We start from the raw sequence: 115,343 nt of genomic DNA, 5'->3' as shown, positions 1-115,343 counted from the left end.
TTCGCATTCAAGCCTCCACTTGGCTGTTGGTGTCGGAGGGCGCGACCCTCGGTCGGCCGTCCTGGCGGAGCCAGAACGTGATGCCGAGGCCGATCAGCAGCACTGCGCCCAGCAGGAAGAAGAAGACGGACTGCTTCAGCCAGGAAATCGCCGGGACGGCAACGCCCATCGCCAGGCCGAGGAACGAGATTTGCAGCGACAACAGGCTGACGCCGGCAAGGAACGTCCCGAGTGCGAGCAACGTCAGCAGGACCAGGCCGGTTGCCGGTGTCGGAAGCAACTGCTGGACGCCCGAGACCAGTATGATGTTCATCGTGACCAGGACGGCAATCCAATGCAGCGCCTGGGTCCAGATCAATCGGAGCTGGGCCTCTTTGCCTTGGGTTTCCGGCCATTTGGTAACGACGCAGACGACGCAGATGGCAAGCGCCAGGAATTCCCAGTAGCCGACGAGAGGCTGGTCGGAGACGTTGGTATAGGCGACGCCTCCGATAGCGAGCACCAGCGCCACGATATAAGGAAGCTGCTGCCACAGGAAATGAGCCATTCCGGAACGAGGCGAAGGAGGCTCCGTACCCACGTTCCGTTGTACATCGATCTTGCTCATGGGCTATCCACTCACGATCTACCGCCGTTGAACGTTTGCTTGAGGTCGTCGCCGAGGTAGTCCTCGACGTAGAAGCGGATGATCGCGACACGGCCGATCGCGACCAGTGGCATGGCCAGCGCGATGCCCAAGACGCCGAACAGCGCGCCCAGCATGACAATCGCGACCAGCGTCCAGGCAGGCGGGATCTCGACCGCCTGACGCTGGATCAGCGGGCCGATCACATAGCCTTCGACTGACTGGATGATCGTGTAGATCAGGACGGCCCAGATCAGCAGAGAACTGCCGAGCGGCATTGCGACGAGCGCGATCGGAATTGCGGCCACGATAGGTCCGAGATAGGGAATGAAATTGGACAGTCCCGCCTGCAATCCGAGCACGAAAGGACCGGGCAGCCCGATGAGGTAGAGTGCGACCCAGACCCACAGCGTCATGAGGATGATGCGGATGAACTGTCCAACCAACCACAGCCGCATGACGGTGCCTATCTCGTCCATGACTGCTCTTGTCCGCGCGCGATAGGACTGCTTCACCAGCATGACCAGGCTTTCGCGATGGCTGTTCGGATCGAAGGCAAAGAGGATCCCGAGGAACAGGATCACCAGCGCGCCGGTCAGAAGAGTTGAGGCTCCGCCGAGCAGAAATTGAGCATGGCTGAGAAAACGGCCCTGATCCGAGAACAGCCATTGCGCAAAGTCGCGGCCCCATTCCGGGCCGAGGAGGTCAACGCCGTATGACAGGAGGTGCTCCTGCAGGATATCGATCTGGCTGTCCATGACCTTCAGCAGGAGGCGCGTCTGCTCAGGCAGCTTGCCCGCACCCCAGACCGCTCCAAACCCCGACAGAGCCGAGAACAGCAACAGGACCAGCGTCAATCGCCAGGCGCGATTGAGCGGAAGGACCGGCGCCAGAGCCCTCGCGCATGCATCCAGAAATGCGGCGAACAACACGCCTGCGAAGATGAGCAGGAGACTGGACACCGTTTGCCACACCAGAAACAGGCAAACGCACGCAGCGAGCAGCGTGAAGCCGGTCGCGAGAATGCTGCGCGGTGCGTCGTTCTCCGGCTGGCCGGTGGCATCGTTGCGTAGAACGACCTCGTGGAGCTTCTCCTGTCCTGTCCTGGACTCGCTCATGGATCGGTCCAATCGCTGGAGTCGACTGTCGTCTTTTGGCGCCTAGGTCCGGACGCGCCGGCTGCCATAGTGCGGATGCTTTCCGCCGCGATGACGCCAGTAGCGGTGCTTCGTCGGGTTCGTATTGGTGTTGGGCGCCGCGCTCTTCGGTGCCGACGCGCCGGCATCTTTTTGGGCAGGCACGCCGGTCTCGGTCGGCTGGGCCGGCGACAGCGTTGGACATGCGGAGACCGCCACCAATCCGCCGAGGATCAAGGCGCCACAGATAGCCCGTGTGCTCATATCCGCCTCCATGTAACCAGGGACAAGGACTCAAATCGAGATGGCTCCGGTAGCCAGCGCGTAGACGCCGGCGCATGCGGCGATCGTGATCGCTGCAAAAAGGATAGTTTCGAACGGCCTGAAGGTCGCTTCCTTGCGCTCGCGTTTTGCGAGAAGGAACAGCACCGTGCCGGGTGCATAGAGGATCGACGACAGCAAGAGAAACTTGGGCCCGCCTGCGTAGATCATGCCGGCCGCGTAAAGTGTCGCGATGGCCGATCTGATCCAGTCGACAACGCGGGCGTGCTCGCCGGCGTGATAGGTCTCGCGGGTCCAGGCGAGCTTCAAGCCGTACGCTGCAACAAAGAAATATGGGATGAGCGTCATCGCGCTCGTCATCTTCAAGGCAAGCGTGAATGCGTATTCGGCAAACCAGGTGACGAGCAGAAAAATCTGGATGACGCAGTTGGTGAGCCAGAGCGCGCCGGCAGGGACCTTGTACACGTTTACCGTGGCGAGAAAGGAGGGCATGGTGCGGTTGATCGCGGCGGAATGCAGGACCTCGGCCGCCAACAGTGACCAGGACAGGTAGTTGCCGAGGACCGAGATCAGGAGTGCCACGCTGATGAAAACGCTGCCCCAACGGCCGACGACCGCTTCCATCACGCCGGCCATGGATGGTGTCGGGAGATCCGCCAACTCCGCTCGCTGCAGCACGCCGTACGACAGAAGCGTCACGAGGACGAGGAGGCACAGAACCGCCAGAAAGCCGGCAAGGGTTGCGAATCCGACATCGGTGCGGCTCCGGGCGTAGCGGGAGTAGACACTCGCGCCCTCAATTCCGACGAACACGAACACCGTCAGCAGCATCGTGTTGCGAACCTGTGCGACCACGTTCGAAAGGTCCGGCTGCTCCGTCCCCCAGAAATTAACGGAGAACAGCGTGCCGTCGAAGGCGATGACGGCGACGACAATGAACATTAGTATCGGGATGATCTTGGCGTAGGTCGCGATCGTATTGAGCGCGGCGGCTCCCGTGATGCCGCGCAGCAGCAGAATGTGCACGCCCCAGAGCAGGACGGATGCCGAAGCGATCGCCACCGGCGTTGTGCCATCGCCGAAGATCGGGAAAAATTGTCCGAGCGTCGCCTTGATCAAGACGAGACAGGCGACATCGGCAAGGCAGCAGCCGATCCAGTATCCGACTGCCGAAGCAAAGCCGATATAGTCGCCAAATCCGGCCCTGGCATAGGCATAGATGCCGGCATCGAGGTCCGGCTTGCGCTGTGACAAGGTCTGGAACACGAAGGCGAGCATCAGCATGCCCGTGCCCGCGATGGCCCAGGCGATGATTGCTCCGAGCGCGCCCGTGCTCCGTCCGAACGCTGCAGGCAATGCAAAGATACCGGACCCGACCATCGACCCGATCACGAGCGCGATGAGCGCATTCCGGGAGAGCCTTTGATCGGCCTGGCTCGATGGAGGCGCCATGGTGCAAGCTGGCCTTCCAATCGGAGATCGGGCAGGCGCGACAGATCCTTGCGACGGTGGAGCGCCGGCCACCCCTTGGCCAAGACCTTAGGAGCAGCCCCTCTGCTCGAACATCGGTGATTCTATGTAGAGAGCACTGGCAGGAAACCAGTAGGCCGGACCTGGTCCGGCCAGCTTCGTCTTTCCTCAGTTGCGACCGGACGAAAGTCCGGGAGCGGTATCGGCCACAAACACGAAGCTCGACCGGACGAATTCCCCGGCCTTGGCCAGCTCTTCTACGATGCGCCGGGCATGCAGCATCGCCGCGTGCTGGTCAACGTGCTCGCATCCGCTCTCGTCCGGCGAGAGGCCGTACCTGTCGACGATGTGAAAGAAGTAGCGCATGTCGGCCGATTAGGCCGGAAAGCGTGCCGCTTCCAGTGACAAATGCGTAAGGGTCGTAATCAGAAAGACGAACTCAAGCGGCGGCTCCATCTTACGATTCTGTAAGGCGGAAAACCGCCGCAAGCCGAAGGGCAGGTGTGCCGACTTTGCAGGCGGAGTAGGGTGATCTTGCCCCGGGATATCGGGTGATTGTCCGATATCCCGTGCGAGGGCAGCGGAATAGGGTTGCTGCATCCTAAGGGCTCCGCGAGGAGGGAAGCGATGTCGAACTACGATCAGAACCTGGCGACCTCTGACGCAATCGCGGTGGACGCCGGATTGCGCGGCTACATGCTGCGCATCTACAACTACATGGCCGCTGGCGTCGGCCTGACCGCCGTTGTGGCATGGCTGACCTATCAGCTCACCGGTCCCGCATTGCTGCAGAGTCCGTTGATGTGGGTCTTCATACTGGCGCCGCTCGCGCTGGTCTTTTTCCTCAGCGCGCGCATCAATACGCTGTCGGCGGCGACGGCGCGGCTCCTGTTCTTCATCTATGCCGCGCTGGTCGGTGTCTCGCTCTCGATACTGCTGCACATCTACACCAGTGCCTCGATCACGCGCGTGTTTTTCATCGCGGCCGCGATGTTCGGAGCGCTCAGCGTATTCGGCTACACCACAAGGCGTGACCTGTCTGGTCTCGGCACTTTCCTGTTCATGGGCCTGATCGGGGTCATCATTGCCAGCCTGGTGAACCTCTTCCTGCAATCAAGCGGGCTCGACTGGTTGATCTCGATCGTGGGCGTCGGCGTCTTTGCGGGGCTCACGGCCTACGACACCCAGCGGATCAAGGCGATGTACGACAGCGGGGACGATGAAACGTCGGCTGGCCGCAAGTCGGTGATTTCAGCGCTGTCGCTCTATCTCAACTTCATCAACCTGTTCATGATGCTGCTGCGTCTGGCCGGCAGCCGGCGCTAAGCGGCCAAAGGAATGGCGCCGTCAGCCGTCAGGCCGCGGGTCGCTCCGCGGCGCTTGCCAGCGCGTCGCGCAGGGCCTGCTCCCTGGTGTCATCCAGGGACGTCTTCAGCACGGTCCCTCCGGCGTCCTTGATCTCCTTCAGGACCTTGTCTGCCGTCATATTCTTGATCAGGACGAACAGGGCGGCATTGCCGGTGTGGAGTGACCCTGACAATTCCTTCATGAACGAGTCGTCGATGCCGAAATCGGACAACGCGCCGCCGAGCGCGCCGGAGGCCGCGCCGACGGCGACACCGAGGATCGGATTGAGGAAGATCATGCCGATCAGGAGTCCCCAGAAACCGCCGGTTACCGCTCCCATCGACGTCGTGTTGACGAGTTGATTGAGCTTGATGCCGCCGGAATCGGTCTTCACGGCGATCACGGCATCGCTGATCGTGATCAGATATTCCTTCTGCAGCTTGAGCAGCCGTTGACGCACTTCCTCGGCCTTCGCTTCGGATGGATATACGATTGCGACTAAATCGGACATGAAGACCTCCTGCTGGATCGCACTCCGCCGGCCAAGCCTGGTACGCCAGCGCCGTTGGCGGGACGCGCTGTCAGAGATTAGCCGTCGGTTCACTGGCGCGGCATCGGAGAAAACCCTCGGGCGTCGGGATGAATGTTCCTGATCATGGCAACGGGGAACACTTGGGTCTGACCTGTTCCTGACCGATGCATGAGCGCGCGCCCTCACGCGGCCACAAGCATCAACCCGCTGAACAGCAGCGCCAGCATGACAAGGCAGGTGCTTGCCGCCGGCCACTTGCAGAGAACATCGTTGCCCCTTTCAACATAGCTACCGAACGCGGAGCAGCTGCGTCGGCATCGATCGAGCACGCCGATCGCGACCTTCCAGCGCACCGAAGACGCAAACGGGTGCGGCCAGGGGCTGAGCAGGATTGCCAGCACCACGCCTCCCAGGACAGGCAACAATGATTTGGAGAGCGTCCCGAGACCGGAGAGACCGGACGGCGAAATGTGCCGGACAGGCAGATACGGTTCCCAAGGCACGAGGCCAAGCAATAACGAGCAGAGCGCCAGGACGAGCGGCGCCACGTCCCGATGGCGCGGTGCGGGGCCAGTCAATACAACAGACTTGTCCGGAGGGGCCAGCGCATGAGCCAGAACCAAAAAGACATAGGCGGCAGTGAATACCCCGCCGGCCTGGAGCACGACCGCCCACCACCATTGCTCGCTCTCGGTCGCGGCCTGAAGCAACAGGTCTTTCGCCAGGGAGGCGCCACTCGGCTGCACGCCCATCAGTGCGATGCCGGCGAAGGCGAACGCCAGCACGCTCAAGGGCAGGACCCGCGCGATACCGCCGAGCCCCGTGATGCGATCGTGGCCGAGCCGGGCGTAGATCGACCCGGCGGCCATGAACATCGCCGCCTTCGCGGTGGCATGAGAGGCAGCCTGTAGCAGGCCGCCCGCAAGGGCCCCGCCACTCTCCTGGTGACCCGAGGCATTGAACGCGAGCGGAAACATCAGGAAGAGATACCCGATCTGGGCCAGCGTTGAATATGCGATCAGGAGCTTCAGTCGCTCCTGGCGCAAGGCGAGAATGCTTCCAAACACGATCGCCGCCGTTCCCAGCGCGGCGAGCAGTTGCGCGGCGGCGAAACCAGGCAGCCCCGGCATCACCTGGAACCAGAGCCGCACGATGACGAAGAAAGATCCCTTCACGACGAGGCCGGACAGGATCGCACTGGCGGCAGCTGGCGCGCCCGCGTGGGCAGGCGGTAGCCAGAGATGCAACGGAAAGAGTGCGGTCTTGGCCAGAAGACCGGATGTCATCAATGCCGCCGCGACGAGCGAGGCAGGCTCTATTCCAATCCGATGCGACAACAGCACGATATCCAGGGTGGCATGGAGGCCATAGAGGAGTGCCGTGCCCAGCAAATAGAGCACGGAGCCGAGCAACGCGAAGAGCAGATACCGTATCGCCGCTCGCAGGGTCTCCGGGCGGCCATCCAGCGAGACCAGGGGCACCGCGGCGAATGTCAGCAATTCCAGGGCAACATAAAGCGTGAAGAGGTCTCCACCGACAAAGATTGTGTTCAGCGCGGCCCAGACCGCCAGCAGCAGGATCCAGAACGCGAATGGCGCGCGGGCCTTGGTCGTCGTGACGGAGAATTCAGCACCGGCATAGACGGCGACTGCGGAGATCACGACTGCGGTTGCCGCAAGCATCACGGCCGACAATCCGTCGGCGCGCAGCGCCACCCCCAGCGGCGGCGGCCAGGCGCCGAGCAGGTAAACGAGAGGGCCCGTGCTCTGCGGCACTGCTGCCAGAATCGTCACGGCGATCGCCAGCCCCAGCGGGACCATCGCGAATGCGACCAGCCTGACGTATCGCTCGCCCAGAACGAAGGCCAGCAGAACCCCCGCGATGGGTAGGGCAATCGACAGCACCAGCAGGAAGCCGCTCGGGGTTGTTGTCGCGTCCAGCGCAGGGGCAGGGGGCAGCATCAGCCACCGGCCTGATCTGGGTCATCGCCCGGCGAGACGCGACTGCTCCGCGCCACGGAGGCGCTCGTCTGGAACAGCCGCAGCAGCAGTGCAATTGCCAAAGCCGTTGCGGAAAACGCGACGACGATGCCGGTGATCACCAAGGCTTGCGGCACCGGATCATTGCCGATCCCTGCCGCCGCACCGCGCCGTCCAACGACGCCGAACAGGAGGAATACGCCGCTGCCGAGCAGATTGAAGGCGATGATCTTGCGGAGGGGCTGGGGCTTCGTGATCAGGCCGTAGAGCCCAAGTCCGACTGCGGCAGCAGCGCACAATCCGAACACCGTCACGCCGCTCCGGGCTCCGTGCTCCGTTCCGGGGCACCGGCGAGCAGCAGTCCGAGCGTCGCTGCGATCGTCAGGGTCATTGCGACCTCGATGCCAAGTATCAGCGGCTTGGCCAGCGCCGGCGGATAGGACAGGAATGCGGCGCCAAGCAGAAGGCCGGCAAGGCCGACGAGCAGGAACAGACCGGGCCCGGCAACGAGGATGAACCGTACCGATCGATGGCTCACGAGCGGCGTGTCCGCCAATCCGGCCATGATGGCCAGCAGCCACATCGACGCGAGAATCGCGCCGCCCTGAAAAGCTCCGCCGGGATGGTCGGAACCGGTCCAGAGGATATAGATCCCGATGACGATGCCAACCGGTGGCAGCAGCCGCGCAAGAAAGGCGAGAACGCCACGTGGATCGGCCTGGTGGCGCGGCCCGGGACGGCCGCCCCACGCGCTGTCAGGCGCAAGCGACCAAACGCCGATGATGGCCAGCAACAGCACGACTTTCTCGAGCATGGTATCCATGGCGCGGAACGCCATGAGCACGTTGGTGACGGGGTTTGACAGGCCCGTCGCCCAGGCATTTGCAACAGCGGCCGGAGCAAGCGTCGGAGCAGGATCGGGTAGCAACAGGACGACGCCGGCCAGCGCCACAGCCGTCAGTACGGATAGCGCTGCGGCGCCCGCTCGCAGCAGTTTTCCTGGCGTTGCGTCTGCCATCATGTCGGCATCCCGCAATCGCGCCGCCGCGCCCAGCAGCAAGACGCCACCGAGCCCGCCGCCGATTGCGGCCTCGGTCAGCGCGACGTCGGCAGCATCGAGGCGTACCCAGATGAGTGCCACCAGCAGTCCATAGGCGACGAACCCGACCGTGGCCGAAAACGTCTCGGGCACGACGATCGTCCAGACGCCGAGGGTCAGCACGACCGCGGCAAGAACGATTTCGAAGGCCGTCTCAATGCTCATCGGTTCAATGGGCCATGGCGCGCCGCGCGCGCAATTAGTTGCGAGACGGTGGCGCCCGCGAGCAGGCCGAGCAGCCAGATACCAACCAGCTTCAACCCGTCGCGAAGACCTGCTGCTTGCGGGAGCAGTCCAAGCACGACCAGACCGAGGCCGAGATTGTCCGCCTTGGTCAGCGCGTGCAGGCGCGTCAGGGTATCGGGAAAGCGAAGCAGGCCGACCGTGCCGGCCAGAAAAAAGAACGCGCCGGCCGACACTGCTGCAATCGTCATCACGTCGCGTGCGAGGCTCATTCGTCCTCCGTTGATGCGGTTCCATCGGCGGTGAAGCGGGAAAGCCCCTTCTTGACGAACGCGATGGAGGTGAAGGTGGCGAGCAGCGCCAGGGTCAAGGCCACGTCGATCGCTGCGGGGATGCTCGCGACGGTGCCGAGCAGCAGCAGCGTCGCAATGCCTCCGGTCCCAATCAGTTGCGTCGCCATGACTCGGTCAGCGTCGCCAGGGCCACGCAGGATCGACAACAGTCCAAGCGCCAGCATTGCCAGAATGAAGCCGACCGCGACCGTCAGGAACTCAGTCATTGTAAAGCGCTCGAGCCAAGGCCGACTCCTCCTGATCAAGTTCGGCGATCACGGGCTGATCGACGTCGAGGCAGTGATAGAGGAGTTGCGTCTCCTTCTCTCCGGCCGGCACGGTGCCGGGCAACAGGCTTGTGAGTGTCGCGAACACATTGCGACGCAGGCCACGCGGAAGGCGGGTTGGATACGCGACGAATCCAGGGCGCAGCGGCAGGCCGGGATCGAGTGCGCGCCTTGCGACGTCCACTCCGGCTACAATGGACTGGTACAGGAACAGAAGGGCCAGTCGGAGGATCGCGCGAGGTGAGCGCCGCGACGTGCCAGGCTCCAGCAAACGCAAGCTGGTCCAGGTTGCTGTCGCGACGGCGATTGTTGCGGCAGGAATGTCATCGAGAGAGGTGCCGGCAAGCACGAGCCAAAGGCAGAGGAACCATGCCGCTCGAGACGCCGCGCTTCGCCAGGACGCCCCGACTCCGACGCCCGTACGCGCGTCTCGTTTTCCTGAAGGCCCTCTCACTTCGGAGTCCTCGATTGGCGGCGGGTCAGGTCGCGCCGTCCTGCGGCGTTTCGAAAACCAAGTTCAAAGGGATGGTGAACTGCAGGTACTCCACCCAGATCCCTCTGATTCGCCGACCCGCCGCGCGCGATCGCTTCATCTGAGCGTGGAACAGTGCGCTCTTGATGAGACCGGCGATATTGGGTGATTGCCTGATCAGGCATCGGGAATTCCCCAGAGCGCTGTCGGCCGGTTGTCACGCCTCGTCAGGTTTTTGCCTGCGTTTGCGCCGTGTCGTAACCGCGATTGCATCCGGCCGCACCGAGTAGATTTGCCGATGTGTGCGGCCGATCCCCTGGGCAAGAATACCGAGGGGCGATGCCGCGAAATCGCAACCTCGGGAGCGGCTGACCTGCCCGGCAACGTTTCAGGAATTTGAGGAGCTTGGCTATGCGCGGTCGCCGAACGACACCTCGGCAAGCCATTGCATTGACGCTGATGGCAGTCGCATCCGCGTCGATCCTGGCTGCGTGTGACCGTCAAGTGGAAGCAAAGAAGTCGTCTCCGCGTCCGGTCCGGACCACGACGATCGAGAAGCGTGAGAGCCTGGTGCCGCTGACCTTCACGGGGCGCATCGAGGCGGAGGACGAAGTAAACGTCGCTTTCCGGATCTCCGGACGTCTGCTTGCGAATGAGACAAGGCTCGGTGACAGGGTCGAGGCCGGGCAGTTGCTGGCGCAACTGGAGCCTCAGAATGAGCTGAGCACGTTGCGGCAGGCGAAGGCTGCTCTTTCCGCTGCACAGGGCCAGTTGACGCAGGCACGCAACCATTATGAGCGCCAGGAGACTCTGTTGGCACAAGGGTGGACCACGCGTGCCAATTTCGAGGCGGCGACGCAAGCACGACAGACCGCCCAGTCGCAGGTCGAGGCGGCGGAGGCGCAATTGAGTTCTGCGCACGATCTCGTCAGTTTCACCGAATTGCGAGCCGACGCGCCGGGCAAGATCACCGCGACGGGGCCGTCGGCCGGCGAGGTCGTTCAGGCCGGTCAAATGATCGCGCGGATCGCCAGACAGGACGGCCGCGACGCCATCTTCGATGTTCCTGCCCAGATGGTCAGATCGGCCCCAGCCGACGTGCAGGTCACCGTCAGCCTGACGGATGATCCGAAGATTACGGCGCGAGGCCGCATTCGTCAGATCGCGGCACAAGCCGATCCAGTCACCCGCACCTTCGAGGTCAAGGTCGGCTTGACGGATCCGCCGGCAGCGATGCGGCTCGGCGCGACCGTCAACGGTCGCGTCGAAACCAGTTCCGGACCGGTGATCGACATACCGGCAACCGCGTTGACGCGGATCAATCAACAGCCGGCCGTGTGGATTGTCGATCCGTCGACGAACGTCGTTTCGGCGCGCAACGTTGATATCCTGCGCTTCGACCAGGCACAGGTCATCGTCTCGCAGGGGTTGGACGCCGGAGAGATCGTCGTTACCGCGGGCGTGCAGGCGCTTCATCCGGGCCAGAAGGTGCGGGTGCTCGGGTCAGAGCCATGACCGGGCTCAATCTCTCCGACTGGGCCCTCAGGCATCGCTCGCTCGTCGTCTATGTCATGATGGTTGCCGTGATCGCCGGGGGGCTGGCGTATTTCCGGCTTGGCCGAAACGAGGATCCCTCCTTCATCATCAAGACGATGGTCGTTCAGGCGGCCTGGCCGGGGGCAACGGCCGAAGAGACGATGAAGCAGGTGACGGAGCGGCTCGAGCGCCAATTGCAGGAGACGCCCCACCTGGACTTCCTGCGCAGCTTCACCCGGGCGGGTCTCGTCACCATTTTCGTCAACCTGAAAGGAAGTGCGAATGCGAGGCAGGTTTCCGACACCTGGTATGAGGTGAGAAAGAGCATCGGCGACATGCGGCACACCTTGCCCGCCGGCGTTGTCGGTCCGGGCTTCAATGACGACTTCGGTGACACGTTCGGCATCGTCTACGGCTTCACCCGCGACGGCTTCACGCAGCGGGAGTTGCGAGATTACGTCGAGAACATCCGTTCTCGATTGCTTCAGGTCCCGGACGTGTCGAAGATCGAGCTCCTGGGTACGCAGGACGAGGTGATCTTCGTCGAATTCTCCAAGCAGGAACTTGCGACCTTGGGCGTCGATCGGGCGGCTCTGCTCGCGGCGCTGCAATCGCAAAATATCGTCCGCCCGGCGGGCGTAATCCAGACCGGCAAGGAAAGCATCTCCGTGCGGGTGTCGGGCGGTTTTCAGTCGGAGCAGGACATCGCCAGCGTCAATTTCGTCGCGGGGGGACGCACGATTCGCCTGAGCGACATCGCGCAAGTGCGGCGCGGCTACGTGGATCCGCCGCAACCGACGTTCCGGGTCAACGGCCAGCCCGCAATCGGGCTTGCCATCGCAATGCGCGACGGCGGCGACATTCTTGCGCTCGGCAGAAACGTCAAGAAGGTGATGGCTGAGATCACCGCCGATCTCCCGATCGGAATCGAGCCGGTCCTCGTTGCCGACCAGGCAGTCGTGGTCGGAGGCGCGATCGGCGAATTCATGACCTCGCTCCTTCAGGCCATCGCCATCATCCTGGTGGTGAGTTTCATCAGCCTCGGAATCCGTCCCGGCCTCATCATCGCGCTTGCCATCCCGTTGACGCTGGCCATCGTGTTTCCGATCATGGAGATCGCGCGCGTCGATATGCAGCGGATCTCGCTGGGAGCGCTGATCATCGCGCTCGCACTGCTGGTCGACGATGCGATGACGACCACCGACGCAACGCTCAATCGGCTGGCGCAAGGCGGCAGCAGGGTCGACGCGGCGACGTTTGCCTACCGCAGCCATGCCTTTGCCATGCTTGCGGGAACGCTGGTGACGATCGCGGGCTTCATCCCGGTCGGGTTTGCCGCGAGCTCGGCCGGCGAATATACGTTCTCGTTGTTTGCGGTGGTTGCGATCGCGCTCCTGGTGTCGTGGCTCGTTGCCGTGGTCTTCACGCCCTTGCTGGGTGTCGTCATCCTTGTCCCACCGGTGCAGAAGGGCGCTGCCGAACCCGGCGCGATGTTCCGTTTTTATCGGAATTTTCTGACGCTGGCGATGCGCGCCAAGTGGCTGACGATCGCGATCTCGCTGGCGCTCTTTGTTGCGTCCGTTCTCGCGCTTCCGTTGATCCCGCAACAGTTCTTTCCGTCGTCAGATCGGCCCGAATTGCTCGTGGACCTCAGCCTGCCGCAGAATGCATCAATCCATGCGAGCGAGATGGCAGCCAAGCGCCTGGATGCAGCATTGGCCGCCGATCCGGACGTTCATCATTGGAGCACCAATGTGGGGCGCGGTGCGATCCGCTTTTATCTCCCACTGAGCGTGGAGCTTCCCAACGATTCCTTCACGCAGGCGGTTGTCGTGGCAAAGGACGTCGCAGCGCGCGAGCGCCTGCGGGTGGGGTTGGAGCGTCTTCTCGCGGAGGAGTTTCCGGCGGCCGTCTCGTCGGTTTCGCCTCTCGGCCTGGGCCCGCCTGTCGGATGGCCGCTGCAATATCGCGTCAGCGGACCTGAAGTCGAGCGGGTCCGTGAGATTGCACTCAAGGTTGGACAGATCCTGGCCTCGGATCCCAGGGCCAAGGGCATCAACTTTGACTGGATGGAGCCGGAGCGCCAGCTGCGGATCTACGTCGATCAGGATGAAGCGCGCCGTCTCGGCCTGAGCTCGCAGGCGATATCGAGCGTGTTGAACACCGTGATATCTGGCGCAGTCGTCACCCAGGTCCGCGACGACATCTATCTGGTCAACGTGGTGGCCCGGGCAATCGACGAACAGCGCATTTCGCTGTCCAACCTGCGCACGCTCCTGGTGCCGCTACCGGGTGGAAAGACGGTGTCGCTCAGCCAGTTTGCGACGTTCGGATATCACCAGGAGCATCCCCTGATCTGGCGACGCGACCGCATCCCGACCCTGACGGTGCGTGCCGACATCGTTGGTGGAACGCTGCCCGATACGATGGTGGATGCTCTATCGCCCGCGATCGAACAGCTGAGGAAGACGCTTCCCGCGTCCTACGATGTGGCCGTCGGCGGGACCGTGGAAGAGAGCCGGAAATCGCAGGCGTCCGTGCTCGCCGTGGTTCCGATGATGCTGTTCGTCATGTTCACGGTTCTGATGGTCCAGCTGCAGAGCTTTTCGCGACTGGCCATGGTCGTAAGCGTGGCTCCGCTCGGGATGATCGGTGTTGTGGCCGCGCTGTTGCTGTCCGGCAGGCCGATGGGCTTTGTCACCATTCTCGGCGTTCTCGCTTTGCTCGGCATGATCTGCAAGAACGCGGTGATTCTGATCAGCCAGATCGATGCGGAGCGCGCGCAGGGCAAGAGCCCATGGGACGCGGCGGTGGATGCCAGCAGCTCGCGTTTCCGTCCCATCATGCTGACGGCGGTGTCGACCGTTCTCGGCATGATCCCGATTGCGCCGACCGTATTCTGGGGGCCGATGGCAGTTGCAATCATGGGCGGCCTGCTGGTCGCGACCGTGCTGACGCTTGTGTTGCTGCCGACATTGTACGTGACCTGGTTCGGGGAGAAGGGACCAGCCGAGGCTTCCGCTCCATCGTCGGCTTGAGTGGCTGTTTCCAGCGAGGGAAATCCCGACGCTCGACTAGGTAATCACCCGATATTCCAGATGTCGCCCAAGGCGCATCGTGCGACCGCCGGCAAGCCGCTCGGCCAGGATGTTGCGCACCCGCCTGTCGCGAGGTCTTCACATGACTGGGACGCCGTCAATCCAGAAGCTCTCCCTGTTCGCATTGACCGCGATGGTGGTTGGCTCGATGGTCGGCTCGGGGATATTCTCGCTGCCGAGAACTTTCGGGATCGCCACCGGTCCGTTCGGCGCGATCTTCGCCTGGTGCATTGCCGGCGGCGGCATGTACACCCTCGCGCGGGTGTTCCAGGCGCTGGCCGAGCGAAAGCCCGAGCTCGACGCCGGCGTCTATGCCTATGCGAAGGAAGGATTTGGCGACTATCCCGGCTTCTTGTCGGCATTCGGATACTGGATCGGCAGCTGCATCGGCAACGTATCCTATTGGGTTCTCATCAAGTCGACCTTGGGCGCCTTCTTTCCGGTCTTTGGGGATGGGAACACGGTCACCGCAATCATCGTCGCTTCGATCGGAATTTGGCTGTTCCACTTCATGATCCTGCGTGGCGTGCAGCAGGCGGCCGCGATCAACACCATCGTCACTGTCGCCAAGATCGTGCCGATCCTGATCTTCATCGTCATCCTGATATTCTCGTTCAACGCCGACATGTTCCGCGGCAATTTCTGGGGCGGCGTAGGCATGCCGGACAAGGGTCTGTTCGAGCAGATCCGCGCCACCATGCTGGTCACGGTGTTTGTCTTTCTCGGCATCGAGGGCGCCAGCGTCTACTCACGCTACGCCAAGGAGCGCGCGCATGTCGGTGCTGCGACCCTGCTCGGGTTCGCGATCGTCACGAGCCTGATGGTGCTCGTCACCATGCTGCCATACGCCGTGCTTCTCCGCGCCGAGATCGCCGGCATGCGGCAACCTTCCATGGCGACGGTCCTGGAGGCCGTGGTCGGGCATTGGGGTGCGATCTTCGTCAGCGTTGGACTTCTGGTTTCGGTGTTGGGGGCCTATCTCGCCTGGTCGCTGATCTGTGCCGAGGTGCTCTCCGCCGCTGGCCGGACCAAGGATATGCCGGCATTGTTCGGCAAGGAAAATGCGAACAAGGTGCCCGCCGCGGCGCTCTGGCTCACCAATGTGATCGTCCAGCTCTTCGTCATCAGCACCTATTGGTCGCAGGATGCGTTCGCGTTGATGCTCAATCTGACGAGCGTGATGTCACTCATTCCGTTCTTCCTCGTCGCAGCCTACGGGCTCCTGCTCGTCAGGCGGGGCGAGACCTATGAGAAGAGCGGCAGTGAGCGAACGCGCGATACGATTTTTGCCGGCATCGCCGTCATCTACACGCTGTTCCTGATCTATTCGGCCGGAATGAAGTTCCTGCTGCTGTCCTTGATCCTCTACGCGCCCGGCACGACACTCTATTTCTGGGCGCGCGTGGAACAGAAGGCGAGGGTCTTCACGGCCGTCGAGTGGGGCATCTTCATCGCAGCCGCCGTCGGCGCTGCTGTCGGGATCCACGGATTGGCCACCGGCTATATCACGATCTAGGCAAGGCAACCCTCAAGGGCAGTCCCATGGCAAAGCAGGCATCGGAATCCAACAGTGCCTTTGGCGTTCATTCGGAGGTCGGCCAGCTCCGCAAGGTCATGGTCTGCTCACCCGGCCGCGCCCATCAGCGCCTCACGCCCTCCAATTGCGACACCCTGCTATTTGACGACGTCCTGTGGGTCGAAAACGCCAAGCGCGATCACTTCGATTTCGTGCAGAAGATGCGTGATCGCGGCATCGAAGTCGTCGAGATGCACAACCTGCTGACCGAGACGGTCGCGATCCCTGAGGCCAGAAAGTGGATCCTCGACAATCAGGTTGTTCCCGATCAGGTCGGTCTCGGTCTCGTCGACGAACTGCGGGGCTATCTGGAGAGCCTCAAGCCGCGCGATCTGGCCGAGACGCTGATCGGCGGCGTTTCGACCCATGACTTCCCGGACGCCCATGGCGGCGAGATGCTCAAGCTCTTCCGCGAGGCCGCCGGCATGACCGAGTATCTGCTGCCGCCGCTCCCCAACACCTTATATACGCGGGACACGACATGCTGGATCTACGGTGGGGTCACGCTGAATTCGCTCTATTGGCCCGCGCGGCACGAGGAGCCGATCCTCGCCACAGCCATCTACAAGTTCCATCCGGATTTCGCCGGCAAGGTCAATGTCTGGTGGGGCGATCCGACGCGGGACCACGGTCTCGCGACGCTGGAAGGCGGCGACGTGATGCCGATCGGCAAGGGCAACGTCCTGATCGGGTTGAGCGAGCGCACCTCGCGGCAGGCGATCAGCCAGGTCGCCGCGGCCTTGTTCAGGAAAAATGCGGCCGAGCGCGTGATCGTGGCTGCGATGCCGAAGCTCCGCGCCGCAATGCATCTGGATACCGTCTTCACGTTCGCAGACCGGGATTGCGTCCTGCTCTATCCCGACATCGTCAACAACATCGCGGCCTTCTCCTACCGGCCGGCCGACAATTCCGCCGGCCTCGAACTGCGCAGGGACGAAAAGCCGTTCGTGGATGTGGTGGCTGAAGCCCTCAGCCTGAAGAAGCTGCGCGTGGTCGAGACCGGCGGCAACGCCTATATGCGCGAGCGGACGCAGTGGGACAGCGGCGCCAATCTGGTTTGCGCGTCCCCGGGCGTGGTGTTTGCCTATGACCGCAATACCTACACCAACACGTTGCTGCGCAAGGAAGGGATCGAGGTGATCACCATCGTCGGTGCAGAGCTGGGGCGGGGCCGGGGAGGCGGTCATTGCATGACCTGTCCGATCACCAGGGATGCGGTGGACTACTAGGCGGATCGAGTGGGCCTGGCTGTGAGGCCGGCGCGCCGCGGCCGAGCGCCGCTCCGCTTTTCCTGGGGCAACGCAACCGATCTGGTCAGGTGGAGTGAGTTCTCCGGCGTCTGTTCGGCAGCGTCGGGAGCTTCCGGCATTTTACGAAATGGCAATCTGCCGATTCAATCCCTGATTTAAAATCCTATCACTAACACGCCACAATCGTTGCCCAATCTGAGGCGATTCCTGGTGTACGCAGAAGCCATCGAGGAACACCATGCGCAGGTCCAGAGTTCTCTTGCCGGTCCTTGGATTGCTTGGAGCAGGTACCGCCTGGGCGGCGGACGTTGATCTCACCGAGCTGAAGGCGAGCAGTCCTGTACCGTACTACTCAGCTCCGTCATGGAGCGTCGTCGGCTCCGTTGCACCGACCTTCACCGACAATGCCTTGTTCGGCCGGGACAACCGCAAATCGGATATCTACTACGAGCCTGACGTGAGCGTCAGGTTGGACGGGAATCTGACAAATGACCTGTCATACCGGCTCTACGCCCGCGCCCAATACGAGGCGTTTTCGAGGGAGAAGGATGGCAACGCGGCAGTCGCACGCGTGGGAGCGCGCCTGACGGAGAATTGGGACGGCTGGCGCTTCTCCGCCATCTACGAGAACCGATACGATTTCGACGGCGTCTACCGGGACCTTGCCTTCACTTCGCATGACGTGATGGGCTCGGTGGCGCGCGACTTCCGCATGAACAATGTGACACTATCGCCGCTGTTGCTTGTGACCTATCGGTTTTCCGATCTTGCGGAAGCTCGCCGCTGGCGCTTCGATGCGTTGCTTGGCATCGAATTCAAGCTCGATCCGAATTGGTCGATCGTGAGCACACCATTGTTTGAAGCCTTCTGGTTCACCGACGGGCTGAACCGGGGGCGGCAAGACCAAATCTACTCAGCGGACATAGGTGTGAAGTACAATTTTGCCAGCAACGTGTCGCTTACGACCAGCGTGTTGTACGAGGCGCGTACATCGAACGTTGCGGTGCGGCGCTACAGGGACCTCAGGATCGGTCCTCGACTTGACTTCGCTTTTTGAGGGGCCTGCAAGATGATGAAATGCGCGTGGGTGCTGATGGGAGTCGCCGTTGGTCTAGCGGCGCCGTCTGCCGCTGCCGCAGACCCGCGCGATTCCGTCGACCGAAGCCAGCGCCTGGATACCGATGCACTCAGGGACGACGTCGGCACTAACCGCCTCCAAGTGCCGTCTCATCCGCTGGTGATCGCGCCGCCTCAACAGCCCCCTCCGAACGCGAAGGCGGGAAAGAAAAAGAAGTCCAGCGCAAGCGGAGCCGGAACCCGCTAGCGCATGGTGGTACATGTCGTCCGATCTCGACCCGAGAACGATATGCATGATTCTCGGAGGGCGTTGGTTGCGTATCAGGAAAGCTGTTATCGTGGCAATTCGCTCGTAAAGGTTGTAGACGGCACTTTAGCATTTGTTGCATCTCTTTTGAGTCCAGTGCCGAATGGTCTGGCACAAGCCGCCTGTTTGATCCCTTCAGGTCTCCTCTCACGACTTCGAAATTCCAACCTGGGGCTGTTACTACTTATGGCGCTATCAACCTAACGGTGTATAATCTGCTGACCCCACGGGCGTCCGTACTCTGATCCAGGATGATGCCTCGCCTGCGGGGCAGGTCGGCGACTCTCGATATCGCACTTCAATGTCGGGCGTTGCCGCAGCAGAGTGAGTGCGTACCGTGAAGCCTCATAGCTTTCCCGCTTCCGAGTCAATTCGAACCAGCGGCACGGGGAGGTTTCCGCTTGGTTTCGAGGAAACCGGCGACCGGCTGTACTGGCTGTACTCATCCGACTTTCTCTTCGTCGTGCGCCCTTCGCTTGGCGGACGCTTCGTCTATGAGGGGATCAATCCGGCCTTCGAGTCGCATCTCGGCATCTCATCCGATGACATCCGGGAGATGGACGTCTCCAGCTGCATGAGCAGGGATGACGCCAGATCCATCTATGAAGCCCTCCGTGCTTGTCTTGCGGAAGGGACGGAAGTGAGGATTCGCCATCGTCTCGCATTTGGCGAGCGGCGGCAAAATATGGAGACGACCATCACTCCTGTTGTGGATCCCGTAACACGTGGTGCGATCCGGCTGATCGGCAGCCATCGTACCATGCGTAATGGTGCGTTCGAAGCCGCGACCGAAGGAGCCGATGATATACACGTCGGGGCCAATTTGGCGTCCATTCAGGAGGACATCCAGCAGCGGATTGCTTCCGATCTCCATGATTCGACATGTCAGCATTTGATTGCCGCCAGCCTCGGTCTCATGCGGCTCCGTCGTAACATGAGCGACCCGGTCGGCGCCGAACGCCTTTGCGGTGAGATCGACGCGTCTATCGACGAGGCACTCAGGGAAATCCGTGCCTTTTCCTATCTGCTACACCCCCAGAATCTGACGGTCGACAGGCTCAAAGCCGCGATCGAGCACTACGCCGATGGATTTGCGGCTCGTACCTCGTTGCGGGTCACGACCAGGATCGTGCCCGACGTCGATAGGCTGCCTTACGAGAAGCAACGCGCCCTGCTGCGGATCGTCCAGGAAGCCCTCACGAACATATTCCGCCACGCGCAGGCGACGGAAGTGAGCATCGTTATTGAGGCGACCGGCCGGCATTTTCGACTGACGGTCACCGACAACGGGCGGGGGATTCGCGCCGACTACGCGAAGCAAGGTGGGAAAACCATATCCATCGGCGTCGGAATTCCCGCGATGAGGGCACGGCTCGAGCAGATCGGAGGGTCATTGGATATCCATTCGGATCCAGCAATACAGCTCTCCGGCACCATCTTGCGCGCGGTGTTTCCGCATGGGCTGGTGACGAACAAACGTGGCCGGCGAAAGGCCACGGGCTTCGTGAGGGCCCAAGCAGGCACCCACTGAGGGAGGAAGAAGGTTATCGGTGGCGAAATGGCTGCCGTATAACGACATTGGAGTGCTCTGCCATGAAACGCTTTCTTATCGCGGATGACCACGAAGCGGTGCGATTGGGCTTGCGAGCGGTGCTCGAACAGCGGGCGGATTGGGAAGTGGTTGCCGAGGCGAACGACGGCAGCAAGGCGCTGACTGCGGCTATCGAAAGCCGGCCGCATGTGGCTATCGTCGACTTCTCCATGCCGCGAATGACGGGAGTGGAGGTTGCGCGGCGGATCAGGGACTATCCCTTGCAGACGGAGGTCTTGATCTTCACGGTGCACAAGTCCGGTCTGCTCGCGCAGCAGGCGTTCGAGGCCGGTGCACGCGCGTTTCTGGCGAAATCGGATGCGAACAGATTGTTATTGGCGGCCGTCGACGCACTCTTGGTGCATAAGCGGTTCTGCAGCGAAAGCTGTCGGAACGAACTGGATCACGGCGCGGGCGGCGATGCAGACCGGCGTCGCGGGCTTACGCCACGCGAGCAGCTTGTCGTGAAGCTGGTAGCTGAAGGCTACAGCAACAAGGGCATCAGCGCGATCCTGAACCTCAGCGTCAAGACAACCGAGGCACATCGGGCGGCTGCGATGCGCAAGCTGGAGGTGAACTCAACCGCAGGTCTGGTCCGGTACGCCGTTCGCGCGCAGTTGGTTGAGGCATGACAGCGCGTCGGTCCGTGGGATCTCCTTGAAGGCGGCCACGTCGGTACATTCGCCGACGCTGCTCAGGGTTTTGCAGGATAGCCCTTCGAACCATGATCGGCATGATCGTTCGACCTTGCTGCTGCCGGCCGTCTCTATTGATTGCGGCCGGAAAACGAGAACGACGCCATGAAACGCATTTTGATTGCGGATGATCATGCAGTCGTACGTTCAGGGCTTCGCGCGATTGTCGAAACGCAGTCCAACTGGATCGTCGCCGGTGAGGCTACCAATGGTGAGCAAGCCGTCGATTTGGCCGTGGAGACGAGCTCGGACATCGTAATCGTCGACTATTCGATGCCACTCATGAACGGGTTGGAGGTCAGCCGCCGGCTCAGGGCACTTGATCTGCCCACGGAAGTGCTGATCCTGACGATGCATGAAGACGAGGAGCTGCTGACTGAAGCCGTTCTGGCCGGAGTTCGCGGCTTCTTGTTCAAGTCGGATGCCAAGAAGCACCTGATTTCCGCAATCGAGGCGTTGCTCGACGGCAGGCCCTACTTCACCAGCGCCCTGGTGGAGAAGCTGCTCCATGACTACCAGCTCAACAAGCATGGCAAGTCGGACATGCTGCTAACGTCGCGCGAGCAGAGCGTGGTCCAATTGATTGCGGAAGGGCATACCAACAGATCCATGAGCGCCATTTTGAAGCTGAGCGTGAAGACCGTCGAGACCCATCGTGCGTCGGCTATGCGCAAGCTCGGAATGTCGTCGACGGCCGAACTGGTCCGCTATGCCATTCGCAAGAAGCTGGTCGCGCCTTGAGAGACGCCGCCGTTGTCTTGGAATGGACGCCGTGCAGATCCATATAGGACGCTCTGGAGGCGCCGAGCGTCCGACAAGAGAGGCTGTACACCTCAAGCTGTCCTCGATCCCTTCCTGCCAGTGCCGGCCGGTGGTTTCCGGCGCGGTGCAGGCGGCCTTTTTGCAGGCGTTCTGGCGGGCGCGGCGCTCTTCTCTCGCCTGCGGCCGACACGGGAGGCCCGCGCACCGGGCGTCCTCTCCCGATGCAGGAGCTTGCGAAGCATGGAGGGGTCGGCATACCCAACCCTCTCCGCGATCTCGTCGAGGCTGAGCCGAGTGGTCTCCAGAAGCTCCATCGCCTTGTCGATGCGCAATTTCTGGACAAATCTCACCGGCGAAAGCCCGGTGGCGCGCTCACATCGGCGCGCAAACGTGCGCGCCCCCAGTCCCACGGCCTTCGCGAGCTCGGAAATTGAAAAGGTCCGATGCAGTCGCGCTCCTGCCCAGCGCTCGGCGCGAGAAACCCGTTCGTCCGCGGCGGCAAGAAAGGATAGCGCCATGTAGCGGGACTGCGACTGCCTCTGGTCCAGCAAAAGAAACCGTGCGCAGCTGTCCGCGAGGTCGGGTCCGGCATGGCGCGCTATGATCGAGAGCATGAGGTCCAGTTGAGCCATCGCCGCGCCGGCGGTCGTTACGCTCCCGTCGGTCAGCACCATCGCGTCCGTGTCGAGCATCACTTTCGGAAACAGAGTCCGAAACAGCGGCGCTAGCCACCAGGTCGTGGTTGCACGGCGGGCATCCAGCAGCCCGGCGCTCGCGACCAGAAATACGGCCGAACAGGAGCTTGCAATTTCGGCTCCGGATCGAGAGGCCGCCTGCAGAGCCTTCCTGGCCGTTTCGGCGTCCCGCCGCTGCAATCCTTCGCGAATGCGTTGCTCATCCATCCAGGCCAGGCCGGGGACGATCACCACGTCCGCGGGTCTGCTGGCGACTACCTTCGAGGAAAGCCTTGCGAGCCTCGTGGCCCATCTCGCCCCGGAACCGGAAATTCTGACGTCGAAGCAGGACGGTCGTCCGGCCCTTGCACGAATGCCGTTGGCTACTGCGATCAATTCGAAGGTGATGGCGACGCTTGCCGCGGAGGCGCCTTCCAGGACGAGAACGTCAATGAGCAGCATGGCAAAATAGACCCGATTAATGTCAGTTTTGACACTTGTCGAAATAAATGCCCGGGAAATACCGTCTGTGCAACCTTTTCCGGAGGACAACATGAGCGATGCGCTGCTGAAGCCTGACGATCTATCGGATTTCGACCAGCGGGTCCTCACGTTGGAGGGGACGACAAAACCGGTCTACGTTGCGGGCGAGGGACCGGCCGTCATCGTCATGACCGAGATGCCGGGTATCAGCCCTCACGTCGCGCGTTTCGCTCGCTGGGTTCGCGATGCCGCCTTTCGGGTCTACATGCCTTCGCTGTTTGGAAAGGATGGCGATGTTCCCGACGCCGAGACCGCTGTCGGCGTCTTTCGGCGGGCGTGCGTCAGCGCGGAATTCCGCGCACTTGGCGGCGGATCATCGAGCCCCGTGTCCAACTGGTTGCGGGCGCTCGCCAGGCTGGCCCATGACGAGAGCGGCGGGCCGGGCGTCGGCGCTATCGGCATGTGCTTTACCGGCAACTTCGCGCTGAACATGATGCTGGAGCCGGTGCTGCTGGCCCCTGTCGTCTCCCAGCCGTCGCTCCCGTTGGACAATCCCGCAGGTATCGAGAGCTCCGCCGAGGAGCTGGCGCAAGTCCGTTCGCGGCTGGAACGAGAAGATCTGACTGTCCTTGCCTACCGGTTTGCGGGCGATTCATTCTGCCGCGCCGAACGGTTTGCGGCCTACCAGGCCGCGCTCGGCGACCGCTTCATTGGTCGCGTCTTGCCCGACACGGCCGCGAATACCGGACCCAAGCCGCCGTTCTTCGAGCAGTTCGTGAAGACGCCCCACAGTGTCGTAACAGTTCATCTTGTCGATGAGGTGGGGCAGCCAACGCTCGCTGCCCGGGACGAGATTCTCGCATTCTTCCGGAAGCGCCTGAAACCCGCATCGTGATTGAGAGCAGGGAGGAATTGGTCGGAGGACTGGTGAGTCCTACGGCTTCGCCGAGGCGTGGCACGCTGCCATGCCGTAAGTTCAGTCAGGCGTGAAGGCTGCACTGTAGTCACGCTTGAGTGCGGGATCCTGCTGTTCTTTTCTCAGTATGCAGTTGCCGACCACCAGCATGTCGAGCTCGTTACCCATGAAACAGCGGAAGGCATCCTCCGGTGTGCAGACGATCGGTTCGCCGCGAACGTTGAAGCTGGTGTTGACCAGCACCGGGCATCCGGTGAGCGCCTTGAACCGAGACAGCAAGCGATGGAAGCGCAAATTGGTGTCGGCGCTCACCGTTTGAATTCGAGCGGAATAGTCGACATGCGTCACGGCGGGGATCGTCGAGCGCACCACGTTGAGCTTGTCGATGCCGAACAATGCTTGCTCGTCCGCGCTCATCATGTGACGCCGGTCGCTCCTGACGCCGGCAACCAGAAGCATGTACGGACTGTCGCCATCGAGCTCGAACCAATCCGCAACGTCCTCGCGCGTGACGGCCGGCGCAAACGGCCGGAAGCTCTCGCGAAACTTCACCTTGAGATTGAGGTTCTTCTGCATTGAGGGCGACCGCGGATCGCCCAGGATCGAGCGTGCGCCGAGCGAGCGCGGGCCGAATTCCATCCTGCCCTGAAACCAGCCGACCGCGAGCTGGTCGGCCAGGGCCGCCGCTGTCGTCTCGATCATTGCATCTTCGCTGAGTACGTCGAAGCGGCCGCCGGCGGCGCGCAGCCGCTGCTCGATCACCTCTTGCGAGAATTCAGGTCCCAGAAAAGCGCCGGACATGCCGTCGCCGGCCACGGCTTGGCGCGGTTGTTGTCTGAACTGATGGTAGGCGGCGAGTGCGGCCCCAACTGCACCGCCGGCGTCACCGGCGGCCGGCTGAATCCAGATCGAATCGAATCTGCCGTCATGCAACACCTTGCCATTGGCGACGCAATTGAGCGCAACGCCGCCCGCAAGACACAGATTGCGTGCGCCGGTTTGAGCCGCAAGGCTGCGGGTCAAGCGAAGTACCGCCTCCTCCAGGACTGCCTGGATGGAGGCTGCGATATCCATTTGGAACGACGTGAGCAGTTCGTTCGGCGAACGCACCGGCTGCCCAAACAGTTTGGCGAACCGGTCATTGGTCATCGTCAGCCCGGTGCAATAATCGAAATACGACATGTCGAGGCGAAACGAGCCGTCCGCCTTCAGATCGATCAGTGAATCGAGGATGAGCTGCGCGTATTTCGGCTCGCCATAGGGCGCAAGCCCCATCAGCTTGTATTCGCCGGAATTGACCTTGAAGCCGGTGTAGTACGTGAAGGCGGAGTACAGCAGACCGAGCGAGTGAGGAAAGTGAATCTCCTGGAATATCTCGAGACGGTTGCCATCTCCCATCGCCGCCGAGGTGGTCGCCCATTCACCGACGCCGTCCATCGTGAGCACGGCCGCCTTCTCGAATGGGGATGGGAAAAACGCACTTGCCGCGTGGCTCAGATGGTGCTCGGTGAACAGGAGCCTGTCGATGGGAAAGTCAGCATCGAATTTGGCGAGATGTTTCTGCAGCAGGCTCTTCTGGAACAGTTTCTCCTTCAGCCAGAGCGGCAGGGCCATCTGGAAGGAGCGGAAACCGTGCGGCGCGAGGGCGACATAGGTCTCGAGCAGCCGCTCGAACTTGAGGAACGGCTTGTCGTAGAAGGCGACCTGATCGATGTCGGAAAGCCTCGCGCCTGCCATCTCCAGACAGTACGCGATGGCATGGTGCGGAAACTCTGCGTCGTGCTTTTTTCGGGTGAAGCGTTCCTCTTGCGCCGCAGCAATGACGCGGCCGTCTTCAATCAGAGCCGCCGCGCTGTCGTGATAGAAGGCCGAGATGCCGAGAACGCGCATGTCTCAAGGCAGCGTGTTGATAGGTGGCGCAGCCGCGCGAAGGAAGCGCCGGATTTCGGGGAGCATATCGATCATCAGAACTGATCTCGCATGGTTTCGGGCGCAGGGCCGGGCGTGCGGCGAATCCAATAGCTCTCGGTGCTAGCGTCACGCTTCAGCCGCAGCGGATCCTTGCCGCTCCAGCGCATGACGAGGCCGGTTGGCAGGATCGTACCGTAGAAGATCAGCCCCATCACGATGGGGTTGGCAATCTTGTGCAGAAGCAGACCAAGCTTCGTCCAGGCACGATTCAGTGGGTGCAGTGCGGCGGGACGGATTGCGGCAATGACCGCAAACACCGCGGCAAGGGCTAACGTCCATGGCCACAGACGGCCAGAATGCCAGCCGTTGATGAGGGTGACGAGCGCGAGCGCGGCGGCCATCACCCATCCAAAAGTCCGGTCGGAGCCAACAACCACTTGCTCCTCTCGGGAGAAAAGCTCGTGAGTGTTCTGCTCCACCCTTAGTCCGAGCCCGCATCAGAAGCCAAAAAATCGCGGTGCGTAGTGGCAGTCATATCGTTTGGCTCGGCTTCGCTTCAAACGTTTCTGATTGTGCATGACGTGCATGCCACTGGACCGCGAGCCGAGTCAATCCGGCTGCAGCGGCCTTCGCGCCAATTGGGTTGAGCGCGTGAGGTGCTATGATACCATATTCAGTAGGCACGGCGCCCCGAGAGCTTGGTGCATTGGAACTGCCGACGGTGCGCCACAGTCGCCTTTTTTGGTTCCGCTAAGCCATTGATTTAACTGGGGCCGTCTACTGTGCATGGGGTTGTTTTTCAAGAAAAGGCCCCGCCCGGGCCCCATCCCCCGCGGTTGGCGACTGTCTCGATCACTCCGACGACGGCGCGGCAGGCACGCCCAGGAGTTTTGTGAAGCGGTCGGCAACCGCAGCCTGGTCGAACTGCCGTGACTGGAAGTGTCGATAGGCCGCCTGCTTGTGCTTCTTCAGCAGGTCGGGACGTTCGAGATATCCGACGATGGCATCAGATAGCTCCCGCCTCATTTCGGCGTCCGACGTCGCCGACAGGATTTGCCCGGTAACGCCATCTTCGACCGCCTCACGGCATCCGGGGTGGCTGGAGGCGATCGACGCCAGGCCGGTTGCTGCGGCCTCGATCAGGATGCGGGGGATTCCCTCGCCATACGTTGTCGGCAGGCAAACGATGTCGCATTGCCGGAGCAGGTTCGGCATATCCGTGACGTGGCCGAGGAAACGGATTTCCGTCATTCGTTCGAGATCGCGGTGCGGTATCGCGTCGGGATCGTGATCGTCCGGAACGCCGGCGACGACGAACTCCACGTCGCTACGATGTGCCAGGTCATGCGCCACCTTCAGAAAAGTGCTCAAGCCTTTCGACTTCAAGAGCCGGGAAGCAAACAGGACCTTTGTTGTGCGACTGCATCGTGGGGTTTCCAGCGGATAAAACAGATCGGGGTCCACGCCAGCGCCGTCGATGAGTGATGAGTTCCTGTCGTTGGCAATGCCCCTGTCCGCCCAGAATTCGCAATCGTGCCTTGTCTCGAAAGTGAAGTGTACGTAGTTCCGTCGCGACAACATTCGAAATGCCAGAAGCGTAAGCGTGCTTGCGACCGGGTAGCGCCGTTGGCCGGGGGCCTTCGGCGACATCATCCGGCCCAAACCTGGAAGCGTGATCAGAACTTGTTTCGGGTACCCATGGAGAAGACGCGAGACGATCGACACAAATCCGGAAAAAATGGCGGGCTTGAGCGTTACGAGATGCACGGCATGCGGCTTGAACGCATGGATCGTCCGCGCCGTCCGAATCATCAGCGCCGCATCGCCAAATGGATCGAATCGGAAGCGCTCGATCGGCACATGGATATATTTCCAGCCCCGAATGCTCTCTGCAGGAATTAGATCGCCGCCAGCGATAACCGTTACGTCGACACCGATGGACGCGAGATGGGTGACGACCAACAGCCGATGGCGAAGAAAGTAGGCGCCATCGTTGCAAATCACGAGGACCCGATATCCGGTTCCGCAATATTGGGGGCCCTCGAATTCTGGGATCAAGTTTCCCTGACGCTCGGAATTCCGCCCGTCCATTTGCCTGCTCTGGATCATGTTGCCTTTCGAGGCCTTCCCCTTGAAGGGTGGACGGTTCCTAAACAAACCGCTACCCAAATATCGCATTCACTGAAAAAATGACGTACCCAGCCTGATCGAAGGTCCCCAGGAAACGGATTTTTGGTCGCATCCAGCATACGGTTGTTATGAGGGAGAAATTCAATCGGTCGCCGAAAGCGCTGCCGGCCAGCCCTATGGAACCGGTGCCGCCTCGGACCTTGGAAGCCTGCCCAGCGGTCGAACATGACTGAGGCCATGCGTCGCACGTCAATGGTTTCCAACTGGGCCGCCCTTGCTGCTTCCAAGTTCAGCCCGGCCGCAGTGCCTCTTGAGGCCAATCTGCTCGTGGTTCTCGCGGCGGTGGCCTTGCCCTGGTCCACGAGCGCCGTCGCGATATTGTTTGGATTCTGGCTGCTCTCGCTGGTCCCGCTGCTTCCGACCTTCGATCGCCGCGCGTTCCTGCGCCTGCTCGCAAATCCGATATGCTTGTGGCCGCTCGCCTTGGTCGCACTCGCGCTGGTTGGAACGCTGTGGGCGGATGTTCCGTGGCAACAGCGGCTTCAAGGTATCAGTCCTGTCGCCAAGCTGCTGGCCCTTCCGCTCCTGCTCTACCATTTCGCGCGCTGGCAGCGCAGTGCCTGGGTTTTCGTCGGGTTTCTGGTCTCCTGCGCGATTCTGATGGGGCTATCCTGGGTCGTGTGGTTCGCACCGGAACTGGCGTTGGCGCCAGGCAAGAGCCCCGGCGTACCCGTGAAGAACTATATCGACCAGAGTCAGGAATTCGCGCTGTGCATGGTGGCGCTGACGCCGTTCATTTTCACTTTCTATAAGCAGGGCAGATACGCGGCGGCGCTGGCCTGCGCGGCCTTGGTGCTGGGCTTCTTGGCCAATATGGCGTTCGTGGTCTCGGCACGCGCGGCGCTGATTTATGTCCCGGCGCTGCTGGTCGTGCTGGCCTTCAAGCACCTTGATCGTCGGGCGACGGCGCTGCTGTTCGCGGGTCTTGTCGTGCTGGCCGCCACGGTGTGGTTCACGTCGCCCTATTTGCAGGGCCGGATCGCAGCGTTTGCGCTTGAATATCGCGACTATCAGCAAAACATTGCCGCATCGACCGGCAGGAGGCTCGAATACTGGCAAAAGTCGCTCGGCTTCTTTGCGGATGCGCCGCTCATCGGTCATGGAACCGGCTCGATCCGGCATTTGTTCGAGCAGGCTGCGGTCGGGCAATCCGGGCTTGCCGCCGAGATCACCAAGAACCCGCACAATCAGACACTCAACGTGGCGGTCCAATGGGGCATTGTCGGAATAGCGGCGCTGTATGCGATGTGGGTCGCGCATCTGCTGCTATTCCGCGGCCAGGGCCTGGCGAACTGGATCGGACTTCTGGTCGTCGTCCAAAATCTGGTGAGCTCGCTTTTCAATGCTCACCTGTTCGATTTTGTCGAAGGGTGGATGTACGTGCTGGGCGTGGGAATTGCGGGGGGCATGAGCCTTCGAGCGCAGCGATGCGGCGGAGAATTTCAGGGCTTGCCGGCTGACAACGCGCGTACGGTTTGTGCCGATGCGTCCGGCCATTCACGGCTTTGAAACCGATCGCGGTTCGTTTAATGAGGGCAGGAGCCCTGGTTCGGCAACCTAAAAGGGCAGGTTCTGGTCGCGGAAGCTAAATGAGAGTGTCAATTATTACGTTGACCATTGATTCGTCGGACTATGTCGATGAAGCTATTGGCAGCGTCGAGCATCAGGGGCCTTACGAACTCGAGCATATTGTCGTCCACGACGGCACCGAGAGCTTCACCCGGCGCCTGGCGCAGAAATATCCGCACATCAGATTCGTCGGCGGACGCGGGGCCGGCGCCACGGCGGCCGCGGCTCTCGGTGTCCAAGCGTCGACCGGCGATTTCATTCTGCTTGTTCATAGCGACGACCGAATTCGTCCGGGCGTGCTTTCCCGATTGGCAAGCGAGGCAGCCGCTCGTCCTGACGTGAAAATCTGGACCGGTGGCGCGCAGATGTTCTGCACGCTCCCCGACGGCGAGGAAGTCGTCGTGCGCCGGATGGTTGGCGAGGAAATGACCCGGTTGTCGCTCGAGAACATCTGCGATGATATGCCTCTGTTGTCGGCGCGGTTCTGTCATCGCTCGGTATTTTCCCAGATCGGCAATTTCGATCCGATGTTTTCGGAAAGCAGTGACCGCGAATTCCTGTTGCGGGCGACCATTGCGGGAGTGCGGGAAGGTTCGCTCAATGTTGTCGTGTCCGAAATGAGAATGCACGATGACTCGCGCACCATGCATTTTCGCAAGGGCTTTACGCCGCCCTATCTGGAGGAGCATGTGCGTATCGCCGACCAATGGCTGGACCGTACGGACATCTCCGACGAGGTCCGGCGCTTCCTGCACAACTGGCGGGCGCGCGAGATGGTAAGGCTCATGGTCTATCAGTGCCGCGCCCGGCATTGGAAGGAGGCGACACAGGCATTTTTTCGCGAAGAATTGGCCGACCCCTTGTGGATTTTTCGCGCCTTGAGCATCGTGGAGGCGCGACGGCTCCGGCACAGGCTCTACAACGCGAAGGCGATCGACCGCCTCCGCCTGACCGAAACGAAGTGAGGCATGAACTCCCGAAAGATCGCCCCCGAATTTTCGTTCCGATTCACCGCTGAAGACATCCGCCATGCGTATGGTTCGGCGGACACCGCATTCGCGCGTGGCGATTTCCTGAACGTTGCGCAGATGGCGCCCGCGGATTCAGAGCTGCGGGGGTGTGCGCTGATTCTGGGCGGCCTGCTTGAGCAGGGCTTGGCGCTGCTCGATGGCCTGACCGCCGTCGGCGATCGCGCGCGGCTGTGCAGGGCGCTCGCGTTCTGGTCGCTGAAGCGGGATGCGGAAGCGGACGCGGAATTGGCGAAGGTCGGCGGCGCGGAGTTCATGCCGGCAGCGACCGCCTTCCGGACCTTGATCAAGCGCGACGATGTGACCATCTTCGTGCCCGGCGCGATCCTGTCTGTATTTCCGGAGCATTATTCGGAGACCTTCGTTGCTCCGGTCTACAAATATGGTTCGATCACGGTCAAGTACGTCGGAAGTCAGCTTGCCAGCAATGCCTACGATTATTCACCGACGGACTCGTTCAGCGAATTCATCGACGACCTGCCTGAGGGCGAGCGGCCGGACCTAATCTTTTCATTGAGCCCGCAATGGCTGGTGGCAAAGGACTTCCACAAGGTCACCGTTCCGAAGGTGATCTGGTGTCACGACTCCGATGCCTTCCAATATCGCAACGCCGACAATTATGCGCTTTACGATGTCGCGATCTGCAACTGCTCACAGGAACATTTTGAACTGAGCCAGGGGACGCCGGGTCTCTACTGTGCGGCCAATATGCTGCTGCACCCGATAGCGACGCCGTTTCCCGAGGCATCGCCACATCGCGAAAAGCTCGTCGATATCATCTTCACCGGCTCCGCGCTGGCGCCATTCCATTCCGAAAAGCCCCGGTTCCTGTTCAACCTTTCCAGCCTGGCTCCGCGTTACAAGGTCAAGGTGATCGAAGGGCATATGCCGGAGAAGGAATATTTCGAGGTCGTCTCGCACGCGAAATTCCTCCCCATCGTCAATCGTTACGCCGGCTCGCCGTCGCCGCGATGGCGGGATGCGCTTTCCAACGGTGCGTTTCTGCTGTTTCCGGAAGGATCGTTCTACGACGAGATCGCGCCCGGCTGCTATTCGTTTCGCGCGGAGACCATGACGGCTGATATTGCGGGTCATCTGGATCGCTGCGCGGCCGGCCATCCGGATTACGAATTTGCGACCGTCGTACCGGTAGTGAACGAGCGCTTCGCAATCCATCGCGAGCCGCGTGAGGAAAGCTATCAGCGGCTGCTGAAGTATGCGCTGTTCATGGGATTGGTTTGGCCCTACGCGACGCCGGTCCCCAAACGGCAGCGCCAGCGGAGGCTGGTATGGCTGACGCCGGCGGTCGATTGCGGATGTTTCGGTACCGATCACATCCGCGAGCAGATTGCAGATTTCGGCGGGAAGGTGGGGCCGGACGATCTGTCCGACGAGATCGATTACAATAACGCCGCCCATTTGCATGCCCAGGCGGTCTTCACGTTCCACGAAAACAGGAGCGCCGGGAAATGGGCAGCGCGCGCCGATCAATATTTCAGGGAAGGGTTGGCGCGCTTTCCGAACTCGTTGTTACTGCGGTTCAACGAGGCGCATTGGAGCTTCTTCAGGCCCGGCGCGGATTTTCGAGCGACCGAAAAGAAGTTCCTTGATATCATCGATCGGGGCGAGGAGCTCATCTTCGATCCGCGCGGCGCGGACGTCGCGTTTGCCTATACGTTGCATGGCAATGACGAGGTGTTTCCCTGCTATGAATATGCCGACGTTGCGACCAGCGAGCTGGTGCTGGAAAATACACCGGAGCTTCGTGATCGAAAGCAGCTGCCTTACAGCACGCGCGACATGATCATCGCCGCCTGTTATGGCTACGTCGGCTGGGCGAGGCTCAAGCGCAACGACAATGAGGGCGGCGTCGCGTGGTTGCGGCGTGGCACGGAGCTCTATCCGCATGGGCTGCCGATGTTGCGTCTCCACTTCGACACGCTGCTTCGGCTTGCCGCGAAGGTTCCGAAGCTTCCGGCAAGCCTGGCGTCCGATCTCGCCGAGTCGTTCATTGCGGTCGCGAACGTCAATCCGTCGATCCTGCTGACGCATGTCTATACCATCGTTCCGATCCTTGCGGAGAACGGCGAGCGACAGGCGGCGAGAGAGGTGCTTGCGGGGTGGCACCAGCTTTCCAACATCGTCCACAAACTGCGCGTCGACGACGAGGCGCATCAACTCGCGCTGTACGGGTTGCTCTGGAACCACCGCTCCCTGCTTCCCAAGACGCTGCTGGATCGGATCGATGAGGCGCTCTGGGACATGGAATCCGTGCAAGATCTGACGCAGCTTGAACGGCGCATGATCGAAGTCGCGCGGATCAGCAATTCCCCCGAGAGAAAGCGAAAGTGGTGGTCCCTCAGGTCTGCAAAGGCCCAGGCGGACGATCAGATCGCCCGCTTGCTGGCCGAGAGTGGTTACGGGCAGGAGCGCGTGGTGTTTTCCAGCATCCTGCGTGCGATAGAGATCTGGCTACGCGCACCGAGTGATGTGCGCTGGATCTACCTCAAAAAGGCGGTGCGCCTCGGATTGCGCGGCGACTTCAAGCAAGCACTGGTGCGTACCCAAAAATGGTCGGCGGTCAGCAAATGGTCCAAGGGCGAAGGCTTGAACGCACGTCCGCGGCCACGAAGATGGGGAATCTCCTCGTTGCGGATGTGGCTGACGCGGCTGGGCAGGGGGCCTGTCCGGCGTGAATGATCGGTGTGCATCGATTTTCAGGTGGTTTCGGAGGCGCGGGGATTGCTCTGCGGGCGGTGGTCGCTCAGGATCAAGCCTGTGACGTTGTGAGGAGCGGCTAGATGGGGCGTGGCGTTCGACTCCTGATGAAGGTTCCGGCCGTACGGCGCGTGATGCTGCGACTGTTGAATGTGGAAGATGCGATTGCGAAGCAGCAGGCTGCGCTCAATGCGCTCGAGGCCGGGCTCAATGCGCTCGAAGCTCATCGGGGGCAACTGAGTGCGGAGCACGCACAGATCGAATCGCTTATTCAGACCGAGCACGAAAAGATCGATGAACTGATCGCACAGCAAGCTCAGCCGGCCACGCCTGACGCGACTCAATCCATACAAGCCAAGATCGATGCACTGATCGCGCAGGTCAACCGGTTGATCGCCGATGGCGAAAAATACCGCGCGGGATTGGCCGAGGTCTCGCAGCATCTGCCTCCAGCGCACCGCCTGAACCTGGAGGCCGCTCTCCACGGACAGCAGCTTCAGCTCGGGGCGTTGAATTCGACGATCACCGCGCAGCAGATGCAGCTTGCGGCGCTCAACGACATCGTCCGCCAGATGACGGCGGCGCCGGCGAGCACGCCGGCTGCCGTTGTCAATGCCGTGGAGGGAAGTCGGAGCGACCAGCCCTCGCGCCCCGCCGTCAGGCCCTATAACTTTGAGCAGTTGTTGAATCGGGAGGTGGAGAGCCTCGGATTGGACTTGGTATTCAACGTTCACATTCCGAAGGCTGCAGGCAACACCGTCAATGCCCTGTTCCGGCAGTTGGGCTTTATTCCGGTGCCGCTTGATATGAATACCAACGAGTTTTTTGCCACCGTGCGAGAGGATCGCTGGTTCGAAGGATATGCCGCGCCGCCGCCGCGTGATGCTTACTTGATGACGGGGCATATGCGCCTCGATCAGCCAATGTTCCGCCGGCTTTGGATGCCGCACATGATCGTATCGGTGTTGCGCGATCCCGTTGAACGTATGCTGTCCAACTACAATTTCACGCTGCGCAGGCCTGCCAATCCTTGGCATGACGAGGTGGTCAACAAGGGCATGTCCTTCGTGGAATATTCGTCCAGAATGCTCGACGCGATCGGCCCGCAATACAGCTTCTTCGATGAGACCGGCAAAGGAGTATTCGCTCGTACCGGCAATGCGCCGGTGCAGGAATGTCTCGCCAATCTGCTGACAAAGGTCAGCTTCTACGGATTGAGCGAACGCTTCGATGAGTTTGCGGCACTGACCGGATACCTGCTCGGCCGCGCAAAGATATTGGCGATCGCTCCGGCCAATGTCACGAGTGAAATCCAGGATTTGACCGGGCTTCCGCTGAAGACGGCGCTGACGGCGGAGGAGCGGGACGGTTTGGGAAGCTTGATGAAGGACGATATCTGGTTCTATCAGGAGGCGGTCAAGGAGTACGACAGGCGTATGGCCGACCAGCGATTGCAGGCTGTGTTCTCCGACGTGCTGCCACTGATCAGATCGAGCCGCGAGGCAATGAGTAAGATTTTGGCGCTGCGGGATCCGGCAAATCCCAGCCGTCGCGCATTTCAGCGGGCAAAATGATAACTCGAAGCTCGATGGCGTTCAATGTGGATGCGCGCGTGTGGCCAAGCCAAGACTGACCATCGTTATTCCGATCAGGAATCGGCAAGAGCTTGGAGAGCGGGCGTTGAGGAGCGCCGCGGCCCAGGCCGTTTTGCAAGCCGAGATCATTATTGTCGATGATGCCTCGGACCCGCCATTCCAAATTCCGGCGGACCTTCGCCCGAATGAATCAATAAAGCTTGTCCGCCATCCCGAAAATCTAGGTGCGAGCTCGGCGAGAAATACCGGTATTGCCTCGGCCGGCGCGGATTGGATCGCATTCCTCGACTCCGACGATTATTGGCTTCCGGGGACATTGGCGCCCCGGCTGGAAGTCGCGGAGGCTGGTTTCGCCATCGATCGGAATCCGCTGGCGGTCCACGCCGCAGGCTTCATCCTGGAAAGCTCGATCACGAAGCGGCTGGAAACGCGCATACCCCGCGAAAGTTCGGATCCCTTGGACTTCGCAAGCGGTTGCTGGTTCGCACCTGGCTCGACGCTCCTGGTGCGCAAGGAGGCGTTCGATTCGATCGGTCCCTACGATATTGAATTGCGTCGTCTCGAGGATTTGGACTGGTTCTTGCGGTTGGCGCTTCGAGGAGGGGCCCTGAAAGTTTGGAAGAAGCCGGCCGCGTTGATCGGCTTCGAGTCTCATTTTGCCGAGGTTCATTTGACGCGGGCGGTCGCGCGCTTGAGCCTGAAGTATCTTACCAAGCAGAGCCCGGATCGTCTCTCTGGAAAGCTGGCACGTCGGTTCAGGGCGTATATGAATATTGAACGTGCGGCGTGTTGCTCGAACCAAAAGCGATGGTTCGGCGTGTTGTTTTATCTCGGGCGGTCATTTCTTCAGGTCCCTCGGACGACGCTGCATCTTGCGAAGTTTTGGCGATTTGAGGCGCCACCGACCGAAATTGAGCCGGCCGGCGATATCGCCGAGCGCGTCAAGCTCGGATTCCCTACCAGCAGTTAGCGTGGAATTCTGGTTGTGTGCGCGCGACCTGCCGGGTTTCGCTTTGGTGCGCTGGATTTGCATATCATGGGTAGCGACGGCACTAGCCAACCAGGGCCGAACTGCGCGGTTTCTCGGCTAAGTGTAGAATTTGGTCCACTCGTGCTGGGCTATGAACGAGGGGAAGTGCGGCTTCCTTCGATCGTAAAGTGCGACGGCTTCCTCATAGAACGCGATGTCGTCAGCCAGGATGACTTTCAGTTCGGAGACCTCTTCACGGCTCACTTTGGCCGCGTCGAACGGCGTTCTATTCAAGGATTTGTAGACCCACGTTTGAAACCCGAGCAGCGATGAAAGCGCCGCGGTAAATTCGTCGCACTTCGATGAAAGGCCGAAGTGCGACACCTCATGCTCCAGCCGCCGCACGGCATCGTTGACGGACCCATTTGGCGCGAATACGCCGAACTGAGTACCAATCGCACCTGCGAACTTGTGATGATAGTCGAGGACGGACATGCCCTCTTTGTTGATGGTGTTCCGGAACACGTCCGGTTGCGTCGAGTTGAAGCGATAGTGGGAAATCACGCGCTCAACCGGATCGCGCAGGACCGCAACGGTTACGAAGCGGCCGGGCATCAGGCCGAATATTTCGTTGTCCAGATCGATATGGCCAGTGAAAAAGCTTGGGCGGACCCGATCATCTTCTGATCGCGGCGGCCCGGCAAGAGTGATGATTTCAGCTTTGGTGAACCGAGGAATAAAATCGACGCCGCGCGAAGAAACCCGCATCTTGTAATTCTTCATCAGAAGCCCGTTCAGTGTGGAGCCGGCAGCCTTCTGGACATGGACGTGGATTAGCGGCGGAGCCAACGGCTCGCGCCGATGGAGCAAATCGTCGAAGCTGTAGACGTTCATCGAGGCAACTTGGGACCAGTCATTCGCGGGGTGGCTACCAGCATGTTGCGTTGGCCTGCTGGTTGAATTTACTCGGTTTGCCTGCTTCACGTGCTATGTTGGAAGCCAGCTCGGATTGCGCGGCCCATTTTGCGAGACTGTTCGCTCCCTCGGCCAAATGTGCATCGATGTTCGCCGATGTCAGGCGAACGCCAAAATCGGCGGGAACCGCACGACTCGGACCACTATAATCGAACACCCGGTCAAGAATGAAGTCGCCTGTTTGCTTTCGATAGTGCGACCGCTCCCAAAACCAGCGCATCGGCGAACGGTCACCGAGATTCGGTACTGGTTCGGTGGTAATGGAGCTGGGCGCACTGAAGTCCCAAAGAGGGAAGGGTTGGTGTCCGGCTTTCGATGCCTCTTCTTCGTTGATCCGTACCAATTCCTTGAGCCAGAACGCGTAGCGCTCTCCGAGCCCCAGAGCTTCGATCGTGGCGCGTACCACGGCATGAAGTGGTGTAAGAAACAGCCGCAGATCGGTGCCCTCGGCGTACGCCTTCCGGATCATGAAACGATACGGATCGAACGTCGTCATTCCCGTTTCGGGATTGGTGAAGCAGTATTGCATTTTTGGCGCAACCAGCATGGGATTCCATGCCTTCTGGAGCCTGTGAATGACCGCGGTCGCGCCGCCGACGCGATCCAGGACTGCTTCCTGACCGTGCCAGACCCGCATGCCCTGCGAATCAAAATCGGCCGGCTCCGATTGCCGGCGGAGCGTCGCGATGGCGTCGCGCAGAGTTGTGGTCGAGAACAGCAGACTGAACCGTTCGCTGGCGACATAGACCGCGTGGCTTAACGTGGGGTACTGCAGCAACAGGCGGTCGAGCACGTTTGTGGGAGGGGTGGCTCCACGGAGGCCCTGCTTGCGGCCTATCGCAGCGTAGTGCAGGTAGCCGTCGCGATATTCGCCGCGCGCTATTCGAATCCTCACGAAGGGATTGGCGACGAGATATCGCGCTTCATCCCAATCCACGGGCCTGAACCCGCCCAGTCGTCCTTCTGTCTGTCCGGCTGCCAGCCAATGGTGGTAGCCGTTTACGAAAGTGCCCTCCTTGATGGCGGCTGCCACGTCGGGATTGACCTGGAGATAGCCTACCTCATCCCAATCCGCGGGCACCGTGGCCCCCTTGCGGCCTTCGGCCCGGCCAGCGAGCTCGAAATGCTCCCGGCCGGATTTGAATTCCTTGCGAAGGAGGGCCGCTTTCACATCCGCATTGACGGCAAGATAGAGCGCTTCATTCCAGTCGCCCGTAGTGGCCGGCGTCGCCGCGGATTTGGGGCGGCCAGGAAGCGCGCCGTCGAGATATTGGACAAATTCCCGAACGGCGCCTTCGTCAAAGCGCTGTTCCTGCACCGTGGAAGCGAGTGGAAAGTTGATATTGTAGGCAAAGAAATCGAGGCCGACGACGGCCTGCTTCAGCGGGGCGCCATACTTCTGCGCATGCAGGAATGCGAGCATCACGGCGTAGGAATTGGAGGAGGGAAGGGCGAAGTTGAAGACAGTGCCTGGCGTCCAGCCCTTGTGCCTGGGATCGAGACCGACCTCGACGCGCGAACTTCCCAATGATACGGCACTCGGGTGCAGGCGGGCGACCTGGTACGGCTTGGCTATGATCACCTTCGGCTCGTAGGCGGGGCGCACCACATTGATGCCGGGCCAACTCGGCGATCCCCAAACGAAATAAGGATCGACCGCGATCGTAAAGCCGGCGAAGGCCGCCGGTGGAATCAACAGGAATGCCAGTACGGCAAATGCGAATCGGCGATAACCGGTCTGCGGTCTCGTGGCCTCGGTCCCGAATGGCACATCGCCGGATTGCCAAATGAGCGTCAAGCTGATGTCCCGATCAGTTGCATGTTCCGACTATAACCACTCCGCACTGGAACGAACAGTCTGCGTAATTCGGCCTCTGCTGCCAAGCCCAAGCCCATGGCGAGGTAGCCGGAAATCCACTAGTAAAGCATGCTGGTTTGTTTCGTGATCGTGTGGCAAGTTTTGATATGCTCCCGGTATGCATTGCACGAGGTGAATGTCCTGGATGCGCCGATCCCGGCAAGGGGGGATGTCGGTGATGGAACATCTACCCGCCGATCTGCGCCGCCTGGAAGCGGAAGCGATCTTCATCTTCCGTGAAGTCGTCGCCGAGTGCCGCAAGCCGGTCATGCTCTATTCGATCGGCAAGGACTCCTCGGTCATGCTGCATCTGGCACGCAAGGCGTTCTATCCGGCGAAACTGCCATTCCCGCTGCTGCATGTCGACACCACCTGGAAATTCCGCGACATGATCCAGTTTCGCGATGAAACCGCGGAGCGTCTCGGGCTCGAGCTGATCGTCCACGTCAATCGCGCAGGGGTCGAGCAGGGCATCAACCCAATTCAGCACGGCTCCGCTGCCTATACTGGCGTGATGAAGACCGACGCGTTGAAACAGGCGCTGGCTGCGCATGGATTCGATGCTGCGCTCGGTGGGGCGCGCCGTGACGAGGAATTGAGCCGGTCCAAGGAGCGCGTGTTCTCGTTTCGCTCGAAAAACCATGTCTGGGATCCGAGAAACCAGCGTCCGGAATTGTGGAATATCTTCAACTGCCGAATTGCACCAGGTGAATCCATTCGCGTCTTTCCGCTCTCCAATTGGACCGAACTCGATGTCTGGCGCTACATCGAATATGAGAATATTCCGGTCGTCCCGCTGTACTTTGCGGCGCGACGGCCGGTGGTAAGGCGTGGCGGAAATCTCATCATGGTCGATGATGCGCGGCTTCCGATCGGGGCCGGTGAGGTGGTACAGGATCTCGACATCCGTTTCCGCACGCTGGGCTGCTATCCGCTGACCGGCGCGATCGAGTCCAGTGCAGTGACGGTCAGCGATATCGTGCGCGAGCTGGAGACGGTTTTGATGTCCGAGCGGCAGGGCCGGCTAATTGATTTCGATCAGTCTGGATCGATGGAAAGAAAGAAGCGTGAAGGCTATTTCTGATCCGAAGGCCAAGCCGCCGTCAGGTCGGGGGGCGGGCCCGGTCCAGCGCGACTTGCTGCGTCTCATCACCTGTGGATCGGTCGATGACGGCAAATCGACATTGATCGGGCGACTGTTGCTCGATTGCGGCGCAGTGTTCACGGACCGCCGGCAGGCGCTGGAGCGGGATTCGAAGGTCGCAGGGACGACCGGTGACGCGCCTGACGCCGCGCTGTTGCTCGACGGGTTGCAGGCCGAGCGCGAGCAGGGCATCACGATCGATGTCGGCTATCATCACTTTGCGACGCCGCGCCGGCGTTTCATCGTCGCCGATACGCCCGGTCATCTGCATTACACCCGCAACATGGTGACGGGGGCGTCGAACGCGGATTTGGCCGTTCTGCTCGTGGATGCCGGCAAGGAAATGCTGGAGCAGACCCAGCGGCACAGCTTTATCTGCGCACTGCTTGGAATCCGGGACATTGTCCTCGCCGTCAACAAGATGGATCTCGTCAATTTCGAGGAGAGCGTTTTCAACGGCATCCGCGATGCCTTTGCCGGGTTCTCCGCTTCTCTTCATTTTCGGAGCGTCGTAGCGATACCGACATCCGCCGTGCTGGGCGATAATATCACACGGCGCAGCGACCGCATGGCCTGGTATCACGGGCCCACGCTGCTGGAGCAGCTCGAAGTCGTAGAGATCAACCCAGATGCGCCGCAGCGGCCGCTCCGGATGCCCGTGCAATGGGTCAATCGGCCGGATGCGACGTTTCGCGGTTATGCCGGGACGGTGGCATCCGGCGAATTGCGTCCCGGCGACGAGGTCCTGATTGCGCGGACCAACGTTCGGACGCGAATTGAGCGGATCGTGTCGATGGACGGCGACCTGGCGCGGGCCGGTGCGGGCGATGCCGTCACGGTGTTGCTGGCCGACGATATCGACGTCTCGCGCGGAGACCTGCTCGCCAGCCCGGACAAACCGCCGCAAATCGCCGACGCGTTCGCCTGTGACCTCGTCTGGATGTCGGAGGCTCCCTTGCTGCCGGGACGCAGCTATTTGTTGAAGTGCGGCAGCCGGATCGTCGGGGCCACGATTACAACTCTGAAGTACCGCGTCGACGTTACGAATTATGCGCATTTGGCGGCCAGGCAGCTTGCGCTCAATGAGATCGCCTGTGTCAACATTGCGACCGTCGAGCCGATCGCGGTCGACCCTTATCAGGAGAACCGGACGACCGGCGGCTTTATCCTGATCGATCGGTTTACCAACGAGACCGTCGGGGCCGGCATGATCCGCTTCGGCCTCAACCGCGCCGCCAACATTCACCATGCCGATTTCGACGTCACCAAGGCTGCACGTGCGCAGTTGAACCGCCAGCGTCCTGTCATCGTCTGGTTCACGGGGTTGTCGGGTGCGGGAAAGTCAACGATCGCGAATTTGCTCGAACGGAAGCTGCACGCGTTGGGCAAGCGAACATACCTGCTCGACGGCGACAATGTTCGTCAGGGATTGAATCGCGACCTCGGCTTCACGGAAGCTGACCGGGTGGAAAACGTCCGCCGCGTCGCCGAGACGGCCAAGCTTTTTGTCGACGCCGGCCTGATCACGCTGGTTGCGTTGATCTCGCCGTTCCGCGCTGAACGACGGATGGCGCGTGCAATCGTCGAGCAAGGTGAATTCATCGAGATATTCGTCGATGCACCGCTCGAAATCTGCGAGCATCGCGATCCGAAGGGGCTCTACCGCAAGGCAAGGCGCGGTGAATTCCGCAACTTCACCGGCATCGACTCGCCCTATGAGCGCCCCGAGGATCCGGAATTGATCCTCAACACGGCGGTTGAGGGCGCCGAACATCTCGCCGACCGGATCATGCAATTTCTGCGGCAGCGTGGCGTGTTGGATTGACCTGGCGTCCAACCCGCAAGGAAACTGGTCGGCGCTAGAACTCGAAGTAGATGAATTGGTTCGAGCTCTGCGAGCCAATCGAATATGCCAGAACACACGCGACCGCCATGACGGTGTAGACCACGAGCGGAGGGGCTTTCCGGGCAGCAATGCGCACGCGGCGTGCATCGTCCCACGGGTGAAGCAGAAAGAAGCCGACAATCAGCGTGAGCTCGAACGCGTGCGCCGTCAGAAACGTCGATGCGTTGGCGAACGACCACGAGAAGAGGCAGCCCGAGAGTATGGTGAGTGCCGAACCGAAATCCTGGGCCCGGAAGAAAACCCAGAGCAGGGCGACGACATGAAAGGTCAGAAAGACGAGGACCCATCGAGGTGGCTTCAGCCCGCCGAATGGCAGCCGCGCCTGGAGTCGGCTCGCCGCCACGCCCACCCCGTGCAGAATGCCCCACACCAGAAACGTCCAGTTGGCGCCATGCCACAGGCCGCCCAACGCCATGGTCAGCAGAATGTTGCGCAAGGTCCTGGCGTCGCCATCCCTGCTTCCGCCGAGGGGAATGTAGACGTAATTACGCAGCCAATGAGATAGCGTGATATGCCAGCGGCGCCAGAAATCGCCGATCGAGGTCGCCAAATAGGGGCGCCGGAAATTGCCCGGCAAGCGTACGCCGATCAGTCGTGCGAGACCGATGGCCATATCGGTGTAGCCGCTGAAATCGCAATAGATCTGCACCGAGTACCCATAGAGTGCGAATAGATATTCGGCCGTGCCGAGCCCGGCCGGCCGGGCATAGATCTCGGAGACGACCGATCCGATCGGGTCGGCAAATACCAGCTTCTTGATGAGGCCGACCGTGAAGAGCGCCAGGCCGGGCAAGATATTCCGGCGCAGGATCGGCATTTGCCGATGCAGTTGCGGGATCAGTTCGTGGGGACGCAGAATCGGGCCGGCAATCAGATGAGGAAAGAACAGCACATATCCGAGCAGCCAGCGAAGCGATGATCGATGCGGATACTTGCCTGTTGAAACATCGACCAGGTAGGCGATCAGCGTGAAGGTGACGAACGAAATGCCGAGCGGCAGCCCGAGGCTCAACAGTCTTTCATCGTTTGCAACGCCGGCCAGACGGCTCACGGCGCCGATCACGCCATTCCAGATGAAGTTGGTATATTTGAAGAACAACAACGGCGTGAGCAGCATCAGCACGCTGATGCCGAGCCGCCATCGGCGGCGCTCCGGGGCGGCTGATGTCGTCCAGGCTGTTGCGATAAATGTCACGAGGGTGAGAACGACCGGCAAGCCCGCGTAGGCCCAGTTCCAATAACCATAGAACACGGCACTGCCTGCGATCATCGTGTAGATGCGCAGATGCTTCGGAGTGAGCCAATGCAGGGGCAGATAGCAGCCGAGGAAGAGGATGAAGGCCGGCGAGCTGAACAGCACCTGTCATTCTTCCTTGGAACGCGTGGCTGGCGAAGCCAGGACCGGATAAATGGCCTCTGCCATCAGCGCGTGTCCCCGCGCGTTCGGGTGAGGGTCGCCGGGCATCGCCCAGATATCGCTGGAAGCTATTCCATTCAGCGCGGGAAGCAGGTCCACATAGGCGAAGCCATTGTCGCGGGCCGTCTTGCTGAAGATGTCGTGAACAAACTGTAGAGGATAGTGATCCAGATTATGGATGTCCGGCACCATCGCGAGCGTGACGCGGATACGATGCTCCCGTGCATAGGCGGCGAGTTTGGCGAATTCCACATTCATTCTGGTCACTGCGGATGAACCCGGCGCATAAATCCGCTGATAATGCGCAACGAGACTTTTCTCGCCGCTCTCGCCGAACACGCGATTGACCACGGTCCAGGCGGTCAGGGCGAGCTGACTGTTGCGCAGCAGAAAATTTCCACCGCCTTGCTCGAGCGGTTCACCATCCCTGACGAAGGCAAGAACCAGCAGGTCGGTCGGCTTTAGCGGCGTCAGCCGGTGGAGAAACCGTTCGACGTAGCGTTCGGTATTGTAGTTGCCGATGCCGGCATTGAGGATCTCGACGTCTTGTCCAGCGGCCTCGAATTTTGCCTGCAGCCGACTGGATACGACGCTTTCCTCCGGCACACCCCACCCCAGGGCAATCGAGCTGCCGAGCATCAAGACGCGCCGGCGGCCCGGGGCAGGGGTCTCGCTCACGTTGCCGCCGCGAAGTCCCCAGGCATTGGTGCGTATTTCGACCGATTGCAGCGTCGCCTTTGCATTCGGCTGGTGCTCGTGGCCGAGGACGGCAAGCTCGCTGGCAAACTTGAGCTCGCGGCTATAACGCCACATCTCGATATCGTAGTTCCGCATCGAGGCGTTCTTCAGCCGGAGCATGCCCTCGGCGGCGGCGGCGCATATCAAGAGGGTCAGGATGACGGTCAACGCGCCGGACACGAAGATCCTGACGCGGCCCTGGTCCAGTGTCGACCCGCTCTTCATATCTACTATCCCGAATATCGCTGCAATGATGCAACCTGTATCGTTTCGCAGGGGCGACGTCCACTGCCTGCCGGCGACCAGGGATTGACATGCGCAACAGCGGCCAGCTTTATTCTGAATCTATCAGTCTTTCTTGCGGAAGGTGGTTTTGGCGGTGCGGTATTTGACCACGCTGGGAAGCTTTTTGCGAACGACGTCGCTGATCGTCGGGAACACCCTTCTGCTAACGGTCGTCTGTCTGCTGATCGGTGAATGGTGGGCGCGTTCGATCGCGCCCCCGCCCCCCGAGGCGAGGAAGATCACGGTCCAAAATCAATACGGCGCCTTCCATCCGTGGGCCGGATTTCGCAACACGCCCGGATTCCGGTACGAGCTAGGCAATTGGGTGCCGATCGTTATCAACAGTTGGGGGTGGCGCGGTCCGGAGCCCAAAATCGAGCGCAGCAAATCGGTCAGACGCGCGATCTTGCTGGGCGACAGTGTCGGGTTTTCTTGCTGGGGCTGTCGCGAGGAGGCTTCTCTCGGGGGCGAGCTCAAGCGGGCGCTCGAGCTCCGGACGGACGAGGAGTGGGAGGTCATCAACACGTCGGTCGGCGCCGGCTTCTCGAGCGTGTCTCTGGGCACTCTGGCGCACGATGCCATGCAATTCCGGCCCGATGTCGTGACCTCGCTGAACGGGATCAACGATATGCTTGTGCTGGACGATCGAACGATCTTGCGGTTCGGAGAAGGTCTTTTCAAGCACTCGCTATATTACAAGACGCAGGTCGATATGGCCAAGGCGTTCGATCCGCGAACTGGAAAGATACAGCAGCAAGGTGTCCTGCAACAGCTTGCAGCCGGCTCTGCGCTGGTTCGGCTGGCCTCGCCATTGCTCGGGGCGCCTCAGGCTATGCATCCGTTCCAGGGTGTGACCGGCAGGCCCACGAGCGAGGGCTATTCCACCGCGAACCTCGAACGGCTCGATACTTACGTCAGCAATCAGCTGGCGATGTCGTATCTCGCGGAAGGAGCGGGCGCCAAGTTCGTGGGATTCCTCCAGCCCTATTTCTCACTCCAGCACAAGATCGTGGGTGAGGTGGACAAGGAGGTTATCAAGAGGACGGAACCCTCGTTGCTGAAATGGATGGACGAAGTCTATCCGGTCGTGCGTTCGAAGCTGCAGGCTGCGGCGGACCGCAACCCGTCGTACCATTATGTCGATTTGAGCTTGATGTTTACCCGCGAACAGGTTTTCGAGGATCTCGCGCACATGAAGTACGAAACTCTCGAGCTGAGCACCGGCGGCGAGATGATGGCCGGCCGGATGGCGGACGAGATCGTACGTGCTCTCTATGCCGGGAAGGTGTTGCCGGACTGGCGCCGGAGCCATATTCCTGGAACGCCGCACGATTGGAAAGAAGCCGCCTATTTGTCGGCCAATCCGGACGTGGGTGACCTGATCTCAGAGGGCAAGTTCAAGAACGGTTTCGAGCATTACCGGGCTGTGGGCTTCCTTCAGTTCCGCCACAGCGGGTTTCCCAGCTGGAATGAGAAAGCGTATCTCGAAGACAATCCGGACGTCGCCGCCTTGATCCGCTCGGGCGCCTTCGCCAGCGGATATGAGCACTACGTCAGGCAGGGACGGGCGGAAGGGCGCCGCAAGGGGATGCCCATGCGGTGGATTGAGGAAACCTATCTGGCAGCAAACCCGGACGTTGCCGCGGCGGTGAAGGCTGGCAAGTATGGCAGCGGCGAGGAGCACTATATGAAGGTCGGTGCGCTCGAGAACCGGCGAGGCGGGTTCTCCGGGTGGGATGAAGAAGGTTACATCATCCCCTACGGGGACGTACGAAACGCGATCACCAGCAAGATGTTCCGGTCCGGAATTGAGCACTATCTGGCGGCCGGAGCCGTCGAGAAGCGGAATATTTCGCTGGGGCTTCCGTCCTTCCACTAGCACCTTGGGTCTGCGAACCCCTGGACTATCGGAGGTGGCAAACCACGGCCACTAAAATCTGTTCCGGATCGACCTGAGACATGCGATAGTTTCGCAGAAACCTGTTATCACCGCGAAAGCTGTCGGCGTCCTGCCCGGACTCGATGCATCATCGCTTCTGGGGTTGGACATGCTCTCGTTTCTGAGCGAATTCTGGATGTTCCTGCGAGTGCGGAAGAAGTTCTGGCTATTGCCGATCTTCATCATGATGCTGCTATTCGGCTCGCTGCTGGTATTGTCGAAAGGCTCTGCGGTCGCGCCCTTCATTTACGCAATTTTCTAGATGGACAGCATCAGGTCATGACGAGCCATTCGCTTGAGACGAAAGACTTCGCGCGCCTTCTGGGACATCCCGAGGATCAGCTGCCGCCAGGCTGCCTCGCCGAGATCGCGCGATGCGACTGGCGATATGACTGGATCGAAGGCGAGCAGCTCGACGATGTCGTGACCGGCTTGCTCGAGCGCATCCGCCGCAAGGAGTTTTCGATCGTTGTGCCCGGCGACAAGTCGCGCTGGGTCAAGGGATGGGGCGAGAACCTCACTGATTTCGTGACCAGCAAGGGCGATGTCGACGCGCTGGCGCCGAAATATGTTCGGCCGAACATGCCGGTCCGGCTGTACCGGCGGTATGCCCAGCCGGTCGAACCGAACTTCGAGCAGAACTGGCGCAAGGTGTATCAGGAATGGCTGTTCCGCACCTATATGGCGGACAGCGAGCAGATCTTCGAATTCGGATGCGGCTCCGGTGGCCACGTCGGCGTGCTCGCGCAGATGTTTCCGGACAAGAAAATCACGGGCCTCGACTGGGCCGAACCGTCCTGCGAGATCATCAACAACATGAAGAAATTGCGCGGCTGGAACACCGAAGGGCGACTGTTCGATTTCTACAAGCCCGACTACGATATTGAAATTCCGCGCAACAGTGTCGTCTACACGTTTGCCGCCCTCGAACAGGTGTCGGATTCGTTCGGCGCCTTCGTCGAGTTTCTGCTCGCGAAGCGTCCCAGGCTGTGTGTTTTCGTCGAGCCGATCTACGAGTGGTATGACCCCGCCAATTTCATAGATCATCTGGCCATGCGCGGGCACGCGATCCGTAACTTCCTGCATGGAATGCCGCGCGCGCTCCACGCCTTGCAAGAGGAAGGGCGCATCGAAATCCTCAAGGAACATCGCGTGGAATTCGGCAGTCTCTTGCACGAAGGCTATTCGCAGACGATCTGGCGACCGGTCTGAGCGGTCATCACGTGGCTCTAGCTTGCCGCCCGCGCGGCGTACCAGTGAACGAGGTCGCTCAATCCGGCCTCGATTGGGATATGCGGCTCAAAGCCGAGCACCCGCCTGGCCTTTGACGTGTCGACCGTCCGGATCGGGATCGTCGTCGGCTTTGAAGAATCGAAGCGGGGCGAAACGTCATGGCCCGCCGCTTTGAGGATGGTCTCGACCACCTCACGAATCGAAACGGCCGACCCATATCCGATATTGATGGGATCGCAGACCGCATGCTTTTCGATCGCGAGCAGGCAGCCGCGCGCGAAATCCTCGACGTGGAGAAAATCGCGCATTTCGTTGCCGCTTCCCCACACCTCGAACGGGTTGGCCTTTTCGACGGCCTTGCGCACCAGCGCGGGAATAACGTGGCTGCGGCTCGGGTCGAAATCATCATACGGGCCGTAGACCGCCGTTGGCCGCACCAGCGCGACCTTGACTGTCGATCGGCTGGCGACGAATTCGGCGAGATGCTCGAAATAGCGACGCATCCGGCCATAGCCGAGATAGGAGGGAGGCGGCGGTTGTTCGCACAACTCGTCTTCCCGGATCGGGTGATCGGTTGCGGGATAGACCGTGCTGCTGCTGAAGATCAGGATGCGTTCGACTTTGGCCGCCCAGGCGGCGTGCAGCACCTGCGCGGTCAAATTCAGGTTCTTGACGATCCCGGCCATGGCGTCTTCCGGTGACACCCCGACGCCCGACACTGCGCCTGCCGCGTGGAAGACGAATTGCACGCCCTGCATTGCTCTCAGGCAATCCTGCGGGTCGGCAAGATCGCCATGGACGGTCTCCACGCTGGAATCGGAAATGATCGGTGCGCGCTGGTGAACGGCAAGGCGCACGCGGCCGCCTGCATTCAGGAGCGCCTGGGCGAGGTGGGTGCCGATAAACCCGGTTCCCCCGGTCACCAGAGAAAGGCGGTGTTGAAAAAACATCAGCGGCTCAAAACCCGTCTGCGCGACCGGGCGCGGTGTGATCTCCGTCGTGTTCAGCGAGGCCGCGTTGCCTGCGAGCGGTCCTCGAGCAACGTCTGGACAGCACCTCGGATCGATGCTGGATCCAGGCCGATGCGCTTGCGGATGTCGTGCACCGTCCCGTACCAGCCGCAGAATGCATCCGGCAGGCCGTGATAGCGCATGCGCAGGGCCGGGACTTCGGAAATCGCTTCGTAAAGTCCGTAGGCGTCATGAACGACCAGGATCTCGGTATCGCGGAACTGCTCGATCAGCGCCTTGTCGATCGGCTTGAGCGTATGGAAGTAGACGAGGTTGACCGGCAGGTCGCGGCACGCCTCCATCACGTTGGTGAGGATCGGGCCTGCGGTCATCACGGTCAGCGGTGCGCCTTCGTTTTTCAGCACCGTGCCTTTGCCGAACTCGGTATTGGTCTCGATCGTATGCGGATGATCCGACAGCCGGTAGTAGGTCGGCCGCGGGCTCTTGTATTGCGACCGGATCAGCGCATCCACCTCCCGCTTGGAGCCGAGATGGAGGACTTCCATGTTCGGCAGCATGCGCAACGAGGCGAGATCGGTATAGGCATGGTGGGTGGCGCCGTCCCAGGCGTAATCGAAGGTCGCGCCGCAGGTCACGATGTTGCCGGCGAAATTGTTGTAGCACATGTCGAGCTTGATCTGCTCGAGGCTGCGATCGGTCAGGAAGGGACAGATCGTATGCACGAACGGGCTGAAACCCTGCGAGCTCAGGCCCGCGGTGACGCTGACCAGCGTGTTTTCGCAGATGCCCATGTTGTAGAACCGGTTCGGGTGCTTCTCCCAAAAGTCCTTGAACATGTACACGCTGATGTCGCCGAGCACGATGACGATGCTGTCGTCCTGCGCGGCCAGCTCCGAGACGGTGTTCTTAAATTGCGCCCGCATGGAGCTCCTCTTGAAGCTTGTTCAGTTCGTCCGGTTTCGGTGCGCGGCGGTGCCATTCGTAGACATTCTCGGAGAGGGTTTGGCAGCCATAGCCCTTCACGGTATTGCAGACGACGACACGAACCCGGTCGGCCGGCTTGGTGAGCGCCTGCTTGATTGCCGGCAGATCATGGCCGTGCATCTCCGCCACGTCGCAGCCAAACGCGCGAAAGCGCTCGGCCGGATTCATGATTGGCAGGCAGCGTCCCTGTGACTGGTTGTTGTCGTACAGGACCGTCAGATTGTCGAGCTTGGTGTTGACCGCGACCATGATCGCTTCCCAGACGCTGCCCTCATTGGATTCCCCGTCGCCAATCAGGGTGTAGACCTTGCGCGTCGTGCCGGCGATCTTCGCGGCCAACGCCATGCCGACTGCGATTCCGATGCCGTGGCCAAGCGAACCGGTCGAGGCTTCGACGCCGGGAACCTTGGTGCGATCAGGGTGGCAGCCGAACCGGGAGTCGAATGCGCCGAACGCATAGACATCCTCGAAGCTGAAGTAGCCGTGTGCGGCAAGGGTGCAATAGAAGCCGAGCGATGCGTGCCCCTTGCTCAGGACGAACAGATCGCGCTCCGGCATGTCGGGCCGCTTGGGATCGTGCCGCATGGTCTGGTAGACGGCAGTCAGCATCTCCACGATCGAGAATGACGTCGGAATATGGCCATGCCCGCTCTTGTGCGAGATGTTGAGGATTTCCGACCGGATCTTTCTGCAGATATCGTTCATCAAAGCACCACGTAGGATACGCGCGCCGTCATCGGCATGCGCTCTACCCTGAGGTTGGTGACGTCGAACACCTCGCGCAACGCAATCGTCTCGCCGGGGAAGATATCATCCGCGAGTTCGTCGAACACGAGTACGCTGCCTCTGAACAGATGTGGCTTGATCGCCTCGAGCGCTGCCTTGGTCGGCTGGTAAATGTCGAAATCGAAGATCGCGAGCGACACCAGGGTTTCCGGCTGGCGCTTCAGGTAGGCCGGGATCGTTTCCGTCGCGTCGCCCTGCACCAGCTCGAATTTCTTCAGATGCGAGATCGGGTTGAGCGCTTCCTGCAGTTCAAGGATCTCGCCGAGATATTGTTGATAATTGTCGCTGACCGAGAATGACCCGTCGGTGGTCTTGCAGAGCTTGCCATCCTTGTCGCTCATGCCCTTGAAGCCGGCGAACGTATCGAAGCCGACGATCTTGCGATGCCGGTTGAAAGGCTCGAAAATTCCGCGCAGCGCCGACAGCAGCGAAAGCGTCTGCCCCCAGCGAACGCCGAACTCCATCACCACACCATGGGTGTTGATGATCTTACGGTAGATCTCATAGAAGAACAGAATCCGCGAAAGCGATTTCGAGGAGAGAAACAGGCCGAGATTGGCGAGGAGCTCGTCCTCCGGCAACGGAGCCTGCTTGAGCATCTCAACGAATTTGAGCTGCAGGTCCTTCTCGCTTTGGCTCGAAAGCACGATCGCATCGTGCTTCTGTGTCTTGATGTCCGCCATTATGATCGCCTGGGGTGTCGCGGATGAAGGGGTGGCCGGATTTCGCAGCTGATTTTATCTACACTGCGGATCAGGGGCGCGTCTAGTGAGTGCCGCAGATCGCCGACGCCTACGGGAAGTTGCTCTGAAATGTGTGCGGGATCTCGCATTACGACACATCTTCGGGCATCAAGGTCCCCGCAGTCGACCGGTGCCGACATAGGCGGGTCCAAGCCAATCGATATACCTGTTCAGCGTCTGCCAGGAGGGCCGGGCAAAGGCGGGATGGAGCGCGCCAGCTTTGCGGCTGTCCACCGGCCCGATATCGTACGGATACTCGCCATAGCGCACGGAGAGGCCAAGTTGATCGACGATGCTGGATAACTGGACCAGGCCCTCTGATCCCAAATTGAACGCGCCGGTGTGGCCGGAATCCATGGCTTGAATCATGAAGTCGATGATTTCGTCGTGCATCACGAAATTGTAGCGCGCGGTTGGCGCCAGGAAGAGCTGGCAATCTCTCTGGGTCAGTGCCCGGTGGACCGTGCTGGCGCGAATGGAAGGACCGAGCAGGGTCGTCGTGCGCAGGATCAGGGGCGCGGTTGCGTGCTCCTGCACGTAGAGATCGGAAAACAGTTTTGTGAAAGCATAGGGGCCTGTGAGCGGAAGCAGGTCGATGTCTTCGTCCTCGCGGATGGCGCGGCCGGTCGGCGGATAGACTGCCAGCGTCGACACGAAAATGAACTTGCGATGCGGAATGTTGACCAGCTGCTGCGTCAGCAGGAGATTGTCGGCCATGTAGCCATAGGCCGTCTTCATCGAGACGTCCTTTGCGGCATTGACGGCGCAATGGATGATGGCGTCGAACGGCGCCGCGGCGCGAATCAAGGGATCGTCGATCGACATCCCGCGCACAAAGGCGATCCCGCCGAGCGCGCGATGTACGGAGTGTCCGAGGCCGCTGCGCGCGCCGGTTACCAGCACATTGCGCGTGGGTTGCGTGGCCCGTGAGGAGAGATTTGCCGCGACGATGTCGTTCATTCTGTCAGGCCATCGATAAAGAACTGGGCCGTCCGGTGACTTTCGGGAGTTGCGATATCGACGCAACGAGTCCCGACTTGCCGGGCGAAGAACTCCTGGCACGCCGCCATCCCGGGAAATGTTGCTTCCTTGCGAGAAGCGGCGCGGGTAGGCCGGTACGACATCGAGCTCGCTGCTGCGCAGCACGTTGTGGACCTGGCGTTGATGCACGGCCCGCTGGAAGCCGAAGCAAACAGTCGGTTGAGCCTGAATGGGATGAATGGTTGGCCGGCGATATCAGCCAAATGTTTTGGTCGGTCACTGACATCGCGCGGAACCGGCAACCCGAACCGCTGGCCAGGATGAGCGCTTCACAAATTATGATTTCACCTTTCGGTTGCAAAGCAACTTCGAGTTTGCGCAGTGCGGAAACGTAGCTATAATCATCACTACAATCAACAATAGTGTTTGAGTCACAATCGTAGGGGGTGTTTGATATGACGGCTGATTTGCCGCCCAGGACTCGAAAAACACCACTGGACGGCGTGCTCGTCGTGGAACCGCTCACTGTATTCGAGGACTTTCGCGGTGAATATGTCGAGCTCTACAACGACCCGGCGTACAAGGCCGCCGGCATCGCCTATGAATTCATTCAAGATGATATTTCGGTTTCGCGGCAGCATGTCTTGAGGGGCATCCACGGCGACCGAAAGACGGCCAAGCTGGTTTCGTGCCTCCACGGAGCGTTTTATCTGGTGGTGGTCAATAATATTCCGGAATCGCCACAATATCGGCAATGGACCGCGTTCACGCTGTCGGATCGGAATCGCGAGCAGGTTCTGGTTCCGCCGGGATTTGGCAATGGCCACGTCGTGTTGACTGAATCGGCGATGTTCCACTACAAGCAGACCACAACCTATGATCGATCATCGCAATTCACGTTGCTGTGGAACGATCCTGAACTGAGAATCTGGTGGCCCATCCACAATCCCATCATTTCGCAAAGGGACGGCGGAACGTCCGCATGAGATCATGAAAGTCCTGATTACCGGCATTACGGGGATGGTCGGCAGCCATCTGGCAGAATACTTCCTATCGACGTTTCCCGAGATCGAAGTCCACGGGCTGGTGCGGTGGCGGAGTCCGCTGCGAAACATCAAGGGCATCTTGTCGCAGGTCAAGCTTCATCAGGGCGATTTGCGCGATCTGAACTCCCTGGTGGTGCTGTTGCGCAATGTGAAGCCCGATCGCATCCATCATCTGGCGGCGCAGTCCTACGTCGATATGAGCTTTGTCGCGCCTGCGGACACCTTGAACAGCAACATCATCGGCACGTGCAATCTGCTGGATGCGATCCGGATCGTTGGAATCAATCCGAGGGTACATATCTGCTCGTCGTCCGAGGTCTATGGGCAGGTCAGGCCCGAAGAAATTCCGATCACGGAACAAGCGCCGCTTCGCCCTGCAAGCCCATATGCGGTCTCCAAAGTCGGCGAGGACATGATCGCCTGTCAGTACGGGCTGTCGTATCAGCTCGACCTGGTGCGAACACGCATGTTCACCCACACCGGCCCGCGTCGCGGCGACGTCTTTGCGGAAAGCTCGTTTGCGCGGCAGATCGCAGAGATCGAGGCGAACAAGAGGTGCGGTCCGGTGCTCGTCGGGAATCTCGACAGCGTGCGCACGTTGGCTGATGTGCGCGACGCGGTACGGGCCTACAAGCTGCTGCTGGACCACTGTCCAAGCGGCGAGGTCTACAACATCGGCGGTAACGAGACGATGACGGTGGGCGACATCCTGGAGACCCTGAAATCGTTGGCGCGCGTACCGATCGAGCACAAGGTCGATCCGAGGCGGTTGCGTCCGTCGGACGTCACGTTGCAGATTCCCGATTCAGGAAAATTCCACAAGGCGACGAACTGGACGCCGCAGATTCCGGCGCGGAAAACCCTGAGCGATCTCCTCGATTATCAGCGCGAGGCGATTCGCGCGGAGGGTGTTTGCTGACATGTCGATGGTCGTATGCCGGGCTCCGTTCCGGGTCTCCTTCTTCGGAGGCGGCAGCGATTATCCAGAGTGGTATCGTGACGAGCCCGGTGCGGTGCTGTCGACCACGATCGACAAATACATCTATATCACCTGCCGCTATCTGCCGCCGTTTCTCGGCACGAAGCACCGCGTCGTTTGGCGCTACGTCGAGCAGGTCGATTCGATCGGGGAAATTCTGCATCCCGCCGTTCGCGAAGGTCTGCGTTATCTCAATTTCGACGACAGTCTTGGCATCGAACTGCACTATCAGGGCGATCTTCCCTCGCGTGTCGGTATGGGCTCGAGCTCAACTTTCGTGGTGGCGTTGTTGAAGGCGCTGACGGGCCTGCGTGGGTTGAAGGCCGATCAGCAGAAGATCGCCGAAATGGCCATCGAGCTCGAACAGGTCCGTATGAAGGAGACCGTCGGATCGCAAGATCAGGTGGCGGCGGCGTTCGGCGGGTTGAACGTCATCAATTTCCACCAGAACGGTCGCTTCGACGTCAATCCGCTCGGCCTCTCCGCCGAACGCGAGCGTGAACTCTCTTCCAATCTCATGCTGTTTTTTCCCGGGAGGAGCCGCTTTTCATCCGACCAGGCGCTCAGCGTGACGCAGAACCTGCCGAACCGCGTCGCCGAGATTCGCCGCATGGTGGCGATGGTCCGCGAGGGCGAGGCGATCCTGCGCCACGGCGACCTCATGGACTTCGGACGGATGCTGCACGAAACATGGCAGCTGAAGCGCTGTTTGAGCGACAGGGTATCGTCACCGGAGATCGACAACCTCTACGATCGGGCGCGGCGAGCAGGGGCGGTCGGGGGTAAACTTCTCGGCGCGGGTGGAACGGGCTTTGTCTTGCTCTATGTGCCTAGGGAATGCCAGGCCGCTGTGATCGATGCCCTGACGCCCCAGTGCGTCAACGTGCCATTTGCACTGGAGCGCGAAGGCGTGCGCACAGTCCATCAATCGAATAACGTGATTTTGCCAAATGACGGCTGAGTTCAAGACGGTCTTTCAAACCCCCTGGTTTGAGATCAGAACCGTTGATCCCGGTCAGGAGCCGAGTGGAACCACGGAGCCCTATTACTGTCTGGTTCGTCCCAATGGCGTCATTGCCTTCGTGCTTGATCGCGCGGGAGCGGTCGTTCTGGTCGAGCAATATCGCCCACCGCTTGGCCGGGTGACGCTGGAGATGCCGGCGGGGTCGGTGGACACGGGAGAGACTCTCGAGGCCGCCGTCGTTCGAGAGGTTCTGGAAGAGACGGGGCTGGTCTGCGAGCGTTGGCACTCGATCACCCCGTGCCGCCTCGCGCTTCAGCGGGAAGATGTGGTCGACCATTTCTTCGTGGGTCTGGGGGCCCACGAGGCGAAGGGATACCAGCGGACGGAGCATGGAACCGTGCGTTTCCTGCCACGATCCGAGCTGCTTGATCTGGTGAAATCGCATCGTTTTGACCAAACCGCGGCGCTGGGCGGGCTCTATGTGGCCGAGAAGTTATTTGGTATTGACTTGTTGACAGCCGATCTGGCGTGTATCCAATCGGTGCTGGCTACTTCGGCGGGTGGGGACCTGGGAACTGACAATGGTTCGGATCGGGCTCGTCCAGATCAACAATAGCTTTTCCGGTCAGAACTACCTGCCGTATTCGATTGCGTGCCTGCAATCCTACGCCGAACAACGGCTGCCGCCTGGCAAGTTCGATTTCCTCCCGATGATCTACAAGCGGATTCCGGTGTTCGAGATTGTGGCCCGGCTGGAACGCGCCGACGTCATCGGCTTCAGCGCCTATGTGTGGAACGCCAGAATATCGCTGGAGGCGGCGCGTCGCGTCAAGCAGCTCCACCCGGATCGGCTGGTGATCTTTGGCGGACCGCATGTGCCTGACCATGCCGAAAGCTTCCTGCGCAGCAACCCGTTTATCGATCTCGTCGTCCATAACGAGGGGGAGAAGACTTTCGTCGAGTTGCTGAACCGGCTTCCGGAGCGCGACTGGAGCGGAATTCGCGGCATCAGTTACATCGACGCCGCCGGCAACTTCGTGCGCGCCGCGCCCGTCGAGCGGATGCGCGACCTGGAAGAGCTGCCGTCGCCGTTCCTGAACGGCATCTTCGATGGCCTGATCGCCAGTAACCCGGAAGAGCAGTGGATCGGTCTCTGGGAGACCAATCGCGGCTGCCCGTTCCAGTGCACGTTCTGCGATTGGGGCTCGGCGACTGCCGGCAAGGTGACCAAGTTCGAATTCGATCGTCTGCGTCGCGAGCTTGATTGGTTTGCCGGGCACGAGGTCAAATATATCTTCGTCTGCGACGCCAATTTCGGCATTCAGAAGCGCGACGTTGAAATCGCGGAGGCGGTGGCGGAGATCCGTGAGCGGACCGGATTTCCCCATGGGTTCTCGGTGCAGAACACCAAGAATGCCACTGAGCGCGCCTACCAGACCCAGAAGATCCTGGCGGACGCAAAGCTGAACAAGGGGGTCGCGCTATCGATGCAGAGTCTTGATGCGACCACGCTCAAGAACATCAAGCGCGACAACATCTCGCTGGAGACCTATTTCGAACTGGCGCGGCGATTCACGGCCGACAAGGTCGAGACCTATAGCGATATCATCCTCGGACTGCCCGGCGAGACCTATGACACGTTCCGGAGCGGCGTAGACAAGCTGATCCGGCTTGGTCAACACAACCGCGTGCAGTTCAACAATCTGACCATTCTGCCTAACGCGGAAATGGGCAACCCCGACTATCTCAAGAAGTTCGAGATGGTGACGGTGCAGTCCGAGATCATCAACATCCACGGCACGCGCGAACAGATGCCCGACGATGTTCCCGAGGTTCAGGACCTCGTGATTGCAACCTATTCGTTACCGCCGGAGGATTGGCGCAAGACGCGGGTGTTCGGCTGGATGGCGGCCTTCCTGCATTTCGACAAGCTGCTGCAGCTGCCGATGATGGTGGCATGCGAGCTCGGCGGGCTGGCCTATCGCGACATCATCGATGCGTTCCTGACGGCCTCCAAAGAAGAGTATCCCGTCATTCGCAGCGTACGCGAGTTCTTCGACAGCGAGGCGCTGTCGATGCAGAATGGCGGACCCGAATACGTCTATTCGAAGGAATGGCTCGGGATCTATTGGCCGGCCGACGAATACATGTTCATCAAGCTGACCTCGGAAGGGCGGTTGCAGACATTCTACGCGGAGGCGGAGCGGCTGCTGCCCGATCTGCTCGCAAAGTCCATGGTCGATCAATCCTGGCCGCTGCTCGAAGGCGCGGTGAAGGAGGCGATCAAGCTGAACGCGGCCTTGATTTCGCAACCGTTCGTGCTGGACGATGTTCGGATGTCCACGCGCTACAACGTCCTTGAGTTCTGCGACAATGTGCGCAAAGGCGCGCCGGCGGCGTTGCGCGAGGCGCCGTCCGAGGTATTGATCGAGCGCAGCAAGTCCCGCTATTCCGATATTCTTGACTGGTGCCGAGAAGTCGTGTGGTGGGGCAACAAGAAGGGCGCCTATCTCTATATCAACCGCAGTATCCCGGCCGAGCCGCAGCTCGCCGGACATTACTGACCTCGTAGCGAGCCAAGCCCTTGCGCTATCGGCCGCTCGGCTCCACCGGAATTATGGTTTCGGCCATCGGCTTCGGCGCCTGGGGCATCGGGGGCTGCACGCCAGGCGCCACCTCCTACGGCGAGACCGATGACCAGGAATCGCTTCGTGCCCTGAATGCGGCGTTCGACCGCGGAATCACCTTCTATGATACGTCGAACGTCTACGGAGACGGTCACAGCGAGGAACTGATCGGCGAGTGCTTCGAGGGCCGCCGAAGCGATGTCGTCATCGCCACCAAGGTCGGCATCACGGCATCCTATCGTGGATACGACTTCGGCCCGGCGGCGTTGCGGACATCGCTCGAAGGCAGTCTGCGCCGGCTGCGGACGGATTACGTCGACGTGCTCCAGCTCCACAACGGCAGTCCGGACATCGTTATGGGCGGCCTCGAAGTCGTCGAGCTGATGCAACGGTTTGTTGCCGAGGGCAAGGTCAGATGCTGGGGTATCTCGACGCTCTCGCCGGAGGACGCGCTCGCGCTGATCGATGTGGCCGGCGTCGGGTGCTTTCAGGTCAACTGCAACATACTGGACTGGCGTGCGATCGATGCCGGATTGCCCGGTCAGGCGGCATCGCGGGGCATAGGCATTATCGCCCGTACGCCGCTCGCCTCGGGATTTCTGGCCGGAGGTGTTGGCAAGGACACCGCATTTCCTGCCAACGACCACCGCAGCAGATGGCCACGAGATCGAATCGTCACCTGGATCGAGGCCGCCGAAGCGGTCGTCGGCGGCGTCGATTGGGCCGATACGCCCGGGAATCGCGTTGCGTTGGCATTGCGATTTTGCCTTTCGGTCGAAGGAGTTGCCACCGTGATTCCAGGCATGCTAACGCGTAGCGAAGTTCTGGCCAGCGTCGCGGCTTGCGAGCAGGGGCCGCTTGGGCCAGATGTCATGCTGGGCATCGAAGGCGTCTACCGCCGTTACGAAGCCCGGTTGCGGGCCTGACGTTTGGGGTAATCTTGCGGGGCATCGCAAGTTCTTTCGCGCGGACTTCTCGTCCGGTCCGCCCGTCGGGTGCAATACCCAGGTTCGGGCGCCTGACGCGGAGTGTCGCACGAAGTCGGGAGTGGTCTTGGTCTCAACCGTTGTAAAGCCGATCTCAGAACCGCATCCCGTGATGTCAGCGATCCACGGGGTCTTGAACACGTTGTCGAATGCCCTGAGCTGGGCGTGGCTCGATACGGTTTGCCAGTATCGGCGGTCGAGAATCGGCCCCCTGTGGGAGACCCTCAACGTTCTCGTGATGCTGCTGGGCCTGAGCGTCGTCTCTTCGGCAATCTTCGGCAGCAGTATCTCCGATATCATCGCCTATGTCGGCGTCGGCATCATCGTCTGGTCGGCCATGTCGGCGCTGGTCATCGAGGGAGGCGGTGCCTTCGTCAGGAATGCCGGATATCTCAGCAATTCGACACTCGGTCTTGGTCTCTATGTCGGACGAACCGTCTTCAAGATCATGATCACGTTCGGTCATCACGCGATCATCTATGTGATGGGCATCGTGTTCGCGCTCGTGCCACTCAGTTGGACCAGCCTGCTCGCGATCCCGGGGATCGTGCTGCTGTTCGTCAACGGCTTCTGGATCGTGATGGTACTCGGCTTCATTTGTGCGCGGTACCGGGACGTCGAACTGATCGTGCGCAATTTGATGCAACTCGCTTTCTTCGTGACACCGATATTCTGGAATTATCGGCAAATCGCCAGCAACCGGCAATTCCTCGTCGAATACAACGTGCTGTTCTATTTCATCGAGATCATCCGCAATCCACTGCTCGGCGAGGTCCCGCCGCTCGCGCACTATTTGACGGTTCTCGGGTTCACCGTGGCCGGTTATGGCCTGGCCTTTTTCGTTTATCGCCGGATGCGCGGTCAACTCGCATTCTGCGTCTAGAGAATGTCGGAAAAGGGGGGCACCGGTTTTCCGATAAGATTATGCTCAAACAAGCAATGACCCTGAGAAGCGGCTGACCCATGACTCACGTGCGTCTGAAGAACGTCAACGTCAGCATACCGATCTACGACAGCCATGCGCTCCGCCTGATCCGCCTGCCGTCGTTCAGCAACGTCCGGGTCGGCTCGGACTCGGCAAGCCGCACCAACGGCGTCATCGTCATTCATGCCTTGAAGAATCTCTCGCTCGAACTGGAAGAGGGCGACCGCGTCTGCCTCATCGGCCACAATGGCGCGGGCAAAACCACCCTGTTGCGCCTGGTTGCCGGAATCTATCCGACGTCGACCGGTTCGGTGGACGTGAAGGGGAGTGCGTTCACGCTGCTCAGCGGCAGCATCGCGTTGAACGCCGATGCTACCGGCTACGAGAACATCAGGCTGATCGCAAACCTCTACAATTGGCCCAGCGACAAGTATCAGGACCTGGTGCGCGACATCGAGGAATTCACCGAACTCGGCGTTTATCTGTCGTTGCCCACGCGCATCTACTCTGCAGGCATGCAGGCGCGGCTCGCGTTCGCGCTTGCGACCGCCCAGAATCCCGACATCCTCTTGATCGACGAAGGCATCGGCGCCGGCGACGCACATTTCCAGGAGAAGGCGCGCGAGCGGGTGAACCAGTTCGTCAGCCGCGCGCGGATATTGCTGCTGGCGTCACATTCAAAAGACCTGTGCCGGTTGATGTGCACCAAGGCGCTTGTGCTGTCCAAGGGCGAGAGCGTCTTCTTTGGCGGTGTCGACGAAGGCTTCGCCTTTTATGAGGGGCTGGGCTGAGCCGCCGTCATGAGCCGTTCGAGGTCATGCTGCTTCAGAAAGTGAAGTAGATGAATTCGCTCACGCGGTTGACGGCCACCAAATTGTAGGTGAAGGCGACGCCGAACAGCAGGCCGAGCGCCGCCGCCCAGCCGAGCGTCGGACGCCAGGCCAGCCGGGCGTCTTTCGGGCGGCCCTCGCCGAGAAGAAATTGCTGGGTGTTCGGCAGCCCCCACACGATCGCGAATGACGCGACGAACCAACTGAGCAGCAAGCCGCCGGCGAGCCGGTCGTCTTCAACACTGACGCCGATCGCCTTCAGCGTCTCCGAGAATCCCGGAGCAGGATCGAGGAGAGGGCCATGGAGCCAGCCGTGCATGCCCCTCATGCCATCGAGAATGCGATGCGCCGCATCGAAGCTCTCGGCCCGAAAGAAAACCCAGGCGAGCACGACCAGGAGGAAGGTGGCAATCTGCGCGATCCACTGCCCGACGGCATTGACCTCGCGCTCGCCGCGAAGATTCCGCCAGGCGTGATTGACGAGCAGGAACAGGCCGTGCAACCCGCCCCAGGCGACGAACGTCCAATTTGCGCCATGCCAGAGGCCGCCGATCAGCATGGTGAGCATGACGTTGACATAGCGCCGGGCCGGACCGGACCGGTTGCCACCCAGCGGAATATAGACGTAGTCGCGCAGGAACAGCGACAGTGTGATGTGCCAGCGCCGCCAGAAGTCGATGATGCTCGTCGCCTTGTAGGGCGAGTTGAAGTTGAAGGGGAGGACGACGCCGAACATCAGGCCAAGGCCGATCGCCATGTCCGAATAGCCGGAGAAGTCGAAATAGATCTGGAAGGTGTAGGCCAGGGCGGCTCCCCAGGCGTTGACGAAGCCGGGCGTCCCGCCGCTCGCCGCAGAGGCGAATACAGGCGAGGCGTAGGCGGCCATGCTGTCCGCGATGATGGTCTTCTTGAACAGACCGAACAGCAGGAAGCTGATGCCGAATGCAAAATTCTGCCAGGAGAAATGCGCGAAAGTCGGGGCGGAAAACTGCGGCAACAGCTGATGCGGGCGGATGATGGGGCCGGCGATCAGATGGGGGAAGAAGCTGACGAACAACGAATAGCGCGCCAGCGACGGTTCGGCCCGCTTCTGTTGCCGGGTCTCGATCAGATAGCTGATCTGTTCGAAAGTGTAGAAGGAAATCCCGACCGGCAGCGCGATGGTTGGAATGAAGAACGAGGCCGAAAATAATCCGTTGACGGTGGAGATGATAAGGCCGGTGTATTTGAAGTAGCCGATCAGCGCGAGATTGAGCGCAATTCCGCCGATCAGCCATGCTCGCGAGCTCAGGCCGGAATGCGCGATCGCGTAGCCAAAGAGGAAATTAACGACCACCGAAACAAGGAAGAGAACGAAGTTGAACAGGCTCGAATAGGCATAGAAGATCAGGCATGCAGCAAGCAGAAACAGCAGCGCCGCATTCCGCCCGCGCAGCCAACCAAGCAGGTAAAAGCCGCCGAGCGTGATCGGCAGGAAGACGAACAGGAAGACGGGCGAGTTGAACAGCAAGGATTACCAACACGTCGCTTGGCTTTGACGATTCTGAACCTTCGAGCCTTGGGTCGCGGCGGAGATCTGCGCTGCAAATTCGGGATTGGTGGCCGCCCAATCGGCAATTCCCGCCCGGCTATGCGCGAGGTGCGCATTGATGTTCTCACCCGTCAGGCGGAGGCCAAAATCGGCGGGCAGCGCGGATTCCGGACGACCATGTCCGAAGATGCGATCGAGGACGAGATTGCCGGCCGCATGGCGGTAATGCGAAAACTCCCAGAACCAGCGCATCGGCGTTAGATCGGTACGTTCCGGAACGGTTTCACGCGCCACCGAGTTGGCGTCGCTGAAGTCCCACAGGGGAAACGGTTTGCGTCCGGCACGCGCAGCCTCCTCTTCATTGATTCGGACCAATTCCCTCTGCCAGAATTCGTAACGGCCGGAGAGGCCGAGCGCGACGAACAATTGCCGAACCGAAGTATGTAGTGGCGTCATGAAGAGTCGCAGATCGGTTTCCCGTTCATGGGCCCGCCGAACCAGGAAGCGGAATGCTTCGAAACTGCTCATTCCGGTGTCGGTGTTGTTGAAGCAATACATATACCGCGGCGGCATGAGCCAAACGTACCACCGCCAGGTTAGAATGTTGTTGCGGAAAACCTGGCCGTTTCCGCCGTCCTTGCGAATGTTGTCGTCCTGCCAATCCCAAATACGCATGCCACGGCTGTCGAACGACACGGGCTCCGATTGCCCGCGAAGTGTTGCGAGTGCGTCGCGCACTGCCGTTGTCGAAAAAATCAGGCGGAATAGCTCTCCGATCTGAAACGATGCTCTTCCGAGCGTCTGCCAACGCGACAGTAGCGCGTCCGAAAGATCGGCGCGCGGAAATCCGCCCGTCAATCCTTGCTTTTGACCGACTGCGGCGTAGTGCGAATAGCCGTCGCCGTATTCGCCGAGCGCCAATCGGATGCGTGCATCGGGGTTCTTGGACAGATAGTTGGCTTCGTTCCAGCCGTCGGGGAGGAATCCGCCCATTCGCTTTTCGGCACGTCCGGCCGCGAGATAGTGGTGATAACCGTTCAGAAAAAGACCTTGCGAGATCTGATATTCGACGTCGCGGTTGACTTGCAGATATCTCGTCTCGCTCCAACTCTTCGGCGTGAAGCCGCCCTCGCGACCTTCCACCTTGCCGGCGGCGAGATAGTGGTGATAGCCGCTGATGAAGGTGCCGCGGGCGACCTCGTTTCTCACGTCGTGATTGACGCGCAGATAGAGCTCTTCGCTCCAGCCGGGCGGCGGCGTGCCGTCCTGTCGGCCTTCGGCGCGCCCGGCGGCAAGATAGTGGTGATAGCCGCTGACGAAAGTGCCTCGCCGAACTTCGGCAGCGACATCGGGATGGATTCGAAGATATTGCGCCTCGTTCCAGCCAGGTGGCGCCGCTCCGCTCTGCCGGCCTTCGGTGCGCCCGGCGGCAAGATAGTGGTGATAGCCGCTGACGAAGGTGCCTCGCCGAACTTCGGCGGCGACATCCGGATAGAGTCGAAGGTAGAGCGCTTCGTCCCAGTCGGTGGGGGGACTGCCCTCCGCTATCTCGGCCTGCGTGCATTTCTCACGGTCCGCGTCTTTGCAAGCGGGGTCCGTGGCGGCTTCCGTCGGCAGCGCGGGCTGAGCCTCCCTGCGGGTCACTTCTCCGGGCACAGGCGTCGCAACGGAGGCAGAAGGTTTGCCCGCGCCTTCAGGCCGGCGCTTTGCAAGCTCTCCCGTCAGAAAATCGGCGAAGGCCTGAACCCCGTCGCCGGAGAATCGACCCTCCAGATATGCTTGGTCGCGCGGAAAGAAGATGTTGAAGCCGAAGAAATCCAGGCCGATCACGGCTTGCTTGAGCGGTGCAACTGATTGCGCGTGGAGAAACGCCAGCATGACCTCGTAGCTGGTGGCCGAAGGCAGGCCGAAGTTGAAGACATTCTTGTCGGCCCAACCGGGATGCTGCGGATCGAGCGCGACCTCGGCGCGGGAACTACCCAATATGACGGCGTCGGGTTTGATTCGCCGCACCTGATAAGGCTTCACGGCGGGAACGTGACTTTCGTAGCGCGGCCGCACGACATTGATCCCCGGAATGTCAGGGGTTCCGAACACGTAGTAGGGATCAACCAATACGATGAGCGCGGAGAGGGCGAACGGAGGTATCGCTACAAATCCAATGAATCCGACGGTAAAGCGTCGAAAGCTGGAGCCGATTGACGATGCGGGATCGACAGCCTTGCTGGTCGCAGAGACGAATGCGCTCACCTTGGTCGTGGCTCGCTTGAGTTGACTTCGTAGGTTGAGCGCAACCTATCCAAGGACTCCACGAGGGTCAAATGGGCAGGAACGCGAACAGGAGCAAGCTATCAGCGCTTGCTTGAGCTTGACGGTTCTGAACTTTTCGGCCGTGCGCTGCAGCAGAGATCTGCATTGCAAACTCGGGGTTGATGGTCGCCCAATCCCGTGATTTCCGTCCGGCTGCGCGCAAGATGGATACTCATGTTCTCGCCCGAGAGACAGACGCTGAAATCGGCCGGCCGGATGGGCCGGACGATCATATGCCGGCACGCGATCGGAAATGAGATTGCTCGCCGTCCTGCGGCGATGTCCGCCGCCGCACCAGTGGCTCCTCCACTCCGCGCGCGGCAGCGGCCAAGCAGCCGATGACAGTGCGCGACCTGTCGCGACCCGAGATCGCAATATCGGCCGGGTCAGCCGATCAAAGCCACTTGGCGAAGGTGTTCTCGGTCCTGGTCGCCGCGAGCCCGGCGTATGGCCGCTGGGGGCCTGGTGTCGGGGACAACGGGGAATGATCGTTCGGCGGGCGGCGCGCGCGACGTGTTGTTTCGTCGCGATGTGGTGCTGCAGCCTGGTTTGATCGGGAACCTGATCCATCGTGCTCGCGCCTGCCACTTTGTGCGGGCAGTATTTTGACCCGCCGCCATGCCGGTCGTCCTTGGCAGGCCCCTTCCGCGATCATGAACCACCTTGCACAGTTTTGCTACACGTCGGCACGAATTGCGGCAATTTCCGCTGCAACAACGCGCTTGACATCGCAATCGATCTCAACGACCGTAACGCACGAGCGTCGGGCAACGCAGCCCGTCAACGCGATAAGTTCAAACCATTTCCAACGCCACGCGCAAAGCGCGTGTTTGGTTGGCGGCGAGGGCGCCCTCGGCTTCACAGCCGGCGGGCGCTTTTTTTGTTTTGGATCGAGTGATGACGCGAAGGCATTATCGGATCGGCGTGATGTTCTCGACGACGGGCTCGTACAGCGTCGTCGCGCGCTCGATCCTCAATGGCGCTCTGCTCGCCTTCCAGGAGGTCAATGCCAGCAGCCACGACATCGAGCTGGAGCCGGTCGTGGTCAATCCGTCCGGCGACCTCGCGCGCTATCGTTCGCTCAGCCTCGAGCTGCTCGGGTCCGGCATCCGCCAGGTGGTCGGCTGCTACACCTCGTCGAGCCGCAAGGAGGTGATCCCGTGTTTCGAGAAGTTCGACGGGCTGTTGTGGTACCCCTCGCATTACGAGGGGTTCGAGAGCTCCGACAACGTCATCTACACCGGCGCCGCGCCCAACCAGCACGTGCTGCCGCTGGTCGACTATCTGGCGTCCCGGGTCGGCTCGCGCGCCTTCTGCATCGGCTCCAACTACATCTGGGCCTGGGAGAACAACCGCATCTTCCGCGAGGCGCTGATTGCGTGCGGCGGCACCGTGCTCGCCGAGCGCTACCTCTCGGTCGGCGATACCGAGGTCGACCAGGTCATTGCCGCGATCATCGACCAGCGCCCTGACTTCGTCTTCAACAATCTGATCGGCACCGGCGCCTATGCCTTCTTCCGCGCGTTCCGGGCCGCCTGCCGGGCACGCGGTATCGATCAGGCCGCGGAAATTCCCGTGGCCAGCTGCACGCTGTCGGAACCGGAACTGCCGGAGATCGGACCCGACGCTATCGACGGGCATCTGTCGTCGAGCGTCTATTTCTCGTCGCTGAATTCGCCGGAGAATGCCGCCTTCATCCATGCCTACGCGCAATCTTTTCCGGATGGACCGGTCTCGTCGGCAGACGCCGAGTCGTCCTACATCGCCGTCAAGCTGCTCGCAGCGGCATTGTCGCAAGCCGGCACCGACGACGCGCGCACGGTGCGCGCCGCCGTGGCGGATCAGCGGCTGCGCGCTCCGCAAGGAGAGGTCCGTATCGACCGGGAGACCTTTCACGCCTGGCTCACGCCACGGATCGGCCGTTCGGCTGCGAACGGGCAGTTCGAGGTGCTGCTGGAATCCCGCGAGCCGATCGCACCCGATCCCTATCTCGTCCAGTCGTCGCCGCGCTTTGCCAGCGCAATGCGCTCTCCGCTGTTGAAAGTGGTGCAATCATGAGCTCTCGACTGCTACAAAATTTCAAGGGCGGCCGTGCCATCGTCGTAACCCGGCGAGGCGGATGGGAGAGCACGCTCGAAACGACGCTCGCCAAGCTGGGCGTCTCCACCGAATATCCTGAAATCATCGACGGCCGCGCGCAGATCGACGTTGCGAGCCTCCAGGCCGACCGCGACATCCTTTTCGTCGACGGCGACCTCGAAGGCGCCATCGCGATCGAGGTCAATCCCGCCTCGCGACTGCCGCCGGTGCCGGTTATCGGCCTCGTCGGCGTCGAGGCGCCGAGCCGGTTGAAGGCGCTCGTCAATCTCGGCGCGACCTCGTTCCTGCGCAAGCCGGTGCATGGTGGCGCGGTCTACACGTCTCTGTTCATGGGCATCAACCAGTTCCTGCTGCGCGCCGAAATGAGCGAGCGCCTGCAAGGCCTCGAGGAACGCCGCCGCGGGCGCCGCGCGGTGATCCGGGCGGTGATCCTGCTGATGCAGCAGGGCGGCCTCGACGAGGAGGGTGCCTATTCCCAGCTCCGTCGCGAAAGCATGCGCGCACGGCAGAACATGGAACTCTACTGCGAGGAGTTTCTGAGCAAGCGGGCGAAGCCGCCCGACACGACTGGCCGCACGACCGGCATCATGCTGCAAGGCGGCAACAAGCAAGCCATCTAGGAGAAGCAAAATGAGCAAGTCTGTATTGCGGGGGCTGCGTGCCGCAGCCCTCACGGGGACGCTTGTCCTCGGATCAACCTTGGCACTCGCGGCGGAAAACCCGATCAAACTCGGCGTGCTGGAGGATCAGTCCGGCGACTTCGCCGCCGCCACGATCGGAAAGGTCCACGCCATCCAGCTCGCCGCCGACGAGATCAACAAGGCGGGCGGCATCATGGGCCGACCGCTCGAGCTCGTTCCTTACGACACGCAGTCCGACAACACCCGCTACCAGGAGTTCATGCGCCGAGTGCTCCAGCGCGACAAGGTCGATGTCGTGTTCGCCGGATTCTCCTCGGCCTCGCGCGAGGCGTATCGGCCGATCGTCGACCAGTTCAACGGCTTTGCCTTCTACAACAACCAGTACGAAGGCGGGGTCTGCGACGGCCACATGATCGTCACCGGCGCCGTGCCGGAGCAGCAGTTCTCCACGCTCATTCCCTACATGATGGAGAAGTACGGCAAGAACGTCTACACGCTCGCCGCCGACTACAATTTCGGTCAGATCTCGGCGGAATGGGTGCGCAAGATCGTCAAGGAGAACGGCGGCAAGATGGCCGGCGAGGAGTTCATCCCGCTCGGCGTGTCGCAGTTCTCGCAGAGCATCCAGAACATCCAGAAGGCCAAGCCGGACTTCGTGGTCACGCTGCTGGTCGGCACTGCACAGGCCTCCTATTACGAGCAGGCAGCTTCCGCCAACGTCAACCTGCCGATGGCGTCCTCGGTCAATGTCGGACAGGGCTACGAGCACAAGCGCTTCAAGCCGCCGAGCCTGAAGGACATGTACGTCACCACCAACTACATCGAGGAGATCGACTCGCCGAAGAGCAAGGAGTTCTACGCCAAGTTCAAGGCGAAATTCCCAAGCGAACCCTATGTGAACCAGGAGGCGGAAAACTCCTATCTCGCCGTCTACCTCTACAAGCAGATGGTGGAGCGGGCGAAGTCGACCAAGCGCGAGGACATCCGCAAGGTGATCGCGATGGGCGATGTCTGCATGGACGCGCCGGAAGGCAAGGTCTGCATCGACCCGAAGAGCCAGCACATGTCGCACACGATCTATCTCGCCAAGGTCGGAGCCGACCACGCGATCTCCTTCCCGAAGACTTGGGAGGACATCAAGCCGTACTGGCTGGGTGAGGCCGGCTGCGATCTCACCAAGAAAGATCCGATGGCGCAGTACACGCCATCGAATCCCCCGCCGAAACCCTGACCGGCGGCTGGTCGCCCCGGCCTTCGCGGCAGGCCGGGGCGATCACGGACACCTTGCGACGGTAATTTCGCGTCTTCCCTCACATCGGTTGGTTCATGGACATCGCGACCCACGTCTTTTCGGCGCTTTACCAATTCGGCGACGCCTTCGCGTTCCTGGTGCTTTCGGCCTGCGGGCTTGCGGTGATCTTCGGCATGATGGGCGTGATCAATCTCGCCCATGGCGAGTTCATCATGTGCGGTGCCTATGTCACGGCGGCGAGCGTGCATGCCGGCCTGCCGTTGCCGCTTGGCATCTTGGCGGGCACCCTCGTGTCGGCGCTGGTCGGCGTCGTGGTGGAGCTCGCTGTCATTCGCCATCTCTACGACCGCCCGCTCGACACCATCGTCGCCACCTGGGGGCTCAGCCTGATCGCCACGCAGGGCACGCTGATCATGGTCGGCTCGACCATGGCGGGTGTCGGCACGCCGTTCGGCAGTTTCCAGGTCGGCGACTACTCCTATTCGATCTATCGCATCGTGCTGTTTTGCTCCGCGCTGGGTGTGCTCGCCACGCTCTATGCGCTGTTCAACTGGACGCGCTTCGGCGTGCTGGCGCGGGCGACCATCCAGGTGCCGCACATGGCGGCAGCCCTCGGTGTCGATACGCGCCTGATCTACAGCCTCACCTTTGCCTGCGGCGCGGGGCTTGCTGGCCTTGCCGGGGGGCTGTATGCGCCGACCATGACGCTGGTGCCGACCATGGGGGCGACCTTCATCATGGAGGCATTCGTCACCGTCGTGATCGGCGGCGCCGACGTTTTCCTTGGCACGGCGCCGGCAGGCGGCGTGCTTGCGGTGGTGAAGTCGGTGATGACGTCGTGGCAGGGACAGTTGTTCGGCCAGATCGGCCTGCTGGTTGCCGTCATCATCGTGGTCCGGGTTCTGCCGAAAGGCATCTCCGGCTTCGTGTTGCGTGAGCGCACCTGACGGAGTGATGACGTCGTGACCGGTTTTCTCTCGTTGTTTCGCCGTCTCGAAGGCCCGCAGACCGTCGGTCGTGGCCGGACCTTCTGGCTGCTCTTTGCCATAGTGTTGCTGATCGCGATCGCCTATCCGCTGTTCAGCGACGGCTACACGGTTGGCAACACCGTCTATTTCTTCGTCTGGGTCTTCATTGCGCTTAGTCTCTGCGTGATCTGGGGCTATGGCGGCTCGCTCTCCTTCGGGCAGACCGCGTTCTTCGGGATCGCTGGTTATGGCTACGGCGTCCTCACCATCAATTTCGGCTCGGCTTACGGCTTCACGCTGGTGGCGCTGGTGATTGCGGTGGCGATCGCCGCGTTGTTCGCGGTCCTGCTCGGCTATTTCATGTTCTTCGGCCGCATCGCCGGCGTCTTTCTCGGCATTGTGACGCTCGCCGTGACCCTGATGCTGGAACGCTTCATGGCACAGACCGCGGGACCGGAATGGCACATCGGCAGCGCGCGGCTCAACGGCTTCAACGGTATGAGCGCGATGCCACCTTTGACCATCCCGTGGCCGGGTGAGCCCATCGCGCTGTTCGCTGACGTGGGACTCTATTATTTCGTGCTCGGCCTTCTGGTGCTTGTCTATCTGGGCCTGCGCATCCTGATGAATTCGTCGTTTGGCAACGTCATCGTCGCCATCCGCGAGAACCCCGAGCGGGCGGAGATGCTGGGTTACGACATCCGCAAGTACCAGCTCATCACCTTTGTCATCGGCGCCGCGCTCGCCGGGCTGTCCGGCGTACTTTACACGGTGTGGGGGCAGTACATCACCCCGTCGAGCATGGGCATGACGGCAGCGGCGCTGCCGCTGATCTGGGTCGCGGTCGGCGGCCGCAGCGATTTGACCTCGACCGTGATCGGCACGCTGGTGGTGCTCGCCGCGTTCCAGGCGCTGACGATCTACGGCAGCCAGTACGCGCTCGTCTTCATGGGCGTGCTGCTGGTACTCACGGTCCTGATCGCTCCGAACGGGCTCGTGCTCGGGGCGATGAACTGGCTCGGCCGCCTCGCGGCGCGCTTTACGCAGAGGGCCGGCTGATGTCGCTGCTCGAGCTGCGCGAGCTGAACAAGCATTTTGGCGGGCTGCACGTCACCAACGGCGTGAACCTCACGCTCGAGCCCGGCGAGATCCATTGCCTGATCGGCCCGAATGGCGCCGGCAAGAGCACGCTGTTCCGCCTGATCCTGGGCGAGCATCACCCTGGAAGCGGCGAGATCCTCTTCGCCGGAGAGAACATCACGGCACTGAAATCCTTTGCACGGATTCACCGTGGCCTGTCGGTCAAATTCCAGGTGCCGGGCGTCTTCAAGGGCCTGTCCGTTCGCCAGAACCTCGAGATCGCCTTGCAGAGCCGGCACCGCGGCGCCGAGCTCGAGGCCGAGATCGGCCGGCTGCTCGGCTTCCTTGGCCTCGAAGCCGAGCAGGCGCAGACCGCGGGAAATCTCAGTCACGGTCAGAAGCAATGGCTGGAGATCGGTATGGCGATCAGCCTGAGGCCACGCCTTCTGCTGCTAGACGAGCCGACCGCCGGCATGTCTCCGGAGGAAACCCACATGACCGGCGAAATGGTTCAGCGGCTCAATGCCGGTGGCATGACCGTGCTGGCGATCGAGCATGACATGGCATTCGTGCGCCAGGTCGCGCAACGCGTCACCGTCCTGCATCTCGGTCAGGTCTTCGCGCAAGGCTCGATCGACGAGATCGTGGCGGACGAGCGCGTGGCGGCGATCTATCTGGGACAGACCCATGCTTGATATGCCGCGCAGGGAAGTCATCCTCTCGACACTGGCACTGCGCGCCGGCTATGGCGGCAAGCCGGTGCTCCAGGGCCTCGAGATCGAGGTGCGGGAAGGCGAGATCGTCGCCGTCATCGGACGCAACGGCGTCGGCAAGTCCACGCTGATGAAGAGCCTGATCGGGCTCGTGCCGGCTATGAGCGGCTCGATCGTCTATCGCGGCGAAGCCGTGGAATCCGTGCCGGCGCACAAGCGGGCGCGCCTCGGCATGGGCTATGTGCCGCAGGGGCGCGACGTGTTTCCGCGCCTGACCGTCGGCGAGAACGTCGCGGTGGGCGCTGCGATCAAGGGCGGCGGCATTCCCGAGGCGGGCAGGCGCATGATCGTCGAAGCATTCCCGATTCTCGAAGAGCGCTGGCATCAGCGAGCCGGCACCATGTCCGGAGGCCAGCAGCAGCAGCTCGCGATCGGACGGGTGCTGATTGCGGATCCAAACTTGATCCTGCTTGACGAGCCCTCGGAGGGCATCCAGCCCAACATCGTCCAGGACATCGCACGCAACATGGTCGCGCTCAACCGCAGGACCGGTGTGACCATCATCCTGGTCGAGCAGAACCTCGACATGATCCGCGCCATGGCGCAGCGGTGCTACGTCATGGACAAGGGACGCATCGTCGCAAGTCTGGACCGCTCCGCGCTCGACGACGAGGCGGAGATGCGCCGCCATCTCGCGGTTTAGAAGCGACGCCTACAACAAAGGAGAACAGCAATGGCCTGGCAAGATAATTCAATCATGGCACGCAAGGGCGTCGCCAAGGGCGAGCGCGGCAAGGAATACACGATCACCGAAGGCGAGCAGGGCAAGTATCACTATGTGTACGGGCCTTACGTGAAACCGGTGCTGACCGTCGATCCCGGCGCGGTCGTCTCTGCCGAGACGCATGATGCGTTCGAAGGTGCGATCAAGAAGGAGACCGACAGCCCGTCAAAAATCCTCAACTTCCCATTCCTCAATCCGCAGAACGGGCCGATCCACGTCAACGGCGCCGAGAAGGGCGACGTGCTCGCGGTCTATATCGAGAGCATCGTGCCGCGCGGACCGCAGCCCCGGGGCACGACCGTGATCATGCCGGAATTCGGCGGCCTTGTGGGCACGGGAAACACGGCGTTGCTCAATCCGGCGCTGCCGGAGCGCGTCAAGAAACTCGAGATCGACGCCAAGACGGGCACGAAGTGGAACGACAAGATCACGCTGCCCTATGAGCCCTTCATCGGCACCATCGGCACCTCGCCGGAGATCGAGGCGATCTCCTCGCTTGTTCCCGATTATTATGGCGGCAACATGGACCTGCCGGATGTCGGCGTCGGCGCCGTCATCTACCTGCCGGTCAACACCAAGGGCGCGCTGCTCTATCTCGGCGACTGTCATGCGGCACAAGGCGACGGCGAGCTCTGCGGCGTCGCCATCGAGCATCCGACGGTGACGACGGTGCAGATCGATCTCATCAAGAACTGGACCATCGCCTGGCCACGGCTCGAGACCAAGGAGTTCATCATGACCATCGGCTCGGCGCGGCCGATGGAGGATGCGGCCCGCATCGCCTATCGCGAGCTCTGCCGCTGGATGGCGGCCGACTATGGCTTCGAGGAGATCGACGCGTACATGCTGCTGACCCAGGCCGGCCGCGTCCGCCTCGGCAACATGGTCGATCCCAAATATACGCTCGGTGCCTCCATCAAGAAGTCCTATCTCGTTTGAGGCTGGCCGGATCATGCCCACCATACACAAGGTCGCCGCCGTCCAGTTCGAGCCGACCATGTTCGAGAAGGAGCGTAATATCGCGCGCCTGCTCGAATTTTGCGAGCAGGCGGCGGAGGCCGGTGCCAAGCTGATCGTGACGCCGGAGATGGGAACGACCGGCTATTGCTGGTTCGACCGCGCCGAGGTCGCGCCGTTCGTCGAGACGATCCCGGGACCGACCACGAACCGCTTTGCGGCGCTGGCGCGCAGGCATGACTGCTACATCGTCGTCGGGATGCCTGAGGTCGATGAGGACGGCATCTACTTCAACACGGCCGTTCTGGTCGGGCCTGATGGCATTGTCGGCCGCCACCGCAAGACGCATCCCTATATCTCCGAGCCGAAATGGGCGGCGGCGGGCGACCTGCACAATCAGGTGTTCGAGACGCCAATCGGACGGATCGCGCTTCTGATCTGCATGGATATCCACTTCGTGGAAACCGCGCGGCTGATGGCGCTCGGCGGCGCGGACGTCATCTGCCACATCTCAAATTGGCTGGCCGAGCGCACGCCGGCGCCATACTGGATCAGCCGCGCCTTCGAGAACGGCTGCTATGTCATCGAGAGCAATCGATGGGGGCTCGAACGTACCGTGCAGTTCAGCGGCGGAAGTTGCGTGATCGCGCCGGACGGGCAGGTGGTGGCCGTGTTCGACAAGGGCGACGGTGTTTTGCTGTCCGAGATCGATCTCGACGCTGCACGCGCGCGCCGCGTGCTCGGCGAAGCCGTGTTCGCGCAGCGGCGGCCGGAGCTCTATCCAGAACTGCTCACCGATACCTTCAGCTGGAATCCGCGCGACTTCTTCGGCCTCTACGGCCACGAGCCCTGGCCAGCTGGAAAGACGTCGCAGGTCAGCGTCGCGCAATTTGCACCTGGCGATGACCTCGGCCAAAATCTCGCGGAAATCACAGCACTCGCGCGCAAGGCCCGCGCCGACGGTGCTGAGCTCGTTGTCTTTCCCGAACTTGCCCTGACGGGACTTGGCGATCCCGCGACATCGGCGCAACCGATACCGGGGCCGGTGACCGACGGCCTTGCTGAGCTTGCAAGGGAACTTGACCTCTACCTGGCCTGCGGCCTGGCCGAACGCGACGGGGATACGCTTTACAACAGCGCCTGCCTGGTTACGCCGGATCGGGATATCTCAGTCTATCGCAAGACGCATCTCACCTCCGACGAGCGAAGCTGGGCCACCGCCGGCGACGGCTGGACCGTCGTCGACACGCCGATCGGCCGCATCGGGCTGCTGATCGGTCACGACGCATCTTTCCCGGAAGCGGGCCGGGTGCTGGCGCTGCGCGGCTGCGATCTCATCGCATGTCCCGCCGCGATCAAGGGGCGCTTCAGTTCGCCGCATAACGGCACGGAGGTCGGGCAGCCAAAGCCGATCCCGACCGGCCCCGATCCGCATCACTGGCATCATTTCCGCGTTCGCGCGGGCGAAAACAACCTTTTCTTCGCCTTCGCCAATGTCGCCGATCCCGGGCGCGGCTATACCGGGTTGAGCGGCGTGTTCGGCCCTGACACATTTGCGTTTCCGCGGCGGGAGGCGATCGTGGCTGGCGGCACGGGCCTTGCAACCGCGCTGGTCGACACCTCAAATCTCGACAGCGTCTATCCGACCAATGTCGTGCGGCGAAAGGATCTGGTTTCGATGCGAATGCCGCACAGCTATCGTGGATTGGTCAAGGCGGCCCCGAACAACTACTGAACCAAGAAAAGGAATCCGACCATGGATCTGGGACTCAAGGGCGCCAAGGTTCTCGTCACGGGAAGCACCAAGGGAATCGGCCGCGCGATCGCCGAGACATTTGCCGCCGAAGGCGCCGACGTCGGCGTGTGCTCCCGCAATCAGGCCGAGGTTGAGAGCACGGTCGCAGCACTCAAGGCCAAGGGCGTCGCGGCCTATGGCGGTGCGGTTGACGTCGCCGACGCGGCCGTGCTGAAGGCCTGGGTCGGCGATATGGCGGCAAAGCTCGGCGGCATCGACGTCGTCGTCGCCAATGTCAGCGCGCTTGCGATCGGGCAGGACGAGGAAAGCTGGGAGAAGGAATTTTCGACCGACATGATGGGCACGGTCCGGCTGGTGAATGCGGCTATGCCCTATCTGGAGAAGAGCGCGGCCGGTGCGATCGTCACGATATCGAGCGTGTCCGGGCGCGAAGTCGATTTCGCCGCCGGTCCCTACGGCACTTTCAAGGCGGCAATCATCCACTACACCCAAGGACTCGCCAATCAGCTCGCGGGGAAGAATATCCGCGCCAACTCGGTTTCCCCCGGCAATACTTATTTCGACGGCGGGGTCTGGAACATGATCAAGGACAACAATCCCGAGCTCTACAAGACGGCGCTGGCGCTCAATCCGACGGGGCGGATGGGAACGCCGCAGGAAATGGCTAACGCCGTTGTGTTTCTCGCCAGCCGCGCGGCCAGCTTCATCACGGGCACAAATCTCGTCGTCGACGGAGCACTCACGCGTGGGGTGCAGTTGTAGGAACTTTGCCTCGCGTTGGACCAATTTGAACCGGCGGCTCACACGCTATTGAGCCGTCGCACCATCTACGCAGAATCTTGACCAGGTGTCGTTCTCGCCGGACCAGGCTTGACCGGCGTTGCCAATGGCCCCGTGACCGGCTTCGTCAGCAGGGAGCCGATCGGCCGCAAATACTTCAAGGGTCCGCATTGCCCCCGGCTTGCCGATCTGTCGGATTGTGAGCTCGTGATCTACGGGCCATAACTCCGTCGTCCCAGGAGGCTCGTCCTGGTTTCCCGGCACCGACTCCGTCAGCCATTCGCGGACATGGACATTCTTGCACGGCCAATGGCACGAGGGCGATGTGCCGATCATGGGGCCGCGCACCCATGGGCTCTGGCTCGGTTCGACCATCGCACGCGAGGCGAAGCTTGCGGCGTGAGAGAGGCCATGTCGACCCCGAACCAGCACGGAAGTTCTGCTGCCGGCTGGCCTTTTGATGGCGCGATCGGACTTGCGAGCCTCTCTGGGACCAGTCAGGATAAGCGCGCTACGGTAAGCAATTCCAAACCGGAAGACGCTGATGCGAACACTCTTTCCATTCTGTGTCGCCCTGGCTTGTTTCTCGGCAGCGATGACCCTGAGCTGGTCCAGCGCGAATGCAGTGTTCTGGCGTGGCCTGACCGCACCAACCGACATTGATTACCACGGCTACACCATCATCAAGGAGCCTCCGCCGAGCCCCTGCCAGTGGATACGGGTCAACGGCTATTACGTCCGCCAATGTGTACGCTAGCTGTTGTCCGTGCTTCATGTGTAGTGCCGGCGAGTGGTCATCTTGGCGCTGTCCGCTATCCAAGGTCGGGAATGGCCGGATTCGGCCGATCGATAGAATAGAGCGCATCGAGATTGGCGGCTGAATAGAGCCCTCGGTCCTCGATTGCGTTCAAGTCCTCGGCGCGTTTCTCTGGGGTCGACAACGCTGTGCATCGTCGGACCATGATGGCTGAGCGCTTGCGAAGCGCCAGCGCGTTGTCGCGCGTCGACCGAACGCAAGCCATTCAGCGAAATGGTTAATCGAGGGAGGAGTACCCCTTTTGCTCCGCATCACCACTCTATGGAGCACGCGAAACCTTCGGAGCAGACCTTATAAATGAGTCCAGTTGGCGCCAGGGGTTTTTCGCCAACGAACGTTCCGATGTCTGTCATCTCCAAGGAAGGGATCCTCCTATGTTGACGTACTATATTGAGGCTCGAGAAGCTTTGAAGCGTTTGCGCACGGACCAGGACGGCGTGGTGTCGTTCGAGTACATCATCGTCGCGGTTTGTATCGTTGGCGCAGTGGGTGCTGTGTTCGGTGGTGGAGCTGGTGGTCAGATCGGGGCGGCACTGACTACTGGTATCACCGCTATCACCACCGCTTTCGCTACGGCAATCGCTGGTTGATACAGCCATTTCGACGCCAGAGGGGGGCAATCCAGGCTGCCCCCCTCTTGAGTGCCCCCCACAAGTTTACCTTCCGCTTTTTTGAGGCGTGCATTTCATGAATTGGATTGCTCCCGCAGCCTCGCTTCTGCAAATCCTGTTGTTGTTCTATGTCGCAACGATCGATGTCGCGACGCGCTTGATCCGAAACGAAATTTGTCTGGCGCTGGCGCTCCTCGGGATCGCCACTCAATTGCCCAACTCGATGCAGATTGCCGAGTCGCTGATAGCAGCCGCGATCCTCTTTCTGCTGCTGTTTGTCCTGTACACGCGCGGTGGAATTGGCGGCGGCGACGTCAAGTTGCTGACTGCGTTGGCGATCGGCTTTCCGCTGACGGGCGTGATTCAGCTGCTGACCGTTACCGTGTTGGCTGGCGGCATTCTCGCCCTGGTGCATCTGCTGATGCGCCTCCTGCCGTATCCCAGGCTAGCGCCCGCCGGCTCGTCACTCATGCGCCGCGTCTACGCGATCGAGCGGTGGCGACATTTGCGACATGCACCGCTGCCTTACGGGGTGGCCATAGCATGCGGTGGCATTTGGACCATTTTCAGTCGAGGACTTTGACATGTCATCCGCGTTACGTCTCTCGATCATCACAGTTCTGTTGCTTGCAACCGCCGCGTTCGGGCTCATTGCCTACAACATGAACCTGCCGAAACAGGTTCCGGTAGCGGTCGCGGAGCAGGGGCCGGCGCCTCCTTCGACGGTCGGGTACTTTGTTGCGGCACGCCCGCTATCGAAAGGTACATTGGCCCGCGATGAAGATTTCGCAGTACGCTCGGCGCCGCCTGAACGTCTTCCAGCGGGGGCGGTTCTCGAAACGCCCGACTCGAAGGCCGGACTTACCGGCTCTCTGGTTCGCAAGTTCGTCGAGGCTGGCAGTCCAATTACCTTGCAGGACGTGTTGCGGCCGCGTGATCGCGGCTTCCTGGCCAGCGTCTTGGCACCGGATAGCCGTGCAATCAGCATCAAGGTTGACGAGGAGTCTGGCGTCTCGGGGCTGATCAGGCCCGGTGATCATGTCGATGTCCTGTTGACCCAAGTGTTCGAGAAGGCAGACCCCGCGCGTCGGGCCCTGAGCGAAGTCGTTCTGGGCAACGTTCGAGTCATTGCGATTGACCAGGAGATTGTGCAAGGCGGGCGAACCGTTAGCTCTTTGGCCGGCAAGCAAGCGCAAACTGTGTCGTTGGAGCTTGCGCCAGACCAGGTCAAGAAGATCACAGTCGCAAAGCAGATCGGAACGATCTCGCTGGCCGTACGGGCAGCAGTCGAGCAGTGGGATACGGCGGACACTGGCGCCATGTCCAGCTGCGATGTGTCGCCGGAAATTGCTCGCCAGAATGCAGTTGCTGGCCGGACTGCAGCGGTAGTCGTTCATGCTGGCGGTCAGGTCAAGCAATACTCAGTCAGGAAAGACTCAGGCGACGGGGACGCTACGGTTAACTGCGATGGGTCGGAAGTCTCCCGCCGGGGTGCGACGATGGTGGTTCAGGCAGGCAAGTTGCTGGAGAAACGTTGATGAGCGTTAACATTGCAGTCGTCAGTTCACCTGAAGAAGCTACATCTGTTGTAGCCCGCAACCGGATCGTCTGTTTTGTAAATGACGAGCTTAGTGCTGCGGCTCTGCGCAAGGGCCTCGAAGGTAGCAACATATCGATCAAGCGTGGCACGATCCGTAATGCCATACGGATGCTCGAAACCGACACCGATATATCCGCGTTGGTGACGGACATCAGCGGCATCGAAGACCCATTTGCTGAGCTGGGACGGTTGGCCGGCGTCTGCCCGCCCGATGTCCGGGTTGCTCTGGTCGGCGAGAGCAGGGAGATTACGTTCTACCGCGAGCTTATGGATCTTGGCCTGACCGAGTATCTGCCAAAGCCGATCACGCGGGACATGGTGCTGGACCAGCTGCGCCCGAAGCTGCTTGGCGATGTGGCCCACAGTCAGCCTGATCGCGGCGGGCATGTGATCTCGATCTGCGGAGCGCAGGGCGGCGCCGGAGCGACGAGTATCGCCATCAACCTCGCCCTGCAGCTGGCCGAGACCACCAAGGCCAAGGTCGCGCTGCTCGACCTTCACCTGCAAGCCGGCGAAACAGCCGTGATGTTGGGTGTTCGGCCTGGGCCAGGGCTCCGTATCGCCTTGGAGAACCCAATGCGGGCGGACACGTTGTTCCTCGAGCGCGCGGCAATTGAGGTCAACGAGCGGGTTTGCCTGATTTCCGCCGATGAGGAGTTGGATGCGCAGCTCGACATCACTGAAGCGGGCGTGAGACACGTGCTCGGTCTGCTCCGCCAACGCTTCAATTACATCGTTGTCGATGTACCGGTCCCATTTCCGCCATCCATCTATCCGGTGATCACTCTTTCTCGTCACGTGCTGGTGCTGCTGGAAGCCGAGGTGACTGGACTTCGCAATGCTCATGCGCTGCGGACCGCTGTCACCAACATCGCCGGCAAGGATCGGGTCTTTACTCTCCTGAACCGCGCCGATCGCCCCGGCGGCCTCCCCAGGGCCGCGATTGTCAAGGCCTTGGGGGCAGAACCAGACATGGTGGTACCCGATCTCGGGAAGGGGATGACCCAGGCGGTCAATCTCGGAATTCCAGCGCTCAAGCACGTATCGGGACTGCGGCGTCACCTCGCCCCGATTGTACGGGAAATCACAGGGCTTGGCGCCGAGCAGAAGGGACGGCTGAGGAGGCTGCTGGGACTATGAAGACCTTTGGTAGGCGCGACGACGATACGCCAGCTCCTTTGCCTGCAGTGACGCCATTGCCTGCGTCGACGCCGAGCTTGCCTGCATCTGCGCCAAGGCACGCGCCTTCGACTCAACGGCCCCTGATGCCGGCCTCGCTCCGCGAGCGGGTCATCGAGCAGATTGATCCGTCGGTTGCCGCAACGGTTTCGCGGGATGTCCTTCGGCGGCAGATCGAGGAAATCATCCATGGAATCGCCAACGAGGAACGACTTGAACTGTCGGGTCGCGAGCAGATTCAGCTAGCGGACGAGATTGCGGACGACATGACCGGCTACGGGCCGTTGCGTCCGCTTCTGCTCGATCAATCGATCAACGATATCATGGTGAACGGTCCGAGTAACGTCTACGTGGAGCGAAGCGGCAGGCTGGAACGAATTGCGGTGCGATTCCGCGACAATGATCACATCGCCTCCGTCGCTCAGAAGATTGCCGCGCAGGTTGGTCGGCGCGTCGACGAGTCCAGCCCTATGGTGGATTGTCGCCTGCTGGATGGCAGCCGCGTCAACATCATCCTCCCGCCGCTGGCGATTCATAGTCCGTGCATCTCCATCCGAAAATTTCCAAGCCTTCGTTTGGATATGGCCGGATTGATCGAAAACGGCTCAATGACCGCGGCCATCGGACAATTGCTGGAGGTCGCCGCCCGGTCTCGGCTCAACGTTCTGGTCTCCGGCGGCACCGGATCCGGTAAGACGACGCTCTTGAATGCGATGAGCCAGTTCATCGATCACAGCGAACGCATTGTCACGATCGAGGATGCGGCAGAATTGCAGCTTCAGCAGCCGCACGTGGTCAGCCTGGAGACCCGGCCTCCCAGTCTCGAAGGCACAGGGCAGGTGACACAGCGCGATCTCTTGTGGAATGCGCTGCGCATGCGTCCTGACCGGATTGTCGTGGGCGAGGTGCGCGGCGCTGAAGCATTTGACATGCTGCAGGCGATGAACACCGGCCATGATGGTTCGATCTCCACGGTGCATGCCAACAGCAGCCGTGATGCCCTGACCCGCATCGAAAACATGGTGCAGATGGGGCAGGTTAATCTACCGTCGCGCGCCATTCGAACTCAGATCGTCGCTGCGCTGGATCTCATTGTGCAGGTCGAACGCATGCGGGACGGACAGCGCCGTATCGTTCAGATCAGCGAGGTAATCGGCCTGGAGGGGGACGTGATCACCACCAATGACATCGCAGCCTTCGAGTACCAGGACGAGGATGTGCATGGGCGGTTATCGGGCACCTACAGGTGCAACCTTGCAACCCCGAAATTCAAAAGCCGTCTTGTCTATTACGGGCTGGATGGAGCTTGGGCCGAGGCGATGAGGCAAATATGATGCCGGAGTCCGTGATCGTCACTGTTCTGGCGCTCGCGATGTGCGCAGCAGCCATTGCGTTGTGGCTCGACGCTCGGGAAAGACGCATCGATCGCCGGCTGGCGGTTGCGCTGCCAGCCTCACATCCAGCCAACCTGCTGTCCATTCGCCGCACGGAGACTGGATCCCAGACTCTGTTCCTCCATCGCCTGGTCAATTACAATCCCGAGATACCGAACATTTGGCATCCGGCCTATGTGCTGCTTGCCGGTGCGTTCGTAGCGGCAGCAATCCTCTATGCGAATTACCAGCTCGGATATTCCATTCTCTACGGGTGCATTGCCGCTGCAATCGCAGCCATCATCGTGACGCGAGGGCTGTTTGGATGGCAGCAACGTCGCGTCGCCCTCCAGCTTTTTCGGCAGCTGCCGGATGCGATCCAGCTGGTGACGAGTACGGTTCGATCGGGTTTGCCCGTGCACGAAGCATTCCGCGCCCTCGCGCGCGAAATGCCGCAACCAACAGCTGGGCAGTTTGCCATCGTATGCAACGAAGTGAATCTGGGGAGGCCTCCGGCGGAAGCTGTCGAAGGTGTCTATCGCCGAACGCAAGTGGCCGAGTATGCGATGTTCGCGGTGACGCTTGCAGTCCAGCTGAAGTCAGGTGGCAGCCTGGCCGAAACCTTGCAGAACCTGGGAGACACTGTGAGGCAACGTGTTGCGCTTGCTGCTCGCGCCAAGGCGCTGGCAGGAGAGGTGATCTTTTCCTCACGAGCGCTAACAATCTCGCCCTTGATTGGAGGCGGGGTACTATACGCGGCCAATCCGCAAACTGTTGATCTCTTGTTCACCGATCCGGTTGGAAACAAGCTGCTCGCTTACGCGGTAGCCTCAGTGCTTGTCGGAGCCTTGGTGATAAGTTGGATGGTCAGAAGGGAAACAACACTATGACTTTTGGCCTCAGTCTGGTGGCCCTCGCAGTGGCAGCTGGGACTGCGACCAGCCTGTTGATTATCCGCGAGATACACATCCGTACTGTGGACGCACGGGTGGCAAACGCCGTGATGGGCGGTGCTGGCGGGGCAGCACCCTTCCAAGACGTGACCGGTTGGTTTTCATGGCTCGGCACGCGGTATCGCCGCTTTTACGCTGAGGAAAATCTGGATCAACTGCGAACGATCCTTCAATCATCAGGTTTTAATCATCGTCGAGCGTTGCCGACCTGGATCGGTGTCAAAGCCGTCGCCATGTTCCTATGCCCAATCATCGCCGGGGGTGTCGCTCAGCTTTCGGGGAAGGCACTGACGGATGTGCTGGTCTTCACGCTCATTGGCGTGATGATCGGAATCTTGGGGCCGCGATTGATACTGGCGGTGCTGAAGCGGCGGTTTGATGCTGCCATTCGGGTAGGCACGCCGGATATGATCGATTTGCTGGTCGTGTGCAGCGAAGCGGGAATGGGCCTGGAGAGCGGGCTCGCTCGCGTCGCGCAAGAAATGAGCGAGACCAATCCCCCTATGGCCCGGGTCCTACACTGCCTTCTTGATGATCTCCGGATACTGCCAAATCGCAGCGACGCATTCGATAAATTAGGGTCTACATCGGATGGGCTTCGCCGATTCGGCACCATGGTCGCTCAAAGCCTGCAATACGGAACGCCGGTGGGCCAGGCTCTGCGGAATATCGCTGTCGACCTCCGGCGAGAACGCATAACCAAGCTTGAAGAAAGAGCACACAAATTGGGCGCCAAGCTGACCATTCCGATGGTGCTGTTCCTGCTTCCAGCCATGTTCGTCGTTTTGGGAGGAAGTCCCATTCTGCACCTCGTGCGTTCGTTCGCCAGCTTCGGTAAATAGCCATGAGCACGGTTGCCCTGTCGAAAGCCTCCTCTTACGACCGGACGATGCAACTGTTCGGCGGCATGTGGTTCATGCTGCTGGCACTTGGCGTCGCCTTCAATATTGGATCATCGGCCGATAAACCTTGGCCGTCGCTTCTGTCGAGTGTTTGCCTTGGTGCCTTCTACGTGCTCCTGGCGCTATTGACGATGACGCGGTCGCCGGCAAAGGCGCAAGCGGATGGCGTCCTCCCAAGAATAGCGGCGTTCGTCGGCACCTATATGCCATGGACGATCGCCTTCTTCGGCAAGACCGACCAGGCGTTACCAAACCTGGCATCCACCGCTTGCGTGTTGGTCGGCATGATCATGATGCTGATCACCATCCGACACCTTGGCAGGTCGTTCAGTCTGGTGCCACAGGCGCGCAATGTGGTGCAAACGGGTCCGTACCGGTGGATCAAGCACCCGCTCTACCTTGCGGAAGAAATCGCGGTGTTGGGAGTCGTGCTGAGAAACCCGACGCCGCTGACGGCGGTCTTGCTTGTCCTGCATATCGGCGTCCAGGTATGCCGAATTCTTTACGAAGAAGACCTGCTTCGGCGCAATTGCCCTGAGTATTCCAGCTACGAGGCATCGCGTTGGAGAGTAGTCCCTTATGTTTGGTGAAAGACTATGCGTGGCCGAATTGTCATGGACAAGGTTCAAATCCCTACTGCGCGGACTCGGCGATCGGAAGTGGTAAGTATCGGTCGAGCCAGGCGCGCGCGTGCCAAGGGGTCTTTCGTCGCGGATCAGCGCGGCGCCGTCGCGTTGGAGAGCATGATCGTCTACGTTTTCTTGGTGTCGTTCCTGCTTGTGCCGCTCGCCGACGTAGCCGCCGCAGGCTTCCAGTTCATCTCCGCGTGGTCGGCGTTGCGCTCCTTCGGGCAGTATGTGCAGTACTATAATCCGCTCGGCCCCGACGGCACGGTGACCTGGAGGCCAGGGCTACAGACAACAGTCGCTGGTCATACGATCGGCAACCTCCAGGTTAAATGCGGAGATGCAGGTGCTGCCTGCTCGCCGAGCAATCTTGATTCTCCCAAGTACATTACATTTTCGACAACCATCACCTTGGCTCCGATTGGGGCGCGCGCGCCTTTTTGGAGGTCGGTGCTGTGTCCGACCACTTGTACGTACACGCTGCCTTACTCAGAACGCTTCCAGTAGGTTGTTTCCATGCGTAATCTGCTCCGTTCCGAACGAGGCGCTGCCGCATTCGCAACGGCCATCGCGCTCGTGCCGCTCATCGGAGTGGTCGCGCTCGGGGCCGAGGCCGGATCGTGGTACGTTACCCGCCAGCATGCGCAGAACGCCGCCGACTCGGCGGCTTACTCGGGTGCATTGCGGCTTTCGTGCACGATCGCTGGCGCGACCTGCGACACGCAATCGGTGGACTATCGCGGCAAGGAATTCGCCGCACAGAATGGGTTCTGCAACTCAAGTCCGCAGGACAACACGCCCTATCCCGGGACCACGTGTGTGTCGAGTCTTCCGACCAGAGTCTCGCGGGCCGTGCAGATCGATATCGGCACCTACAATGCGGGCACGTTCACAACGCCACCTGCAGGCACCGGCAACGCCGTTCGCGCCAGGGTCAGCCAGCAACAACCGGCCTACTTGTCGGCAGTGCTGGGTTTGATGACGGTCAACATCCCGGCCCAAGCCATTGCGCTGGTCCAGCAGCCGACCAAGGCGTGCGCCTTGGCGCTTGGACCTGACTCAGGCGCGCTTAAGCTTGGTGGTAACCTCAGCAACAACGGAACTGGCTGCGCGCTGATGTCGGATACCAGTGTTCAACTTGCCAGCACTCCATCTTTCACCGGTTCGGGATGGGCGGTTTATGGTGTAAGTGGCTGCACCCCCTCAGGCTCCTGCAGCAATGTTAGCGTGCCGCACAACTATTTCATGACGTACGCTAACAATCCGCTCAGCAAACTGGACACCAAATCGTTCAACAGCAGGACTGGCAATACAAGCCCGTCATGCCCCGTTCTGGCGGATGGGTGGAAGCATTGCGCGCCGAATAGCGCGGGGAGTGGAGCTTACGGTAATTTCACGGTGCAGAACAACGACAAGTACATTTTGGACCCGGGAACATATTTCTTTTACAATGCAACCATAAAGGTCACCGGCGGACAACTGAAAGGAACAGGCGTAACCCTGGTATTGCTCGGTGACTCGCAGCTTACCATCAACGGGGGTACGGTTGATCTCTCCGCACCTGCCACGAACAGTTTCTCGTCTGATCTGAATGGCGTCCTGATTGATGATCAGGCTCCGAGCAAGACCAGCAACAAGGTCACCATCAACGGCGGTGGTCTCGTTAGCCTGGGCGGGGCCATGTACTTCCCCAAGGTCGACGTTAGCTGGAGCGGAAACACCGCCAGTACCAATACGACCTGTTCACAAGTGATCGCGAAAACGCTCGACATGAGCGGTGGCGGCTACCTGAGCACGCAAGGGTGTGACCCGGCCACCATCGTTTACACCCAAGTTGTCGCTTTGGTGCAATGATGCGAAAGCTCGACAATCGCGGTGTTGCAGCCTTCGAATTCATCCTCGTGTTCGTGCCGCTCTTCACTTTGATGTTCATCATCATCGATCTCGGACGCTATGCCATCACGATGCAATCCCTACGGACGCTGGCGAGCGCCGGCGCACGGGCGGTCATGATTAGCTGCTACACGCCTGACGTGGTCCAAAGCCCGCCGCAGTCGCCGGCGGGCTGCACCGGGGATCCCCTGTCCTCGACGGCTAAGCAGAACGCGGCGCCATTCCTGTATTTCGGCCATCTCACGCCGACGCTGACCGTGGGGGCCAGCGACAACAGTTTGACTGTTACAGCTTCTCAAGCACGCTTCACTATGCTGATGCCGATATGGGGCACGTCACTCAATGCGCCGAGCGCGTCCACAAGTATTCCGTTCTAGCGCACTCCCGAGCATCACCGATGAACACCCGTCCAGCCCCTGGCGATGGCGATTCCAATGATGCCGGATGCGAAGCCAAGACAAATGCCATCATGAGAAGTGCGATCGTGACGGCATCATTGGCGCAGGCCGTCGTGAATATGGCAGCATACCTTACGTGTATTGGTCGGCATCGCGGCGTGGCCGCGCCGGTCGAGTTGGCTACGTGCGTGGGCATGGAACTGTGCCAGAGCTATGGAACTCCGCCAGAGCTATCTGCGCCTGGCCAAGCGAATCTCCAAGCGCGACTCGACGTCGTTCGACTGCGGGGGCGACGACGGGAACTCATACCCGAGCGGTTGTGCTGCGGGATTGTTCCGAACGGGCAGAACGGGCAGAGAGAATGATGCTCGCTGGCAACATTGGGAAGTTTTCTTTGCCGCCTGCGGCAATGCGGTAAGCGTCTCTTCTTGCAAGCAGGCTGTATGAGGGACGATGATCTCGGAAACACGAAGTAACGAATTGTAGTGGGACGGAATGTAAGCTCTGCGACGTGGTGCGCGGAGGAGAATTGTTGGGGACATCGAGCACGTAGATTTGCGGGGATAGCCGTGAGTCGCAGCGGGGGGACTCGAATGGGTGGCGCTGGCGTTTCGGGTAAAAGGGTAGGGAGGCTTCTCGCCACGGGTGTGATGGCTCTTGGCGCGGCGGTGGCCTTGTTTGGGTCCGCCGACCGCGCGGAGGCTGCAGACCGGCGGGGTTCCTCCAGCGGCGTCTTTGTCAGCGAAATGAACGACGTCCAGCGGGTCAGGGTGGTCGTCAACAAGTCGCGCACCTTCAAGGTCGATACCGCTTTTGCGACCATCATCGCGGGCTCGCCTGACATCGTCGATGTGAAGTCGCTGAGCGACCACATGATCTATGTCCAGGGCAAGCAGACCGGCACCACCAACGTCATTCTGTTCGACAGCTCGATGAAGCAGATCGGGGTCCTCGACGTCGAGGTCGTGATCGATACCGGCAATTTGCAGCAGAACATCCGGACCGGCACCGGCATGCAGGGTGTTCGCGTCTCCGCCTCCGAGGGCCAGGTGGTGCTCAGCGGGACCGCCGTTGACGCGGTTGCGGCCGAGCGGGCCATGGCAATTGCCACCAGCACCGTTGCCAAAGGAGGCACTGTCGTCAACGCGATGAGCGTCGCGGCGCCGCAGCAGGTGATGCTGGAGGTGCGCTTCCTTGAGGTCAGCCGGGAGGCCGGTCGAAACCTCGGCGTCAACCTTTATGCGGCGAATGCCAATGGGACCAATGTCGGGAATACGGGACTTGGTGGTGCAACTAGCGCGACGGGTCGACGGCCGATCGGTGGTCTTAACACGGTCGAAAACCCAGTTGGTAATACTGGCGGTACGCCTGTCGGTGCTTCCCCGACCGGCAGTCTTCCGATACTCGGAACGCTGGGGACGCTCCTTGGGACCGCGGGCGGTGTAGCACCGGCCCCGTTCGGAAGTTTGTTGACCAGTCTCATTCGAACCAGCAACGGCGGCTCGGTGGACCTGCTGATCTCTGCATTGGAAACCAAGGGATTGGCGCGCCGGCTGGCGGAGCCAAACTTGACCACGCTGTCTGGCGATGCCGCCCGCTTCCTCGCCGGCGGTGAATTTCCAGTGCCGATCCCGACCACGACGACGAACGGCTTTCCCACTGTCACCATCGACTACAAGAAGTTCGGTGTCGAGCTGGCCTTCGTGCCCACGGTGCTCTCTCGCGGCGTGATCAATCTTCGGGTCGAGCCGTCGGTCAGCGAGCTGGATTTCGCCAATGCGGTGACGATTCAGGGGACGACGGTTCCAGCGTTGACCCGCCGCGACGCGCGCACCACCGTCGAATTGCGCGACGGCCAGAGTTTTGCCATCGCCGGCCTGCTTCAGACCCGCAACCGGCAGGACGTTTCGCAATTGCCCTGGATCGGCTCGGTGCCCGTGCTTGGAACCTTGTTCAGCAGCAAGTCCTACCAGCAGGAGGAAACGGATCTCGTCATCATCGTCACGCCGCGCCTGGTTGCGCCGGCCGTGCCCGGTCAGCAACTGGCGTCTCCGCTCGACTCCCGCCTTCCGGCCAACGACGTCGATTTCTTCCTCAATGGCCAGATGGAAGTCCGCAAGCGCTACGATGACTACGTCAATTCCGGTGGTGACGTGAAGGGCCCGTACGGCCACATCATCGCTCCTGAGCTCAGGACGCCCGTTCCGCCCCCGGCGGCCGCTGCCAACCAGCCGGTCGTAAAGACCCTCAACTAGGAGCGAGAGATGACCAAGAGGTATCTGGTTCTGTTCGCGCCTTTGCTGCTCGGGGGATGTTACGGCCTCGCCGGTCATGACGAGGTGGACCGCTACTTCCAGCGTTCCAACACCATCACGATGACCGCCGGCGATGCCAAGGAGGTCAACGCGGTCACACATACGATCCATCCATGGCCACGAAACGTCGGTGACCGAAGGATCGCGTACGACGCTCGGCGCGTTGGCGCCGCCGTGACGCGTTATGGCAATACTCAGCGGCCGGTCGATCAGCTTCCCGATATCGGGCCGGCGACGGAAGCGATGGGCCAGCGGCCCCCCGTTACCCAGAATGTCAACGTAACCGGAATGGGCGCTGGGTCGACGAGTGGAATATCGGTGCCGGTCGGCGGCGCGGCGAGCAAGTGAAGGAGCCGAGGGGGCCATAGCTTTGAGTGATCTGACGAAGATATTTCAATGAGTGCGCTGGGCCAAACGGGGACAAGAGTTGTGCGGCGCATCATCTTAATGCTGACTTGTTGCTGTTTGGGGGCAGGCCTTGCGGGGTGTGACTACACGCTGAGGGAGGCTGCGATCGTGGCTCCCGTCGATCCGCCGGGCGGGGACCCCGTGCAGGAACCGACCGACGTCAAATATTATCCGTCCGACGAGCCGGTGCGGCTGGGACTGGAGCATTTCAACCGCGGCAGCTACGGGCTATCCCAGCGCTACTTCAAGGACGCTGTCGAGAAATCACCGAAGGACCTGACGGCCTGGATTGGGCTTGCGGCAAGCTACGACCGCCTGCGTCGTTTTGACTTGGCTGATCAGGCCTATGCCCAGGCGATTCGGCTGGGGGGCGAGACCGTCCAAATCCTGAATGATCAGGGGTATTCGTACATGCTGCGCGGCAATCTCAGTGCGGCGCGACGGAAGTTCGAGAAGGCTTATTCGCTCGATCCAGGTAACCCGGTTATCGCCAATAACCTTGAGCTTCTCAATGGTAGCCGTCGATTCATCGAAAGGCCGCCGAATAATCAGCCATAGGTGGAATAACTACGAGCAAAGATCTGATGCTTGTCGGATATGCACGCTGACGTGCGTTGGAAGGCATGCCATGCGCCGGGTATGAGCCAGTTGCACGTGGCACGAGCCGCCTCTCATTAATTGGGCCCGATCACAACATCGGCGTAACGGCTGCCGATGCGGGTAATGACGATGACGCCGTTGCGGATGGTAAATCTCGCGCCGAGTAGTTTGCGGACCTTCTCCGTGATCGGAGAAGGGAACGGGATTGTTTCTCCCGTGACGGGATCGCCGACCTTGATCGACTCAGTCGCGGAGCCCGCAACTGGGGCGGGCTTGATATAGTCGCGGATCAGCTGAATCTCTTCGCGCGATAGGACGAGAACAGCCTGGTCGGGGCGATTCTCGGCCGGCGGCTTGGGGGCTTCGGTGCCTGGCTTGTCACGTGCCTCATTGGCGCTTGCGATCTGATCGAGCCTGGCTACGCGTAGCTTGAGCGCGATGATTTCGCGTTGCAGTGTGGCGATCTCTGCTTTGAGCGCCGTGGCCTGCATCAAGACAATGGTCGCGCAAACGCAACTCACGATGACGAGAACGCTCAGCAACGCGAGCAGCCAGCGCTCGATGTTTCCCATCGACCCTCCGGTTGCCTCGGGGAGTTGATCGCGCTGGAGGTGCCCGCGCCAGATGCGGCGTCCACGCTGTGTCCAATTCGCAATTTCTGTCCCACGTCCGGACTCCTCCTGCCCGGAACCGAAGTGCGCGGACGACAGGGCAGGGGGCCCCTGGGGCGGGTGAATTATGGGCGCACTGTTACCATGATCGGTGCGTGGCTGCGGCTCTCGGTCCTCGGCGACGTGATCGTCCGCCAGGGGATGAGCGGCGGCGCGCGGATGAGTGCGGGACGGATCATCCTCCATCTGGTGATTAGGCCGGCCCGTATCCGTTCTCGATGGAGCCATCTATCAACTTCAGCGGTTGTTCCGCCCGGAGCATCAAATGAGGCGGTTGTTTTGCACACTGCGCGTTTACCGGCCGACGCCGCCAGATCTGCAAATCATTCCAGCATGGGACGTGGGCGTAAACCGTGCCGATAAGCGAGCCCTATGTCAATTGAGGAAAAGGGCAGCAGCATCGAATCGGGATATCCGCAGATGGTCTCAGTCGCGCCAGCGCCTGGGCGCGGGGCCGCGCACGACGGTTCATCCTACAGACGCCAGACGTCGCCTTATAGAAGGCAGCGGCAAATGCGACGCCCAGCGAGTCGATCGAGGCCTCGTAATAACTGTGTCTGTCAAACCAACCCGGACGAGGCCTCATCTTGAGGTTTGATCCGAGATTGGGAGAATCGGTCTCTGGTTCCCGTTTCGCGTTCGCGAACCCGTGAGGAGACTTCATTCGCCCCGCCAAGACGAAACAAATGACGTCGGATTGAAACCACTTTCCAGCAACCTCGAAGTCAGGGAAACACATTGCCGGTCTAGTGTTTACGATCGTTCTAACTGGGAGAGCCAGCAATGCGGTCTCACCAAAATCTAGTCGCGCCAGTCATCATTCTGTGCTGCTCGGCTTTGAGCATCGCCACTCTTGTGATGGTCGGAGCGTGGTGACTCCTTGGCCACACATACATGCGTGAAGAATTCACATCTCTTGCTTTTTTGGCGGTTACGCTCGCGGGCGTCGCTCTGCTCGGCTCCGGTCTGCTCGCACTGGTAATCGTGGGGTAGAGCGCGGCCCTCGACCAGCGCCGCGGCGCTGTCGTGATAGAACGCCGAAATGCCGAGGATGCGCGTCGGTTCAGAACAGCGTGTAGATGAACGGTGCGACCACGGAGCCCTTCGTCAGTACGGTAAGGCCGCCGAATACCACCATCATGATCAGGATCGGCATCAGCCAGAAGTTCTTCCGCGCCCCCGCATGAAGCGCCAGAGTTCGACCAGAAGATCCATCATCAGAACTGGTCTCTCATCGTTTCCGGTGCCGGCCCCGGCGTGCGCGCAATCCAATTGCTCTCGGCGTCGGGCTCACGCTTCAACCGCAAGAGGTCTCTGTTGCGCAGCCGCATGACGAGGCCGGTCGGCAAAATTGTACCGTAAAAGAGAAGGCCCATGACGATTGGGTTGACGATCCTGTGCAGCAGCAAGCCGAGTTTCGTCCAGAGACGGTTTAGCGGATGCAACAAGGACGGCCTGCTCCAGGCGACGGCGAGAAGCAGCCCTGCGGCGGACAGAGTCCATGGCCACAGCCGCCCGTGATGCCGGCCGTTCAGGAGGCTTAAGAAAGCTGCGCACCAGCCATCACCAAGCCGAAACTCCGATTCGAACCCGGACTCGGTACCTCGTCGCGGACGAAACTTTCGTGGATTGCTTGCGGCATCGTGGCTGGCCAAGCATCAATGGATAATCCAAGCTGCCCTATCAGGTGTCTGGACGGGGGTGCTGCCCGTTTGCTCGCTTCCTTTGAACGTCAGGAATCTATTGATCGAGAGCAATCACAGTTCCGAAGTTGATGCATCTATTGAGTCACTTGGAGTTCATTTAGGAGATTTTCAATGAAGCCATGGTTTCGCCTCCTCGGACAGGGGGCGTTGCTCTTCATTACCTGGGGCGCGATTTTCGAGATCGGGCTGCGGCTGCAACAGTATTTTGGGCCTCTGTTCGATTTGGAGATGGCGAGTGTCAATCTGAACTGGGAATCCAACGTCCTGAACCATAAGCCGGCTCCGGAAAGCCAGAACCTCTGCATTTACGGCGACCTGACTGGCTTCAGCTACCAGAGGCGCTATGACGAGAACGGTGTCAGGGTAATCGACGACAAGGCTCTACTCGAGGGGTGTAGGAAGCCGCTTTCGGTCTTGTTTCTCGGCGATTCCTTCATGGAAGGCTATGACGACGCGAACACGCTCCCGTATCACGTTGCAAAATATATCAAGAAGGAACGCGGGGTCTGTCTGAAGACGCACAATGCTGGATACACGTCCTATTCTCCGGCAATCTTCGTCCCCCAGGCGAAGAAGCTGCTGCCTATTGTGCATCCCGATTACATCGTTGTGGACGTGGACGAGACTGATCTCTACGACGACTTCGCACGATATCGTAAGTTGATTGTCCGCAACGAGCGCGGACAGAATGTTGGCGTCAAGGCTTCACCCATCGGACACGAATGCAGCGTCGGTCTGATGGAGGCTCGCGAGCATCCACTGTATCTGATGCGGTTCGCGGCGAAAGGTTGGCTCTCCTTCGTACATATGCCGGCGGTGATCAAGAAGAACCGACCGGATGATCTCGTTCTCTTCGGCTATTCGCAGGACCACGGCGCCGATCTCGAGCGGAGATATGCAGAACCGCTCTCGACTTTCCAGCAGAACCTGCATGAGCTGGCTGACATCCTGAAGGATTACACCGGGGACGGGAGCCGGGTGCTCTTCATCTTTCATCCTCATCTTGAGCACTTGAAGCCCGACGCTGAAGGGCACGTCTGGAACGATCTCGTCAGCTCTACTGTCGAGAAGATGTGCATCGACAATGGCTTTCTTTTCTTCAATGCCACCGAGCCGTTGAAGCGGCGGTTCGGATCGCGGCCCGAGGAGTTCTATTGGCCGGGCGATATGCATTTTAGCTTTGAGGGATTGGAGGAATATTCCAATGCAGTCGCAGCTTTCATGGCCTCGGACATGTTCAAGCGAAGGACGAGTGCGCTTGATAATGGCGACCAATCTCAGACCGGCACAGGGCTCGACGCACGCTCTGCGGACCAACTGGAATGAAAAGTCCCGGCTCGAAATTCTCAGAGCGATCCGTAGCGAGCGCATGGGATCTCAGGCCTGCAAGCGCGAGCCGGCCTTCACGTGATGTTGAAGCGCTGGACCATTCGCGCTGACGACGGATGTAGCATCGCGTTGTTTCATCACGCTTGATCGGCATGGCCCTTTCTTGCCTGCCACCAATTTCATTTCAATTGAACATGAGGCGCGTTCAGGCGAATGATATTCGCGCACCGCTGGATGATCAGCGGGAGGTGCATCTTCGCAGGTTATCCGAAATGGATGAGGTTAACATATTGAAATATAAAGACTATCTCTTTTCCGTGGCGCCCATGATGGATTGGAACGAGAGTTCAAGATTCTCAGTTAGTTAGAAGGCGACGTGTGCACCGGGAGATCAAGAGAAATCTTGTGAGCACCAATCTAAGCAAGTGTCTGAAGCGGGATTTGTTGGCGCGAAGTCGGGCGACGCAAATATTCTTGAGAGCTGAGCAGAGACGCCAGCGCAGAACGAGCCGACCTCAGTTGTTGGATGCGGAGAAGGTGAGCCTATGCCGGCAAATCGCTCTTCGCCGGTCCCTCTCATGCTACGACTTTCTCCCTGGAACGAACGCAGGCAGTGGGAGTGACCCGACGTGATTGAACAGGAATACGACACGATCATCGTCGGCGGAGGTTCCGCTGGAGCGACGCTGGCCGCGCGCCTTAGTGAGGACCCGGCGCATCGCGTGCTGCTGCTCGAGGCCGGGCAAGATCTGCGCACCGCGACCACGCCGGAACACATCCGCATTCCGAACCCGATGCGCGCCATCGACGATGACGACTTCCGCTGGTCGAGGCTCCTGGCGCGACGCACCGAGCGGCAGCCGCCGCTGTTGCTCTGGCGCGGCCGTGCCATGGGTGGCAGCTCCACAATCAACGGCCAGATCGCGATCCGCGCCGTGCCCGACGATCTCGACCGCTGGGCGGCCGCGGGCTGCACGGGGTGGTCGTGGGACGAGATGCTGCCCCATTTCTGCAAGCTCGAGACCGACAAGAATTTCGCCGACGCGCCCTATCACGGCGATCGTGGTCCGATCCCGGTGTATCGAGCTCCGATCCCGGATTGGGGCAATGTCGACCGGGCGTTGCGTTCGTCCGCGCTCGCCCTCGGCTATGGCTGGTGTGAGGACCACAACGCGCCGACCGGAACTGGCGTCTCGCCCTATGCCATCAATAGCGACGCCGGGCTGCGGACCTCCACAAATGACGGCTATCTGGAGCCGGCGCGCGGCCGCGCCAACCTCGACATCGTCGGTCATGCTCTGGTCGACACCATCGCCTTCGAAGGCAACCGGCTGCACGCCAGCGGCGTCCGGGTCCGCGTGAATGGCCAATCCTTTACGCCCCGCGCGGCGCGTGAGGTGATCCTCTGCGCCGGCGCCATCCATTCGCCGGCCATCCTGCAACGCTCCGGCATCGGGCCCGTCGCCCTGTTGGAGACGCTCGGCGTCCCGATTCGCGCGGACTTACCAGTGGGCGAGAACCTGCTCGACCATCCGATTGTGAACGCACTGCTGCATTTGCGCGAAGGCAGCCAGGTGAGCACGCTGATGCACCGGCACACCAATTGCTGCCTGCGCTACTCGTCCGGCCTCGCAGGCGCCGGCGACAACGACATGATCATGATCGCCGGCAATCTCGCCCGCTCCCAGCAATCGATGGCTGATGTGGCGCTGGGACGCATCGCCGTCTCCGTCTATCAGGCCTTCAGTCAGGGCTATGTCCGCATCACCACGACCGACCCCGACGTCGATCCGACGGTCGAGGAGCGCATGCTGTCTGACTCCCGCGATCTGGTGCGCCTGCGCGACGGCGTTCGCCGCCTGCGCGATATCTGCCTGCAACCTGGAGTGACCGATATCGCTCACCGCGTTGATTATGGCGCCAGCGGTCGCCCTATGGACGAGCCGCTCAGCGACGCGGAACTGGATGACTGGCTGTTTGCTGAGTGCAGCGACGCGCAGCATGCGAGCGGCACGTGCCGCATGGGCGCACCGGACGACGCTCGCTCGGTCGTCGATCACGAATGCAGGGTGATCGGTTGCACGGGGTTGCGCGTGATCGACGCCTCGATCATGCCGGAGGTGCCGCGCGCTAACACCCATTTGACCACGGTCGCCATTGCTGAGCGCATGGCGGATTGGTTGAAGGGGACGAGGTAAGAGGCAATGCCACCCGACCGCCGATAGACCGCTGCCCCCCGCAGAACGCGCGCCGGATCTAGACGGAACTCAGCAGGATGCTGGTCTCGCTGTTGAGGACGCCATCGATGGTGCGGACCTCGCGCAGCACGCGGTCGAAATCGGCAAGGCTCTCGGCGCGGATCTCGGCGATCAGGTCCCAGGTGCCGTTGGTGGTGTGCAGGGAGTGCAACTCGGGCAAGCCCCCCAATTGCCGGATCACCGCGGCAGTGGATTTGCCGGTAACCTCGATCATCATGATCGCTCGGATAGCCCTGACGTCATGGTCTTGCCGGAAGCGCACGGTGAAGCCGAGCACGGCCCCGGTCGCGATGAGCCGGTCGAGCCGGCTCTGAACCGTCGCGCGCGAGATGCCGAGAATTGCCGCAAGTTTCGAGATCGGCGCGCGGCCATCCTCGCGCAGCACGGAAACCAGCCTGTGATCGAGTTCGTCGAGAACGTGCATGAGCAATCTGCTAGTTTATGCTATTCAATTTGTTCAGTTTAGCACCTCAAAGCGAACTTGTTAGCAGTTTATAGCGCAAATTGCTCTGATCTAAGTTTCCTGAACGACAGGATTCGTGCAGGAGGCTCTACAGATGGTTCGGTATGTCGGCGTCGGGAACATGGTCCGGCTGATCGCCGCGGTTGGATTTGAGCCGTACCTGATCGGTCTCGCCGGCTATGTCGAGGAGGATTTCCGGCGCTGGAACGCCTTCGAGAAAGTCCCGCGAGTCGCCAGCCACTCCCGCGACGGCGTGATCGAGCTGATGCCGACGAGTGACGGCGAGTTCTACGGCTTCAAATATGTCAACGGCCATCCGAGGAACACGCGCACCGGTCTGCAAACGGTGACCGCCTTCGGCGTGCTGTCGGATGTCGAGACCGGCTATCCGTGTCTACTGTCGGAGATGACGATCACGACCGCATTGCGCACCGCCGCGACGTCGGCCGTCGCGGCGAAATATCTCGCCCGTGAGGACGCCGAGGTGATGGCGATTATCGGGCTCGGCTCACAGTCGGAGTTTCAGGCGCTCGCCTTCAAGGCGGTGAATGGCATCCGGCGGCTGCGCGTCTTCGACATCGACCCAACCGCCACCGGGAAGTTCAAGGCCAACCTGGCACCGCACGGCTTCGAGATCGAGGTGACCGCAAGTGCCGGGGCGGCCGTTCTCGGGGCCGATATCATCACGACCGTGACCGCCGACAAGCAGAGGGCGACGGTCCTCTCCGACAACATGGTCGGAGCCGGCGTCCATATCAACGCAGTCGGCGGCGATTGCCCCGGCAAGACCGAATTGCAGCGCGCGATCCTTCTGCGCGCCGATGTCTTCGTTGAGCTGACGGAGCAGACCCGGATTGAGGGTGAGATCCAGCAGATGGCGCCCGATTTTCCTGTAACTGAGCTGTGGCGGGTCATCGTCGGTGAAGCGACGGGGCGCCGTTCGCCGGACCAGATCACGATCTTCGATTCCGTCGGCTTCGCGACCGAGGATTTTTCGGCGCTGCGCTACCTGCGCGATCTCGTCGAGGGGACGGACTACTATGAGGAGATCGATCTCCTGACCGAGCCGAAAGACCCGCGCAATCTGTTTGGCCTGCTCAACCTTGCGGCTCTGCAGCCGCGCAAGGTGCCGCAAGCGTGCTGATCATGCAGAAGCTCTCGGTGCAGGCGCCGCGTGGCGTCGTGATGATCCGCCCGCATCATTTCAGCCCCAATACGGCCACGGCCGAGGACAACGTCTTCCAGGCTACCGATGCGGGCCGCACCGCCGCCGCGATCGCCGCTGCCGCCCATGCGGAGGTGACGCGGGCCGCCGAGGCCTTGGAAGCAGCCGGTGTCGCGGTGCATCTGTTCGAGGATGAGGGGCGCGGGACGCCCGATTCCGTCTTCCCCAACAACTGGTTCTCGACCCATTCGGGCGGCCATGTCGCGCTCTATCCGATGTTCTCGCCGAGCCGGCGCAGGGAGCGCCGACAGGACGTGATCGAGATGCTGAAGCAGCGCTATCGGGTACAGGACGTGATCGATTATTCCGGGCTGGAGCAGGACGGCCTCTATCTCGAAGGCACCGGCGCGATGGTGCTCGACCATATCGAACGCGTCGCTTATGCCGCCCGTTCAAATCGTACCAACGAAGTCGCGCTGGAACGCTTCTGCACGCATTTCAACTTCGAGCCGGTGGTGTTCGATGCGGTGGATGCCATGGGGCGGCCGATCTACCACACCAACGTGCTGATGTGTGTCGGCACCGACTTCTGCCTGATCGGGCTCGACACGATCCGCGATTCGGCGCGGCGCGCCGAGATCGCCGGGCGGCTCGCCGGAACGGGGCGCGCCGTGATCGACCTCAGCCATGAGCAGATCGGCGAATTCGCCGGCAACGCGATCGAACTGCAAGGCAAGGACGGGCGGATCGTGGCCATGTCGGCGCGGGCCCTGAAGGCCCTGCGGCCGCAACAGGTCGCGACGCTGGAAGGATTGGCGACCATTCTGCCGATCGAGGTTCCGACCATCGAGCTTGCAGGAGGTTCGGTGCGGTGCATGCTCGCCGGAATCCATCTGGCTGCGCGCAATCTTGCGTTGAGCTCTGCCTGGAACGGATGGCGAGCGTAGTACCACGCCAACCTGCTGCCGCGGACTCGTCGTGGCGAGGCGCGCATACCATTCTGGACAGGGACCATTGGCGCGGGCGACAATATCGACCCCAAGCCAGCCTGGATCGAGGCGATCGTGTTCCGGAATCTGCCACTAGCCACTTTGCGTACGTTCGATGCGGCCGCGCGCCATCAGAGTCTGGCGAAGGCGTCGCAGGAGCTTAATCTGACCGATAGCGCCGTCAGCCATCAACTCAGGCGGCTGGAGGAGGCGCTCGGTGTCAATCTCTTCGAGAAGGCCGGGCGCGGCGTGGCGCTGACGGATGCCGGGCGCGTCTTCGCCCGCTCCGTCGCAGCGGCGCTGCACGACATTGCCCGCACTGCTCACAGCCTGGCGGATGCGGCTCAGGTCGGTGGTCGGCTGACCATCGCCTGCCCGCCGATGTTCGCGAGCAAATGGCTGGCGAAGAACATTGCCGCCTTCTGCGACGACCATCCGGCCATCGAATGTCAGATCAAGCTCGCTGACAATGACCACGTCGTCGATGTGCCCGATGCCGATCTTGGCATTCAGTTCGGCAGCGGGTCGTGGCCGGCCAAATGGTCGACGCTGCTGGAAACGGTGGCGATAGCCCCGGCCTGCAGCCCCTTGCTGTTCCGCCGCGCTGGTCACGCCTTCACCAGGCCGTCGGATCTGCGCGACGTTATCCTGCTTCACCAGGACGACGGAGCCGAGTGGCGACGCTGGCTGGCGGCCGAAGGAGACCACGCCTTCGAATCCTATCGGCGCCATCTCTATTGCAGCGATCTCAGTATCGCGATTGACTTGGCAGCTGAAGGGGCAGGCGTGGTCCTGGTCAGTGATACCCTGTCGGCCTCGCTTGTTGCGGACGGATTATTGCTGCGCCCCTTCGCCGGGACCATTCTGGCGACCGGCGGCTGGTATGTGCTCTGCGACGACTACAAGCTCGAACGTTCGAACACCCGGCTCTTCCTGCACTGGCTGCTGGCACGCTTCGGCAAGGCGTTGACGCTTCCCTCCGCCGTTGAGACCGAGGGGGATGGAGAGGCGTGAGTCTCAGCTCTTGGCCTGGGACAGCCCGTAGAGCAGGCTCAGGATCAGCGAGGCGCCAGTCGAGCCGGTGATGTTGCGTGGGTCGAAGGGCGGCGAGATTTCCACGAGGTCGGCACCGATGAGCTTGCCGCTCGCCCCGATCTTGCGCATGGCGTATTGCACGTCGTGCGCGTCGAGGCCGAATGGGTTCGGTGCGGCGGTGCCGGGGGCCTGCGAGTGGTCGAGCACGTCGATATCGACCGAGAGGTAAATGGCGTCGGTGCCATCGCCGGCGATGCGCAGGGCCTGGTCGACCACCGCAGCAATGCCGCGCTCGCGCACTTCGAGGCCCGAGATCACCGTCACCCCCATCTCCTTTGCATAGTCGTCGAGTTGAGGAGAATTGGTGAACTCGGCCATGCCAATCTGCACGAGATTGCGGCCGCTGAGCAGCGTACCCGGCATCTCCAGCGTCTTGCGGAAGGGGACCCCGCTCGATTCCGCACCGAGATGCGCCTTGCGCAGATCGTGATGAGCGTCGAAATGGATGACGCCAAGCTTCTTGCCCGGTCCCATCGCCTCGATGACGCCGCGGAGATTCGGGAAGGCGATCGAATGGTCGCCGCCGAGCATCACCGGCACAATGCCCTTGGCGGCAAGCGTCCGCACTGTCTGGGTGATACGCTTGAAGGTGCTCTCCATGTCGGTCAGCACGACCTGTATGTCACCGATATCAGCAGCGCGGAACGCGGTCATAGCGCGGCGGTCGCGGCTCGAATAGGTGGTGAAATACATCAGCGCCTGGCGCACCGCGTCGGGCCCATGGCGTGAGCCGCTCCGCACGACCGAGGCGCCGTCATAGGGCACGCCGACGATCGCGCAATCGAGGTTGAGCGTACCGTCCCAGGTCAGCCAGGCCCCGGCCCGGTGCTCGGCGACATCGCCCTTCATCGTGTTGACGACGAGGCCGGGGGGGAGAAGGTCGAGTGTGGTCAAGGCGCGCTCCTTCATATCGGCTGTGGGCCGATTAAAGGCACGCTCCCGATGTGAGGTGAAGTGAAGGATACTCACGCATTGCCTGAGCTAATTTCATGGATTGGGGCGCTGCTCAGCGATTAGGCTCGGCGATACTGTTTTATACATGAATTCAGATCATGCATCTGCTGATGAATGATCAATTGCCCCCGGCCGCGACCTCTTGCTTGATGACCCCCGGAAAGCTGCCGGAGCCGCGCAGAGATCGTGCGCTTCGGGATCGCTTCAGACAGGGGATGCGAATGCTCCGTGGGCAGCACGGATCGGCTCGGAACGAGGATGCGCAGGACGCCCCGTTGCGTCTCCTGCGAGGCTCGCATGTGTTCGCGCCAGCCGAGCTTGGCGCGCAGGATATCCTGATCGGTGGCGGTCGCATCCTGACGGTCGGTGCCGATCTGTCGGCCGCGGCGGCGCTTGCCGGCCTCGTCCGTGTGGAGACATTGCCGCCGGGGCGGCTGATCCCGGGCCTGATCGATCAGCATGTCCATTTCATCGGCGGCGGCGAGGGCGACGGGCCGGATGCGCGCATGCCTGAACTCGGCTTCGAGGCTTTTGTCTCCGCGGGTATCACCACGGCGGTTGGCTTGCTCGGCAGCGAAATCGAGGCCAAGACGCTGCCGCTGCTGTTGCGCAAGGCGCACGAGCTTGATCGCGCAGGGCTCACGACCTTCATCTATACCGGCGCGATGGCGCTGCCGGCGCCGTTCCTGACGCAGAGCGTGCGGTCCGACATCATGCTGGTCGACAAGGTGATCGGCGCCAAGAGCGCGATCGCCGAGCGCGCGTTTCCCAATCTCGACTTCGCAGCCTTCGCAACGCTTGCGGGCAGCCTTGTGCAGGCGAAGGCGATGAGCGGCAAAGCCTCTGTGCTGCATCTGCATGTCGGCCGGCTGGCGAACGGGCTGGCGCCGTTGTTCGACCTCGTCGAGAAGATTGATTTCCCGCCGTCCCAGGCCGTGCCGACGCATGTCAACCGCGCGCCGGACGTCTCGCCCGTCTTCGAGCAGGGGGTCCGCTTCGCCAAAGCGGGCGGCACGATCGACTTCACCTGCTGTCTGGGCCCGCGCGACGGCCTGCCTGCGGGAGTTGATCCGGTCGAAGCGGTCCTTCGCGCGCTCGAGGCCGGCGTTCCGGCCGAACGGATCACGCTGTCATCAGATGCAGGGGTGGCGGTGCCGGATGGCCGGGGCGGCTTTCGCGCCGTCTCGCCCGCGATCCTGTTTCGCGATCTGCTGCGGCTGACGACAGAAGGTGGCCTCAACTGGCCGCAGGCGCTGGCTTTCGTCACCGTCAACGTTGCCCGCGTTCTCGGGCTCTCCGACCGCAAGGGAGCGATCGCGCCCGGCATGGACGCCGATCTCGCACTCGTTGGAGCGGACGGGCGTGTCGTCTGGACGATGGCTGCCGGCCGCGTCGTCTTCGACGCCAGAACGATCACTCGCGAAACGGTACACTGAGAGGAGAGGGGATGAACATGATGACGCTATCCAAGCTATCCTGGCGCGGTCTCGCTGCCGTCGCTGCGACGCTCGCCGCCTGCGGTGGTGCATACGCGCAGCAGAAGCAGGTCAAGGTGATGACCTTTGGCTCCACCTGGGAGCGTGTGCTCAAACCGCTCGCACCAGCCTTCAAAGAGGAAACCGGCATCGAGATCGTTCCGGTCATCGAGAACAGCTCGGCCGAAGGACTGGCGAAGTTGCAGGCCTCCCGCCAGAATCCCGGCGTTGACGTCTGGTTCACCGGCGAGGCGATCGCCATGCGCGCGGCGACCGACAAGGGCCTCTTCCTGCCGCTGCCGGTCGACAAGCTGCCCAATCTCGCCAAGCTCATTCCTGGTTCGCACAACGATATGTTCGTCGCCTACTGGTATTTCCCGACGGCAATCGTCTATCGGCCCGATCTGGTGCCGGGTGGCAAGGTCACCGCCTGGAGCGATATCTTCCAGCCTGCCTTCAAGAATGCCATCGCGCTGCCGGCGCCGACCGTCTATCCCGGTCGCACCATCCTGATCGCCTCGCTACTGAACGGCGGTTCGATCGACAATGTGAAGCCGGGCATTGAGTTCCTCGGCAAGATGCGCGACCACGTTGCCATGTTCAATTCCTCGGACACCAACGCGCGCCGGGCGCTGGCGCGCGGCGAGATCATGGCGATGATCGGATCGCCTTCCGCAGTCAAGGAGCTTGCGGACCAGAACATCTCTGTCGCCATGGTCAGCCCCAAGCCGACGCCGCTGATCTTTGAGGGCATGATGATGGTCAACAATGGCAACGCCGACGCCGCGGCCATTTTCATCAACCGTTCGCTGGCCGCGGACTGGCAGAAGCACATGACCGATATCTACAACCTCGGTCCGGTCAACAAGGACGTCACGCCGGCCGAGGCATTGGTCAAGGTCTTGCCGACACCCGAGAACGCAGTCACCTTCGACGAGGCCAAGATCAATCAGCGCCTCGGTGAATGGACCGAGGAGTTCAACAAGGCGGTGGCCAAGTAGCGGTCCTGCAAGGGTCATGAACAAAGAGCGTCTCGCGTGATGAACAGGGGATCATCCTGCCGGCTGGAAGTCGACCGCATCGCCAAGGCGTATGGCGAAGTCAAAGCCGTCGAGTGCGTTTCGCTTTCGGTCGAGCCGGGCGAGGTTCTCGCTTTGCTCGGGCCTTCGGGTTGCGGCAAGACGACCCTGCTGCAGTCGATTGCCGGCTTCGTCGCTCCCGACAGCGGTGACATCCGGCTCGATGGCGCCTCGATTCTCTCGACACCTCCAGAGAAGCGCCGCACGGCGATGCTGTTCCAGCAATACGCACTGTTTCCGCACATGAGCGTGCGCGAAAATGTCGGCTTTGGCCTACGTATGGCCCGCGTGCCGAAGGCCGAAGCCTCCAGGCGTATCGAGCAGGCGCTGGGGCTCGTGCGTATCGCGCAACTGGCGGGGCGGCGGCCGGGGCAGCTCTCCGGCGGCCAGCGCCAGCGCGTCGCACTGGCGCGCGCCGTCGTCACCGAACCGCGCCTGCTGCTGCTCGACGAGCCGCTCGGCGCGCTCGACCAGAATTTGCGCGAGGAGATGCAGGTCGAGCTGCGCAAGCTGCAGCGAAATCTCGGTCTGACCACGGTCATGGTCACCCACGACCAGCGCGAGGCGATCGTGCTGTCGGATCGCATCGCGGTCATGAAGGAAGGGTGTCTCGAGCAGATCGGCACGCCGCTGGAGATCCACGACCATCCACAAACACGCTATGTCGCGACCTTCACGGGCGTGGAGAATCTGCTGCCTGGGCGTTTTCTCGGCGGTGATACGGTCGAGCTGAGCGGCAGGAAGATATCCGGCGTCAAGGCGGCGGCGACCGCGGCCGGCGCCGCCACGCTGGCGATCCGGTCGGAGGCAATCAGCGTTCTTTTGCCCGGGCAGGGCGACATCGACGGCGTGATCGGCTTCGTCCAGATGCTCGGTGCTTCGGTGCGCTATGAAGTGGCGATTGCGGGCGACGCGACGGTGACCGTGACGGAGGTGCGCCGTGACGCGCCTCCGTTCGAGCCCGGCGTCGCCGTCTCGCTCAGGTTCGCCGCCAGCCGCTGCACGGTGCTGGCATCATGAGCCGCGGCACATTCCTGCTCGCGCTGCCGGCAATGTCCGTGTTGGCGCTTTTCATGATCGTATTGCTGTCCTTTGCCAGTGTCAGCCTGATGGTGCTCGATCCCGGTGGCGCCGTCTTCCACGGGCCGCCGACGCTGGCGAACTACGGCAAGCTGCTGGTATCAGAAGGCGCCTGGCGCGCCGTCCTGACCACACTGCGGCTCTCGTTCGAAATCACCGTGTTGACGGTCCTGTTCGGATATCCGCTGGCGCGGGTGCTGGCGCGTTCACATTCGCAGACGCTGCGTCGCGTCATCCTGTTCTGTCTGGTCGCGACCTTCCTCTCCGGCGGCGTGACGCGCGCCTATGCCTGGCTGATCATCCTCGGCAATCAGGGGCTGATCAATCAGGGGCTACGGGCCGTCGGGCTGCCGCGCGTGGCGCTGATCAACAACGAATTCGCGGTCGTCGTCTCGGTACTGAACTTCGTGCTACCTTTCTTCGTGCTGACGCTGTTCGGCGCGCTGCGCACGATTCCCGAGACGTTGGAACATGCTGCGCGCAATCTCGGCGCGTCGCGCTGGCGCAGCTTCGTCACAGTTACGCTGCCGCTGTCCTTGCCGGGTCTTGCGGCGGCGACCTCGCTGTGCTTCGCACTCTCGCTGGGTGCCTTCCTCTTCCCGCAGATGTTGGGCGGCGGGCGCGTTCAAGTCCTGGCAACGGCGATCTACGACCGCATCCAGGCCAGCTATGATGTTCCCTCGGCGGCTGCGCTGGCGGTGTTATTTTTCCTGCTCGTGCTGCTGATGCTTGCGGTCGTCGGCGGCATACGGCGTGTCGTTGCGATCCGTTTTGCGGGAGAGGCGACATGAAGCCCGCCATTGTCGACCATGCGCGGTCCGTTTCTCCGGTGGTAACAGGGCTCGGGCTTGTGACGCTCGGCTTCGTGCTGTTGCCGCTGCCCTTCATCGTCCTCTATGCGCTGAGCAGGAACAATTACACGCTGTTCTCGGCCCAGGGATTTACCCTGCAATGGTTCCAGCGCTTCTTCGAGAACGACCGCTTCATGGCGGCGCTGCAGAATTCGCTGGCGGTGTCTGTCATCACCACGGCGGTGGCGCTGCTCATTGCCGCTCCAACCGCGATCGTCGCCGTCCGGCACCGCTTCCGCGGCCGCGATCTCATGATGGCGCTGATCTCGGCGCCTTTGCTGGTGCCGGGCGTCATCACCGGTACCGCTGCCCTCAGCTTTGTCGCACAGATCGGGATCGGGCCGGGCTTCGGGCCGATCACGGTGGCGATGATCTGCTTCACGCTGCCGCTGGTGCTGCGGCCGCTGGTCGCCAATCTATCGGGGCTGGACCCGGACCTCGAAAAGGCGGCGCGCAATCTTGGCGCGAGCCCGCTTGCGGCGTTCTGGTCCGTGACCATGCCGCAGCTTGCGCCGGGTCTCGTCGCCGGCGGCACTTTCGCCTTCGTCGAGGCGATGGACAATTTCTCGATCACCGTCTTCCTGACCAGCATCACCACGACGACGCTGCCGGTCGAAGCCTACAGCTATATCCGCGACATCGACGACCCGACCGTCGCCGCGATGGCGACCTTGCTGATCCTGATGAGTATCGGGGTGGTGTTTGCGATCGAATGGCTGCTTGGGCTCGATCGCTTTCTCGATATGTCGTGAGGCGGCGGAATGAATGCGGCAACGAAAGCTAACGTGACGAGAAGGGGGACTACCATGCCATCGATCCGGAGCGCGCTTTGTCTGGCCCTCGGCGCCGCCGTCGCGACTGTTCTGGCCTGCGCCACCACGCAGGCTCAGGATCTTGCCGCCCGCGTGCCGGCGAAGATCAAGGAGGCTGGCAAGCTCGTCGTCGGCACGAGCGCGACTTATCCGCCGCTCGAATTCAAGGACCCTGCGACGCTCACCTTGAAGGGGCTCGATATCGACCTGACCGAGGAGATCGGCAGGCGTCTCGGCCTCAAGGTTGAATGGAGCGAGCAGTCCTTCGACCAGCTCATCAACTCGCTCGATACCGGCCGTATCGATATGGGCGCGTCCGGCATGACCGACATTCCGAGCCGGCGCGGCAAGACCGATTTTGTCGACTATTTCTCGACCGGCACCCAGCTCTTCACCATGCCGGCCGTCGGCGGCGAGTTGAAGACGATCGAGGACGTCTGCGGCAAGCCGGTCTCGGTCAACCGCAACGGCATCTTCTATATCCGCTTGCAGGACTTCAACCAGAAGACCTGTATCGCCAAGGGCCTGCCCGAAGTCAAATACGTCCTGGTCGACAAGACGGCGGATGCGCGCCTGCAGCTGCTGCAGGGCCGCGCTGTGGCGGCCGCCATCGGCGTCGATGCGATCCGCTATCTTAATGAGAGCAAGGACTCGCCCGATCGTGGTAAATACGCGCTGATCGGTGAGGCGATCGCGGTCGACTTTGCCGGTTTCGGTTTCGCGAAGCCCAACACGGCGCTGCGCGACCTCGTGGCTGATGCGGTCGACGCGATGATCAAGGACGGCTCCTACGGCAGGATCTTCGCGAAATGGGAGATGCCCTACGCCATGGTCAAGCAGACGATGATCAACGCCGAGCCACGCAATCAATAGGCATTGCCTGAGGATCATCGCATGCGCCCGGAGACCGCACACCCCGCCGCCGCGACGCTGGCCGCCTTCTACGCGAGGCTGCGCGCCGAGGATCTGCCGGCCGAGACCGTCCATGCGGTGCGGCGTCACGTGCTTGACACGCTCGGTGCCGCGCTTGCAGGTGTTCGCCAACCCGAACCGGAGGCCGTTTTTGCGACGACCCGCATTGCCTATGGCGACGGCGGTGCCGCGTTTCTCTGGGGCCGGGCGGAGACCGCTGCGCCCGCGGCGGCTGCCCTCGTCAACGGCACGGCGGCGCATGCGCTCGAACTTGACGATGCCAGCGGCTGCGACCACAGCGGTGCAGTGGTGGTGCCGGCCCTGCTGGCGGCGTTGCCGCTGGCCGCCGGTGCGGGCGAGGACGATCTCATTACGGGCGTCGTGACCGGCTATGATTTGGGCCGACGCATGCTCGAAGCGTCCGGAGGTTACGACGCGCACAACAATGCCGGTTGGCATTCCACGGGCACCTGCGGTGTCTTCGGTGCGGCAGCCGCAGTTGCCCGTCTGCTCGGCTGCGACGAGGCCACAACCCGCAATGCGTTGGGAATCGCTGGTTCCTTTGCCTCAGGTACATGGGCCTTCATGAGCGAGGGCGCCATGACAAAGCGGCTCCACCCTGGCCATGCGGCCGCGTCGGGCGTGCTGGCCGTGCTGCTCGCGCGTTCAGGGATGGCGGGACCGGCCGAGATCCTGGATGCGCCCTGGGGTGGTTTCCTGTCGACCTATGCCGGCGACAAGGCCGACTGGCCCGCGCTGACGACCGGTTTCGGCAAGGACTGGCGCATCCACCGTTCCTCGATCAAACCCTACGCCTCCTGTCGCGGGACCCATTCCGCCGTGGACGCAATGCTGAGGTTCCGGCGCGAAGGCGCGTCGGCAGAAAATCTGGCAGCGATCCGCGTCAACGTGCACCCGACCATCGTGCGCATGTGCGGGGCGACGCAGGTGTCGAGCCTGCTCGATGCCCAGATGAGCCTGCCGTATGCGGTCTCCGTCGCACTGGTGCATGGCGGCGCCGACTTGCCGATGTTCAGCGAAGCGGTGCGGCGCGATCATGTCGTGCTTGAACAGGCGCGTCGGGTCGAGGTCGCGGAAAGCGTGGAGCCCATGAGCAACGTCGCAGCCGAGCTAGTGCTCGAATTCAAGGATGGCGGGCAGCGTCGGTTGCGCATCGATGTCCCGCTTGGTTCCGCCACCAATCCTCTTCCGGATGATGGGGTGATTGCCAAATACAGATCCCTGGCCACCCCGATCATCGGGCCGGAGGCCGCGAGCCGGCTCGAAGACGCCGTGCTGGGCCTCGGCAAAGGCGTGCGGCCGAATGAGATCCTGCAACCGCTGCGTCTGCCGGCGCGCTGACATCAGGCACGATTTTCGCGACGCCGGCGCTGGCCGGTGGACCGACATAATGGAGCAAGACCCATGACCAAAGCCTCGGACTATCGCGGCTTCCGCACCGCAGGTGCTCGGCTGACCGAAGAGCCGCTTGGCCATCTCGACTTCCATCGTTCGAGTTTGCTCGGTGAGTCCGTGCATGCGATCCACGCCTTCGACAAGGCACACGCACTGATGCTGAGTGAGGAGGGTATTTTGCCGCGCAAGGCCGGCATCGCGATGCTGAAGGCCTTCCGTGAGATGGAGCAGCGCGGCGTCGAGGCGGCGCGCGCCGAGGCCGATGGCGGTATGCATTCCGGCGAGCACTATCTCACCAAGACGCTGGGCGAGGAGATCGGCGGGCGGCTCCATCTCGGCCGCAGCTCGGGTGATCTGATCGAGGTGGCGCGACGCATCACCTTCCGCGGCCATGTTCAACGCATGCTGGCGGGGCTGATCGCGCTGCGCGGTACGTTGCTCGACCTTGCGGAACAGCATCGCGAGACGGTGATGCCGGGCTACACCCATGGCCAGCACGCCCAGCCCACGACCTTCGCGCACTGGCTCACGATGTTCGAGGAGGTCTTTGCTCGCGATACGCAGCGGCTGCTGTCCTTCCATCTGCGTGTCAACCGGTCGCCGGCCGGGGCCGCGATCATGACCGGCTCCGACTTTCCGCTGAACCGCCAGCGCGTTTCGGACCTGCTCGGCTTCGATTCCCCGCTCTCGCACACAATGGATGCCATTCTCAGCCACGATCTGGAAATGGAATATGCCGGTGTGCTCGCCGTTCTCGCACAGAATGTCGGCCGATTGGCCGACGATCTCTTCATCTGGTCGACGATGGAATTCGACATGATCGAGCTGCCCGACCGCTACTGCGGCACGAGTTCGATCATGCCCCAGAAAAAGAACCCCGACGGGCTGGAAGATATCAAGGGCGTCGCTGCGCAATCGCTCGGCATTGTGGCGACCGTGATGATGGCCGAGAAGGGACCCACGGGCTTCCCGATCATGGAGCGCCGTAACAGCCAGGCGATCCTCTGGGACATGGGTCGGGCGCTCGGCATCCGCCTGGAGACGTTGTCGTCATTGATGCGTGACCTCAAGGTCAAGGTCGGTCGGATGCGTGAGCTTGCCGGCGCCAACTGGGCGCAGGTCACTGACCTTGCCGCAGCGCTCGTCCGCGAGAGCGGCATCGACTGGCGGAACTCGCACCAGATCGTCAGCGTGTTCGTGCGCCGCAACATCGCCGCCGGCATCCGACCGGACAAGGCGACATCAGCCTCGCTGGACGAGGCGGCCGCCGAACTTGGTGTCGCGGCGCCGGGGCTCCCGGCGGACGTCTTTTCGGATGCCATGGACCCCGCAGCGTTCGTACGCCGCCGCAGACTCCTGGGTGGGCCGGCTCCCGAAGCGATCAGCCGTGAAGTAGGCACGGCGCGCGGTAAGCTCGATGCAGATGCGAAACTGCTCGACGGCTTGGAAAATCAGGTCGAACGGGCTCATGAGGCGCTGGAGACTGCCATTTCCGCTTTCATCGCCGGTTGAATCGTCCGCCACGTCATTCCACGCGGCCAGTGTGGGGGGGGCGTCGAGTGATCCATGCCTCTACTTGAAACCCTAGTGTCAACTTCTCGAGTTTCGACGCGGGCTACCGATCATTTGCGCTCGTTCGACCACCATTGCCTGAGATGGCCCAAACTAGCCCATGATGGATAGGACGGAGAGTTCAAAGTATTCAATTTGTTAGAAGGCGGCGTGTGCACAACGTGTGCACCGGGAGATCAAGAAAAATTCATTGAGAGCAAGTGTGGGCGGTCGTTGTCTGGAGTGATGTAGGGCCGGCAGCGCCGAGGACGGCCTAGCGAAGTTGGGTCACCAGCAGAGCTCAGTGTTCGGCTGACAGCGAGGAGCGCTGCGGATTGCATTGTTGACAAAAAATGGTGTCGAGGGTTCGAGTCGCTCTCCCGCTACGCCCCGCCATGATTTCCTACACCGATCTTACGATGTTGTACTCCTGGCGGTAGCGGTTGGAGCGCTGGACGCGATCGGAAACCCAGTGCCTATTTGAAAACCTCATTAGCGCGGGCGAGGAGAATCGGCGACAAGGTTCATCGCCAGCTTGAAAAGCGTCGGTCGCTCGAACGAAAGCTTGCTGACTTTCGCTCCTTTGAGAATCGCGTCCAGCAGTGAGGCCTGACGGTCTCGGGGTTTCTGAAGTAGGTAGTTGCTGCGCCGCGAGTGCCGAAGTCGCGCGGCGGCGTGGTGATCGTCGTCGGCGGTGTCGCCCGCGTTCTGCGCCACCGGGGCGCCGGCGCCTGTCATCGTGGCGTCGCCGGCGATCGCCAAGCTTTGGTGGAGGTTCGTCGTGAAACATGAGCGTCTTGATCACGCTCATCGTCATTGCGTCCTCGCGTTTCGGTTCGGCCGACCGGCTGATCCGGCCCAGCAACCGGCGGTTAGTCAGGTCCGCGCCGGGGGGGCGAGCGTCGTATGCAACGTTGCATCTGGCCGGCGCGCCCCCATCGCACAGTTTTGGCACAATTTCCGCCGTGCTACTTTCCCGCGCCTGTCGTCAGGCCACTCACAATATAGCGCTCAAGAAAGATGCCGACCAGGACGAGCGGGGCGATTGCCGCCGTCGACAGCGCCGCCATCGACCACCAGTTGATGCCTTGCGAGCCGGTTTGGCTCGCCACCATCACCGGCAGCGTCTTCGCATCCGTGCTGGTGAGGAGGGCCGCGAAGAAATATTCATTCCAGCACAGCACCAGCGACAGGATGAAAGCGGCGACCATCCCGGGCACTGCAAGCGGCAGGATGATGCGCAGGAACGCACCCCAGGTCGACAGTCCATCGACGAAGGCGGCTTCATCGAGCTCGATCGGGATCGCGTTGAACTGGTCGCGCATGATCCAGATGACGATGGGCAGGACCGAGAGCGTATAGAGCAGGATCAGGCCGAAGCGGGTGTCGAGCAGCGCGAGCGCCTTGTAGAGCACCAGGAAGGGCAGGGCGAGCACGACCGGCGGCAGGATCAGTTGCGACATGAAGAAGAACAGGATGTCGTCGTTGCGCATCCAGGCGAATTTGTAGCGGAAGCGGCTGAGGCCATAGGCGGCGAGCGAACCGAGGATCAATGCGAGCAGGGACGCGCCGACCGAGGTGATGATGCTATTGACGAACCGGCTCGTGAACTCCGCGCGGGCGGTCGAGGTGCCGAACAGCGTGTCTGGCGACAGCCCGAGCGAGCGCCACCCCTTCCAGTCCGGCTGGAAATCGACCCATGGGATCAGATGCGCCTGCGTGACGTCGACTGCCGATTTGAACGACGTCGTCACCGTCCAGTAAATCGGGAACAGGCAAATGAACGTCCAGAACAGGAGCGCGGCATAGACCAGCACGCGGCCAAGCATCCGCTTGGCGCGCGGGGCGGCGGGATGCCGCCGGACGGGCTTCAATGCCAATGTTGACACGCGCGTGAACTCCTTGGTTCTAGACGACTTTCTGCGTCCAACGCTTGGACAAGCGCAGGAGCAGCGTCAGGAGGACGATGATCAGCGCCAGATAGACCATGGCGAGTGCCGTGCCGTATCCGACATTGGAGCGGTCGCGGTACACGCGATAGATGAAACTCGACACGGTGTCGGTGGCGCCCCCGGGCCCGCCGGCCGTCACGTTGATCACGATGTCGGCAAGCTTCAGCTTGAAGATAATGCGGATGATGAGGACAGTGATGCTGACCGGCAGCATGATCGGAAAGGTGACGTGCCGGAACGACTGCCAGCCGTTGGCGCCATCGACCTTGGCGGCCTCCTGCACCTCCCGCGGCATCGCCTGGAGGCCGGCGAGCAGGATGATCATGATGAAGGGGATCGACACCCAGGCGTCCATCGCCTGGATGGTCAAGCGCGCCATCCAAGACGAAGCGAAGAACGCCGGGTTCTCCCATCCGAGATAGCGCGCCAGCGTCGCAGCGGGCCCGAAGCGAAATTCGAGGAGCGACTTGCCGATCATCCAGCTCACCGCGACCGGGCTCAGCATCATCGGCAGCAGGAACACGATGCGGAAGAATTTTCGTGCGCGGATATCGGCGCTGAGCAGGAGCGCGAGGCCGAACGCGATCGCGTACTCGCCGAGGACTGCGGCCGCGTAGAAGCACATGTTGCCCAGCGCGTTCCAGTAATAGGTGTCGTTGAACATCCCGACGAGATTGTCGAAGCCGCTGAAACGCGGGCCTTCGACCGAGCTGAGATTCCAATCGAGCGAGGCAATATAGATCCCGAAGATGGTCGGGAAGATCACCACCGCAATGGTGAAGAACACCGCCGGCAGCAGGAACAGCGCGCGCTGGCCGCGCTCGCCGCGGATCAGTACTTGGGCGACGGCGAAGGCGACGGCCCAGACGAGATAGGCGATGAGGATCGGTCGCCAATCGGAGAACCCGGCCGCGGTCGCACCGGTCGTATGCAGGATCTCGACGAGGAGCACGAGCAGGAAGCCGAGCGACGCCAGCGCGACAAGCGCGCGGCCGGCGGCCTTCCGCCGGGCCGGCGCGCGTGCTACCGCGGACTGGTGGTGTAGGTCGTCGGTCACGGGAGCTGAATTCTGCATGGCAATCGAACTCTCCCGATCCTGTATGACCAGCCGACCCGCCGGGCAAGTTTTCGGCTGGCACCGCGAGAGCGTCGCCAGCCGAGGATCTTCGTAATGCTCATGCGGCTACACGCCGAGCGAGGCCTTGTAGAGTCCAATCTGCCGCTCGCGGCCGATCTGGTCGGTTAGCTTCTCCCAGGCGGCGGCGATGTTGTTCGCGCCGGTCTGCGCGTCGACCTTGCCGGCAAAAATCTTCGTCAGCTCATCCTCCGCGATGCTGTAGTACTGGAAGATGCCGGGGATACGCGGCTCGACCGCCCGGTTCGGATGATTGTAGGAGCCAAGCTGCGAGTTGAGGTAGGAGGTGATGTATTTGCGGTCATAGCCCGCGGCCACCCATTCATCGAACTGGAAGTGGCTGGTGCGGTGGGCCTGGAAGCCCGACGGATACATCACCATCCACAGCGACAGATCCTTGCCGCCGAGATGCGCAGCCGCGCTCCAGGCGGCCTTGTGCTTCTTCTCGTCGCCATTGACCCTGGCCATCACATAGACGCCCCAGCCGAGATAGGCGCAGTTCGGCGCGTGGTTCGGACCGCTCGCGAGCTTGTCCCACTGTCCGGTCTTGGAATTATAGACATCGTCCGATCCCGGCAGGATGTCGAAGCCGACGATATCGCCGATGACCGAGGTGTCGCTCGCCTTGGCGACCTGGCCGATGTCGCCCCACCAGGGGATCATCGAGCCGATGCCGGCGAGAAATTGTTGAAAGCCGGTGGTGTTCGGATCGGCGTTGAGCTGGTCGGCCGGCTCGAACGGCAGCGCGTCAATGACGTCCTGGATAGCGCGCACCCAGGCCGGATTGTTGATGCGCGGCTTCATCGTGTCGATGTCGAACAGCCAAGCCTTGTCGTCGGGATGTTTGGCGTAGGCAGAGGCTCGGCTGCCGAGGAAATAGAAGCCGAAGCCGCCCCAGGGCTTTGGCGCATCGAGATAGCCGAACGTGTTCTGGTTCTTGATCTTCTTGCCTTTGAGGAACTTTGTCACCGCTTGGACCTGCTGCCAGGTTTTCGGAACGCCCCATTCGCCCGTGTTGCCGGCGTCCTTCCAGGCCTTGGCAAGGGCAGCGTCGGAGAAGACGTCGGTGCGGTAGTTGAAGTTGTGGCAGTCGCCGTCGATGGTGACGCGATAGGTCTTGCCGTTCCAGGTTCCGACCGGCGGCTTCAGATAGTCGACATAGTCATCGATATCGATTTGCTTTTTGACCCAGTCCGGCATCTCCGATGCGAGGCCCTTGCCACAGACATCGCCCTCGAACGGCGCGCCCATCTCGAGGATGTCGAAATCGACCGTGCTCGTCGCGATCGCCTGCTGAAGCCGTGGGTTGTAGTCGGCTTGAGCGAGATCGATCCAGGAGATTTTCGCGCCCGTATAAGCCTCCCACGGCTTGAGGAAGCCGCGGAACAGGAGATTATGCAGGTTCTGATTGTTGAGTCCCATGAAGGAGAGCTCGACGCCCTTGAATTCACCTTCCTTGATGCTCGCTTTGGTCGGGCCGAGGCAGAGTTCACCGACCTTTTGCCAGTCGGCGTCCGTGGGTGCGCCCTTGCCGACACCCGGAACTTGCGTGATCTGCGCACGTAGGTTGGCTTGCGCCAATGCGAGCTCCGAGAACGTGCCGAGTGCGCCGCTGGTGCCGAGTGCAGCGGCACTCGCCGCGCCTCTTAGCACCGTCCGCCGGTTCGGCTGGAATGCGGAATGCTGATCGTGATCGTGCTGTTTCACCGCGATACCCTCCCGTTTTCTACCTTCTTTGAGTGACCTTCTTTTGTGAAGTCCACTTCGCCCATGCACCTCGATGACGTGACACTCGGCGAACTGTCGCGTCGTGGCGATGGCGGCAGAGGCCGGTTCGAGTATGCAACGGCACATATCAAAGTCAACGAATGCGCGTGATCTTGAGGCCGAGCGTGCCGTCGATGCGTGAACGATGAGCGCAGTCTTCGCAATGCCGCGCTGCAAGATGACTGAGGCTGCGCAGCGCCGATCACCGTCGCGGTGACCGTGAATGAGCAGGTTCCGCGAGCGCGACATCATCTCGACGTCGTATTTATGTCAGACGCTTCGTGTAGCCGCGTCGTCCAGACGGTTTGAGGTGTTCACCTCAAGCCACATCGGGCGGGATGACGCCCTTCTTGAAGATGAAGCAACCATAGAAGCGCCGCTCTCCGGTCTGGATCACGCAATAGGATCTCTTCGCAAGCTCGTAGAATGCAAAGCGCTCGACTGAGGCCATCGGAAAAGATCGGCCCTGCGCCGCATCGAGTTCGGCCTGGACCTCGCTCTGCACAGGCGGAATTTCGTTTGGCTGGCCGACGATCTCCATACGGGATGCCGGCTTGTCCACGAAGCTGTCGAGCGGCAGCACCGACAGGATCGCGCGCGCGGCGTGGCTCGCGGTGACGTTGTCGATGCGCAACAGCCGCCCCAGCACAGTCTGACGCGCGACCGCGTCGGCCGGAAAATTCGTGTCGCAGAGCACGAGATCGTCGCCATGCCCCATGGACCGCAGTGCATAGAGAACATCGGCATTCAAAAGCGGATCGATCGATTTCAGCATGCGGCGTCTCCCTTGACGAGATCGGGCTTCTCGCTTTGATTGACTATCCAACGTTGCGGAGCCGTCGTCCATATATGTCGCAATGAGCCCTTAGCAGTATTCTTGACCGCCTCAGCTAGTACACCATAAACCGGCATGCTGTCGGAATGGCCATTGATAAATCGCAGAAATCATACGCCTCTTAATCGGCGGGTCCCATGTTCGAGCCTGCGCCCACCGGATCTGTGAGGGAGGCATCGAGCGATCGACGCCTCTACTCGACTCTACTCGGTAGCTTTCGAAGCCGTAGTTTGATCGCGAACAAAAGGTGGCATCTGGCGGACTATCAAAGCGCAACCAAGCCACTTGCGCTGCGCGCCGATAAGAAAACAGGGCCTCCGAAATAGTGGGTCTAGCGATGCAGCTGTCCAGCAAACTGTCATCTGCTGACCAATCGTCGGAGCAGTAGCGCTCACTCATTTGATGTTGCGGTGATCATGCATCCGTAGTTGGCTAATGTGGGACGCTTGAAGAAGATCTCGTGAGCTGCCCATGCTGGCTTCTCCCTGGGAGCCGGCGACCACGGGGGCTGGCTGCGAGTTCGCCTCCGCCGCCGGTTCCGTGGCCCAATTGTTGATCACCGATCCTGGTGCACTGCAGTCTGTGAATTGTCGGAATAGGCGTTGAGAACGCGAAGGAAACGCGAAGACTTGCTGATCGCTCCTTAACGATGGAGCTCGGCAGAGAGTTCAGTCGCCAACCGGACCAATTCGTTGGTCGACCTAAGGCCAAGCTTATGCCTCACAACCGCGGTATCGTTGGCGACCGTTCCGTAGGAAACACTGATCAGTTTTGCGATCTCGGAAAAGCCCCTGCCGGAGGCGAGGAGGTGAAGAATCTTCGATTCTCTTGGGCTGACTTGCGCAAGCCGGTTTGCTGCAATCGCCGGATCAGCCAATGCTGGCGTTTGAATGGCACGCAATGACGGAAAGTGCCGCCTTTCCGGACTTCACGAATTGCAAGAACTAGGTTGTTGGGGTCTCCCGATTTGGAAACGTACCCCTTGACGCCGATGTCGATCGCGGTTGCCGCGAATACAGGATCGTCCTTGATGCTAAACATCACGATGCGCGCTTCGGCATCTCTTCCAAAGATCTGTCGAGCGAGCTCCATGCCGGAGACAGATGGCAGGTTAACGTCTATGACGCAGACCTCAGGAGGTCCGGCAATGGCAATAAGGGACGCCAATCCACTTGCCGCATCTGCCGCTCCTGTGACAATGAATCCGGCCTCGTCGGCAAACAAGGCCTGGCAAGCAGCCATGATGATGGGATGATCGTCGACGATCAGTACTCGCATCAGAGCTCCGTGCGTC

At 61.3% G+C, this 115,343-nt stretch carries 104 protein-coding genes and 3 pseudogenes (1 of these 107 only partly in view); 67 read left to right on the top strand and 40 right to left on the bottom strand.

Features of this window, described 5'->3' with window-relative positions; all coding sequences use genetic code 11:
• From BM118_RS08210 to BM118_RS08185, 6 genes are all read right to left on the bottom strand, one after another.
• Positions 1–7, bottom strand: partial view of a DUF992 domain-containing protein gene (locus BM118_RS08210; RefSeq protein ID WP_092183848.1) — the 5' end (the start) only. Its footprint begins 479 nt before the window's first position; the window shows 7 of its 486 coding nt (coding positions 1–7); it begins with the start codon at positions 5–7; its stop codon lies beyond the left edge, outside the window.
• Complete coding sequence (locus BM118_RS08205) at positions 8–607, bottom strand: hypothetical protein (protein ID WP_092183845.1); 600 nt, start codon at positions 605–607, stop codon at positions 8–10.
• Positions 608–618: 11 nt separating this feature from the next.
• Positions 619–1,743, bottom strand: a complete 1,125-nt coding sequence (locus tag BM118_RS08200) for an AI-2E family transporter (protein ID WP_092183843.1) — start codon at positions 1,741–1,743, stop codon at positions 619–621.
• 42 nt (positions 1,744–1,785) lie between these two features.
• Complete coding sequence (locus BM118_RS08195) at positions 1,786–2,025, bottom strand: hypothetical protein (RefSeq protein WP_092184366.1); 240 nt, start codon at positions 2,023–2,025, stop codon at positions 1,786–1,788.
• A gap of 30 nt (positions 2,026–2,055) precedes the next feature.
• Entirely contained in the window at positions 2,056–3,495 is a 1,440-nt protein-coding gene (locus tag BM118_RS08190) for a basic amino acid/polyamine antiporter (protein WP_092183841.1), read from the bottom strand.
• Positions 3,496–3,681: 186 nt separating this feature from the next.
• Positions 3,682–3,879 carry a DUF6894 family protein gene (locus tag BM118_RS08185; protein ID WP_092183839.1) on the bottom strand — a complete coding sequence of 66 codons (198 nt, stop codon included), beginning with the start codon at positions 3,877–3,879 and terminating at the stop codon, positions 3,682–3,684.
• A 261-nt stretch (positions 3,880–4,140) separates the two neighbouring features.
• On the opposite strand from BM118_RS08185, the gene BM118_RS08180 reads away from it, so the two are divergent.
• Positions 4,141–4,839 carry a Bax inhibitor-1/YccA family protein gene (locus BM118_RS08180; protein WP_092183837.1) on the top strand — a complete coding sequence of 233 codons (699 nt, stop codon included), beginning with the start codon at positions 4,141–4,143 and terminating at the stop codon, positions 4,837–4,839.
• Between the two features lie 28 nt (positions 4,840–4,867).
• Here BM118_RS08180 and BM118_RS08175 read toward each other — a convergent pair whose 3' ends face one another.
• The 7 genes from BM118_RS08175 to BM118_RS08145 form a co-directional block, all read right to left on the bottom strand.
• Positions 4,868–5,371, bottom strand: a complete 504-nt coding sequence (locus tag BM118_RS08175) for a DUF1269 domain-containing protein (RefSeq protein WP_092183835.1) — start codon at positions 5,369–5,371, stop codon at positions 4,868–4,870.
• A gap of 203 nt (positions 5,372–5,574) precedes the next feature.
• Entirely contained in the window at positions 5,575–7,353 is a 1,779-nt protein-coding gene (locus BM118_RS08170) for a complex I subunit 5 family protein (protein ID WP_092183833.1), read from the bottom strand.
• Positions 7,353–7,685, bottom strand: coding sequence for an NADH-quinone oxidoreductase subunit K (locus tag BM118_RS08165; RefSeq protein WP_092183831.1), 333 nt, complete (start codon positions 7,683–7,685; stop codon positions 7,353–7,355). The genes BM118_RS08170 and BM118_RS08165 overlap by 1 nt, the downstream gene beginning before the upstream one ends.
• Positions 7,682–8,593, bottom strand: coding sequence for an MnhB domain-containing protein (locus BM118_RS08160; protein WP_244550093.1), 912 nt, complete (start codon positions 8,591–8,593; stop codon positions 7,682–7,684). Before BM118_RS08160 ends, BM118_RS08165 begins: the two co-directional genes overlap by 4 nt.
• Before the next feature lie 38 nt (positions 8,594–8,631).
• Positions 8,632–8,925 carry a monovalent cation/H(+) antiporter subunit G gene (locus BM118_RS08155; RefSeq protein ID WP_092183827.1) on the bottom strand — a complete coding sequence of 98 codons (294 nt, stop codon included), beginning with the start codon at positions 8,923–8,925 and terminating at the stop codon, positions 8,632–8,634.
• Positions 8,922–9,212, bottom strand: coding sequence for an MrpF/PhaF family protein (locus BM118_RS08150; RefSeq protein WP_092183825.1), 291 nt, complete (start codon positions 9,210–9,212; stop codon positions 8,922–8,924). The genes BM118_RS08155 and BM118_RS08150 overlap by 4 nt, the downstream gene beginning before the upstream one ends.
• Positions 9,205–9,726, bottom strand: a complete 522-nt coding sequence (locus BM118_RS08145) for a Na+/H+ antiporter subunit E (RefSeq protein ID WP_092183823.1) — start codon at positions 9,724–9,726, stop codon at positions 9,205–9,207. The genes BM118_RS08150 and BM118_RS08145 overlap by 8 nt, the downstream gene beginning before the upstream one ends.
• Positions 9,727–10,155: 429 nt before the next feature.
• Between BM118_RS08145 and BM118_RS08140 the strand changes: the two genes are divergently transcribed.
• From BM118_RS08140 to BM118_RS08100, 8 genes are all read left to right on the top strand, one after another.
• Positions 10,156–11,259 carry an efflux RND transporter periplasmic adaptor subunit gene (locus tag BM118_RS08140; protein WP_092183821.1) on the top strand — a complete coding sequence of 368 codons (1,104 nt, stop codon included), beginning with the start codon at positions 10,156–10,158 and terminating at the stop codon, positions 11,257–11,259.
• Complete coding sequence (locus BM118_RS08135) at positions 11,256–14,318, top strand: efflux RND transporter permease subunit (protein WP_092183819.1); 3,063 nt, start codon at positions 11,256–11,258, stop codon at positions 14,316–14,318. The genes BM118_RS08140 and BM118_RS08135 overlap by 4 nt, the downstream gene beginning before the upstream one ends.
• 142 nt (positions 14,319–14,460) lie before the next feature.
• A complete protein-coding gene (locus BM118_RS08130) occupies positions 14,461–15,894 on the top strand; it encodes a basic amino acid/polyamine antiporter (RefSeq protein WP_092183817.1) in 1,434 nt (477 codons plus the stop codon).
• 26 nt (positions 15,895–15,920) lie between these two features.
• Complete coding sequence (gene arcA / locus BM118_RS08125) at positions 15,921–17,183, top strand: arginine deiminase (RefSeq protein ID WP_092183813.1); 1,263 nt, start codon at positions 15,921–15,923, stop codon at positions 17,181–17,183.
• A 259-nt stretch (positions 17,184–17,442) separates the two neighbouring features.
• Complete coding sequence (locus tag BM118_RS08120; protein WP_092183811.1) at positions 17,443–18,261, top strand: outer membrane beta-barrel protein; 819 nt, start codon at positions 17,443–17,445, stop codon at positions 18,259–18,261.
• A gap of 655 nt (positions 18,262–18,916) precedes the next feature.
• The gene (locus BM118_RS08110; RefSeq protein WP_244550091.1) at positions 18,917–20,119 is read left to right on the top strand and encodes a sensor histidine kinase; all 1,203 of its coding nucleotides are present in this window, start codon (positions 18,917–18,919) and stop codon (positions 20,117–20,119) included.
• A gap of 62 nt (positions 20,120–20,181) precedes the next feature.
• Positions 20,182–20,811 carry a response regulator transcription factor gene (locus BM118_RS08105; protein ID WP_092183805.1) on the top strand — a complete coding sequence of 210 codons (630 nt, stop codon included), beginning with the start codon at positions 20,182–20,184 and terminating at the stop codon, positions 20,809–20,811.
• A gap of 168 nt (positions 20,812–20,979) precedes the next feature.
• Complete coding sequence (locus tag BM118_RS08100; RefSeq protein WP_092183803.1) at positions 20,980–21,615, top strand: response regulator; 636 nt, start codon at positions 20,980–20,982, stop codon at positions 21,613–21,615.
• 92 nt (positions 21,616–21,707) lie between these two features.
• Here the strand turns inward: BM118_RS08100 and BM118_RS08095 are convergent, their stop codons facing one another.
• Entirely contained in the window at positions 21,708–22,772 is a 1,065-nt protein-coding gene (locus BM118_RS08095; protein WP_210189035.1) for a GlxA family transcriptional regulator, read from the bottom strand.
• 91 nt (positions 22,773–22,863) lie between these two features.
• On the opposite strand from BM118_RS08095, the gene BM118_RS08090 reads away from it, so the two are divergent.
• Positions 22,864–23,688, top strand: coding sequence for a dienelactone hydrolase family protein (locus tag BM118_RS08090; protein ID WP_092183799.1), 825 nt, complete (start codon positions 22,864–22,866; stop codon positions 23,686–23,688).
• An 81-nt stretch (positions 23,689–23,769) separates the two neighbouring features.
• On the opposite strand, the gene BM118_RS08085 is transcribed toward BM118_RS08090, so the two are convergent.
• From BM118_RS08085 to BM118_RS08075, 3 genes are all read right to left on the bottom strand, one after another.
• The gene (locus BM118_RS08085; protein ID WP_092183797.1) at positions 23,770–25,599 is read right to left on the bottom strand and encodes a carbamoyltransferase family protein; all 1,830 of its coding nucleotides are present in this window, start codon (positions 25,597–25,599) and stop codon (positions 23,770–23,772) included.
• 74 nt (positions 25,600–25,673) lie between these two features.
• Positions 25,674–26,057 (bottom strand): SxtJ family membrane protein, encoded by a 384-nt coding sequence (locus tag BM118_RS08080; protein ID WP_283806358.1) that lies wholly within the window; start codon positions 26,055–26,057, stop codon positions 25,674–25,676.
• Positions 26,058–26,472: 415 nt separating this feature from the next.
• Positions 26,473–27,729: a glycosyltransferase gene (locus tag BM118_RS08075; protein ID WP_177234096.1), complete on the bottom strand. Its 1,257-nt coding sequence runs from the start codon at positions 27,727–27,729 to the stop codon at positions 26,473–26,475.
• 246 nt (positions 27,730–27,975) lie between these two features.
• On the opposite strand from BM118_RS08075, the gene BM118_RS08070 reads away from it, so the two are divergent.
• From BM118_RS08070 to BM118_RS08050, 5 genes are all read left to right on the top strand, one after another.
• Complete coding sequence (locus tag BM118_RS08070; RefSeq protein WP_244550089.1) at positions 27,976–29,319, top strand: O-antigen ligase family protein; 1,344 nt, start codon at positions 27,976–27,978, stop codon at positions 29,317–29,319.
• 80 nt (positions 29,320–29,399) lie between these two features.
• Entirely contained in the window at positions 29,400–30,344 is a 945-nt protein-coding gene (locus BM118_RS08065) for a glycosyltransferase (protein ID WP_092183791.1), read from the top strand.
• A 3-nt stretch (positions 30,345–30,347) separates the two neighbouring features.
• Positions 30,348–33,107: a hypothetical protein gene (locus tag BM118_RS08060; protein WP_092183789.1), complete on the top strand. Its 2,760-nt coding sequence runs from the start codon at positions 30,348–30,350 to the stop codon at positions 33,105–33,107.
• Between the two features lie 101 nt (positions 33,108–33,208).
• Positions 33,209–34,699 (top strand): hypothetical protein, encoded by a 1,491-nt coding sequence (locus BM118_RS08055; protein WP_143099447.1) that lies wholly within the window; start codon positions 33,209–33,211, stop codon positions 34,697–34,699.
• Positions 34,700–34,739: 40 nt separating this feature from the next.
• Positions 34,740–35,690, top strand: coding sequence for a glycosyltransferase family 2 protein (locus tag BM118_RS08050; RefSeq protein WP_177234095.1), 951 nt, complete (start codon positions 34,740–34,742; stop codon positions 35,688–35,690).
• A 117-nt stretch (positions 35,691–35,807) separates the two neighbouring features.
• Here BM118_RS08050 and BM118_RS08045 read toward each other — a convergent pair whose 3' ends face one another.
• Both BM118_RS08045 and BM118_RS08040 read right to left on the bottom strand, forming a co-directional pair.
• Positions 35,808–36,584 carry a sulfotransferase family 2 domain-containing protein gene (locus BM118_RS08045; protein ID WP_092183782.1) on the bottom strand — a complete coding sequence of 259 codons (777 nt, stop codon included), beginning with the start codon at positions 36,582–36,584 and terminating at the stop codon, positions 35,808–35,810.
• Positions 36,585–36,618: 34 nt separating this feature from the next.
• Positions 36,619–38,463 carry a hypothetical protein gene (locus BM118_RS08040; protein WP_092183780.1) on the bottom strand — a complete coding sequence of 615 codons (1,845 nt, stop codon included), beginning with the start codon at positions 38,461–38,463 and terminating at the stop codon, positions 36,619–36,621.
• Between the two features lie 229 nt (positions 38,464–38,692).
• Here BM118_RS08040 and cysD point away from each other — a divergent pair, with 229 nt between their 5' ends.
• On the top strand, positions 38,693–39,607 hold the full coding sequence (cysD, locus tag BM118_RS08035; RefSeq protein ID WP_092183778.1) for a sulfate adenylyltransferase subunit CysD: 915 nt from the start codon (positions 38,693–38,695) through the stop codon (positions 39,605–39,607).
• Positions 39,591–41,492 (top strand): adenylyl-sulfate kinase, encoded by a 1,902-nt coding sequence (gene cysC / locus BM118_RS08030; RefSeq protein WP_092183776.1) that lies wholly within the window; start codon positions 39,591–39,593, stop codon positions 41,490–41,492. The genes cysD and cysC overlap by 17 nt, the downstream gene beginning before the upstream one ends.
• Before the next feature lie 34 nt (positions 41,493–41,526).
• On the opposite strand, the gene BM118_RS08025 is transcribed toward cysC, so the two are convergent.
• Entirely contained in the window at positions 41,527–42,933 is a 1,407-nt protein-coding gene (locus BM118_RS08025) for an MBOAT family O-acyltransferase (protein ID WP_092183774.1), read from the bottom strand.
• Positions 42,934–42,936: 3 nt separating this feature from the next.
• The gene (locus BM118_RS08020) at positions 42,937–43,953 is read right to left on the bottom strand and encodes an SGNH/GDSL hydrolase family protein (RefSeq protein ID WP_092183772.1); all 1,017 of its coding nucleotides are present in this window, start codon (positions 43,951–43,953) and stop codon (positions 42,937–42,939) included.
• 163 nt (positions 43,954–44,116) lie between these two features.
• Between BM118_RS08020 and BM118_RS08015 the strand changes: the two genes are divergently transcribed.
• The 3 genes from BM118_RS08015 to BM118_RS08005 all read left to right on the top strand — a co-directional run bounded on the left by BM118_RS08015 (position 44,117) and on the right by BM118_RS08005 (position 47,164).
• On the top strand, positions 44,117–45,892 hold the full coding sequence (locus BM118_RS08015) for an SGNH/GDSL hydrolase family protein (RefSeq protein WP_143099446.1): 1,776 nt from the start codon (positions 44,117–44,119) through the stop codon (positions 45,890–45,892).
• Between the two features lie 169 nt (positions 45,893–46,061).
• Positions 46,062–46,214 carry a DUF5989 family protein gene (locus BM118_RS41265; RefSeq protein ID WP_092183768.1) on the top strand — a complete coding sequence of 51 codons (153 nt, stop codon included), beginning with the start codon at positions 46,062–46,064 and terminating at the stop codon, positions 46,212–46,214.
• Positions 46,215–46,231: 17 nt separating this feature from the next.
• Positions 46,232–47,164 (top strand): methyltransferase domain-containing protein, encoded by a 933-nt coding sequence (locus BM118_RS08005; RefSeq protein WP_092183766.1) that lies wholly within the window; start codon positions 46,232–46,234, stop codon positions 47,162–47,164.
• A 17-nt stretch (positions 47,165–47,181) separates the two neighbouring features.
• On the opposite strand, the gene BM118_RS08000 is transcribed toward BM118_RS08005, so the two are convergent.
• From BM118_RS08000 to BM118_RS07980, 5 genes are all read right to left on the bottom strand, one after another.
• Positions 47,182–48,135, bottom strand: coding sequence for an NAD-dependent epimerase/dehydratase family protein (locus tag BM118_RS08000; RefSeq protein ID WP_092183764.1), 954 nt, complete (start codon positions 48,133–48,135; stop codon positions 47,182–47,184).
• Positions 48,136–48,188: 53 nt separating this feature from the next.
• Complete coding sequence (locus BM118_RS07995; RefSeq protein WP_092183762.1) at positions 48,189–49,079, bottom strand: transketolase family protein; 891 nt, start codon at positions 49,077–49,079, stop codon at positions 48,189–48,191.
• The gene (locus BM118_RS07990) at positions 49,063–49,845 is read right to left on the bottom strand and encodes a transketolase (protein WP_092183760.1); all 783 of its coding nucleotides are present in this window, start codon (positions 49,843–49,845) and stop codon (positions 49,063–49,065) included. Before BM118_RS07990 ends, BM118_RS07995 begins: the two co-directional genes overlap by 17 nt.
• Entirely contained in the window at positions 49,845–50,609 is a 765-nt protein-coding gene (locus tag BM118_RS07985) for a class I SAM-dependent methyltransferase (RefSeq protein ID WP_092183758.1), read from the bottom strand. The genes BM118_RS07990 and BM118_RS07985 overlap by 1 nt, the downstream gene beginning before the upstream one ends.
• A gap of 168 nt (positions 50,610–50,777) precedes the next feature.
• A complete protein-coding gene (locus tag BM118_RS07980) occupies positions 50,778–51,815 on the bottom strand; it encodes an NAD-dependent epimerase/dehydratase family protein (protein WP_143099445.1) in 1,038 nt (345 codons plus the stop codon).
• 290 nt (positions 51,816–52,105) lie between these two features.
• On the opposite strand from BM118_RS07980, the gene BM118_RS07975 reads away from it, so the two are divergent.
• The 8 genes from BM118_RS07975 (at position 52,106) to BM118_RS07940 (ending at position 59,968) form a co-directional block, all read left to right on the top strand.
• Entirely contained in the window at positions 52,106–52,636 is a 531-nt protein-coding gene (locus BM118_RS07975; RefSeq protein WP_092183754.1) for a dTDP-4-dehydrorhamnose 3,5-epimerase family protein, read from the top strand.
• Between the two features lie 4 nt (positions 52,637–52,640).
• Positions 52,641–53,615, top strand: coding sequence for a GDP-mannose 4,6-dehydratase (locus tag BM118_RS07970; protein WP_092183752.1), 975 nt, complete (start codon positions 52,641–52,643; stop codon positions 53,613–53,615).
• 1 nt (position 53,616) lies between these two features.
• Entirely contained in the window at positions 53,617–54,636 is a 1,020-nt protein-coding gene (locus tag BM118_RS07965) for a GHMP family kinase ATP-binding protein (RefSeq protein WP_092183750.1), read from the top strand.
• Positions 54,626–55,255: an NUDIX hydrolase gene (locus BM118_RS07960; RefSeq protein ID WP_092183748.1), complete on the top strand. Its 630-nt coding sequence runs from the start codon at positions 54,626–54,628 to the stop codon at positions 55,253–55,255. The genes BM118_RS07965 and BM118_RS07960 overlap by 11 nt, the downstream gene beginning before the upstream one ends.
• A complete protein-coding gene (locus BM118_RS07955) occupies positions 55,221–57,203 on the top strand; it encodes a B12-binding domain-containing radical SAM protein (RefSeq protein ID WP_092183746.1) in 1,983 nt (660 codons plus the stop codon). The genes BM118_RS07960 and BM118_RS07955 overlap by 35 nt, the downstream gene beginning before the upstream one ends.
• Positions 57,204–57,223: 20 nt before the next feature.
• A complete protein-coding gene (locus BM118_RS07950) occupies positions 57,224–58,192 on the top strand; it encodes an aldo/keto reductase (protein ID WP_143099444.1) in 969 nt (322 codons plus the stop codon).
• A gap of 193 nt (positions 58,193–58,385) precedes the next feature.
• Positions 58,386–59,135, top strand: coding sequence for an ABC transporter permease (locus BM118_RS07945; RefSeq protein ID WP_177234094.1), 750 nt, complete (start codon positions 58,386–58,388; stop codon positions 59,133–59,135).
• A gap of 80 nt (positions 59,136–59,215) precedes the next feature.
• Positions 59,216–59,968: an ABC transporter ATP-binding protein gene (locus tag BM118_RS07940; RefSeq protein WP_092183739.1), complete on the top strand. Its 753-nt coding sequence runs from the start codon at positions 59,216–59,218 to the stop codon at positions 59,966–59,968.
• Positions 59,969–60,002: 34 nt separating this feature from the next.
• Here BM118_RS07940 and BM118_RS07935 read toward each other — a convergent pair whose 3' ends face one another.
• Together BM118_RS07935 and BM118_RS07930 are read right to left on the bottom strand one after the other, a co-directional pair.
• On the bottom strand, positions 60,003–61,517 hold the full coding sequence (locus BM118_RS07935; protein ID WP_092183737.1) for an MBOAT family O-acyltransferase: 1,515 nt from the start codon (positions 61,515–61,517) through the stop codon (positions 60,003–60,005).
• 3 nt (positions 61,518–61,520) lie between these two features.
• Entirely contained in the window at positions 61,521–63,788 is a 2,268-nt protein-coding gene (locus BM118_RS07930; protein WP_143099442.1) for a hypothetical protein, read from the bottom strand.
• 957 nt (positions 63,789–64,745) lie between these two features.
• On the opposite strand from BM118_RS07930, the gene BM118_RS07925 reads away from it, so the two are divergent.
• The 26 genes and pseudogenes from BM118_RS07925 to BM118_RS07805 all read left to right on the top strand — a co-directional run bounded on the left by BM118_RS07925 (position 64,746) and on the right by BM118_RS07805 (position 88,512).
• The gene (locus BM118_RS07925; RefSeq protein WP_092183733.1) at positions 64,746–65,906 is read left to right on the top strand and encodes a transporter substrate-binding domain-containing protein; all 1,161 of its coding nucleotides are present in this window, start codon (positions 64,746–64,748) and stop codon (positions 65,904–65,906) included.
• Positions 65,903–66,568, top strand: a complete 666-nt coding sequence (locus BM118_RS07920; protein ID WP_092183731.1) for an ANTAR domain-containing response regulator — start codon at positions 65,903–65,905, stop codon at positions 66,566–66,568. Before BM118_RS07925 ends, BM118_RS07920 begins: the two co-directional genes overlap by 4 nt.
• Positions 66,569–66,578: 10 nt before the next feature.
• A complete protein-coding gene (locus BM118_RS07915; RefSeq protein WP_092183729.1) occupies positions 66,579–67,820 on the top strand; it encodes an urea ABC transporter substrate-binding protein in 1,242 nt (413 codons plus the stop codon).
• A gap of 95 nt (positions 67,821–67,915) precedes the next feature.
• Entirely contained in the window at positions 67,916–68,788 is an 873-nt protein-coding gene (locus tag BM118_RS07910) for an ABC transporter permease subunit (protein WP_092183727.1), read from the top strand.
• 15 nt (positions 68,789–68,803) lie between these two features.
• The gene (locus BM118_RS07905; RefSeq protein ID WP_092183725.1) at positions 68,804–69,868 is read left to right on the top strand and encodes a branched-chain amino acid ABC transporter permease; all 1,065 of its coding nucleotides are present in this window, start codon (positions 68,804–68,806) and stop codon (positions 69,866–69,868) included.
• Positions 69,868–70,584: an ABC transporter ATP-binding protein gene (locus BM118_RS07900; RefSeq protein ID WP_092183723.1), complete on the top strand. Its 717-nt coding sequence runs from the start codon at positions 69,868–69,870 to the stop codon at positions 70,582–70,584. Before BM118_RS07905 ends, BM118_RS07900 begins: the two co-directional genes overlap by 1 nt.
• Before the next feature lies 1 nt (position 70,585).
• The gene (locus tag BM118_RS07895; RefSeq protein WP_092183721.1) at positions 70,586–71,305 is read left to right on the top strand and encodes an ABC transporter ATP-binding protein; all 720 of its coding nucleotides are present in this window, start codon (positions 70,586–70,588) and stop codon (positions 71,303–71,305) included.
• Between the two features lie 30 nt (positions 71,306–71,335).
• Positions 71,336–72,325 carry an acetamidase/formamidase family protein gene (locus tag BM118_RS07890; RefSeq protein WP_092183720.1) on the top strand — a complete coding sequence of 330 codons (990 nt, stop codon included), beginning with the start codon at positions 71,336–71,338 and terminating at the stop codon, positions 72,323–72,325.
• A gap of 13 nt (positions 72,326–72,338) precedes the next feature.
• Entirely contained in the window at positions 72,339–74,078 is a 1,740-nt protein-coding gene (locus tag BM118_RS07885; protein ID WP_092183718.1) for a nitrilase-related carbon-nitrogen hydrolase, read from the top strand.
• 21 nt (positions 74,079–74,099) lie between these two features.
• The gene (locus BM118_RS07880) at positions 74,100–74,861 is read left to right on the top strand and encodes an SDR family NAD(P)-dependent oxidoreductase (protein WP_092183716.1); all 762 of its coding nucleotides are present in this window, start codon (positions 74,100–74,102) and stop codon (positions 74,859–74,861) included.
• Positions 74,862–74,981: 120 nt separating this feature from the next.
• Positions 74,982–75,104: pseudogene (locus tag BM118_RS40030) on the top strand (acyl-CoA acyltransferase); the annotation flags it as partial.
• A gap of 55 nt (positions 75,105–75,159) precedes the next feature.
• A pseudogene (locus tag BM118_RS42235) lies at positions 75,160–75,255 on the top strand (branched-chain amino acid aminotransferase); the annotation flags it as partial.
• A gap of 815 nt (positions 75,256–76,070) precedes the next feature.
• Complete coding sequence (locus BM118_RS07870) at positions 76,071–76,286, top strand: hypothetical protein (protein WP_092183711.1); 216 nt, start codon at positions 76,071–76,073, stop codon at positions 76,284–76,286.
• A 97-nt stretch (positions 76,287–76,383) separates the two neighbouring features.
• The gene (locus BM118_RS07865; RefSeq protein WP_177234093.1) at positions 76,384–76,890 is read left to right on the top strand and encodes an A24 family peptidase; all 507 of its coding nucleotides are present in this window, start codon (positions 76,384–76,386) and stop codon (positions 76,888–76,890) included.
• Between the two features lies 1 nt (position 76,891).
• Positions 76,892–77,845 carry a Flp pilus assembly protein CpaB gene (gene cpaB, locus BM118_RS07860; protein WP_177234092.1) on the top strand — a complete coding sequence of 318 codons (954 nt, stop codon included), beginning with the start codon at positions 76,892–76,894 and terminating at the stop codon, positions 77,843–77,845.
• A complete protein-coding gene (locus BM118_RS07855) occupies positions 77,845–79,047 on the top strand; it encodes an AAA family ATPase (RefSeq protein WP_092183705.1) in 1,203 nt (400 codons plus the stop codon). Before cpaB ends, BM118_RS07855 begins: the two co-directional genes overlap by 1 nt.
• Complete coding sequence (locus tag BM118_RS07850) at positions 79,044–80,420, top strand: CpaF family protein (RefSeq protein WP_092183703.1); 1,377 nt, start codon at positions 79,044–79,046, stop codon at positions 80,418–80,420. Before BM118_RS07855 ends, BM118_RS07850 begins: the two co-directional genes overlap by 4 nt.
• Positions 80,417–81,349, top strand: a complete 933-nt coding sequence (locus BM118_RS07845; RefSeq protein WP_177234091.1) for a type II secretion system F family protein — start codon at positions 80,417–80,419, stop codon at positions 81,347–81,349. The genes BM118_RS07850 and BM118_RS07845 overlap by 4 nt, the downstream gene beginning before the upstream one ends.
• Positions 81,346–82,254 (top strand): type II secretion system F family protein, encoded by a 909-nt coding sequence (locus tag BM118_RS07840; RefSeq protein WP_092183699.1) that lies wholly within the window; start codon positions 81,346–81,348, stop codon positions 82,252–82,254. The genes BM118_RS07845 and BM118_RS07840 overlap by 4 nt, the downstream gene beginning before the upstream one ends.
• A gap of 2 nt (positions 82,255–82,256) precedes the next feature.
• On the top strand, positions 82,257–82,904 hold the full coding sequence (locus BM118_RS07835; RefSeq protein WP_092183697.1) for a methyltransferase family protein: 648 nt from the start codon (positions 82,257–82,259) through the stop codon (positions 82,902–82,904).
• A 153-nt stretch (positions 82,905–83,057) separates the two neighbouring features.
• On the top strand, positions 83,058–83,447 hold the full coding sequence (locus tag BM118_RS07830) for a hypothetical protein (RefSeq protein WP_092184361.1): 390 nt from the start codon (positions 83,058–83,060) through the stop codon (positions 83,445–83,447).
• A 9-nt stretch (positions 83,448–83,456) separates the two neighbouring features.
• The gene (locus BM118_RS07825; protein WP_092183695.1) at positions 83,457–84,794 is read left to right on the top strand and encodes a TadG family pilus assembly protein; all 1,338 of its coding nucleotides are present in this window, start codon (positions 83,457–83,459) and stop codon (positions 84,792–84,794) included.
• Positions 84,791–85,210 carry a TadE family protein gene (locus tag BM118_RS07820; RefSeq protein WP_092183693.1) on the top strand — a complete coding sequence of 140 codons (420 nt, stop codon included), beginning with the start codon at positions 84,791–84,793 and terminating at the stop codon, positions 85,208–85,210. The genes BM118_RS07825 and BM118_RS07820 overlap by 4 nt, the downstream gene beginning before the upstream one ends.
• A gap of 614 nt (positions 85,211–85,824) precedes the next feature.
• Complete coding sequence (locus BM118_RS07815; protein WP_092183691.1) at positions 85,825–87,486, top strand: type II and III secretion system protein family protein; 1,662 nt, start codon at positions 85,825–85,827, stop codon at positions 87,484–87,486.
• Positions 87,487–87,495: 9 nt separating this feature from the next.
• Positions 87,496–87,894 (top strand): hypothetical protein, encoded by a 399-nt coding sequence (locus BM118_RS07810; protein WP_092183689.1) that lies wholly within the window; start codon positions 87,496–87,498, stop codon positions 87,892–87,894.
• Positions 87,895–88,062: 168 nt separating this feature from the next.
• Positions 88,063–88,512, top strand: coding sequence for a tetratricopeptide repeat protein (locus BM118_RS07805; RefSeq protein ID WP_244550087.1), 450 nt, complete (start codon positions 88,063–88,065; stop codon positions 88,510–88,512).
• Positions 88,513–88,628: 116 nt separating this feature from the next.
• On the opposite strand, the gene BM118_RS42230 is transcribed toward BM118_RS07805, so the two are convergent.
• From BM118_RS42230 to BM118_RS42220, 3 genes and pseudogenes are all read right to left on the bottom strand, one after another.
• Complete coding sequence (locus BM118_RS42230) at positions 88,629–89,126, bottom strand: hypothetical protein (RefSeq protein WP_244550086.1); 498 nt, start codon at positions 89,124–89,126, stop codon at positions 88,629–88,631.
• Between the two features lie 1,162 nt (positions 89,127–90,288).
• A pseudogene (locus tag BM118_RS42225) lies at positions 90,289–90,440 on the bottom strand (DUF5989 family protein).
• 2 nt (positions 90,441–90,442) lie between these two features.
• Positions 90,443–90,634 (bottom strand): hypothetical protein, encoded by a 192-nt coding sequence (locus BM118_RS42220; protein ID WP_244550085.1) that lies wholly within the window; start codon positions 90,632–90,634, stop codon positions 90,443–90,445.
• A 408-nt stretch (positions 90,635–91,042) separates the two neighbouring features.
• Between BM118_RS42220 and BM118_RS07780 the strand changes: the two genes are divergently transcribed.
• Together BM118_RS07780 and BM118_RS07775 are read left to right on the top strand one after the other, a co-directional pair.
• Complete coding sequence (locus BM118_RS07780) at positions 91,043–92,257, top strand: SGNH/GDSL hydrolase family protein (RefSeq protein ID WP_092183685.1); 1,215 nt, start codon at positions 91,043–91,045, stop codon at positions 92,255–92,257.
• A gap of 632 nt (positions 92,258–92,889) precedes the next feature.
• Positions 92,890–94,458 (top strand): GMC family oxidoreductase, encoded by a 1,569-nt coding sequence (locus tag BM118_RS07775; RefSeq protein ID WP_092183682.1) that lies wholly within the window; start codon positions 92,890–92,892, stop codon positions 94,456–94,458.
• A gap of 58 nt (positions 94,459–94,516) precedes the next feature.
• On the opposite strand, the gene BM118_RS07770 is transcribed toward BM118_RS07775, so the two are convergent.
• Entirely contained in the window at positions 94,517–94,942 is a 426-nt protein-coding gene (locus BM118_RS07770) for an Lrp/AsnC family transcriptional regulator (RefSeq protein ID WP_092183680.1), read from the bottom strand.
• A gap of 133 nt (positions 94,943–95,075) precedes the next feature.
• Here BM118_RS07770 and BM118_RS07765 point away from each other — a divergent pair, with 133 nt between their 5' ends.
• From BM118_RS07765 to BM118_RS07755, 3 genes are all read left to right on the top strand, one after another.
• Positions 95,076–96,125, top strand: a complete 1,050-nt coding sequence (locus BM118_RS07765) for an ornithine cyclodeaminase (protein ID WP_177234089.1) — start codon at positions 95,076–95,078, stop codon at positions 96,123–96,125.
• Between the two features lie 2 nt (positions 96,126–96,127).
• On the top strand, positions 96,128–97,093 hold the full coding sequence (gene ctlX / locus BM118_RS07760; RefSeq protein WP_092184356.1) for a citrulline utilization hydrolase CtlX: 966 nt from the start codon (positions 96,128–96,130) through the stop codon (positions 97,091–97,093).
• A 117-nt stretch (positions 97,094–97,210) separates the two neighbouring features.
• Positions 97,211–98,149 (top strand): LysR substrate-binding domain-containing protein, encoded by a 939-nt coding sequence (locus BM118_RS07755; RefSeq protein WP_092183676.1) that lies wholly within the window; start codon positions 97,211–97,213, stop codon positions 98,147–98,149.
• A 3-nt stretch (positions 98,150–98,152) separates the two neighbouring features.
• Here the strand turns inward: BM118_RS07755 and BM118_RS07750 are convergent, their stop codons facing one another.
• Positions 98,153–99,124 (bottom strand): agmatinase family protein, encoded by a 972-nt coding sequence (locus BM118_RS07750; RefSeq protein WP_177234088.1) that lies wholly within the window; start codon positions 99,122–99,124, stop codon positions 98,153–98,155.
• Between the two features lie 335 nt (positions 99,125–99,459).
• Between BM118_RS07750 and BM118_RS07745 the strand changes: the two genes are divergently transcribed.
• The 8 genes from BM118_RS07745 (at position 99,460) to argH (ending at position 108,321) form a co-directional block, all read left to right on the top strand.
• A complete protein-coding gene (locus BM118_RS07745; protein WP_210189034.1) occupies positions 99,460–100,620 on the top strand; it encodes an amidohydrolase family protein in 1,161 nt (386 codons plus the stop codon).
• A 17-nt stretch (positions 100,621–100,637) separates the two neighbouring features.
• A complete protein-coding gene (locus BM118_RS07740; RefSeq protein WP_210189033.1) occupies positions 100,638–101,660 on the top strand; it encodes an ABC transporter substrate-binding protein in 1,023 nt (340 codons plus the stop codon).
• A 39-nt stretch (positions 101,661–101,699) separates the two neighbouring features.
• Positions 101,700–102,758 carry an ABC transporter ATP-binding protein gene (locus BM118_RS07735; RefSeq protein WP_092183670.1) on the top strand — a complete coding sequence of 353 codons (1,059 nt, stop codon included), beginning with the start codon at positions 101,700–101,702 and terminating at the stop codon, positions 102,756–102,758.
• Entirely contained in the window at positions 102,755–103,609 is an 855-nt protein-coding gene (locus tag BM118_RS07730; protein ID WP_092183668.1) for an ABC transporter permease, read from the top strand. The genes BM118_RS07735 and BM118_RS07730 overlap by 4 nt, the downstream gene beginning before the upstream one ends.
• Positions 103,606–104,421, top strand: a complete 816-nt coding sequence (locus tag BM118_RS07725) for an ABC transporter permease (RefSeq protein ID WP_092183666.1) — start codon at positions 103,606–103,608, stop codon at positions 104,419–104,421. The genes BM118_RS07730 and BM118_RS07725 overlap by 4 nt, the downstream gene beginning before the upstream one ends.
• A 54-nt stretch (positions 104,422–104,475) precedes the next feature.
• Positions 104,476–105,354 (top strand): ABC transporter substrate-binding protein, encoded by an 879-nt coding sequence (locus BM118_RS07720; RefSeq protein ID WP_092183664.1) that lies wholly within the window; start codon positions 104,476–104,478, stop codon positions 105,352–105,354.
• Positions 105,355–105,375: 21 nt separating this feature from the next.
• Positions 105,376–106,755: an MmgE/PrpD family protein gene (locus tag BM118_RS07715; protein WP_092183662.1), complete on the top strand. Its 1,380-nt coding sequence runs from the start codon at positions 105,376–105,378 to the stop codon at positions 106,753–106,755.
• A gap of 63 nt (positions 106,756–106,818) precedes the next feature.
• Complete coding sequence (argH, locus tag BM118_RS07710) at positions 106,819–108,321, top strand: argininosuccinate lyase (protein WP_092183660.1); 1,503 nt, start codon at positions 106,819–106,821, stop codon at positions 108,319–108,321.
• A gap of 531 nt (positions 108,322–108,852) precedes the next feature.
• Here argH and BM118_RS07705 read toward each other — a convergent pair.
• From BM118_RS07705 to BM118_RS07680, 7 genes are all read right to left on the bottom strand, one after another.
• Positions 108,853–109,122 (bottom strand): hypothetical protein, encoded by a 270-nt coding sequence (locus BM118_RS07705; RefSeq protein WP_092183658.1) that lies wholly within the window; start codon positions 109,120–109,122, stop codon positions 108,853–108,855.
• A gap of 206 nt (positions 109,123–109,328) precedes the next feature.
• Positions 109,329–110,189: a carbohydrate ABC transporter permease gene (locus BM118_RS07700; protein ID WP_092184352.1), complete on the bottom strand. Its 861-nt coding sequence runs from the start codon at positions 110,187–110,189 to the stop codon at positions 109,329–109,331.
• Positions 110,190–110,268: 79 nt separating this feature from the next.
• Positions 110,269–111,387: a carbohydrate ABC transporter permease gene (locus tag BM118_RS07695; protein WP_092183656.1), complete on the bottom strand. Its 1,119-nt coding sequence runs from the start codon at positions 111,385–111,387 to the stop codon at positions 110,269–110,271.
• A 108-nt stretch (positions 111,388–111,495) separates the two neighbouring features.
• Positions 111,496–113,154 carry a type 2 periplasmic-binding domain-containing protein gene (locus BM118_RS07690; RefSeq protein ID WP_092183653.1) on the bottom strand — a complete coding sequence of 553 codons (1,659 nt, stop codon included), beginning with the start codon at positions 113,152–113,154 and terminating at the stop codon, positions 111,496–111,498.
• Positions 113,155–113,533: 379 nt separating this feature from the next.
• Positions 113,534–113,989, bottom strand: a complete 456-nt coding sequence (locus BM118_RS07685) for an RbsD/FucU family protein (RefSeq protein WP_092183651.1) — start codon at positions 113,987–113,989, stop codon at positions 113,534–113,536.
• Positions 113,990–114,692: 703 nt separating this feature from the next.
• Positions 114,693–114,926: a response regulator transcription factor gene (locus tag BM118_RS42215; protein WP_244550084.1), complete on the bottom strand. Its 234-nt coding sequence runs from the start codon at positions 114,924–114,926 to the stop codon at positions 114,693–114,695.
• A complete protein-coding gene (locus tag BM118_RS07680; protein WP_244550083.1) occupies positions 114,815–115,327 on the bottom strand; it encodes a response regulator in 513 nt (170 codons plus the stop codon). Before BM118_RS07680 ends, BM118_RS42215 begins: the two co-directional genes overlap by 112 nt.
• Positions 115,328–115,343 lie beyond the last annotated feature (16 nt).

This window comes from Bradyrhizobium sp. cf659, from assembly GCF_900113725.1.
Taxonomy (GTDB): domain Bacteria; phylum Pseudomonadota; class Alphaproteobacteria; order Rhizobiales; family Xanthobacteraceae; genus Bradyrhizobium.
This window is presented reverse-complemented; position numbering and strand designations above follow the sequence as displayed.

Excerpts from the sequence above, each read along its gene's own strand:
- BM118_RS07910 (WP_092183727.1), top strand. The coding sequence starts at position 67,916 with ATGGACATCGCGACCCACGTCTTTTCGGCGCTTTACCAATTCGGCGAC.
- cpaB (WP_177234092.1), top strand. The coding sequence starts at position 76,892 with ATGTCATCCGCGTTACGTCTCTCGATCATCACAGTTCTGTTGCTTGCA.
- BM118_RS07850 (WP_092183703.1), top strand. The coding sequence starts at position 79,044 with ATGAAGACCTTTGGTAGGCGCGACGACGATACGCCAGCTCCTTTGCCT.
- BM118_RS07770 (WP_092183680.1), bottom strand. The coding sequence starts at position 94,942 with ATGCACGTTCTCGACGAACTCGATCACAGGCTGGTTTCCGTGCTGCGC.
- BM118_RS07940 (WP_092183739.1), top strand. The coding sequence starts at position 59,216 with ATGACTCACGTGCGTCTGAAGAACGTCAACGTCAGCATACCGATCTAC.
- BM118_RS08065 (WP_092183791.1), top strand. The coding sequence starts at position 29,400 with ATGAGAGTGTCAATTATTACGTTGACCATTGATTCGTCGGACTATGTC.
- BM118_RS07840 (WP_092183699.1), top strand. The coding sequence starts at position 81,346 with ATGACTTTTGGCCTCAGTCTGGTGGCCCTCGCAGTGGCAGCTGGGACT.
- BM118_RS07990 (WP_092183760.1), bottom strand. The coding sequence starts at position 49,845 with ATGAACGATATCTGCAGAAAGATCCGGTCGGAAATCCTCAACATCTCG.
- BM118_RS07900 (WP_092183723.1), top strand. The coding sequence starts at position 69,868 with ATGTCGCTGCTCGAGCTGCGCGAGCTGAACAAGCATTTTGGCGGGCTG.
- BM118_RS07870 (WP_092183711.1), top strand. The coding sequence starts at position 76,071 with ATGTTGACGTACTATATTGAGGCTCGAGAAGCTTTGAAGCGTTTGCGC.
- BM118_RS07820 (WP_092183693.1), top strand. The coding sequence starts at position 84,791 with ATGATGCGAAAGCTCGACAATCGCGGTGTTGCAGCCTTCGAATTCATC.
- BM118_RS07960 (WP_092183748.1), top strand. The coding sequence starts at position 54,626 with ATGACGGCTGAGTTCAAGACGGTCTTTCAAACCCCCTGGTTTGAGATC.
- BM118_RS07855 (WP_092183705.1), top strand. The coding sequence starts at position 77,845 with ATGAGCGTTAACATTGCAGTCGTCAGTTCACCTGAAGAAGCTACATCT.
- BM118_RS07895 (WP_092183721.1), top strand. The coding sequence starts at position 70,586 with ATGCCGCGCAGGGAAGTCATCCTCTCGACACTGGCACTGCGCGCCGGC.
- BM118_RS08055 (WP_143099447.1), top strand. The coding sequence starts at position 33,209 with ATGGGGCGTGGCGTTCGACTCCTGATGAAGGTTCCGGCCGTACGGCGC.
- BM118_RS07695 (WP_092183656.1), bottom strand. The coding sequence starts at position 111,387 with ATGCAGAATTCAGCTCCCGTGACCGACGACCTACACCACCAGTCCGCG.
- BM118_RS07685 (WP_092183651.1), bottom strand. The coding sequence starts at position 113,989 with ATGCTGAAATCGATCGATCCGCTTTTGAATGCCGATGTTCTCTATGCA.
- BM118_RS07720 (WP_092183664.1), top strand. The coding sequence starts at position 104,476 with ATGCCATCGATCCGGAGCGCGCTTTGTCTGGCCCTCGGCGCCGCCGTC.
- BM118_RS41265 (WP_092183768.1), top strand. The coding sequence starts at position 46,062 with ATGCTCTCGTTTCTGAGCGAATTCTGGATGTTCCTGCGAGTGCGGAAG.
- BM118_RS08020 (WP_092183772.1), bottom strand. The coding sequence starts at position 43,953 with ATGAAGAGCGGGTCGACACTGGACCAGGGCCGCGTCAGGATCTTCGTG.
- BM118_RS08170 (WP_092183833.1), bottom strand. The coding sequence starts at position 7,353 with ATGCTGCCCCCTGCCCCTGCGCTGGACGCGACAACAACCCCGAGCGGC.
- BM118_RS42230 (WP_244550086.1), bottom strand. The coding sequence starts at position 89,126 with ATGGGAAACATCGAGCGCTGGCTGCTCGCGTTGCTGAGCGTTCTCGTC.
- BM118_RS07970 (WP_092183752.1), top strand. The coding sequence starts at position 52,641 with ATGAAAGTCCTGATTACCGGCATTACGGGGATGGTCGGCAGCCATCTG.
- BM118_RS07825 (WP_092183695.1), top strand. The coding sequence starts at position 83,457 with ATGCGTAATCTGCTCCGTTCCGAACGAGGCGCTGCCGCATTCGCAACG.
- BM118_RS07845 (WP_177234091.1), top strand. The coding sequence starts at position 80,417 with ATGATGCCGGAGTCCGTGATCGTCACTGTTCTGGCGCTCGCGATGTGC.
- argH (WP_092183660.1), top strand. The coding sequence starts at position 106,819 with ATGACCAAAGCCTCGGACTATCGCGGCTTCCGCACCGCAGGTGCTCGG.
- BM118_RS07835 (WP_092183697.1), top strand. The coding sequence starts at position 82,257 with ATGAGCACGGTTGCCCTGTCGAAAGCCTCCTCTTACGACCGGACGATG.
- BM118_RS08135 (WP_092183819.1), top strand. The coding sequence starts at position 11,256 with ATGACCGGGCTCAATCTCTCCGACTGGGCCCTCAGGCATCGCTCGCTC.
- BM118_RS08000 (WP_092183764.1), bottom strand. The coding sequence starts at position 48,135 with ATGTTTTTTCAACACCGCCTTTCTCTGGTGACCGGGGGAACCGGGTTT.
- BM118_RS08095 (WP_210189035.1), bottom strand. The coding sequence starts at position 22,772 with ATGCTGCTCATTGACGTTCTCGTCCTGGAAGGCGCCTCCGCGGCAAGC.
- BM118_RS08060 (WP_092183789.1), top strand. The coding sequence starts at position 30,348 with ATGAACTCCCGAAAGATCGCCCCCGAATTTTCGTTCCGATTCACCGCT.
- BM118_RS08155 (WP_092183827.1), bottom strand. The coding sequence starts at position 8,925 with ATGAGCCTCGCACGCGACGTGATGACGATTGCAGCAGTGTCGGCCGGC.
- BM118_RS07780 (WP_092183685.1), top strand. The coding sequence starts at position 91,043 with ATGAAGCCATGGTTTCGCCTCCTCGGACAGGGGGCGTTGCTCTTCATT.
- BM118_RS08150 (WP_092183825.1), bottom strand. The coding sequence starts at position 9,212 with ATGACTGAGTTCCTGACGGTCGCGGTCGGCTTCATTCTGGCAATGCTG.
- BM118_RS08185 (WP_092183839.1), bottom strand. The coding sequence starts at position 3,879 with ATGCGCTACTTCTTTCACATCGTCGACAGGTACGGCCTCTCGCCGGAC.
- BM118_RS07830 (WP_092184361.1), top strand. The coding sequence starts at position 83,058 with ATGATCGTCTACGTTTTCTTGGTGTCGTTCCTGCTTGTGCCGCTCGCC.
- BM118_RS07975 (WP_092183754.1), top strand. The coding sequence starts at position 52,106 with ATGACGGCTGATTTGCCGCCCAGGACTCGAAAAACACCACTGGACGGC.
- BM118_RS08130 (WP_092183817.1), top strand. The coding sequence starts at position 14,461 with ATGACTGGGACGCCGTCAATCCAGAAGCTCTCCCTGTTCGCATTGACC.
- BM118_RS07715 (WP_092183662.1), top strand. The coding sequence starts at position 105,376 with ATGCGCCCGGAGACCGCACACCCCGCCGCCGCGACGCTGGCCGCCTTC.
- BM118_RS08200 (WP_092183843.1), bottom strand. The coding sequence starts at position 1,743 with ATGAGCGAGTCCAGGACAGGACAGGAGAAGCTCCACGAGGTCGTTCTA.
- BM118_RS07740 (WP_210189033.1), top strand. The coding sequence starts at position 100,638 with ATGATGACGCTATCCAAGCTATCCTGGCGCGGTCTCGCTGCCGTCGCT.
- BM118_RS08100 (WP_092183803.1), top strand. The coding sequence starts at position 20,980 with ATGAAACGCATTTTGATTGCGGATGATCATGCAGTCGTACGTTCAGGG.
- BM118_RS07920 (WP_092183731.1), top strand. The coding sequence starts at position 65,903 with ATGAGCTCTCGACTGCTACAAAATTTCAAGGGCGGCCGTGCCATCGTC.
- BM118_RS07815 (WP_092183691.1), top strand. The coding sequence starts at position 85,825 with ATGGGTGGCGCTGGCGTTTCGGGTAAAAGGGTAGGGAGGCTTCTCGCC.
- BM118_RS07810 (WP_092183689.1), top strand. The coding sequence starts at position 87,496 with ATGACCAAGAGGTATCTGGTTCTGTTCGCGCCTTTGCTGCTCGGGGGA.
- BM118_RS08085 (WP_092183797.1), bottom strand. The coding sequence starts at position 25,599 with ATGCGCGTTCTCGGCATCTCGGCCTTCTATCACGACAGCGCGGCGGCT.
- BM118_RS08005 (WP_092183766.1), top strand. The coding sequence starts at position 46,232 with ATGACGAGCCATTCGCTTGAGACGAAAGACTTCGCGCGCCTTCTGGGA.
- BM118_RS07735 (WP_092183670.1), top strand. The coding sequence starts at position 101,700 with ATGAACAGGGGATCATCCTGCCGGCTGGAAGTCGACCGCATCGCCAAG.
- BM118_RS08140 (WP_092183821.1), top strand. The coding sequence starts at position 10,156 with ATGCGCGGTCGCCGAACGACACCTCGGCAAGCCATTGCATTGACGCTG.
- cysD (WP_092183778.1), top strand. The coding sequence starts at position 38,693 with ATGTCGGTGATGGAACATCTACCCGCCGATCTGCGCCGCCTGGAAGCG.
- BM118_RS07880 (WP_092183716.1), top strand. The coding sequence starts at position 74,100 with ATGGATCTGGGACTCAAGGGCGCCAAGGTTCTCGTCACGGGAAGCACC.
- BM118_RS07765 (WP_177234089.1), top strand. The coding sequence starts at position 95,076 with ATGGTTCGGTATGTCGGCGTCGGGAACATGGTCCGGCTGATCGCCGCG.
- BM118_RS08045 (WP_092183782.1), bottom strand. The coding sequence starts at position 36,584 with ATGAACGTCTACAGCTTCGACGATTTGCTCCATCGGCGCGAGCCGTTG.
- BM118_RS07995 (WP_092183762.1), bottom strand. The coding sequence starts at position 49,079 with ATGCGGGCGCAATTTAAGAACACCGTCTCGGAGCTGGCCGCGCAGGAC.
- BM118_RS08175 (WP_092183835.1), bottom strand. The coding sequence starts at position 5,371 with ATGTCCGATTTAGTCGCAATCGTATATCCATCCGAAGCGAAGGCCGAG.
- BM118_RS07925 (WP_092183733.1), top strand. The coding sequence starts at position 64,746 with ATGACGCGAAGGCATTATCGGATCGGCGTGATGTTCTCGACGACGGGC.
- BM118_RS08190 (WP_092183841.1), bottom strand. The coding sequence starts at position 3,495 with ATGGCGCCTCCATCGAGCCAGGCCGATCAAAGGCTCTCCCGGAATGCG.
- BM118_RS07890 (WP_092183720.1), top strand. The coding sequence starts at position 71,336 with ATGGCCTGGCAAGATAATTCAATCATGGCACGCAAGGGCGTCGCCAAG.
- BM118_RS08195 (WP_092184366.1), bottom strand. The coding sequence starts at position 2,025 with ATGAGCACACGGGCTATCTGTGGCGCCTTGATCCTCGGCGGATTGGTG.
- arcA (WP_092183813.1), top strand. The coding sequence starts at position 15,921 with ATGGCAAAGCAGGCATCGGAATCCAACAGTGCCTTTGGCGTTCATTCG.
- BM118_RS08090 (WP_092183799.1), top strand. The coding sequence starts at position 22,864 with ATGAGCGATGCGCTGCTGAAGCCTGACGATCTATCGGATTTCGACCAG.
- BM118_RS07985 (WP_092183758.1), bottom strand. The coding sequence starts at position 50,609 with ATGGCGGACATCAAGACACAGAAGCACGATGCGATCGTGCTTTCGAGC.
- BM118_RS08180 (WP_092183837.1), top strand. The coding sequence starts at position 4,141 with ATGTCGAACTACGATCAGAACCTGGCGACCTCTGACGCAATCGCGGTG.
- ctlX (WP_092184356.1), top strand. The coding sequence starts at position 96,128 with ATGCAGAAGCTCTCGGTGCAGGCGCCGCGTGGCGTCGTGATGATCCGC.
- BM118_RS07885 (WP_092183718.1), top strand. The coding sequence starts at position 72,339 with ATGCCCACCATACACAAGGTCGCCGCCGTCCAGTTCGAGCCGACCATG.
- BM118_RS08105 (WP_092183805.1), top strand. The coding sequence starts at position 20,182 with ATGAAACGCTTTCTTATCGCGGATGACCACGAAGCGGTGCGATTGGGC.
- BM118_RS07865 (WP_177234093.1), top strand. The coding sequence starts at position 76,384 with ATGAATTGGATTGCTCCCGCAGCCTCGCTTCTGCAAATCCTGTTGTTG.
- BM118_RS07725 (WP_092183666.1), top strand. The coding sequence starts at position 103,606 with ATGAAGCCCGCCATTGTCGACCATGCGCGGTCCGTTTCTCCGGTGGTA.
- BM118_RS08120 (WP_092183811.1), top strand. The coding sequence starts at position 17,443 with ATGCGCAGGTCCAGAGTTCTCTTGCCGGTCCTTGGATTGCTTGGAGCA.
- BM118_RS08070 (WP_244550089.1), top strand. The coding sequence starts at position 27,976 with ATGACTGAGGCCATGCGTCGCACGTCAATGGTTTCCAACTGGGCCGCC.
- BM118_RS08075 (WP_177234096.1), bottom strand. The coding sequence starts at position 27,729 with ATGATCCAGAGCAGGCAAATGGACGGGCGGAATTCCGAGCGTCAGGGA.
- BM118_RS07915 (WP_092183729.1), top strand. The coding sequence starts at position 66,579 with ATGAGCAAGTCTGTATTGCGGGGGCTGCGTGCCGCAGCCCTCACGGGG.
- BM118_RS07965 (WP_092183750.1), top strand. The coding sequence starts at position 53,617 with ATGTCGATGGTCGTATGCCGGGCTCCGTTCCGGGTCTCCTTCTTCGGA.
- BM118_RS07680 (WP_244550083.1), bottom strand. The coding sequence starts at position 115,327 with ATGCGAGTACTGATCGTCGACGATCATCCCATCATCATGGCTGCTTGC.
- BM118_RS07700 (WP_092184352.1), bottom strand. The coding sequence starts at position 110,189 with ATGCTTGGCCGCGTGCTGGTCTATGCCGCGCTCCTGTTCTGGACGTTC.
- BM118_RS07730 (WP_092183668.1), top strand. The coding sequence starts at position 102,755 with ATGAGCCGCGGCACATTCCTGCTCGCGCTGCCGGCAATGTCCGTGTTG.
- BM118_RS07955 (WP_092183746.1), top strand. The coding sequence starts at position 55,221 with ATGGTTCGGATCGGGCTCGTCCAGATCAACAATAGCTTTTCCGGTCAG.
- BM118_RS08205 (WP_092183845.1), bottom strand. The coding sequence starts at position 607 with ATGAGCAAGATCGATGTACAACGGAACGTGGGTACGGAGCCTCCTTCG.